Annotated in this window: 89 protein-coding genes and 1 pseudogene (1 of these 90 cut by a window edge); 52 read left to right on the top strand and 38 right to left on the bottom strand. The window is 73.9% G+C overall.

The window, feature by feature from the left end; genetic code table 11:
- The 7 genes from ABD811_RS04225 to ABD811_RS04195 form a co-directional block, all read right to left on the bottom strand.
- On the bottom strand, positions 1-379 hold the 5' portion of the coding sequence (locus ABD811_RS04225) for a malonic semialdehyde reductase (protein ID WP_344940949.1). The gene continues 233 nt to the left of window position 1, outside the view; the window shows 379 of its 612 coding nt (coding positions 1-379); the start codon lies at positions 377-379; its stop codon lies off the left edge, out of view.
- 126 nt (positions 380-505) lie between these two features.
- Entirely contained in the window at positions 506-2,236 is a 1,731-nt protein-coding gene (locus tag ABD811_RS04220; protein ID WP_344940946.1) for a TRAFAC clade GTPase domain-containing protein, read from the bottom strand.
- A 3-nt stretch (positions 2,237-2,239) separates the two neighbouring features.
- Positions 2,240-4,549 carry a GAP1-N2 domain-containing protein gene (locus tag ABD811_RS04215; protein ID WP_344940943.1) on the bottom strand — a complete coding sequence of 770 codons (2,310 nt, stop codon included), beginning with the start codon at positions 4,547-4,549 and terminating at the stop codon, positions 2,240-2,242.
- 6 nt (positions 4,550-4,555) lie between these two features.
- A complete protein-coding gene (locus ABD811_RS04210; protein WP_344940940.1) occupies positions 4,556-5,824 on the bottom strand; it encodes a TRAFAC clade GTPase domain-containing protein in 1,269 nt (422 codons plus the stop codon).
- A gap of 30 nt (positions 5,825-5,854) precedes the next feature.
- On the bottom strand, positions 5,855-8,479 hold the full coding sequence (locus ABD811_RS04205) for a SaeA-related protein (protein ID WP_344940937.1): 2,625 nt from the start codon (positions 8,477-8,479) through the stop codon (positions 5,855-5,857).
- 25 nt (positions 8,480-8,504) lie between these two features.
- A complete protein-coding gene (locus ABD811_RS04200) occupies positions 8,505-10,088 on the bottom strand; it encodes an Hsp70 family protein (protein WP_344940934.1) in 1,584 nt (527 codons plus the stop codon).
- A gap of 7 nt (positions 10,089-10,095) precedes the next feature.
- The gene (locus ABD811_RS04195; protein WP_344940932.1) at positions 10,096-10,971 is read right to left on the bottom strand and encodes a nucleotide exchange factor GrpE; all 876 of its coding nucleotides are present in this window, start codon (positions 10,969-10,971) and stop codon (positions 10,096-10,098) included.
- A gap of 194 nt (positions 10,972-11,165) precedes the next feature.
- Between ABD811_RS04195 and ABD811_RS04190 the strand changes: the two genes are divergently transcribed.
- The 5 genes from ABD811_RS04190 (at position 11,166) to ABD811_RS04170 (ending at position 15,756) form a co-directional block, all read left to right on the top strand.
- Positions 11,166-11,834 (top strand): ACT domain-containing protein, encoded by a 669-nt coding sequence (locus tag ABD811_RS04190; protein ID WP_344940929.1) that lies wholly within the window; start codon positions 11,166-11,168, stop codon positions 11,832-11,834.
- 199 nt (positions 11,835-12,033) lie between these two features.
- Positions 12,034-13,584 carry an AMP-binding protein gene (locus ABD811_RS04185; RefSeq protein WP_344940926.1) on the top strand — a complete coding sequence of 517 codons (1,551 nt, stop codon included), beginning with the start codon at positions 12,034-12,036 and terminating at the stop codon, positions 13,582-13,584.
- 167 nt (positions 13,585-13,751) lie between these two features.
- Positions 13,752-14,402, top strand: a complete 651-nt coding sequence (locus ABD811_RS04180; protein ID WP_344940923.1) for a class II aldolase/adducin family protein — start codon at positions 13,752-13,754, stop codon at positions 14,400-14,402.
- Between the two features lie 59 nt (positions 14,403-14,461).
- On the top strand, positions 14,462-15,265 hold the full coding sequence (locus tag ABD811_RS04175; protein ID WP_344940920.1) for an enoyl-CoA hydratase: 804 nt from the start codon (positions 14,462-14,464) through the stop codon (positions 15,263-15,265).
- A 68-nt stretch (positions 15,266-15,333) separates the two neighbouring features.
- Positions 15,334-15,756 (top strand): TIGR03668 family PPOX class F420-dependent oxidoreductase, encoded by a 423-nt coding sequence (locus ABD811_RS04170; protein WP_344940917.1) that lies wholly within the window; start codon positions 15,334-15,336, stop codon positions 15,754-15,756.
- Between the two features lies 1 nt (position 15,757).
- Here ABD811_RS04170 and ABD811_RS04165 read toward each other — a convergent pair whose 3' ends face one another.
- Positions 15,758-16,762, bottom strand: a complete 1,005-nt coding sequence (locus tag ABD811_RS04165; RefSeq protein WP_344940914.1) for an ADP-ribosylglycohydrolase family protein — start codon at positions 16,760-16,762, stop codon at positions 15,758-15,760.
- A gap of 49 nt (positions 16,763-16,811) precedes the next feature.
- The gene (locus ABD811_RS04160; RefSeq protein WP_344940912.1) at positions 16,812-17,639 is read right to left on the bottom strand and encodes an AraC family transcriptional regulator; all 828 of its coding nucleotides are present in this window, start codon (positions 17,637-17,639) and stop codon (positions 16,812-16,814) included.
- Positions 17,640-17,690: 51 nt separating this feature from the next.
- On the opposite strand from ABD811_RS04160, the gene ABD811_RS04155 reads away from it, so the two are divergent.
- Entirely contained in the window at positions 17,691-18,101 is a 411-nt protein-coding gene (locus ABD811_RS04155; protein WP_344940909.1) for a DUF2000 family protein, read from the top strand.
- Here ABD811_RS04155 and ABD811_RS04150 read toward each other — a convergent pair.
- Entirely contained in the window at positions 18,076-19,191 is a 1,116-nt protein-coding gene (locus ABD811_RS04150) for an acyl-CoA dehydrogenase family protein (RefSeq protein ID WP_344940906.1), read from the bottom strand. The two genes, ABD811_RS04155 and ABD811_RS04150, sit on opposite strands and share 26 nt — an antisense overlap.
- Before the next feature lie 170 nt (positions 19,192-19,361).
- Here ABD811_RS04150 and ABD811_RS04145 point away from each other — a divergent pair, with 170 nt between their 5' ends.
- On the top strand, positions 19,362-19,940 hold the full coding sequence (locus ABD811_RS04145; protein WP_344940903.1) for a Uma2 family endonuclease: 579 nt from the start codon (positions 19,362-19,364) through the stop codon (positions 19,938-19,940).
- 46 nt (positions 19,941-19,986) lie between these two features.
- Positions 19,987-20,970 carry an aldo/keto reductase gene (locus ABD811_RS04140; protein ID WP_344940900.1) on the top strand — a complete coding sequence of 328 codons (984 nt, stop codon included), beginning with the start codon at positions 19,987-19,989 and terminating at the stop codon, positions 20,968-20,970.
- Between the two features lie 11 nt (positions 20,971-20,981).
- Here ABD811_RS04140 and ABD811_RS04135 read toward each other — a convergent pair whose 3' ends face one another.
- The 3 genes from ABD811_RS04135 to sbnA are packed head-to-tail and all read right to left on the bottom strand — an operon-like array spanning position 20,982 to position 23,349.
- The gene (locus tag ABD811_RS04135; RefSeq protein ID WP_344940897.1) at positions 20,982-21,215 is read right to left on the bottom strand and encodes a hypothetical protein; all 234 of its coding nucleotides are present in this window, start codon (positions 21,213-21,215) and stop codon (positions 20,982-20,984) included.
- 32 nt (positions 21,216-21,247) lie between these two features.
- Complete coding sequence (sbnB, locus tag ABD811_RS04130) at positions 21,248-22,264, bottom strand: 2,3-diaminopropionate biosynthesis protein SbnB (RefSeq protein ID WP_344940894.1); 1,017 nt, start codon at positions 22,262-22,264, stop codon at positions 21,248-21,250.
- Positions 22,261-23,349 (bottom strand): 2,3-diaminopropionate biosynthesis protein SbnA, encoded by a 1,089-nt coding sequence (gene sbnA / locus ABD811_RS04125; protein WP_344940891.1) that lies wholly within the window; start codon positions 23,347-23,349, stop codon positions 22,261-22,263. The genes sbnB and sbnA overlap by 4 nt, the downstream gene beginning before the upstream one ends.
- Positions 23,350-23,641: 292 nt before the next feature.
- Between sbnA and ABD811_RS04120 the strand changes: the two genes are divergently transcribed.
- The 6 genes from ABD811_RS04120 (at position 23,642) to ABD811_RS04095 (ending at position 51,060) form a co-directional block, all read left to right on the top strand.
- Positions 23,642-25,189, top strand: a complete 1,548-nt coding sequence (locus ABD811_RS04120; protein WP_344940888.1) for an amino acid adenylation domain-containing protein — start codon at positions 23,642-23,644, stop codon at positions 25,187-25,189.
- Positions 25,190-25,594: 405 nt separating this feature from the next.
- Positions 25,595-38,356 carry an amino acid adenylation domain-containing protein gene (locus ABD811_RS04115; protein ID WP_344940885.1) on the top strand — a complete coding sequence of 4,254 codons (12,762 nt, stop codon included), beginning with the start codon at positions 25,595-25,597 and terminating at the stop codon, positions 38,354-38,356.
- Entirely contained in the window at positions 38,353-46,092 is a 7,740-nt protein-coding gene (locus tag ABD811_RS04110; RefSeq protein WP_344940882.1) for an amino acid adenylation domain-containing protein, read from the top strand. Before ABD811_RS04115 ends, ABD811_RS04110 begins: the two co-directional genes overlap by 4 nt.
- Positions 46,077-50,000: an amino acid adenylation domain-containing protein gene (locus ABD811_RS04105; RefSeq protein ID WP_344940879.1), complete on the top strand. Its 3,924-nt coding sequence runs from the start codon at positions 46,077-46,079 to the stop codon at positions 49,998-50,000. The genes ABD811_RS04110 and ABD811_RS04105 overlap by 16 nt, the downstream gene beginning before the upstream one ends.
- A gap of 9 nt (positions 50,001-50,009) precedes the next feature.
- Positions 50,010-50,219, top strand: a complete 210-nt coding sequence (locus ABD811_RS04100) for an MbtH family protein (protein WP_344940876.1) — start codon at positions 50,010-50,012, stop codon at positions 50,217-50,219.
- A 103-nt stretch (positions 50,220-50,322) separates the two neighbouring features.
- Positions 50,323-51,060 carry a thioesterase II family protein gene (locus ABD811_RS04095; protein WP_344940873.1) on the top strand — a complete coding sequence of 246 codons (738 nt, stop codon included), beginning with the start codon at positions 50,323-50,325 and terminating at the stop codon, positions 51,058-51,060.
- A 46-nt stretch (positions 51,061-51,106) separates the two neighbouring features.
- On the opposite strand, the gene ABD811_RS04090 is transcribed toward ABD811_RS04095, so the two are convergent.
- A complete protein-coding gene (locus ABD811_RS04090; RefSeq protein WP_344940870.1) occupies positions 51,107-51,862 on the bottom strand; it encodes a S1 family peptidase in 756 nt (251 codons plus the stop codon).
- 587 nt (positions 51,863-52,449) lie between these two features.
- On the opposite strand from ABD811_RS04090, the gene chrA reads away from it, so the two are divergent.
- The 4 genes from chrA (at position 52,450) to ABD811_RS04070 (ending at position 56,552) form a co-directional block, all read left to right on the top strand.
- Positions 52,450-53,634, top strand: coding sequence for a chromate efflux transporter (gene chrA / locus ABD811_RS04085; protein WP_344940866.1), 1,185 nt, complete (start codon positions 52,450-52,452; stop codon positions 53,632-53,634).
- A 16-nt stretch (positions 53,635-53,650) separates the two neighbouring features.
- Positions 53,651-54,601, top strand: a complete 951-nt coding sequence (locus ABD811_RS04080; RefSeq protein WP_344940864.1) for an ornithine cyclodeaminase family protein — start codon at positions 53,651-53,653, stop codon at positions 54,599-54,601.
- 71 nt (positions 54,602-54,672) lie between these two features.
- The gene (locus ABD811_RS04075; protein ID WP_344940861.1) at positions 54,673-55,488 is read left to right on the top strand and encodes an SDR family oxidoreductase; all 816 of its coding nucleotides are present in this window, start codon (positions 54,673-54,675) and stop codon (positions 55,486-55,488) included.
- On the top strand, positions 55,485-56,552 hold the full coding sequence (locus ABD811_RS04070) for an NAD(P)H-dependent amine dehydrogenase family protein (protein WP_344940858.1): 1,068 nt from the start codon (positions 55,485-55,487) through the stop codon (positions 56,550-56,552). The genes ABD811_RS04075 and ABD811_RS04070 overlap by 4 nt, the downstream gene beginning before the upstream one ends.
- Before the next feature lie 405 nt (positions 56,553-56,957).
- Here the strand turns inward: ABD811_RS04070 and ABD811_RS04065 are convergent, their stop codons facing one another.
- Together ABD811_RS04065 and ABD811_RS04060 are read right to left on the bottom strand one after the other, a co-directional pair.
- Positions 56,958-57,515 (bottom strand): GNAT family N-acetyltransferase, encoded by a 558-nt coding sequence (locus ABD811_RS04065; RefSeq protein WP_344940855.1) that lies wholly within the window; start codon positions 57,513-57,515, stop codon positions 56,958-56,960.
- Positions 57,512-58,861: a helix-turn-helix domain-containing protein gene (locus ABD811_RS04060; RefSeq protein ID WP_344940851.1), complete on the bottom strand. Its 1,350-nt coding sequence runs from the start codon at positions 58,859-58,861 to the stop codon at positions 57,512-57,514. Before ABD811_RS04060 ends, ABD811_RS04065 begins: the two co-directional genes overlap by 4 nt.
- Before the next feature lie 198 nt (positions 58,862-59,059).
- Between ABD811_RS04060 and ABD811_RS04055 the strand changes: the two genes are divergently transcribed.
- From ABD811_RS04055 to ABD811_RS04030, 6 genes are all read left to right on the top strand, one after another.
- Entirely contained in the window at positions 59,060-59,476 is a 417-nt protein-coding gene (locus ABD811_RS04055; protein ID WP_344940848.1) for a hypothetical protein, read from the top strand.
- Between the two features lie 441 nt (positions 59,477-59,917).
- The gene (locus ABD811_RS04050) at positions 59,918-60,181 is read left to right on the top strand and encodes a hypothetical protein (RefSeq protein WP_344940845.1); all 264 of its coding nucleotides are present in this window, start codon (positions 59,918-59,920) and stop codon (positions 60,179-60,181) included.
- A complete protein-coding gene (locus ABD811_RS04045; RefSeq protein ID WP_344940843.1) occupies positions 60,178-60,576 on the top strand; it encodes a hypothetical protein in 399 nt (132 codons plus the stop codon). Before ABD811_RS04050 ends, ABD811_RS04045 begins: the two co-directional genes overlap by 4 nt.
- A gap of 291 nt (positions 60,577-60,867) precedes the next feature.
- The gene (locus ABD811_RS04040) at positions 60,868-61,383 is read left to right on the top strand and encodes a hypothetical protein (RefSeq protein ID WP_344940840.1); all 516 of its coding nucleotides are present in this window, start codon (positions 60,868-60,870) and stop codon (positions 61,381-61,383) included.
- 71 nt (positions 61,384-61,454) lie between these two features.
- Complete coding sequence (locus ABD811_RS04035; RefSeq protein WP_344940838.1) at positions 61,455-61,976, top strand: glycine-rich domain-containing protein; 522 nt, start codon at positions 61,455-61,457, stop codon at positions 61,974-61,976.
- Between the two features lie 21 nt (positions 61,977-61,997).
- Positions 61,998-62,825 (top strand): hypothetical protein, encoded by an 828-nt coding sequence (locus tag ABD811_RS04030; protein ID WP_344940835.1) that lies wholly within the window; start codon positions 61,998-62,000, stop codon positions 62,823-62,825.
- Positions 62,826-63,124: 299 nt separating this feature from the next.
- Here ABD811_RS04030 and ABD811_RS04025 read toward each other — a convergent pair whose 3' ends face one another.
- Positions 63,125-63,982: a DUF4388 domain-containing protein gene (locus ABD811_RS04025; RefSeq protein ID WP_344940832.1), complete on the bottom strand. Its 858-nt coding sequence runs from the start codon at positions 63,980-63,982 to the stop codon at positions 63,125-63,127.
- A 249-nt stretch (positions 63,983-64,231) separates the two neighbouring features.
- Between ABD811_RS04025 and ABD811_RS04020 the strand changes: the two genes are divergently transcribed.
- From ABD811_RS04020 to ABD811_RS04010, 3 genes are read left to right on the top strand one after another with little or no spacing between them, the layout of a single operon-like run.
- Positions 64,232-64,597, top strand: a complete 366-nt coding sequence (locus tag ABD811_RS04020; protein ID WP_344940829.1) for a hypothetical protein — start codon at positions 64,232-64,234, stop codon at positions 64,595-64,597.
- A gap of 10 nt (positions 64,598-64,607) precedes the next feature.
- Positions 64,608-64,976, top strand: coding sequence for a roadblock/LC7 domain-containing protein (locus tag ABD811_RS04015; protein WP_344940826.1), 369 nt, complete (start codon positions 64,608-64,610; stop codon positions 64,974-64,976).
- A 60-nt stretch (positions 64,977-65,036) separates the two neighbouring features.
- Complete coding sequence (locus tag ABD811_RS04010) at positions 65,037-68,267, top strand: NACHT domain-containing protein (RefSeq protein WP_344940823.1); 3,231 nt, start codon at positions 65,037-65,039, stop codon at positions 68,265-68,267.
- Here ABD811_RS04010 and ABD811_RS04005 read toward each other — a convergent pair.
- Complete coding sequence (locus tag ABD811_RS04005) at positions 68,253-71,177, bottom strand: helix-turn-helix transcriptional regulator (protein ID WP_344940819.1); 2,925 nt, start codon at positions 71,175-71,177, stop codon at positions 68,253-68,255. The two genes, ABD811_RS04010 and ABD811_RS04005, sit on opposite strands and share 15 nt — an antisense overlap.
- A gap of 99 nt (positions 71,178-71,276) precedes the next feature.
- Positions 71,277-72,578: a glycosyltransferase gene (locus ABD811_RS04000; protein ID WP_344940817.1), complete on the bottom strand. Its 1,302-nt coding sequence runs from the start codon at positions 72,576-72,578 to the stop codon at positions 71,277-71,279.
- Between the two features lie 274 nt (positions 72,579-72,852).
- Here ABD811_RS04000 and ABD811_RS03995 point away from each other — a divergent pair, with 274 nt between their 5' ends.
- The 3 genes from ABD811_RS03995 (at position 72,853) to ABD811_RS03985 (ending at position 74,594) form a co-directional block, all read left to right on the top strand.
- Positions 72,853-73,551, top strand: a complete 699-nt coding sequence (locus ABD811_RS03995; protein WP_344940814.1) for a histone deacetylase — start codon at positions 72,853-72,855, stop codon at positions 73,549-73,551.
- A 10-nt stretch (positions 73,552-73,561) separates the two neighbouring features.
- Positions 73,562-74,023 (top strand): peroxiredoxin, encoded by a 462-nt coding sequence (locus ABD811_RS03990; RefSeq protein WP_344940811.1) that lies wholly within the window; start codon positions 73,562-73,564, stop codon positions 74,021-74,023.
- 106 nt (positions 74,024-74,129) lie between these two features.
- Positions 74,130-74,594: a hypothetical protein gene (locus tag ABD811_RS03985; RefSeq protein ID WP_344940808.1), complete on the top strand. Its 465-nt coding sequence runs from the start codon at positions 74,130-74,132 to the stop codon at positions 74,592-74,594.
- Between the two features lie 16 nt (positions 74,595-74,610).
- On the opposite strand, the gene ABD811_RS03980 is transcribed toward ABD811_RS03985, so the two are convergent.
- Positions 74,611-76,254 carry a CocE/NonD family hydrolase gene (locus tag ABD811_RS03980; protein WP_344940805.1) on the bottom strand — a complete coding sequence of 548 codons (1,644 nt, stop codon included), beginning with the start codon at positions 76,252-76,254 and terminating at the stop codon, positions 74,611-74,613.
- A 197-nt stretch (positions 76,255-76,451) separates the two neighbouring features.
- Here ABD811_RS03980 and ABD811_RS03975 point away from each other — a divergent pair, with 197 nt between their 5' ends.
- Positions 76,452-77,519 carry a mechanosensitive ion channel family protein gene (locus ABD811_RS03975; protein ID WP_344940802.1) on the top strand — a complete coding sequence of 356 codons (1,068 nt, stop codon included), beginning with the start codon at positions 76,452-76,454 and terminating at the stop codon, positions 77,517-77,519.
- A gap of 64 nt (positions 77,520-77,583) precedes the next feature.
- On the opposite strand, the gene ABD811_RS03970 is transcribed toward ABD811_RS03975, so the two are convergent.
- The 5 genes and pseudogenes from ABD811_RS03970 to ABD811_RS03950 form a co-directional block, all read right to left on the bottom strand.
- A complete protein-coding gene (locus ABD811_RS03970; RefSeq protein WP_344940800.1) occupies positions 77,584-78,831 on the bottom strand; it encodes an alpha/beta hydrolase family protein in 1,248 nt (415 codons plus the stop codon).
- 132 nt (positions 78,832-78,963) lie between these two features.
- A complete protein-coding gene (locus tag ABD811_RS03965; RefSeq protein ID WP_344941070.1) occupies positions 78,964-79,362 on the bottom strand; it encodes an ankyrin repeat domain-containing protein in 399 nt (132 codons plus the stop codon).
- A gap of 105 nt (positions 79,363-79,467) precedes the next feature.
- Positions 79,468-79,830, bottom strand: a pseudogene (locus ABD811_RS03960) (ATP-binding protein); the annotation flags it as partial.
- A 98-nt stretch (positions 79,831-79,928) separates the two neighbouring features.
- A complete protein-coding gene (locus tag ABD811_RS03955) occupies positions 79,929-80,489 on the bottom strand; it encodes a 3'-5' exonuclease (RefSeq protein WP_344940797.1) in 561 nt (186 codons plus the stop codon).
- Positions 80,490-80,567: 78 nt separating this feature from the next.
- The gene (locus ABD811_RS03950; RefSeq protein WP_344940794.1) at positions 80,568-81,041 is read right to left on the bottom strand and encodes a MarR family winged helix-turn-helix transcriptional regulator; all 474 of its coding nucleotides are present in this window, start codon (positions 81,039-81,041) and stop codon (positions 80,568-80,570) included.
- Positions 81,042-81,101: 60 nt separating this feature from the next.
- On the opposite strand from ABD811_RS03950, the gene ABD811_RS03945 reads away from it, so the two are divergent.
- Positions 81,102-81,515, top strand: coding sequence for an organic hydroperoxide resistance protein (locus ABD811_RS03945; protein ID WP_344940791.1), 414 nt, complete (start codon positions 81,102-81,104; stop codon positions 81,513-81,515).
- A gap of 69 nt (positions 81,516-81,584) precedes the next feature.
- Here ABD811_RS03945 and ABD811_RS03940 read toward each other — a convergent pair whose 3' ends face one another.
- The 3 genes from ABD811_RS03940 to ABD811_RS03930 are packed head-to-tail and all read right to left on the bottom strand — an operon-like array spanning position 81,585 to position 83,353.
- Entirely contained in the window at positions 81,585-82,208 is a 624-nt protein-coding gene (locus ABD811_RS03940) for a GOLPH3/VPS74 family protein (protein WP_344940789.1), read from the bottom strand.
- Positions 82,209-82,211: 3 nt separating this feature from the next.
- Positions 82,212-82,436: a type II toxin-antitoxin system antitoxin gene (locus ABD811_RS03935; protein ID WP_344940786.1), complete on the bottom strand. Its 225-nt coding sequence runs from the start codon at positions 82,434-82,436 to the stop codon at positions 82,212-82,214.
- Positions 82,433-83,353, bottom strand: a complete 921-nt coding sequence (locus tag ABD811_RS03930; RefSeq protein ID WP_425549364.1) for an SPFH domain-containing protein — start codon at positions 83,351-83,353, stop codon at positions 82,433-82,435. Before ABD811_RS03930 ends, ABD811_RS03935 begins: the two co-directional genes overlap by 4 nt.
- A 485-nt stretch (positions 83,354-83,838) precedes the next feature.
- On the opposite strand from ABD811_RS03930, the gene ABD811_RS03925 reads away from it, so the two are divergent.
- Positions 83,839-84,252, top strand: coding sequence for an ATP-binding protein (locus ABD811_RS03925; protein ID WP_344940780.1), 414 nt, complete (start codon positions 83,839-83,841; stop codon positions 84,250-84,252).
- A 194-nt stretch (positions 84,253-84,446) separates the two neighbouring features.
- Positions 84,447-86,375 carry a M48 family metalloprotease gene (locus ABD811_RS03920; protein WP_344940777.1) on the top strand — a complete coding sequence of 643 codons (1,929 nt, stop codon included), beginning with the start codon at positions 84,447-84,449 and terminating at the stop codon, positions 86,373-86,375.
- A gap of 52 nt (positions 86,376-86,427) precedes the next feature.
- On the opposite strand, the gene ABD811_RS03915 is transcribed toward ABD811_RS03920, so the two are convergent.
- The 5 genes from ABD811_RS03915 to ABD811_RS03895 all read right to left on the bottom strand — a co-directional run bounded on the left by ABD811_RS03915 (position 86,428) and on the right by ABD811_RS03895 (position 92,924).
- On the bottom strand, positions 86,428-87,984 hold the full coding sequence (locus ABD811_RS03915) for an MFS transporter (protein ID WP_344940774.1): 1,557 nt from the start codon (positions 87,982-87,984) through the stop codon (positions 86,428-86,430).
- 110 nt (positions 87,985-88,094) lie between these two features.
- A complete protein-coding gene (locus ABD811_RS03910; protein ID WP_344940770.1) occupies positions 88,095-91,253 on the bottom strand; it encodes an AfsR/SARP family transcriptional regulator in 3,159 nt (1,052 codons plus the stop codon).
- 70 nt (positions 91,254-91,323) lie between these two features.
- Positions 91,324-91,608, bottom strand: coding sequence for a hypothetical protein (locus ABD811_RS03905; protein ID WP_344940767.1), 285 nt, complete (start codon positions 91,606-91,608; stop codon positions 91,324-91,326).
- Positions 91,609-91,987: 379 nt separating this feature from the next.
- Complete coding sequence (locus tag ABD811_RS03900) at positions 91,988-92,227, bottom strand: DUF5999 family protein (RefSeq protein WP_344940765.1); 240 nt, start codon at positions 92,225-92,227, stop codon at positions 91,988-91,990.
- Positions 92,228-92,342: 115 nt separating this feature from the next.
- A complete protein-coding gene (locus ABD811_RS03895) occupies positions 92,343-92,924 on the bottom strand; it encodes a hypothetical protein (RefSeq protein WP_344940762.1) in 582 nt (193 codons plus the stop codon).
- A gap of 388 nt (positions 92,925-93,312) precedes the next feature.
- On the opposite strand from ABD811_RS03895, the gene ABD811_RS03890 reads away from it, so the two are divergent.
- The 13 genes from ABD811_RS03890 to ABD811_RS03830 all read left to right on the top strand — a co-directional run bounded on the left by ABD811_RS03890 (position 93,313) and on the right by ABD811_RS03830 (position 104,259).
- Positions 93,313-93,534: a hypothetical protein gene (locus tag ABD811_RS03890; protein ID WP_344940759.1), complete on the top strand. Its 222-nt coding sequence runs from the start codon at positions 93,313-93,315 to the stop codon at positions 93,532-93,534.
- Positions 93,531-94,703, top strand: a complete 1,173-nt coding sequence (locus ABD811_RS03885; RefSeq protein ID WP_344940756.1) for an AAA family ATPase — start codon at positions 93,531-93,533, stop codon at positions 94,701-94,703. The genes ABD811_RS03890 and ABD811_RS03885 overlap by 4 nt, the downstream gene beginning before the upstream one ends.
- Entirely contained in the window at positions 94,700-95,680 is a 981-nt protein-coding gene (locus ABD811_RS03880; protein ID WP_344940753.1) for a DUF58 domain-containing protein, read from the top strand. The genes ABD811_RS03885 and ABD811_RS03880 overlap by 4 nt, the downstream gene beginning before the upstream one ends.
- Positions 95,677-96,624, top strand: coding sequence for a VWA domain-containing protein (locus tag ABD811_RS03875; RefSeq protein ID WP_344940750.1), 948 nt, complete (start codon positions 95,677-95,679; stop codon positions 96,622-96,624). Before ABD811_RS03880 ends, ABD811_RS03875 begins: the two co-directional genes overlap by 4 nt.
- A gap of 59 nt (positions 96,625-96,683) precedes the next feature.
- Positions 96,684-97,604: a S1C family serine protease gene (locus tag ABD811_RS03870; protein ID WP_344940747.1), complete on the top strand. Its 921-nt coding sequence runs from the start codon at positions 96,684-96,686 to the stop codon at positions 97,602-97,604.
- 120 nt (positions 97,605-97,724) lie between these two features.
- Positions 97,725-98,444, top strand: a complete 720-nt coding sequence (locus ABD811_RS03865; RefSeq protein WP_344940744.1) for a response regulator transcription factor — start codon at positions 97,725-97,727, stop codon at positions 98,442-98,444.
- Entirely contained in the window at positions 98,441-99,826 is a 1,386-nt protein-coding gene (locus ABD811_RS03860) for a sensor histidine kinase (RefSeq protein WP_344940741.1), read from the top strand. Before ABD811_RS03865 ends, ABD811_RS03860 begins: the two co-directional genes overlap by 4 nt.
- Positions 99,827-99,968: 142 nt before the next feature.
- Complete coding sequence (locus tag ABD811_RS03855; RefSeq protein WP_344940738.1) at positions 99,969-100,217, top strand: hypothetical protein; 249 nt, start codon at positions 99,969-99,971, stop codon at positions 100,215-100,217.
- Between the two features lie 145 nt (positions 100,218-100,362).
- Complete coding sequence (locus ABD811_RS03850) at positions 100,363-101,097, top strand: DedA family protein (protein WP_344940735.1); 735 nt, start codon at positions 100,363-100,365, stop codon at positions 101,095-101,097.
- Positions 101,081-102,412, top strand: coding sequence for a sensor histidine kinase (locus tag ABD811_RS03845; protein ID WP_344940732.1), 1,332 nt, complete (start codon positions 101,081-101,083; stop codon positions 102,410-102,412). The genes ABD811_RS03850 and ABD811_RS03845 overlap by 17 nt, the downstream gene beginning before the upstream one ends.
- On the top strand, positions 102,403-103,047 hold the full coding sequence (locus ABD811_RS03840; RefSeq protein ID WP_344940729.1) for a response regulator: 645 nt from the start codon (positions 102,403-102,405) through the stop codon (positions 103,045-103,047). The genes ABD811_RS03845 and ABD811_RS03840 overlap by 10 nt, the downstream gene beginning before the upstream one ends.
- A 70-nt stretch (positions 103,048-103,117) precedes the next feature.
- Positions 103,118-103,639, top strand: coding sequence for a YbaK/EbsC family protein (locus tag ABD811_RS03835; protein ID WP_344940726.1), 522 nt, complete (start codon positions 103,118-103,120; stop codon positions 103,637-103,639).
- Positions 103,636-104,259: an HD domain-containing protein gene (locus ABD811_RS03830; protein ID WP_344940723.1), complete on the top strand. Its 624-nt coding sequence runs from the start codon at positions 103,636-103,638 to the stop codon at positions 104,257-104,259. Before ABD811_RS03835 ends, ABD811_RS03830 begins: the two co-directional genes overlap by 4 nt.
- Here the strand turns inward: ABD811_RS03830 and ABD811_RS03825 are convergent, their stop codons facing one another.
- Both ABD811_RS03825 and ABD811_RS03820 read right to left on the bottom strand, forming a co-directional pair.
- Positions 104,260-105,354 (bottom strand): FAD-binding protein, encoded by a 1,095-nt coding sequence (locus ABD811_RS03825; RefSeq protein ID WP_344940720.1) that lies wholly within the window; start codon positions 105,352-105,354, stop codon positions 104,260-104,262.
- Positions 105,355-105,358: 4 nt separating this feature from the next.
- Complete coding sequence (locus tag ABD811_RS03820) at positions 105,359-105,835, bottom strand: MarR family winged helix-turn-helix transcriptional regulator (protein ID WP_344940716.1); 477 nt, start codon at positions 105,833-105,835, stop codon at positions 105,359-105,361.
- Between the two features lie 129 nt (positions 105,836-105,964).
- Here ABD811_RS03820 and ABD811_RS03815 point away from each other — a divergent pair, with 129 nt between their 5' ends.
- The 3 genes from ABD811_RS03815 (at position 105,965) to ABD811_RS03805 (ending at position 108,899) form a co-directional block, all read left to right on the top strand.
- Entirely contained in the window at positions 105,965-106,417 is a 453-nt protein-coding gene (locus ABD811_RS03815) for a DoxX family protein (RefSeq protein ID WP_344940713.1), read from the top strand.
- 57 nt (positions 106,418-106,474) lie between these two features.
- On the top strand, positions 106,475-107,269 hold the full coding sequence (locus ABD811_RS03810; protein WP_344940710.1) for a PCRF domain-containing protein: 795 nt from the start codon (positions 106,475-106,477) through the stop codon (positions 107,267-107,269).
- Between the two features lie 232 nt (positions 107,270-107,501).
- The gene (locus ABD811_RS03805) at positions 107,502-108,899 is read left to right on the top strand and encodes an alpha,alpha-trehalose-phosphate synthase (UDP-forming) (protein ID WP_344940707.1); all 1,398 of its coding nucleotides are present in this window, start codon (positions 107,502-107,504) and stop codon (positions 108,897-108,899) included.
- 725 nt (positions 108,900-109,624) lie between these two features.
- Here ABD811_RS03805 and ABD811_RS03800 read toward each other — a convergent pair.
- Positions 109,625-110,224 (bottom strand): ATP-binding protein, encoded by a 600-nt coding sequence (locus ABD811_RS03800; protein ID WP_344940704.1) that lies wholly within the window; start codon positions 110,222-110,224, stop codon positions 109,625-109,627.
- Between the two features lie 196 nt (positions 110,225-110,420).
- On the opposite strand from ABD811_RS03800, the gene ABD811_RS03795 reads away from it, so the two are divergent.
- Positions 110,421-110,651 (top strand): DUF397 domain-containing protein, encoded by a 231-nt coding sequence (locus ABD811_RS03795; protein WP_344940701.1) that lies wholly within the window; start codon positions 110,421-110,423, stop codon positions 110,649-110,651.
- Between the two features lie 77 nt (positions 110,652-110,728).
- Positions 110,729-112,279: an acyl-CoA synthetase gene (locus ABD811_RS03790; protein WP_344940698.1), complete on the top strand. Its 1,551-nt coding sequence runs from the start codon at positions 110,729-110,731 to the stop codon at positions 112,277-112,279.
- Positions 112,280-112,467: 188 nt separating this feature from the next.
- Here the strand turns inward: ABD811_RS03790 and ABD811_RS03785 are convergent, their stop codons facing one another.
- On the bottom strand, positions 112,468-114,012 hold the full coding sequence (locus ABD811_RS03785; protein WP_344940695.1) for a DHA2 family efflux MFS transporter permease subunit: 1,545 nt from the start codon (positions 114,010-114,012) through the stop codon (positions 112,468-112,470).
- A gap of 324 nt (positions 114,013-114,336) precedes the next feature.
- Positions 114,337-115,343, bottom strand: a 1,007-nt coding sequence (locus tag ABD811_RS03780) for an alpha/beta fold hydrolase (RefSeq protein WP_344940692.1), incomplete at its 5' end; no start/stop codon positions are given.

Genomic DNA, 115,343 nt, shown 5'->3' with positions numbered 1-115,343 from the left:
CGGCCGGGCGCCGGGGGTTGGCGGCCATGGCGTCGCGGGCACCCGGCTTGTGCGGGAAGACGGTCGGCAGGTGTTCGTGGAAGTCGCCGTCGGCGGTGACGATCGCGGTGAGCGGGGCGGCGGCGGTCTTGGCCCGGTTGCCCTCGGCCATGTGCGGCAGCAGCCGCGCCCTGGCCTCGGGGGAGCGGATCAGCAGCAGCCGCATCGGCTGCCCGTTCATGGCGGTGGGACCCCATTTGACCAGCTCGTAGATCGCGCGCATCTGCTCCTCGGTCACCGGCTCGTCGGTGAAGGAGTTGGCGGTGCGGGCCTGGCGGAACAGCAGGTCCTGCGCCGCCTCGTCGAGGACGAGTGCGTTGCCGGACACGACGGTCGTCATGGGTCCCCTTCTGGTCGGCTCCGATGGGATCTTCTGTGGAGCCGTAACAGGACGACGAAGCGTTATCTGCCGCGTCAGACAGTGGGGTTCGTCACACCCTCGGCCGCCGGGGCGGTGACACGGGGGTCAGTAGGGAAGGTGGGGCAGGCGCAGGGCCGCCGCCACGACCGCCCCGGCGAGGGTGGCGACGGTCAGCACCGACAGGCCCGTCAGCAGCGCCCACCGCCCCACCTGGTAGCCGACGGGGACGCGGGCGCTGTCACGGCCCCGCACCGGCCAGGGGGCGCGCAGCGGGGCCGTGCCCGGCACCTCCTGACCGGCGTCGCCGGCGGCCGCGTGCGACGGCTCCCCGCCGGCCGGCAGCCCCGACACCCAGCCGAGCAGCTCGGCCACCTCGGCGGGCGGGGTCTCCAGGCCCGAGCCGAAGTAGCGGACCTCTCCGGCCACCTGGTCGAGCGCGCGGACGATGTTGCCCAGGCCCACGCCCTCCAGCCAGCGCCGCACCGCCTCCTCCGGCCCGCCAGCGTCCCGGCCGATCTCGGTGCGCTCCAGCAGGTCGATCTTGGTGACGACGACGGCGACCCGCTTCTGGCGGCCCCGGTCGGGACGCGACCGCAGCTCGTTCAGCACCCGTTGCAGGGTGTCGGCGGGATCCTCCTCCGACGAGGCGGCGGAGGCGTCCACCAGCCGCCGCTCCTCGGTGGTCAGCGACCGGCGCACCAGCGGCAGCGCGAACGGGTCGACCACGAACAGCAACGCCTCGCCGTGGTCGAGGTAGCGCAGCGACTCCACCTCGGTGGCGCCGGTGTAGTGCTCGCCCGCCGGGTCGAACAGGTACAGGATGCGGCGCGCCCGCCCGGGCAGGTCGACGTCCACCATGGTCGCCAGGGGCAGCTCGGGGCCGGTCTTGGCGGGACGGCCGCCGCGCCTGAACTCCCGGATGGCCCCCGCGTACGCCTCGGCGTGGCGCCGCTCCACGAACGCCAGCCGTCCCCTCACCGCACGCGCCTGGGCGTGCAGAGCACGGATGCCCAGGAACATGAACGTGGTCTTGCCCGCCGCAGGGCCGCCCACGAACGGGAGGGGCTCGACGCGGACGCGTCCGATCCGCTCGGGCAGCCGTCCGCCGCAGTGGGGGCAGTACGCGGCCAGGCGGAAGCGGCCCAAGGGCACGGTCGTCGGCAGCCGTGCCCCGCACCGGCACACGTGCCGGAACGCTCCCGCGCGCCCCGGGGCCAGCCGGGGGTGCCTCACCCCGCAGCCGGGGCACTCGTACACCGGCAGCGCGATCTTCTCGTAGCAGAACGGGTGGGGGCAGGTCTGCAGGATGCGCCCGTACACCATGAACCCGCGTTCCACCGCCGCCAGCACCAGCACGCACACCAGCCACCCCGTCAGGCCCACGGCGGCCACCACCGCGTACAGCACGGAGAAGGCGACGCCCAGGGCGGCGGCGGGCAGGGCGGCGGCCACGATGCCCGCGCACAGGGCCAGCCATACGGGGAAGGTGAAGTACCCCCAGGGCCCGCCCAGGAGCATCCGGGTGAGCCACATGACGACGTACCGGGCCATCACCCAGATGCGGGGGACGACCGTGCGGGCTATGGCCCACCAGTCACGCCACACCTGCACCAGCAGATAGTGCCGGTACGCCACCTTCGGTTCGGTCACCGGGGACGGACCGGTGACGCTGGAAGTCGCCAGGGCCTGGCACGCGTGCAGGTAGTACAGGCCGAGCGCGGCGCCCCCGGCGGCGACCAGCGAAGCCGGGAACAGGACGGGGAACACGATGACGAAGCCCAGCCACATCGCCCCGACCCACACGGCGAGCAGCAGCAGGATGACGACGGGATGCACGGCTCACCCGCCCCCCGCGCGTCCCTCGCCGAGCAGGTCGCGCAGCACGGCACGCAGCTCCGGCTCGGCCGCCAGGTACGCCTCCAACTGGCGACCGGAGATCCACTTGGCGGCCGCCGCCCGCGCCCACGCCTCCAGCCCCGGTTCGGGCACCCCGCGCCGCCGCAGCCGCAGCACCACCTCGACCAGCTCGTTGCGTTGGGCGATCTCGGCGCCGCGCAGCGGGGACCGCCCCGTGCGGGACCGGTCGGGCAGGTCGGCCGTCCAGCGCGCGCCCAGCCGCGCCCGCACGGGGACGGGCGCGGCGGCCAGCAGCGCGGCACGGAACCGGGGACGGTGGTTCGCCAGCCTCCGCGCGGCCGCGGTGAACGCGTCCTCGGCCAGGCGTGAGCCGCCGCCGGAACCGCCCATCAGCGTCTCGAGCGCCTGCGCGACGACGCGCGGCCGAGGGGACGTGACGGCCTCGGCGTAGGCCTGCACCAGGGCGGCGTCGTGCGCGGCGCGGCCGTCGGGCAGCGAGACCCGCACCGCCGCCGCCAGCCGCAGCGTCCCCGTCGCGGTCAGCGCGTCACCCCCGGTGGCCGCATCGCCGGCGGCGGCCCGCGCGAACACGCGGCACGGCAGGACGGCCAGCGGCGCGTACGCGGCGACCGCCTCGGGGTGGGCGTCGAGCAGCTCCAGGCACTCCGAGGGCGTCGGCGGCGCCTCCCAGATCTCCCGCAACGCGGCGTCGGCCGGGCCCAGCCGGACGAGCCTGCCGGTCACGGCGACGCGGCGGTCGCGGTGGCGACGCCCGATCGACGCCAGCACCAGGGCGACGATCTGGGACGGCGCGCTCCTGAGCACGGCGCTGTGCTCGTACAGCACGTCGCACGCCGCGTCCGTGAGCACCTTCGCCCGGACGGTGTCGTCCGCCGCCGCGAGGCCCCGCAGCGTGCCCGACAACAGCGGCTCCAGCGCGTGCGGCGGGCACGTCCTGAGCGCCGCCGGGACGTCGGCGGCGCCGCCCCGCGCGCGGTCCGCCGCAGCCGTGCCCAGCTCGGCCAGGTCGAGCTCCGTGCCCGCGCGGGTCGCGACGGAGGCCATCCGCGCCACCTCGGTCAGGTCGGGGGCGGAGGCCAGGGCACGCCGGACGCACCGCGCGGCCACGTCGGCGGCGCCCGCCGCACGCGCCCAGTCGTGGACGGTCAGGGCCAGGTCGAACCCCATCGCGGGCACACCGGCCACCAGGTCGCGCCACACCCAGTCGGGGATCGCGGTGCCGTGCCGCGCCAGCAGCGCCGCCGCGGCCTTCTCGTCGGCGGGCGCCACGGTCGAGTCGCCCCGGCACAGCGCCAGCAGCCCCGCGGCTCGTTCCAGACCGCCCGGGTCGAGGTCCGAGGACGAGTCGAGCAGGGCCAGCTCGCCGAGCGCGTCCAGGCCCGCGAAGTCGAACTCACGCCAGCAGCGCGCCACCGTACGCGCGAACCGGCTCTCCTCGCCGCCGCCCGGCGGAGCCTGGTCGACGGCCTGCTCGACGGGCTGGTCGACGGGCTGCGCGATGGGCTGCGCGACGGGCTGCGCGAGGTGCTGCTCGACGGGGAACCATTGCGGCGAGCCCTGGTGCTGGGCGGCCGCCCACACGTCCGGGGTCGTGCCCACGAGACGTTGTGCCGCGCCGTCCGGATCGGCGCTGTAGGTCACGAACGACATGCGCGCGGCCGCCGCCATGGGAAGCGAGTACGACAGCACCGCGATCCACCGGGCCGTCAGCTCGACGTCGGATGCGACCAGCACCACCCGCCCGTGCCCCTGCGCGAGCACGGCCGTCACCGCGTCCACCAGGCGGGTCAGCAGCGCGTACGGGTCGCCCGGCGCGCTCGCCAACCACTCCGCCAACGCCTCGGGGGCCATCGCCGAGCCGGGCGTCAGGTCATCCAGGGGCGCGAGTTCGTGCGCGTCCGACGGGGCGTCCGCCCACAACGGCGCCTGCCACAGTTCGGCCGCGCGCACCCCCTCCATCTCCTCGGGGTCGGCCACCACCGCGTGCGCGAAGAAGTTGCCGAAGCGGCCCGAGTAGTCCTGCCCCAGGTACCGGCATCGCAGCAGCAACGGCCGTCCGCCCACCCGGTCGTACAGGAACGCCACGGGAAAACGCGCCAGCTCCCCATCGTCGGGCGACAGCGGCGCGTCCGGCGGCGGCCGGTAGGACAGGAACGGCGTCACCTGCGCGCGCACCCCCTCCGGAACACCGGGCGTCTCGGCCACGAACTGGAACCCGGCCCGGCCGGTCGGGCCGCTCCGCGCCGATGTGTAGTGCATCTGCCAGGCCATGCGCCCTCATCCCCCCGAATCCAGGCCGGCCGGCTGCGGACGCACGCCGTCGAGCATGCCGAACCGGTACAGCAGCCACAGCAGCGGATCCTCGGCCCGGTACGGCCGCACGCCGCCGGGACCGACCCTGCCGTCCTCCGGCATGCCCCCCAGCGCCGACACCCCGAACAGCGCGTAGTCGGCGTACTGCTGGTCCAGGTACACGTCCAGCTGCCCGGCGTGCCATTCGTGCAGCAACGCGCGGACCTGGGCGTCCACGGCCTCCCGGTCGTCCAGGTCGAGCGCGCCCTCGCCGCCGCGCGTGCGGTGCAGCGCCGACTGCCGCAGCAGCCCCGGACGCAACGCGTCGATCTTGGTGAGCGCCACCGCCACCGGGACGGGCAGCCGCCGCCCGGGCGGGGTGCCGTGCCGCGCCCGCAGCGCGTCGGTCACCCGCGCGATGATGTTGATCGGTTCGCTGTCGGGGTCGTCGCCGGTACCCGGCCCCGGGGGCACCGCGGCCACGGAGGCGCGCGCCCCGGGCAGCTCCAGCGGGTCCACCAGGAAGATGATGGCGTCGGCCGCCTCCAGGTAGCGCAGATGCAGATCGGTGACCTGGCGGCTGCGCAGGTCCTCACCGGCCGTGTCGAACAGCACCAGCGCCAGGGACTCGGTACGCCGCCCCCCGCCCAGCCGCGGGCCGCGGCCCCGGCGCGTACGGGTGCGCGTCAGCAGGTACACCAGCGGCTCACGCGCACTGGTGGCCGCGCTGGTGGTGGTGGGCAGCAGCCGCCGTTCCTCCAGCAGCGGCCGGGCGAAGTCGCGCTTGTACCGGTCGATGGTCCGGTCGTCGCAGGCCACCAGGGACGCGTCCAGCTCGGTGCCCACCCGGTTCATCAGCTCGTGCAGCAGCACCGCGATGTAGGTGCTCTTCCCCGCGTTCTTGGCGCCGACCAACGCGACGATGCGACCGGGGGAGTCGCAGTACGCCGACGGCAACGGGTTGTGGCACTCGGGGCAGACACGGTTGCCCGTCTCCTGCCCGCAGCCGGGGCACGCGGCGCGCGTACGCCGCCCCGTCGCGGAGAACACCGGCGGCAGCGACGCGCCGGCCGTGGACCCCAGGTACTCGGCGAGCGTCTCGTCCAGGACGGGCTCGCACCCGGGCCGCCGCCCCGCGCGCCCACGGCAGCGGAACCGCACGTCCTGCAGCGGCACGACGGCGAAACAGTACGGGCACGTCAGGCCCTGCCGGGCGCGCGCACCCGGAATCGGGACCCGCGACGTCAGCGACACGGCCTCCTCCTGGCGGTACGGTCGGCGGAGCTATCGATGGACGTGGAGTTGGCGGACCGGGGGGTCGGTCAACTCGATGACATCATCATCGGTGAAACACCGCACCCAATAGGGCCCGGACGCCGACGGCGCCGGCACCGACACCTCGCCCGGCACCGGCACCTCCGTCCACGCGCCGATCGGCTCCCCGTCGTCCCGCCGGTGCGGCATCACCCGCCCGGCGCGCAGGACGAGCGTCAGCCGCGCGATCCGCATGGGCTGCGACGCCGACAGCCGGACGGTCAGCGCACGCCGCCACGGCGGGCCCGTCCGCTCCACCTGGTAGCGCACCACCGTGCGCGCCCGCACCTCGACGCTCACCGCGGGCCCCGTGACGCGGGTGTCGCCGACCGAGCAGGCGGACGCCACCGCCACCTCCACCGGCTGGTCCTCCGGCACCGCGACGCGCAGCCCGCCCTGCGCGTCGTAGGCGGCCCGCGTGACGATCTCGTGCACGCCCGCCTCAGGGTCGCCGCGCCCGGCCGCGATCGCCTCCGCGCCGACACGGCACGTCACCCGCACCTCCGGCACGTCCGACGGCCAGTCGAACCCCAGGTGCACGCGCGCCCCGCGCCGCTCGGCGACCAGGCGGAGCGGCGGCGGCAGGTTGACGTGCCGGTGGTGCGCGCCGACCACGGCCCTGCCCTCCGCGACGGTCACCGCCAGCAGCCAGCCGCCCACGCCCGGTCGCACCGTCAGCCCGCCGCCCGGCGCCGGCACCGCCGACAGGCGGCGCCCCGCCCGCCGCACCTCCTCCACGGGCAGCAGCGCGCTGCGCGGCCACGGCGGCGGCTCGTCCAGCAGCAGCAGCTCCACCGTCCCGTACCGCGGCGGCTTGAACCGCACCTGCAGCACCCCGGGGTCGTGCGGGTCGGGCTCGACGCTCATCTCGTACACCGGGTCGGGCGGCGCGCTCGGCGTCACCGACACACGCACCCCCGGCGTGACCACCTCACGGCCGTGGGCGTCCAGGTACACCGCGCAGACGCGGTAGTGGTACGTCTTGCCGTTGGGCACCCGCTCGCGGAACCCGTCGCGGCCCGCCGGCACCAGGCGCCCGCCGCGCATGACCAGCACCCGCGCGGCCTCGGCCGGGCACCGCCAGCGGCCCGTCACCGCGCCGTCGGCGGGCAGCAGCTCCACCTCCGACAGCTCCGGACGCACGAACACCGGCCCCGCCACGGCGGGTTCGGCGGCGGCCTCACCCCGCAGCGCGACCACCCCGTAGAACAGCGGCACGTTCACCGGCGGCTGCTCGTCGCGCGTGCCCGCCAGGACCTCACCGTCGGCGGCGTCGAGCGGCGGCCTGTCACGGCGCCGCACCACCCGGTACGTCACCTCGCCCGCCGTGGACGGCGACGGCGGCCACGACAGCCGCACGACCGTGTCCTCCACGTCGGCGCGCAGCGACGGCACCGGACGCGGCGCCAGCCGCCGCTGCAGCTCGGCCGCCTCCGGCAGGTCGGCGACCAGCCGCAGCGCGTCGGCCAGCAGCCGCCAGGCCCGGTCGGGGTCGGCCTCGCCGGCGGCTTCCTCGCGCAGCCGCACCGCCGCGTCCAGCCGCTGCCGCGCCTCGGCGGCCAGCAGCGCGGCCTCCTCCGACGGCCCGTCGTCGCCGGACGCGGCGGGGCCGCCCGCGAGCTGGGCGGCGGCGTACACCTCGCCCGCGTCCAGCAGCGCCCGCAACCGGCCCGCCAGGCCGCCGCCCGGGCCGCTCTCGCGCACCACCGCGAACACCAGCCGCCGCGCGTCCTCCGGCTCGACCCCCAGGTCCTCGATCGCGTGCCGCAGCAGCGCCCGCTCGGACGCGCGCTGCCGCAGCCGCTCGCGCAGCCGGTCCGTCACGTCGTACAGCACCAGCTCGCCGGGGTCGGCGCCGGACCGCAGCGCCGCCGTGATCGTGTCGGCGTGCACGGTGCTGGAGTCGCGGCCGCGCCGCGCCCACCGCGCCGACACCGCCGCCACGGCCTCCTCGTCCAGCCGCAGCACGCCGCCCCGCGACGCCGGGGCCGAGAACCCGCCCAGCACCCGCATCGGACCGGCCAGGTTCCCGCCGAACACGAAGTCGGCCAGATGGCGCCGGCCCAGCACGTCCAGCGACTCGCGCACCTTGCGGTACGCCGCGTACGGCGGCGCGGACGGCAGCGGGTCGGGCTCGCGGACCTCGATGCGGTCGTCGCGGGCCTGCCCGGCCAGCTCGTCGCGCGGCACCCCGCAGGTGCGGGCGATGCTCTCCAGCTCGGCGGGCGTCACCATCCGCGGCGCGCCCGCCGCGTCGGCCAGCCGGGCCCGCGCCTGCGTCCGGCGCCGCCGGGTGCGCTCGCGCCCGCCGCGCAGCCGCTCGGTCAGCGGACGCAGGTCGCCGCGCTCGGCCGCCGCGAACACCGGGGCCAGCTCGCGGTGCTCGGCCTCCAGCCGGTCGACCAGGCGGCGGTACTTCAGCTGGCCGCGCGAACGCCGCCAGCACTGCCGCACCAGCCTGACCCGCGCCGCCACCGCCTCCGGCTCCAGCCGGTCGGGCAGGGCGTAGCGCAGCCGCAGATCCTCCGGTGGCTGGTCGCCGGCCGCGCGGGCGGGCTCCAGCACCTCACGCTGGTAGTCCTCGTCGAAGCCCACCGCAGGGCGTCTCCCCTCCCGGGCGTCAGCTCACCTGCACCCGCGACAGGGCGCGGCGGGACTTCTCGACCTCCTCCTCGGACATGCCGCCCACGTCGATCTTCAGCTCCAGCGTGTCGCCGGTCTCCTTCTCCACCGCCGTCACGTTGAGCAGCCCCGAGGAGTCCAGCGCGAACGTCACCTCCACCGGCCAGCCCGCCTTCTTGCCCGGCGGGATGCGCACCTCCCCGGTGGCGATCTCGTTGTTGTCGGCGACCTCGGCAGACTCCACGCTGCCCGCCTGCTCCATCACCCGGATGTCGGCGGCGGCCTGGTCGTCGTGGACGGTGAAGAAGTCCTCGGTCTTGGCCGCGGGCAGCTCGTCGTTGGCGTGCACCAGGTGCGCCACGTGCTCGGCGCCGGTTTCGCGGTCCACCACCACGATCCCGAACGCGTGCGAGGCGACCGTCCTGATCTGCCGCCCGGCGATCTGCTGCCGCTGCTCGGTGGTCAGGCCCGCGCGGTTGGCCATCTCCTCGGCGCGGTCGGCCGCGCCCTCGGCGACCAGCCGCCGGTAGGTCTCCTCGAACGCGTACAGCGCGGCGCCCTTGGCCACCGCCAGGTCGGGGTCCTGCAGCCGGGGCGTCAGGCCCAGCTCGGTCTCCAGCCGCGCCGCCACGATCGGCATCTTGGTGGAGCCGCCCACCAGCACCAGGTCGTCGTAGTCGCGCACGCCCTTGTCGGCGGCGGTGGCCAGCGTCCGCCCGGTGATCTCGATGGTGCGGTCGAGCAGGTCCTTGGTGAGCTCCTCCAGCTTCTCCCGGGTCACCTCGATCGCGGCGACCCGCCCGTCGTGCATCACCCGGACGGTGTGGGAGGTGCGGGCGCTCAGCGCCTTCTTGGCGTCCTCGGCGTCGCGGCGCAGCTGCTGCTCGGTCTGCCGGTCGTCCAGCGGGTCGCCCGCGTCCGGGTGCTCGGCGCGGAACCGCTCGGCCAGGTACTCCACCAGCCGCGCGTCCCAGTCGGCGCCGCCGAGCTCGTGGTCGCCGTCGGTGCACACCACCTCGATGTGCCCGCCGCGCAGCGCGATCACGGTGGTGTCGAACGTGCCGCCGCCCAGGTCGTACACCAGGATGGTGCGGTCGGCGTCGGGGTTGAGCACCCCGTAGGTGACGGCCGCGGCGATCGGCTCGGACACGATGTCGATGACGTTCAGCCCGGCGATCCGCCCGGCCTTGCGGGTGGCGTCGCGCTCGGCCGCGCCGAAGTAGGCGGGCACCGTGATCACCACGTCGCGCGCCTCCTCGCCGGTGCTGGTGCGCGCGTCGGTGGCCAGCTTGAGCAGGATGAACGCGCTCAGCTCCTCGGGGGTGTAGTCGAACCCGTGGATGGAGCGCGTCACGTCGCGGCCCATGTCCCGCTTGACCAGGCTGACCACGTTCTCCGGTTCGAGCACCGCGGTGTCCTTGGCGGTGGCGCCGACGATCACGTTGTCGCCGCTCTCGAAGTACACCACCGAGGGCGTGGTGTCGGTGCCCTCCAGGTTGCGCAGGACCGTGGGTCGCCCCACGTCGTCGATGCAGGCGATGCAGGAGTACGTGGTTCCCAGGTCGATCCCGTAGACGGCCATGTCCTCTTCACCTATCGCTACCTGGTCCGGGCACGCCGCTCACGGTGGCGCGGCGGGCGCTAGACGCGGAGGGCGGCGTTGCCGATGCGGTTGACGACATCGTCTCGCTCCTCCCGGCCTCGCGCGGGTGACTTTGCCCACTCGTTGGATCAGTTCCGGCGGCCGGATCCGGCCCCGTGGCGGTGCCGGCGGCCGTTGCCGCGTCCGGCGCCGGGTCGGCGGCGGCGTCGGCGGTGCGGTCCGCGGTGTGATCCGCGGTGCGGTCCGCGGCGGGGTCGGTGGCCGGGCCCTCGGCGGGGCCGGCGGGCTTGGCGACGCAGACCTCGGCCTTGCGCACCACCCGTCCGCCCTGCTCGAACCCGTCCGAGCGCGCCCACAGCACGGTGCCCGCCAGCGCCGGGTCGGTGACGCGCTCGACCGCGACCGGGCGGTGCCGCACCGCGTCGAACGGCTCGCCGGGCTCGACGGTGTAGCGCTCCACGCCCGACCGGGCCAGCGCGTCGGCGATCTCGTCGGCCACCGCCGCCAGCAGCGCGGCGGCGTGCGCGGGCTCGGGCGGGTCGGGCTCGGACCACCGGCGGGCCTCGCGGCGGGCCTGGTCGTGCAGCCGGTAGAGGGCGGCGCGCAGCGGTTCGAGCGCCGTCTGCAGCTCGCCGCGCCGCAGCCGCTCGTTCTCCTCGTGCAGGCGGTCGATCACGGCCTCACGGTGCGCGGCCCGCTCGTGCTCGCGGTCGAGCCGCGCGGCCAGGGCGGCCAGCGCGTCGCGGACCCCGGCGAACGCGTCACCGTCGGTGACCGCGTCGAGATCATCGGTCTCGGCGGGCGGGCGCGCGGCGGCCTCCTCGGAGACCTCGTTTACTCGACGACCCGGAGCGCTCGACACGTGCAGTAACCCTAACGGGCCGCCGGGGACGAGGGTAGGTCCGCCGTTGACCTTCCCGGGACTTTTCGTTGACTCGCCCCGTCGTAGGTTTGCCCTACCTGCGGCTGTTTGTCGGCTTCGACACGCGGCGGTAACAGATCCGAAACGCGGCTCCCGCAACCTGAACCGGACTGTTGGAGCACAGGAGGTGGACCATGTTGCTGCGGATTCGCGTCCGGCTGCCGGATCGTCCCGGCTCGCTGGGCAGGGTGGCACGGATGCTGGGGGCCGCGGGCGCCGACGTGGTGCAGATGGCCGTCCTGGAACGCGACGGCGGGCGGGCCCTGGACGACTTCACCGTCGTATGGCCCGCGGGGGCGGGCTTCGAGCGGCTGCTCGACGGGCTGGGGTCGGTGCCGGGCGTGCAGCCGGTCGGCGTCTGGCAGACCGTCGAGCCGCAGGGCGCCTATCCGGACGCGGCGCTGATCGGGCAGCTGGCGTCCGCGCCCGAGCGCGGGCCGCTGACGTTGGCCGACGCCGTGCCGGGCCTGCTCAGCGCCGACTGGGCGGGGCTGGCCGAGGGCGGCCCGGACGGGCACGCGCTGGTGCACTGCAGCCTGGGCGCCGCGCCGGAGCCGGACCTGCCGGACCTGGCGCCGCTGCGGCCGCGCGCCTTCACCGCCCCCGACGGCACCCAGTTCGCGATCTGCCCGATCGGCGGGCCGGAGGACGGCGCGTGGGTGCTGGTGGTGGCGCGGACGGGCGCGCCGCCGTTCCACCGCACCGAGGTGTCCCGGCTCGCGCAGCTCGTGGGCGCGGCCGAGGCGGTGCTCGGCGGCCGGGGGACCGGGACGAAGGGCCCCGATTTGGTGCGTACTTCTTAACGGGTAAGAAACCACCGGGATACCGGCGGCGTCTAAGTTTCCCGAACGGCCCGATGATGCGGCGGCGCGGTCGCATCACCGGGCCGTTCCCCTGCCGGCCGCCCCGCTCGCCCGCTCGTCCGCTCGCCCGCGTGACGGCGGTCACATGGAGGACTAGAGTCCGGTTCTGGAGCCGTTGTCCAGCCGCCGGGAGGTCGCCATGGCCGAGCTGCTGCGTCCCTTCGCCGAATCCCGTCCCGACCAGGCCGCGCTGACCGACGAGCGGGGCGTCACGTCCTGGGGTGAGCTGAACGCCCGCGCCGACCGCCTCGCGGGCGCGCTGCGCGGCCTGGGGCTGCGCGCCGGCGACACGATCGCCGTCCACTCGGGCAACCGCCGCGAGTACTTCGAGCTGATGTGCGCCGCCGGGCACATCGGCCTGCGCTACGTGCTGGTCAACTGGCACTGGACGGCCGACGAGCTGCGCTACGTGCTCACCGACTCGGGGTCGAGGGCGCTGTTCTCCGAGGCCGCGTTCGGCGACGTCGCCGCCGAGGCCGCCGACGGCCTGGACCTGGCCGCCCGCGTCGCGGTCGGCGGCGCCGTCCCCGGGTTCGCGCCGTACGAGGAGTTCCTGGCCGGCGGGCCGGACGGGGAACCCGCCGACCAGGTCATGGGCTACCCGATGATGTACACCTCGGGCACCACCGGACGGCCCAAGGGCGTCACCCGCAAGCTCGTCACCGCCGGGGCCCCGCTGGACACCGCCGTGCTCATCGGCGACGTTTTCGCCGAGATCCTGCGGATTCCCGAGGGCGGCCGCTCGCTGCTGGTCGGGCCCGTCTACCACTCCGCGCAGTGGCTGTTCTCGCACATCTTCCTGCTGCGCGGCCGTCCGGTGGTGATGCGGCGGAGCTTCGACGCGGCCGAGACGCTGCGGCTGATCGACGAGCACGCGATCACCAACGTGCACCTGGTGCCGACCCAGTTCGTCCGGCTGCTGCGCCTGGAGGAGGCCGCCCGCGCCGCGTTCGACGGATCCAGCCTGCGGGCCGTGTGGCACGGCGCCGCGCCCTGCTCCCCGGAGGTCAAGCGCCGTATGATCGACTGGCTGGGGCCGATCGTGTACGAGTACTACGGCTCGACCGAGGCGTCGGTGAACTCGGTGATCAGCTCGGCGGAGTGGCTGGAGCGGCCGGGCAGCGTGGGCCGTCCGCTGCCCACCACCGAGGTGCGGGTGCTGCGGGAGGACGGCACGCCCGCCGCGCCCCGCGAGCCGGGCACGCTGTGGTTCCGCTACACCAGCGGCGACGACGTGGAGTACTGGGGCGACCGGGACAAGACGCGCTCCATCCACCGCCCGGACGGCCTGTTCACCACCGGCGACATCGGCTACCTGGACGAGGACGGCTACCTCTACCTGGCCGACCGCGCCATCGACATGATCATCAGCGGCGGGGTCAACATCTACCCGGCCGAGATCGAGGGCGTGCTGATCACCCATCCGGCCGTGCGCGACGTGGCGGTGTTCGGGGTGCCGGACGAGGAGTTCGGCGAGCAGGTCAAGGCCGCCGTGGAGCTGGCCGACGGCTTCGCGCCGTCCGGCGCGCTGGCCGGCGAGCTGGTCGCGCACTGCCGCGCCGCGCTCGCCGGATACAAGGCGCCCCGCTCGGTCGACTTCGTCGACGCCATGCCCCGCACCCCGACCGGCAAGCTCTACAAGCGCGTGCTGCGCGACCCGTACTGGAAGGACCACGCCCGCCGCATCTAGCCGGACCGTGCCGTCCGGGTGTCAGGACGGAACCGATGCCCGGCATGGCGCCGGGCCCGGTGCCGACGGGCCCCCGGGGCGTTGACAGCGAGCTTGACCGGCCCTCCTTCGAATCGGCAAAGCCGTAGCGTACGGCGTGGCAGCCAGTAAATGTGAAGGAGATTCCAATGTTGCTCGCGGACGAACGCGCCGAGGTGTGCCGGATCGGCCGGCAGCTGGCCGAGACCGGGCTGGTGACCGGGTCCTCCGGCAACATCAGCGTGCGCGCCGGCGACCTGGTGGCGGTCACCCCCGGCGGGATGATGCTCGACCGGATGACGCCGGAGGACTGCCCGGTGCTGGACGTCTCGGGCCACCTGGTGGAGGGGGAGCGGGCGCCGTCCTCCGAGACGCCCATGCACCTGGCGATCTACGAGGAGTCCGACGCCTCGGCGGTCGTGCACACCCACTCCACCTACGGGGCCGTGGTCGCCACCACCATGACCGAGCTGCCCGCCATCCACTACACGACGCTGCTGCTCGGCGGGGTGGTGCGGGTCGCCGAGTACGCCACCTACGGCACGCCCGAGCTGGCCGCCAACGTGCGCAAGGCCCTGGAGGGCGGCCGGCGGGCCGCGCTGATGGGCAACCACGGCGGCGTCACCCTGGGCGGCGACCTGGACGAGGCGTACGAGAACGCCCGGCTGCTGGAGTGGCTGTGCGGCGTGTACGTGCGGGCCAAGATGATCGGCGAGCCGCGCATCCTGACCGAGGAGGAGCTGGCCAAGGTCACCGAGCGCGGCCTGCGCCCGCCGGAGTACCCGCGCCGGGAGGCGTGACGCCACCCGGCTTGTAACCTAGCGCTTGCTAGGTCACTTGCGGAGAGGATGGCCCGCCGATGCCCTTCGTCCTGATCGACAAGCCCCGCCCGCACGTCGCGCTGCTCACCCTCAACCGGCCCGAGCGGATGAACGCGATGGCCTTCGACGTCATGGTGCCCTTCCGGGACGCCCTGCGCGAGGTCGGCGCCGACAACGACGTGCGCGTCGTGGTCGTGACCGGCGCGGGCCGCGGCTTCTGCTCCGGCGCCGACCTGGAGTCGCCGGGCCGCGTCCCGGGCATCGACGGGCTCACCGTCCCCACCATCGCGCTGCGCTCGATGGAACTGCTCGACGAGGTCGTGCGCACGCTGCGCGGCCTGCACCAGCCGGTGATCGCCGCGGTCAACGGCCCGGCGATCGGCGGCGGCATGTGCCTGGCCCTGGCCGCCGACGTCCGGATCGCCGCCGACACCGCCACCTTCCGCGCCGCCGGGATCAACAACGGGCTCACCGCGAGCGAGCTCGGCCTGAGCTACCTGCTGCCGCGCGCGATCGGCGCGTCCCGCGCGTTCGAGATCATGCTGTCCGGCCGCGACGTGGACGCCGCCGAGGCCGACCGCATCGGCCTGGTCTCGCGCACCGTCCCCGGCGACAAGCTACTGGACGCCTGCTACGAGCTGGCCGAACGCGTCACCGGGTTCAGCCGCCCCGGCGTCGAGCTGACCAAGCGGATGCTGTGGTCGTCCCTGGACGCCGCCAGCCTGAACGCCCACATGGACCACGAGGGCCTCGCCCAGCTGTTCGTCCGCCTCACCACGCGCAACTTCGAGGAGGCCGTCCAGGCCCGCAGGGAGAACCGCCCCCCGGACTTCCGCGACTGACCCGCGCCCGCGACCGCTCCCTGGGGCCGCCCCTGGGCCGCGGGCGGCATCCGTGACAGGCTGCGAGTATGCCCAGGCTCACGCAGGACGCCGCCTGGGGGCGGCTCACCTCGGTCCCGGTCGTCCGGCTGGCCACCGTGGACGAGCACGGCCGCCCGCACCTGGTGCCGGTGACCTTCGCCGTGCGCCGGGGCGTCCTCTACACCGCCGTCGACCACAAGCCCAAGCGGTCCCGCGACCTGCGCCGCCTGGCCAACATCCGCGCCAACCCGCACGTGTCGCTGCTGGCCGACCACTACGACGACGACTGGGAGCGCCTGTGGTGGGTGCGCGCGGACGGCCACGCCCGCGTCATCGAGGACGACGCGGGGATGGCCGGGCCGATCGCCCTGCTCCGCGACCGCTACGCCCAGTACCGCGACCGCCCGCCCGAGGGCCCCGTCATCGCCGTCACGATCGACGCCTGGAGCGGCTGGTCCGCCTCCGGGTAGCTCAGTCCCACGCCCGGCCGAGTCGCGCCAGCCGGTCGGCGTACTCGATCCGCGCCGCCCATTCGGCGGGCCAGGCGTCCATGCCCAGGTGAGCGCCCGCGAACGCCCCCGCCAGGCACGCGATCGAGTCGGAGTCGCCCGAGCTGGCCGCGCCGCGCCGGATGGCGGCCACCGGGTCGTCCGGGAACAACAGGAAGCACAGCAGCGCCGTGGCCAGGGCCTCCTCGGCGATCCAGCCGCCGCCGGTCGCCTCGCACGGGTCGGCGTCGCGGTCGGCCACGGCGAGGGCCGCGTCCAGGCGGTCGAGCGCCGCCAGGCATTCGTCCCAGCCCCGCGCGATGAACTCCTGCGGGGTGTCCACGCCGGGCCGCTGCCACAGCTGGCCCAGCCACCGCTCGTGGTAGGTGGTGCGCTGGGCGTGGCAGCGTTCGCGCAACGCCCGGGGCAGCTCCTCGGGCGCCACCAGGCCCTCCCGCAGCCACCACACCGCGTACGCCGTCAGCTCGCTGGCCGCCAGGCCCGTGGGATGGCCGTGGGTGAGCGCCGCCTGAAACTGCGCCGCCCCCGACCGCTGCTCGTCCGTCAGCCCCGGGACCAGCCCCACCGGCGTGACGCGCATGTTCGCGCCGCAGCCCTTGGAGTCGCGGACCGTCGCCTCCGCCCACGGACGCCCCTCGGCCAGCCCCGCGATGGCGCGCAGGCAGGTGTTGCCCGGGGCCCGGTTGTTGTCGGGGCTGCGCGCCCAGTCGATGAACCTGCGCCGCCAGATCGGCGTGATCAGATCGGGCGTGAACGGCGGGTTTCCCAGCGCGTCGAGCAGCCCCTCGCCCACGGCGAGGCCCATCTGCGTGTCGTCGGTGACCAGCGCCGGGTCGCCCTCCGGCTCACGCGGCCCGCCGGGCCCGTACTGCCGTTCGATCCGCCGCATGTCGAGGAACTCCGTCGGCTTGCCCAGCGCGTCCCCGTACGCCAGCCCGAAGATGCTGCCACTGGCCCGTCCCGCCACGACCCCTCCTCACCGTCGCCTCGCCGGGCATTCTGCCGTAATCGCCGCATCACCGGACGGCGCGGCGATACGCGGCGGGGGTGACGCCGTAGCAGCGCACGAACCAGCGGGTCAGGTGGCTCTGGTCGGCGAAGCCGGTGCGGGCGGCGGTCTCGGCGATCGTCTCGCCGCGAGCGATGCGGCGGCGGGCGGCGCGCAGGCGCAGCTGACGCTGGTAGTCGCTGGGGCCCATCCCGTACGCCCGCCGGAACGCCCGGTACAGCGCGAACCGGCTGCATCCGGCCTCGCGGGCCAGCTCGTCGGCGGAGAGGTCGTCCAGGAAACCGTCGTGCAGCCGTGCCCGGGCCCGTTCGACCACCCGCACGTCCCCTCGCGGCAGCACGGGCGCGGACACGCGGCCCGGGCGGACGGCGGCGCGGCGCACCATCGACGCCACGGCCGAGGTCAGCAGCTCGTCCCGCCGCAGCCGCGACGCGTCGCCGAGCAGCGCGCGGTGCAGGGCCCGCAGGTCGTGCGCCGGCAGCGGATCCTCCACCACGGGAGAGGCGAACAACGGCAGCCCCGCCGGGCGCCCGGCGATGTCGGCGAGCACGTCGCCGACCAGCTCGGGACCCAGATGGACGATCCGGTAGGTGAACCCGATCCGGTCGGCGGGCCCGCCGTCGTGCGGGTCGTCGGGGTTGAAGGCCATGACCATCCCGGCCGCGCTGGTGTGCGCCGCGCCCCGGCACCGGAACGCCTGCTGCCCCTCCTCGGTGACGCCGAAGGAGTACGTCTCGTGGCTGTGCCGGTGGTAGGAGTGCCGTTCGAAGCGGGCGTGCATGGCCTCCAGCGGCCGGTCCCCGGCGCGCCAGTAACGGGTCCACTCGCCGGTCACGCGCACGAGCGTACAAGACGGTCGGCGACGCCCCCGGCCAGCATGGCCCGCATGCGCTTCGACACCAAGATCGCCATCGTGGTGCGGGACGACCTGGCCGCCTGGCAGCGGCTGAACGTCACCGCGTTCCTGGCCGGCGCGGTCGCCGCCGGGCACCCCGACCTGATCGGCGAGCCCTACGAGAACGCCTCGGGCGACCGCTACCTGCCGACGTTCCGCCAGCCCGTGCTGGTCTACGCGGGCACCGGAGAGGACCTCGCCCGCGTCCACGCCCGCGCCCTGGCCCGCGAGACGAGCATGGCCGTCTACATCGAGGACATGTTCAAGACCGGCCACGACGCCGACAACCGCGCCACCGTCCGCGCCGTCACCGCCGAGGAGATGCCGCTGGTCGGCCTGGCCCTGTACGGGCCGAAGAACCCTGTGGACAAGATGCTCAAGGGCCTGTCGCTGCACCCGTGATCCCGGCGAGCTCGGCCAGCCGGGCCCGATGCGCCGCCGGGGACCCGAGCAGCTCCTGCGAGGACTTCGCCCGCTTGAAGTACAGGTGCGCGTCGTGCTCCCAGGTGAAGCCGATGCCGCCGTGGAGCTGGACGGCCTCGGCGGCGACGTGGAAGAACGCCTCCGAGCAGTACGCCTTGGCCAGCGCGGCGGCGACGGGCAGCTCGTCCGGGGCGCCGTCGGCCGCGTCCGCGGCGTGCATCACCGCCGACCGGGCCGACTCCACCAGCACGAACATGTCCGCGCACCGGTGCTTGACCGCCTGGAAGCTCCCGATCGGCCTGCCGAACTGGCGGCGCATCTTGACGTACTCGACCGTCATCTCCAGCGCCCGCTGCGCGCCGCCGAGCTGCTCGGCCGCCAGCGCCACCGCCGCCATGTCCATGACGCGCGGGCCGTGGACCCCGACCGGCCGGCCCCTCACGCCGTGGAATTCCAGGCGCGCCATCTTCCGCGTCTGGTCGAGCGTGGTCAGGGGCGCCCGGGTGAGCCCGTCCGCGCCGCCGCGCACCGCGAACAGCGCGAGCCGCTCGCCCTGACGCGCCACCACCAGGATCAGGTCGGCGACATGGCCGTCCAGCACGTAGGTCTTGACGCCGTCGAGCACCCAGCCGTCCGGAGCGGGCCGGGCGGCCATCTCCACGTGCCGGACGTCCCACCGCTCGTCCTCCATCCACGCCAGCGTGGCCAGCGTGCTCCCGTCGGCGATGCCCGGCAGCAGTTCGCGGGCGGCCTCCTCATCCCCGGCATCGAGCAGCGCGTACCCGGCCAGCACCACCGAGGACAGGAACGGCGCGCACACCAGCGCCCGCCCCATCTCCTCCATGACGACGGCCAGCTCCCGCATCCCGAACCCGGCCCCGCCGTACTCCTCGGGGATCGCCAGGCCCTGCAGCCCCACCTGCTCGGCCATCTGCGCCCAGACCTTCGGGTCGTACCCCTCGTCCGTCGCCATCAGCCGCCGCACCTGCGCGCTCGGCGACTTGTCGGCGAAGAACCGCCGCAGCGTCTCCCGCAGCTCCCGCTGCTCCTCGGTGCCGACCAGCCCCATCCCCGAACCTCCCAACCAAACGCCCGCTTGGTATCACATCCTGCCGCACGACCGCAGGCGCGCACCACCCCCAACCCGTAGGCTGGAAACGAAGGGTTGGTCGCTACGATTCGCACATGGAAGGTGGCGCTCTGCTACTACGATCTCGGCAACGAGGAAGGGAGCAGGGCATGACCGTCATGGCTCATGAACCACAGGCGCAGGAGGACACCCTCCTCGAAGGATTCCTCGCCCTCCAAACTCCCGAGGGTTTCCGAGCAGAGCTGATCGACGGAGAGATCGTCGTGACACCACCCCCCGGCGGCGGGCATGACAAGAACATCTGGAAGCTGGTCCGGCAGGTCGTCGAGAAGAGCGATACACGGTTCGACTTCTGGGGCAACAAGGGCCTCGTCACTCCGAGCGACGGCCGATGCCCGAAGAATCACGTCATCCCGGACGGCACGTTCGTCCGTGAAGAGGCCGACCTCTACAACGACGACGAGCCGTGGTCGCCCGCCGAGGGGATCGACATGGTGGTGGAGGTGACCTCCTCGCGGCCCGAGCCCGACCGGGTGGTCAAGCGGCACTGCTACGCGCGGGCGGGGATTCCGCTGTACCTGCTGGTGGACCGGGAGAAGCAGACGGTCACGCTGTTCAGCGAACCGAAGGACGACGACTACTTCGCGGACGTCCGCGTGCCGTTCGGCAAGGCGATCGTGTTGCCGGAGCCGTTCGACTTCGAGTTGGACACCTCCGAGCTGTTCTGACGGCCGCGCGTAGGATCTTGGACGAGATCTACGCGAGGGCGGTGTGATGGAGTACGTGCGGCTGGGCGGCAGCGGGCTCAAGGTGTCGCGGATCTGCCTGGGCATGATGACGTTCGGCGCGAGCGAGTCGCGGGCCTGGGCGGTGGACGAGGCCGCGGCGGCGCCGATCGTGCGGGCGGCGGTCGAGGCGGGCGTCAACTTCTTCGACACCGCCGACATGTACAACGAGGGCACCAGCGAGGAGATCACCGGGCGGCTGCTGCGCGAGTACTTCGCCCGCCGCGACGACTACGTGCTCGCCACCAAGGTCTACAACCCGATGGGGTCCGGGCCCAACGACCGGGGCCTGTCGCGCAAGCACATCATGGACGGGATCGACGCGTCGCTGCGGCGGCTCGGCACCGACTTCGTGGACCTCTACATCATCCACCGCTGGGACTACGAGACGCCCATCGAGGAGACGATGGAGGCGCTCCACGACGTCGTCCGGGCGGGCAAGGCCCGCTACATCGGCGCGTCCAGCATGTTCGCCTGGCAGTTCGCCAAGGCCCAGCACGTCGCACAGCTCAACGGCTGGACGCGGTTCGTGTCCATGCAGAACCACTACAACCTGGTCTACCGCGAGGAGGAGCGGGAGATGATCCCGCTGTGCCTCGACCAGGGGGTGGGCGTGACGCCGTGGAGCCCGCTGGCCCGCGGCCTGCTGGCGGGCACCCGCGACCGCGGCGGCAGCCGCCACACGCTGCGGTCCCGCACCGACCGGTACGCCGAGAGCCTCTACACCGACGAGGGCGACTTCGACATCGTGGACGCGGTGCGGGCGGTCGCCGGCGAGCGGGGCGTGTCGATGGCGCAGGTCGCCCTCGCCTGGCTGCTCGACCGGCCCGGGGTCGTGTCGCCGATCATCGGCGCGAGCAGGGAGACCCACCTGACCGAGGCGATCGCCGCGGCCGAGGTGACGCTCACCGACGACGAGAAGGCCCGCCTGGAGGCCCCCTACCGGCCGCATCCCATCAGCGGCCACTTCTGATCAGGGGCGGTTCACGGGGACCAGTCGTGCGAGCCGAGGACGAAGCCCGCGCCGCTCGAACGCAGATGGCCCACGGCCAGCAGGTGGGCCAGTGCCGCGCGGATGTCCTCCTCGGGGCGGTCGATCTGGCGGTTCAGCGTGGCGAGGTCGGCGGTGCCGCCGTCCGTGTCGATCTCGGCGACCGCCTCGTACACCGTCAGCTCGAAGTCGGTCAGTTCCTGGACGTCGCCGCGTTGTTCCCTCATGCCCGACCCATGCCCGCAGGGAGGCGGGCGATTCAGCCGTAGCGGTCGAGTTCGTGGAAGAAGCCGGGGACGGTGTGCAGCCCGCCCGCGGCGGCGACGTGCTCGTAGACGTGCAGCGCCACGGCCAGGTCGAGGACGCCCAGGCCGAACGGGGAGAAGATCACGGGCCGGTCGGCGGGTGGGACGAGGGCGCCGGTCAGCACGTCGTGGAGCGTCCCGGCGACGAAGCCGCGGTGTCCGACGAGCTGTTCGGTCAGATGCGGGGAGGTGCCGGCCTTCAGGCAGTGGTCGACGTCGTCCAGGACGTTCCAGGAGGCCAGGATGATCTCGGGGGACAGGTCCCGCAGCGAGATGTGCAGCACCAGCGGCGCGTGCGCGAACCAGCCGGGGTCGGTGACGTGCGGCTCGCCCGCCACGGTCGCGAAGACCACCAGGTCGCAGGAGCGGATGAGGTCCTCGGCCTTGTCGTGGACGGTGACGGCGGTCTCGCCCGCGCGCCGCAGGTAGCCGCGGAAGCCCGCGGCGTGCGCGGCGGACAGGTCGTGCACGCCGACCTCGTCGAAGGCGAACCCGGCGGCGCGCAGGTAGGTGTGGACGTAGCGGGCGATCAGCCCGGCGCCGACGAACCCGGCGCGGCGGGGGCGGTCGCCGCGCGCGTCGGCGAGCCGGGCCGCGGCCAGGGCGGCGGACGCGGCGGTGCGGGCCGCGCTGATGATCGAGCTTTCCAGGCAGGCGAACGGGTAGCCGGTCTCGGCGTCGTTGAGGATCAGCACGGCGGAGGCGCGGGGCAGCCCGGCCGCGACGTTCTCCGGGAAGCTGGAGATCCACTTGATGCCGTGCACGTCGCCGAGCGAGGCGGGCAGCGCGATGATCCGCGCGGACGGCCGGTCGGGGAAGCGCAGGAAGTAGGAGTCGGGGTTGACCGTGCCGCCCTCGCCGTGCCGCCGGTAGGCGGCCTCGACGGTCTCGATGACCCGCTGCTCGCGGCCGCCGAGAGCGTCCTGCACCTGGTCGCCGGGAATCACGGCGAAGGAGGGGGGCTGGTTCATGTGCGGCTCCGTCGCGGGTCGGTGAGGTCGGTGACGGCGGTGAGGTCCCGGGCCGCGTCGCCGGCGGGCGCGTCGGCGGGCGCCTCGGCCGGCGCGTCGGCGGGCGGGCCGGGCGCGGTGCCGGGGAACAGGTCCGGCACCAGGTCGGGGAAGTGGCGGCGCAGCCAGCGTTCCTCGTACAGCGAGTCCAGGTAGCGTTCACCCATGTCGGGCGCGATCGCGACGGCGACCGGGTCGGCTCCGGGGTACTTGGCGGCCAGCCACCGTTCGGCGCCCGACACCACGGTGCCGGTGGAGCCGCCGAACAGGAAGCCGTGCGCCGACAGCCGGTGCACGGTGCGGATGGTGTCGGACTCGGCGACGTGCACGACGTCGTCGACGTAGGACTCGTCGACCAGCGCGGGGCGGCTGCTGGTGCCGAGGCCGGGGACGAGCCGCCGCTCGGGGAGGCCGCCGAAGGTGACCGAGCCGACCGCGTCCACCGCCACGATCGTGACCGGGCGCCGCCGTTCGCGGAAGTAGCGGGCGCAGCCCATGAGGGTGCCGGTGGTGCCCGCGCCGACGAACAGCACCTCCAGGCCGGGGAAGCCGCGGTCGATGGCGGGCGCGGTGCCGTGGTAGTGCGCGAGCCAGTTGTTGGGGTTGGCGTACTGGTTGAGCCACAGGTAGCGGTCGTCGGACGCGCACAGCTCCCGCACGTAGGAGATGCGGCTCTCCAGATAGCCGCCGGCCGCGTCGGTGCGGGAGACGATCCGGACCTCGGCGCCGAGGGCCCGCATGAGCCGCATGGTGGCGGGGTTGCAGCGCGGGTCGGTGACGCAGACGAACCGCCGGCCGCGGGCGGCGGCGATGATGCTCAGCGCCACGCCCAGGTTGCCCGAGGACGACTCCACCAGGATCGAGTCGGGGGTCAGCGAGCCGTCCCGCTCCGCCGCGTCGATCATCTGCGCGGCGGCCTTCAGCTTGACCGACCCGGCGAAATTGAAGCCCTCGCACTTGAGGTAGAGGGGACAGCCGAGCACCGGCCGGAGGTCCACGTAGAGATCCTCGACATTGAAGTCCTGCGGCGAGCTGATGATGGGCACGCTGCCACCCTCGAACAAATATCAATTGGCGGTTCGGTGGAGGCCCCGGAACCGTGCCGAATTCTCCGGAATGGCTTTCCGCGCGTTTCCCGAGTTCCCCCCGAATCCGCGCCGGGGACGAAGAGTCCCATGGCGGATCATCACCGTACCTTCGGGCATGTCGCCCCGCAACCCCCTACTTACCGATGAGTAGTGTGGAAAGCGGGAATCTTCCCGGAAGGCGCCATAAGCTGGCGCGGCGGTGGTTTTCCGCTGATGACGGGGACGACGTCGGATCTCACGGAGAGTGATCATGAGTGCTCGCGGACGGGCCGTCGACCGGCTGCTCACCCTGGACGAACTGCCCGTCCCGCCGCTTCCGGAGACCGAGGTCGTCCGCGCCCGGGAGCTGGCCGCCCGGCACGGGATGACCCGCGAGCACGCCGTCGACCTGGACGATCCCGTCATCGCGCGGGTGGAGCGGGTCGCGGCCGAACGCGACCGGCCCGCCGTGCGCGACCGCGACCGCTCGCTGACCTACGCCGAGCTGGCCGCCGAGGCGCGCCGGCTGGCCACGCTGCTGGAGCGCTCGGGCGCCGGGCCGGGCACGGTCGTGGGCGTCGGCGGCGAGCGCTGCGCCGCCGTGGTCGCGGCGTTCCTGGCGATCGAGCTGGTCGGCGCCCTGTACGTGCCCGCCGACGCGACCTGGCCCGCCGCCCGCGTCCGCGACGTCCTGGACCAGGCGGGAGCCGGCCTCCTGCTCGTCGCCGACGACGCCTCGGCGGAGGGCTCGGCGCTGGCCGAGGGGGCGCGGGCGGCGGGGTGCCGGATCGTGCGGGCGGCGGACGCGGACGGGGGCCCGCCGTGGTCGGGCCCGGCCCGGCTGGAATCCCTGGACCAGCCCCGGTACGTGCTGTTCACCTCCGGGTCGACCGGCCGCCCCAAGGGCGCGGTCGTCGAGCACCGCGGCATGATCAACCACCTCTACGCCAAGATCGTCGACCTGGAGCTGACCGGGGCCGACGCGGTCGCCCAGACCGCCCCGCTGGGCTTCGACATCTCGGTGTGGCAGATGCTGTGCCCGCTGCTGGTGGGCGGCCGGGTGGAGGTGGTCGACGACGAGGTGGGGCACGACCCGGTCGCGTTCGCGCATGCGGTGGAGCGGCGCGCCATCACGGTGGTGGAGCTGGTGCCGACCATGGTCCGGCACCTGCTGGACGACCTGGCGGCCACACCCGGCCAGGCCGGCGCGCTGGCCGGGCTGCGCTGGATGATCGCCACCGGCGAGGAGCTGCCCGCCGAGCTGGCGCGCCGCTGGCTGGCCGCGATGCCGCACGCGCGGCTGCTCAACGCCTACGGCCCCACCGAGTGCTCCGACGACGTCACCCACCACACCGTGACCGAAGGCGACCTGGACCTGCTGCGCCTGCCCATCGGCACGCCGATCCTCAACGCGCGCCTGTACGTGCTGCGCGCCCCCTCGCCCGAGGAGGGGGCGGAGGAGGGGGAGGACGGCTCCTGGAGCGCCTGCGAGATCGGTGAGACCGGCGAGCTGTTCGTCGGCGGCGTCTGCGTGGGACGCGGCTACCTGGGCGACCCCGAACGCACCCGCGCCGCGTTCTACCGCGACCCGTTCGACCAGGCGGGACGCCTCTACCGCACCGGCGACGCGGTCAGGTTGCTGCCGCCCGGGGAGGGCGGGCGGGACCGGCCCGTGCTGCAGTACCTGGGACGGGTGGACCGCCAGGTCAAGATCGCGGGCGTCCGGATGGAGCTGGGCGAGATCGAGGCCGTGCTGCGGCGGCATCCGTCCGTCGGCGCCGCCGCCGTGATCGTCCACGAGGCGCACCGGCCGTCATAACGCAACGTAATCACATCGTCCCTTACCGGTTGTCGTCCTTTGTCACATCCCGCGCGTCCGGCGGGCGCGGCGCCGGGCGGCGGACGCGCTTTTTTGTCACGGTCGTGAGCATTTCACGTGGTCAACTTCTACTTTTTGGGGGATTGCCAGTCCGCTGGGCGGGCTGGTTGACTGTGGGCCCGCTACTCGGCGGTAGACGAGGTCGGAGGGCGGACCCCCATCCGGGCCGGCGAAGTGGCGGTCGCGCGCACCCGTCCGTGAATCCGGACCGCGACCGCGGCGGCGCGCTCGGTGCACGGGGCGCCGGGCGGTACTCGGGGAAAGGGGACGGGGAAACAGCCCGAAGTTCGGTGATCACTCTTCGCGAAAATCGAATCCCCCGCGACCGGGAAAGCATTTGCCTTGATGTCCTCCATTGAGTATGTGCCCCTTTCGGCGGCGCAACGCGCGGTCTGGTACGCCCAGCAGCTGGCGCCCCGGACGCCGATTCACATCGCGCAGTACATCGAGATCGAGGGCCCGGTCGACCACGAATTGCTCGACCGCGTGGCGCGGATCGCCGCGCACGAGGTCGAGGCGATGCATGTGCGCCTGGTCGAACGCGACGGGGAGCCCTGCCAGATTCTCGACCCGGCCCCCTCGGCGGCGATTCCGCTCGTGGACCTGAGCGGGGAGGCGGACCCGCGCGCCGCCGCCCGCGCGTGGATGCGCGCCCGCCTGGCCGAGCCGCTGCCGCTGGACGCCGACCGGCTGTACGTGACCGCGCTGCTGCGGCTGGCGCCCGGCCTGCACTGGTGGTTCATCCGCGCCCACCACGTCATCCAGGACGCCTACTGCGGCTCGATCATCAGCCGCCGCGCCGCCGAGATCTACACGCGGCTGGCCCGCGGCGAGGAGTACGAGCCCGCCCCGCGCGGCTCGTACCGGGAGGTGCTGGCGGAGGAGGCCGCCTACCGCGAGTCCGAGCGCTTCCAGCGGGACCGCGCCTACTGGACGGAACGGTTCGCCGACCGTCCCCTCGCGGTCGGCCTGAGCGACGGCCTGGCCGAGCCGACCGCCGACTACCTCAGCCGCGTCGCCGCGCTGTCACCGGAGGAGACGGCCGCGCTGGCGGCCGGCGCGCGGCGGCTGCGCACCGCCTCGCCCGCGCTGGCGATCGCCGCGACCGCCGCGTACGTCGCGCGGATGACCGGCACCGACGACGTGATCCTGGGCATGGCGGTCACCGGCCGCGCGTCCCGGCTGGCGCTGGACACGCCCGCGATGCTGGCCACGATCCTGCCGCTGCGGGTGACCGTCCGGCCGGACATGACCGTCGAGGAGCTGGTGCGCACCACCGCCCGGGCCGCCGCCCGGCTGCTGCGCCACCAGCGCTACCGGCGCGAGGACCTGCTGCGCGACCTGCGGCTGCTCGGTGAGCGGCGCCGCCTGCACGGGCCGGTCATCAACATCATGGCCTTCGACTACCGGCTGGACTTCGCGGGCCTGCCCGCACGGATGCACCCCATCACCACCGGGCCGATCGACGACCTGTCGATCAACATCTACGACAACTTCGACGGCGCCGGCATGCGCGTCGACTTCGACGCGCACCCCGCCCTCTACACGCCCGAGGAGGTCGCCGCCCACCAGGAGCGGTACCTGCGGCTGCTGCGGGCGCTGGGCGATGTCGATCCGGCCACGCGGCTGGGCGACGTGGAGATCCTGGACGCCGCCGAACGCGCCCTGGTGCTCAAGGAGTGGAACGACACGGCCATGCCGGTGCCGCCGGCCGCCGTGCCGGAACTGGTGGAGGCCCAGGCCGCCCGCACGCCCGACGCGCCCGCCGTCACGCATGCCGGGACGACGCTGACGTATGCGGAGCTGAACGCGCGGGCCAACCGGCTGGCCCGTCATCTGATCGGGCAGGGGGTCGGCCCGGAGGATCGGGTCGGGCTGGCGTTGCCGCGTGACGCGGATCTGGTGGTGGCGGCGCTGGCGGTGCTCAAGGCCGGGGCCGCGTACCTGCCGATCGACCCCGCCTATCCGGCGGACCGTATCGCGTTCATGCTGGACGACGCCGCCCCCGCCTGCGTCATCACCACGAGCACGACGAGGCTGCCCGAGGGCGGACGGCGGGTGCGGCTGGACGCGCTGGACCTCGCCGTGCACTCCGCCGCCGACGTCACCGACGCCGACCGGGTGCGTCCGCTGCGTCCCGGCAACGCCGCCTACGTCATCTACACCTCCGGCTCCACGGGACGGCCCAAGGGCGTCGTGGTGTCCCACGCCAACGCCGTCGACTTCTGTGCGTGGGCGGCACGCGACTTCGGCGCCGAGCGGCTGCGCCGCGTGCTGTTCTCCACGTCGCTGAACTTCGACGTGTCGGTGTTCGAATGGCTGGCGCCGCTCACGGTCGGCGGCCATGTCGAGGTGGTGCGGGACCTGCTGGAGGTCGCCGAACGCGGCGGCTGGCACGGATCGCTGGTCAGCGGCGTCCCGTCGGCGATGTCGGCGCTGCTCGGCGCGGGCCGCCCGGACCTGTCGGCGTCGGACGTGGTGCTGGCGGGCGAGGCGCTGCCGCCCCGGCTGGTGCGCGAGCTGCGGGAACTGCTGCCGGACGCGCGGATCTCCAACATCTACGGCCCGACCGAGGCCACCGTCTACGTCACCGCCTGGTACGACGACGGCAACGCCGAGGGCATGGCGCCGATCGGCCGTCCCCTCGCCAACACCCGCGCCTATGTGCTGGACGCGGCGCTTCGCCCGGTCCCCGTGGGCGCCCCCGGGGAGCTGTACCTGGCGGGCGACGGCCTGGCCCGCGGCTACCTCGACCGTCCGGCGCTCACCGCGCAGCGGTTCGTGGCGTGCCCGTTCGGCCCGCGCGGCGAGCGCATGTACCGCACCGGCGACCTGGTGCGCTGGACCCGCTCCGGCGACATCGAATACCTGGGCCGGGCCGACCACCAGGTGAAGGTGCGCGGGTTCCGCATCGAGCCCGGCGAGATCGAGACCGCCCTCACCGGCCACCCCGACGTGGCGCAGAGCGTCGTCGTCGCCCGCACCGACGCCGCCGGGGACACGACCCTGCTCGCCTACGTCGTCCCGGCCCCGGGAAGGACCGCCGATCCGGCGGCGCTGCGGGCGTTCGCCGGTGAGACACTGCCCGACTACATGGTCCCGGCGGCGGTCGTCGTGCTGGACGAGCTGCCGCTCAACCCGAACGGCAAGCTCGACCGCGCCGCCCTGCCCGCCCCCGGCTTCGCCGCGTCCCCCGAAAGCCGCGCCCCCCGTGACGCCCGCGAGCAGACCCTGTGCGGCATCTTCGCCGACGTGCTCGGCGTGGAACGGGTCGGCATCGACGACGACTTCTTCGACCTGGGAGGCGACTCCCTCAAGGCCACCCGCGTGGCCGCCCGCGCCCGCGCCGCGCTCGGCTGCGACCTGGCCGTCCGCGCGGTGTTCGAGGCGCCCACCGTCGCCGCCCTGGCCGCGCGCCTCGACGCGTCCGGCGGGCGGCGCCCCGCGCTGACGGCCGGGAGGAGGCCCGACCCCCTCCCCGTGTCGTACGCGCAGCGGCGGCTGTGGTTCATCAACGACCTGGACGGCGGCTCGGCCGTCTACAACATCCCGATCCCGCTGCGGCTCACCGGCAGGCTCGACCTGGACGCGGTGCGCGCCGCGATGGACGACATGCTGGCCCGCCACGAGGCCCTGCGCACCGTGTTCACCGAGATCGGCGGCGAGCCGCACCAGCGGATCCTGCGCTACCCCGACGAGGTCGACCCGGTGCTGACGGTCGCCGACCTGGCCGCCGCCACCGACGCCGAACGCCGCCGGGAGATCCTGGCCGCCGCCACCCGCGGCTTCGACCTGACCCGCGACCTGCCCGTCCGCGCGCACGTGTTCCGCCTCGGCCGCCGCGACGACGGCGACGAGCACCTGCTGCTGATCGTGCTGCACCACGTCGCCGGAGACGGCTGGTCGATGGAGCCGCTGGCCACCGACCTGATCACCGCGTACGCGGCGCGCGCCGAGGGCCGGGCGCCGGTGTGGGAGCCGCTGCCCGTCCAGTACGCCGACTACGCGCTGTGGCAGCGCGCCCTGCTCGGCTCCGAGGACGACCCGGGCAGCCTGGCCGCACGGCAGCTCGCCTACTGGAAACAGGCCCTGGCCGGGCTGCCCGACCAGCTCGAACTGCCCACCGACCGGCCCCGCCCCGCACGGGCGTCCCACCGGGGCGCGCAGGTGCCGTTCACGCTGCCCGCCGGCCTGCACGCCGCGCTCGCCGACCTGGCCCGCGAACACCGCGCCAGCCTGTTCATGGTGCTGCAGGCGGCGCTGGCGGGGCTGTTCACCCGGCTCGGCGCGGGCACCGACATCCCGATCGGCTCGCCGGTCGCGGGCCGCACCGACCGGGCGCTGGACGGGCTGGTCGGCGTGTTCGTCAACACCCTCGTCCTGCGCACCGACACCTCCGGCGACCCCGCGTTCACCGAGCTGCTGGCGCGGGTGCGTGACACGGATCTGGCGGCGTTCGCCCACCAGGACGTGCCGTTCGAACGCCTCGTGGAGGTGCTGAACCCGCGCCGTTCCCTGGCCCGGCACCCGCTGTTCCAGGTCATGATCTCGATGCAGACCGACCCGTCGGCGCGGGTGGAGCTGCCGGGACTGACGGTCGCGCTGGAGCCGGTCGACACGGGCGTGTCCCGCTTCGACCTGGCGCTGCTGGTGGACGAGCGCCGCGACGCCGCGGGCAACCCCGCCGGGATCGACTGCCGCCTCGAATACGCCGTCGACCTGTTCGACGCCGGCACCGCCCGGTCGATGGCCGTCCGCCTGGAACGGCTGCTCGCCGCCGTCGCCGCCGACCCCGGCCGGCGGCTCGGCGCGGTCGACCTGCTGGAGGAGACCGAACGCCACCGCCTGTTCGGCGAGTGGAACGACACCGCGCTGCCCGTCCCGGACGCCCTGGCACCCGAGCTGGTGGAGGCGCAGGCCGCCCGCACGCCCGACGCGCCCGCCGTCACCCATGGTGGGACGACGCTGACGTATGCGGAGCTGAACGCGCGGGCCAACCGGCTGGCCCGTCATCTGATCGGGCGGGGCGTCGGCCCGGAGGATCGGGTCGCGCTCGCGTTGCCGCGTGACACGGATCTGGTGGTGGCGGCGCTGGCGGTGCTCAAGACCGGGGCCGCCTACCTGCCGATCGACCCCGCCTATCCGGCGGACCGCATCGCGTTCATGCTGGACGACGCGGCCCCGGCCTGCGTCCTGACGACCCGGGGCATCGCGCTGCCGGACGGCGCGCCGCGCGTCGAGCTGGACGCGCTGCCGCTGCCGGAGCACCCCGCCGGTAACGTCACCGACGCCGACCGGGTGCGTCCGCTGCGGCCGGGCCACGCCGCGTACGTGATCTACACGTCCGGGTCCACCGGCCGCCCCAAGGGCGTCGTCGTCTCGCACGCCGGCCTGGCCGACTTCTGCGCGGGCGGCGCGGCGTTCTACGGCGCCGGCCGGCTGCACCGCGTGCTGTTCTCCACGTCGCTGAACTTCGACGTGTCGGTGTTCGAATGGCTCGTCCCGCTCACCGTGGGCGGCCACGTCGAGGTGGTGCGGGACCTGCTGGAGGTCGCCGAACGCGGCGGCTGGGAGGGCACGCTGGTCAGCGGCGTCCCGTCCGCTTTGGCGGTGCTGCTGGCCCGCGACGGCCTGCGGCTGCGCGTCGACGACCTGGCGTTCGGCGGCGAGGCGCTGCCGCCGCAGCTGCTGCGGGACGCCCGCGAGCGCGTGCCCGGCGCGCGCCTGTCCAACATCTACGGGCCCACCGAGGCGACCGTGTTCGTCACCGGCTGGTTCGACGACGGCGACGACGGCGGCGTCGCCCCGATCGGCCGCCCCATGGCCAACACCCGCGCCTACGTGCTGGACGCGGCGCTGCGGCCGGTGCCGGTCGGCGTGCCCGGCGAGCTGTACGTCGCCGGAGACGGCCTGGCCCGCGGCTACCTGGGCCGCCCGTCGCTCACCGCCGAACGGTTCGTGGCCTGCCCGTTCGGCCCGCCCGGCGCCCGCATGTACCGCACCGGCGACCTGGTGCGCTGGACCCGCTCCGGCGACATCGAATACCTGGGCCGGGCCGACCACCAGGTGAAGGTGCGCGGGTTCCGCATCGAGCCCGGCGAGATCGAGACCGCCCTCACCGGCCACCCCGACGTGGCGCAGAGCGTCGTCGTTGCCCGTACCGACGCCGCCGGGGACACCGTCCTGGCCGCCTACGTCGTCCCTACGCCGGGCGCCACCCCGGACACGGCGGCGCTCCGGGCGTTCGTCGCGAGGACGCTGCCCGACTACATGGTCCCGTCGGCGGTCGTCGTGCTGGACGCGATGCCGCTCACTCCCAACGGCAAGCTCGACCGGGCCGCCCTGCCCGCCCCCGACCTCGCCGCCGCCTCCGCCGGGGGACGCGCCCCGCGCGACGCCCGCGAGGAGATCCTGTCCGGCATCGTCGCCGACGTGCTCGGCCTGGAACGGGTCGGCGTGGACGACGGGTTCTTCGACCTGGGCGGCGACTCGCTGAAGGCCACCCGCGTCGTCGCCCGCGCCCGCGCCGCCCTCGGCGTGGAGCTGCCCGTCCGGGCCCTGTTCGAGACCCCCACCGTCGCCGGGCTCGCCGAACGCGCCGCGTCCGGCGCGCGGGCCGAACGCCCGCCGCTGCGGCCCGTGCCCGCCGAGCGCCGCCCCGACCCGCTGCCCGTCTCCCACGCGCAGGAACGCCTGTGGTTCCTCAACCGCCTGGAGGGACCGACCGCCACCTACAACATGCCGATCCCGCTGCGGCTGACCGGCGCGCTGGACTACGCGGCCATGCGCGCCGCGCTGCGCGACGTCGTGGCCCGGCACGAGTCGCTGCGCACCGTCTTCGGCGACCACGACGGCCGCGCCCATCAGCGCGTCCTGGACGACGCCGACCCGCCGCTGGAGATCACCGACATCGCGCCCGGCGGCGACCTGCGCGGCGCGTTGTTCACGGACGCCACGCGCGGCTTCGACCTGTCCCGCGACCTGCCGGTCCGCGCCCACCTGTACCGGCTCGGCGAGCACGAGCACGTGCTGCTGATCGTGCTGCACCACATCGCCGGGGACGGCTGGTCCATGGCGCCGCTCGCCCGCGACGTCATCACCGCCTACCTGGCCCGCCGCGACGGGCACGCCCCCGGCTGGGAGCCCTTGCCCGTCCAGTACGCCGACTACGCGCTGTGGCACCGCGACCTGCTCGGCTCCGAGGACGACCCCGGCAGCCCGGCCGCACGGCAGATCGCGTTCTGGCGCAAGGCGCTGGCGGGCCTGCCCGACGAGATCGACCTGCCCGCCGACCGGCCCCGCCCCGACCGCGCCTCCTACCGGGGCGGCCAGCTCACCTTCGACGTGCCGGAACGGCTGTACGAGGCGCTCACCGCCCTGGCCCGCCGCCACCACGTCAGCGTCTTCATGGTGCTGCAGGCCGCGCTCGCCGGGATGCTCACCCGGCTCGGCGCGGGCACCGACATCCCGATCGGCTCGCCGGTCGCGGGCCGCACCGACCACGGCATGGACGATCTCGTCGGCGTGTTCGTCAACACCCTCGTCCTGCGCACCGACACCTCCGGCGACCCCGCCTTCGCCGAACTGCTGGCGCGGGTGCGCGAGACGGACCTGGCGGCGTTCGCCCACCAGGACGTGCCGTTCGAACGCCTCGTGGAAGTGCTGAACCCGCGCCGCTCCCTGGCCCGGCACCCGCTGTTCCAGGTCATGCTCACGTTGCAGAACAACCCCCAGGCGTCGACGGACCTGCCGGGCCTGCGGGTGGCCGTGGAACCGGTGGACGCCGCGGTCGCCAAGTTCGACCTGGAGTTCCTCCTGGAACGGGCCCGGGACGGCCGCGGCGGCCTGACCGGGACCGTCGAGTACGCCCTCGACCTGTTCGACCGCGCCACCGCCGAACGCCTCGCCGCCTGGTACGTCGACGTCCTGGAGGCCGTCGCCGCCGACCCCGAGGTCACGATCGGCGCCCTGCGGCTGCCCGGCGCCGACGACGTCCGCCGCCCCGCCGCCGCGGCCCCGGTGAAGAGGCTCGTCGCGTACGTCGTCCCCGCCCCGGGCCAGACGGTCGACATCGAGGAACTGCGCGCCCACGTGCGCGAGCACCTGCCCGAGGCGATGGTGCCGTCCGCCGTCGTCGTGCTGGACGAGCTGCCCCTCACGCCCAACGGCAAGGTCGACACCAAGGCTCTGCCGCACCCCGAGCCGTCGGCGGTGCCGGCCACGGCGCCCTACCGCGCGCCGCGCGACGCCCGCGAGGAGACCGTCGCCGCCATCGTCGCCGACCTGCTCGGCGTCGCCCGCGTCGGCGTCGACGACGACTTCTTCGAGCTGGGCGGCAACTCGCTGATCGCGATGCGGGTCGTCAGCCGCGTCCGCCGCGCCCTCGGCGTCGAACTGCCCGTGCGCGCCCTGTTCGAGGCGCCCACCGTCGCCGGGCTGTGCGCCCTGCTCGGCACCGCCCACGAGACGGGACGTCCGCCGCTGGAACGACGGGACCGGCCGGACGTGATCCCGCTGTCATACGCGCAGCGGCGCCTGTGGTTCCTCAACCGCTTCGAAGGCCCGTCCGCCACCTACAACATTCCCCTGGCGCTGCGCATCCGCGGCGCCCTCGACCACGACGCGCTGCGCGTCGCCCTCGGCGACGTGGTGACCAGGCACGAGTCGCTGCGCACGATCCTGCCCGACAGCGGCGGCGTACCGCGCCAGCTCGTCCTCGACCCGGCCGCCGCCCGGCCCGAACTGCGCGTCACCGACACCACCGACGCCGAACTGCCGGTCCACCTGGCCGCCGCCGCCGGACACCCCTTCGACATCTCCGCCGAGCCGCCGCTGCGCGCCCACCTGTTCCGCCTCGCGCCGGACGAGCACGTTGCGCTGCTGGTGCTGCACCACATCGCCGGTGACGGCTGGTCGCTGGCTCCGCTGGCGCGTGATGTGATCACGGCGTATGCGGCGCGGGTGGAGGGTCGTGCGCCGGGTTGGTCGGGGTTGCCGGTGCAGTATGCGGATTACGCGTTGTGGCAGCGGGAGTTGTTCGGTTCGGAGGATGATCCGGGGAGTTTGATCTCGCGGCAGATCGCGTTCTGGCGTGAGGCGTTGGCGGGGGCGCCGGAGGAGCTGGCGTTGCCGGCTGATCGGCCGCGTCCGGTCGAGGCGTCCTACCGGGGCGGCACGATCCCCTTCCGGCTCTCCGCCGGCCTGCACGAGTCGCTGCTGCGGGTCGCCCGGGAGACCGGCGCCAGCCCCTTCATGGTCGCCCAAGCCGCCTTCGCCGCGTTGCTGACGCGTCTGGGCGCCGGGACCGACATCCCGATCGGCTCGCCCGTCGCCGGTCGGACGGACGACGCCTTGGACGATCTGGTCGGCATGTTCGTCAACATGCTGGTCTTCCGCACCGACACTTCGGGTGACCCGTCGTTCCGTGACCTGGTCGCGCGGGTGCGGGAGACGGACCTGGCCGCCTACGCCCACCAGGACGTGCCGTTCGAACGCCTGGTGGAGGTGCTCAACCCGCCGCGTCACCTGGGCCGCCACCCGCTGTTCCAGGTCGGCCTGACGTTCCAGAACAACCCCGAGGCCCGGCTCGAAGCACCCGGCTTCAGCGCGGAACCCGAACCGCTGCACGCCGGAGTGTCCCGCTTCGACCTGCTGATGATCCTCACCGAACGGCTGGACGCCTCCGGCCGCCCCGGCGGGCTCGACGGTGAACTCGAATACGCCCTCGACCTCTACGACCCGCCGACCGTCGAACGCCTCGCCGCCCGCTTCGAACGCTTCCTCACCGCCCTGCTCGCCGACCCCGACACCCCGATCAGCGCGATCGACGTCGTGGACCCGGCCGAACGGCGCGTCCTGCTCGAAGAGTGGGCCGGCGGGACCGTCGCCGCGCCGGTGGACGAGCCGACGATCGTCGAGCTGTTCGAGGCGCAGGTCGCCGCTCGTCCGGATGCGGTGGCGGTGACGTGTGAGGGCGCGTCTCTGACGTACGCGGAGTTGAATGCTCGCGCCAACCGTCTGGCGCGTCGTCTGGTGGCGCAGGGGGTTGGTCCGGAGCAGTTCGTGGCGTTGCGGTTGCCGCGTTCGGTGGATCTGGTGGTGGCGATTCTGGGGGTGTTGAAGGCGGGGGCGGCGTATGTGCCGATCGACCCGGACTACCCGGCCGACCGCATCGCCTACATGCTCGGCGACGCCCGCCCAGTGCTCACCCTCGGACCGGATGACGTGGACGCCCCCGGCTACGAGGACACGAACCCCAACGTCCCGCTGTCACCGGACCACCCGGCGTATGTCATCTACACGTCCGGTTCGACGGGCCGCCCTAAGGGCGTGGTCGTCCCACATCGCAATGTGGTGCGTCTGCTGCGGTCGACGGAGTGTTGGTTCGATTTCGGTCCGGATGATGTGTGGACGTTGTTCCACTCCTATGCCTTCGACTTCACGGTGTGGGAGTTGTGGGGGGCTCTCGCCTACGGGGGCCGTTTGGTCGTCGTGCCGTACCTGACGTCGCGGTCTCCCGAGGACTTTTTGAGGCTGCTGGCGGCGGAGAAGGTCACGGTGTTGAGCCAGACTCCGTCGGCGTTCTACCAGCTGATGGCCGCTGATCGGGAGGCGCCCGGTACGGATCTGGCGTTGCGTTATGTGGTGTTCGGCGGTGAGGCGCTGGAGCCAGGGCGGCTGGAGGACTGGTATTCGCGGCACGCGGACGACGCTCCGGTGCTGGTGAACATGTACGGGATCACCGAGACGACCGTGCACGTCACCTACCAGGCTCTCGACCGGGCGTATGCGGCGACGGCTGCGGGCAGTGTGATCGGTACCGGGATTCCTGACCTGCGGGTCTATGTCCTGGACGAGAAGCTGCGTCTGGTCCCGCCGGGTGTGGTGGGGGAGTTGTACGTCGCCGGGGCGGGGTTGGCACGCGGCTATCTGCACCGACCAGCGCTGACCGCCGAACGGTTCGTCCCTGATCCGTACGGCGCTCCGGGCACGCGCATGTACCGCACCGGAGACCTGGCGCGGTGGCTGAGCGATGGGCGGCTGGAATACCTGGGGCGTTCCGATCAGCAGGTGCAGTTGCGCGGGTTCCGGATCGAGCTGGGCGAGGTCGAGGCGGTGCTGGCGCGGCATGAGGCGGTCGCGGACGTCGCGGTGGTCGTCCGTGACGATCGTCTGATCGCCTACGTCGTCGCCTCCGGCGACATCGACCCCTCGGAGCTGCGCGGGTTCGTCGGGACACAACTGCCCGGGTACATGGTCCCGGCGGCCGTGGTGAAGCTCGACGCGCTGCCGCTGACGGTCAACGGCAAGCTCGACCGAACGGCGCTGCCCGATCCCGACTTCTCCGTGCGCGTGTCATCGCGGACGCCTCGTACGGCCGAGGAGGAAGTGCTCGCCGGGTTGTTCGCCGAGGTGCTCGGCCTGGAACGGGTCGGCGTGGATGACGGGTTCTTCGATCTGGGCGGCGATTCCATCATCGCGATCCAGTTGGTGTCGCGGGCCCGTCAGGCCGGATTGGTGATCTCGCCTCGGGAGGTGTTCCAGCACCAGACCGTCGAGGAACTCGCCGCCATCGCCAAACCCCTCGCCGACGCCGACGCCGTCGAAGCGGAACCGCCCGGGACGGGCATCGGGCCGGTGCCCGTCACGCCGATCATGGCGTGGCTGCGTGACCGGGTGGGCGGCGACGCCTCCCTGATCGGCGGGTTCCATCAGTCCATGCTGCTGCGCACCCCCGCCGACCTGGGGCTCGACAGGCTGACGGCCGCGTGGCAGGCGGTCCTCGACCACCACGACATGCTCCGGCTCCGCCTGGACGTGGACGACAACGGGGCCGGTGCCGGGGAATGGCGGCCCGTCGTCCGGCCGGTCGGGGACGTGCGCGCCGACGACCACGTGACCCGGGTGGACGTGGCCGGGCTGGACGCCGACAAGCTCGCCGCCGTCATCACCGAGCAGGCCCTCGCGGCCCGCGACCGGCTCGACCCGCGAGCCGGGGCGGTCGCGCGGCTGGTGTGGTTCGACGCGGGCACGGCGCAGGGGAGGCTCCTGGTCATGCTGCACCACCTCGTCGTCGACGGGGTGTCGTGGCGCGTCCTGCTGCCGGACCTGGTCACCGCGTGGGCCGGCGGCGCGCTGGAGCCCGTCGGGACGTCGTTCCGGCGCTGGGCGCAGCGGCTCACCGCCGCCGCGTCCGACCCGGCCCGCGCCGGCGAGCTGGACACCTGGCTCGACATCGTGGACGGCCCCGACCAGCGCATCGCCGACCGTGCTCTCGACCCGCGCGTGGACATCGCGGCACGGGCCCGGTCGCTGACGCTCGGCCTGCCCGCCGACGTCACGGCGCCGCTGCTGACCGACGTGCCCGCCGCGTTCCACGGCCGCGTCAACGACGTGCTGCTCACCGGGCTGGCCCTGGCCGCCGTCCAGCACCGGCGGCGGCGCGGCGGACGCGGCACGAGCGTCCTGGTCGACCTCGAAGGGCACGGCCGCGAGGACGTCATCCCCGGGGTGGACGTCACCCGGACGGTCGGCTGGTTCACCTCGATCCACCCGGTCCGCCTGGACCCGGGGACGGTCGAGCCGGGCGAGATCCGCGCGGGCGGCCCGGCCCTCGGCACCGCGTTGAAGAAGGTGAAGGAGCAGCTCCGCGAGATCCCCGACAACGGCATCGGCTACGGCCTGCTGCGCCACCTCGACCCGGCGGCCGCCGAGGAGCTGGCCGCCCTGCCGCCCGCGCAGCTCGCGTTCAACTACCTGGGCCGCGTCGCCCCGGGCGACGGCGGCGCCGACTGGAGCCTGGCACCGGAGGAGACGCCCCCGGGCGAGGACCCGCGCATGCCGATGGCGCACGTCCTGGAGATCAACGCGATCACCCGTGACCTGCCCGGAGGGCCCGAGCTGAGCGCCACCTGGACCTGGCCGGACGGCCTGCTCGGCGAGGACGACGTGCGCGAGCTGGCCGAGGCGTGGTTCGCCGCGCTGCGCGGCCTGGCCGCCCACGTCACCGCCGGGCCGGCCGGCGGGTTCACCCCGTCCGACCTGCTGGTGGACCTCGACCAGGGGGAGATCGACAAGCTCCAGGACGCGTGGAGGAAGCAGCAGTGACCCGGTCCGATCTCGAGGACATCCTGCCTCTGGCGCCGCTGCAGCAGGGGTTCTTCTTCCACGCGCTCCACGACGCCGAGGCCGCAGCGGGCACCGGCGGCGTGGACGTCTACACCGCCCAGCTCGTCCTGGACCTGGAGGGCCCACTGGACGCGGCCGTGTTGCGCGCGGCCGCGGGGACGCTCCTGCGCCGCCACCCCAACCTGCGCGCCGCGTTCTGGCACGAGGACCTGAGCCGCCCGGTCCAGGTGATCCCGCGCCACGTCGAGACGCCCTGGGAGGAACTCGACCTCGGCGGCGCCGCCGACCCCGACGCCGAGGCCGCCGCGGTCGCCGAACGCGAACGGGCCCGCCCGTTCGACCTGGCCGACCCGCCGCTGCTCCGGTTCGTCCTGCTCAGGCTCGGGCCGCTGCGGCACCGGCTGGTCCTCACCAACCACCACATCCTGCTGGACGGCTGGTCGATGCCGCTGCTGGCCACCGAGCTGTTCGCGTTGTACGCGGCGGGCGGGCGGGACACCGGCCTGCCGCGCCCCGCCCCCTACAAGAGCTATCTGGCCTGGCTCGCCGGGCGGGACCGGGCCGCCGCCGCGGACGCCTGGCGGGCCGCCCTGACCGGCGTCGACGGGCCGACCCTGGTGGCGCCCGAGGCGGCCGGACGTCCCGCGACGATGCCGCGGCGCGCCGAGATCGAACTGGACGAGGCGCTGACCAGGAAGCTCACCCGGCTGTCGCGCAGGCACGGCGTCACGCTCGGCACGGCGCTGCAGGGCGCCTGGGGCCTGCTCGTCGCCCACCTCACCGGCCGCGACGACGTGGTGTTCGGCGCGGCCGTCTCGGGGCGTCCCGCCGAGCTGCCGGACGTCGAGTCCATGATCGGGCTGTTCGTCAACACCGTGCCGGTGCGGGTGCGGGCCCGGCCGGGGGACTCGTTCGCGGCGGTCCTCGAACGGATCCAGGATGAGCAGGTCGAACTGCTGGCCCACCATCACCTCGGCCTCACCGACATCCAGCGCGCGGCCGGGCAGGCGGCGGTCTTCGACACCGTCACGGTGCTGGAGAACTTCCCGTTCGACCCGTCCGCCACCGGCGCGGCGATCAACGGCGTGCGGGTGACCGGTGTCGACTCCCACGACGCCACGCACTACCCGCTCTCCCTCGCCGCCGTCCCCGGCCCCCGGCTCACCCTGCGCCTGTACTACCGTCCCGACCTGTACGAACGCCAGGACGCCGACCGGCTGCTCGGCCGGCTGCGGCGGCTCATCGAGACGTTCGCCGCCGACCCCGGCGGGCCCGTCGGGCGGGCCGACCTGCTCACCGGGGACGAGCGCCACCGGATCCTCACCGCGTGGAACGACACCGCGGACACCGTCCCGGACGCCACGATCACCGACCTGTTCGAGGCGCAGGCGGCCCGGCGGCCCGACGCCCCCGCCGTCCTCGACGGGGACACCGTCCTCACCTACGGCGAGCTCGACGCGGCGGCGAACCGGCTCGCCCGCGTGCTGACCGCCCGTGGCGCCGGTCCCGAAGAGATCGTGGCGGTGGCGCTGCCCCGCTCGGCCGACCTGATCACGGCGACCCTCGCCGCGGGCAAGGCCGGGGCCGCCTTCCTGCCCGTGGACCCCGAGTACCCGCCGGAACGCATCGCCCACATGCTCGGTGACGCGCGCCCGATCCTGACGATCAGCACGTCGCGGTACGCGGACCGGCTGCCCGAGGCCGACCGGCTGCTGCTGGACGAGCCCGCCACCGCCGCGCTGATCGACGCCCAGGACCCGGGCGGACCACGCGGGCGCACGGCGCCGCCGCGGCCCGACCACCCGGCCTACGTGATCTACACCTCCGGGTCGACCGGCCGCCCCAAGGGCGTGGTCGTCACCCACGCGGGCATCGCGAGCCTGGCCCGCGCGCAGATCGACGGAATGGCGGTCGGGCCCGACGCCCGCGTCCTGCAACTCGCGTCGCCCGGCTTCGACGCCTCGGTGTTCGAACGGCTGGCCGCGATCGGCTCCGGCGCCGCCATGGTGGTCGCCCCGGCGGACGTGTACGGCGGTGAACGCCTGCGCGACCTGATCCGCGAGCGGGCGGTCACCCACGCGGTCATCACGCCCTCGGCCCTGGCCACCGTGCCGTCCGAGGACCTCGGCGGGCTGCGGACCGTGCTGGTCGCCGGTGAGGCGTGCCCGCCCGACCTGGTCGGCCGCTGGGCGCCGGACCGCCGGATGGTCAACGGCTACGGCCCCACCGAGACGACCGTGTGCGCCACGATGAGCGGGCCGCTGCCGGACGGGGCGGTCCCGTCGATCGGCGCGCCGATCCGCAACACCCGCGCCTACGTCCTGGACGGCGCGCTCCGGCCGGTGCCGCCCGGAATCCCCGGAGAACTCTATGTCGCGGGCCCGATCCTGGCCCGGGGGTACCTGGGGCGGCCCGCGCTGACCGCCGAACGCTTCGTCGCCTGCCCCTACGGCCCGCCGGGGGAGCGGATGTACCGCACGGGCGACCTCGTGCGGTGGCGTGACGACGGCACGCTGGACTACCTGGGCCGGGTCGACCACCAGGTGAAGATCCGGGGGATCCGGATCGAACTCGGCGAGATCGAGGCCGTGCTGTCGGCGCACGAGACGGTGGCGCGGGCCGTGGCGGCGGTCCGCGACGGGCGCCTCGTCGGCTACGTCGTCCCCGCCCCCGGCACGGCCATCGACGAGGCGGAACTGCGCCGTTTCGCGGGCCGCTCGCTGCCGGACCACGCCGTTCCCGCCGTGGTGGTGGCGCTGGACGAACTGCCGCAGACCCCGAACGGCAAGCTGGACCGTGCCGCCCTGCCCGCGCCCGAAGCGCGGGCCGAGGCCGGCCGCGCCCCCCGCACCCCGCGCGAGGAGATCCTCTGCGGCCTGTACGCGGAGGTTCTCGGGCTGGAACGGGTCGGGGCGGACGACGACTTCTTCCTGCTGGGCGGTGACTCGCTGACCGCCGTCCGCCTGGCCGGCCGGGTCCGGTCCGCGCTCGGCGTCGAGCTGCCGCTGCGCGCGCTGTTCGAGGCGCCGACGGCGGCCGCGCTGGCCGGGCGCCTGGACGAGGCGCAGGGACGGGTCCGGCCCCCGCTCGTCCGGCGGGACCGCCCGGACGTGATCCCGCTGTCGTACGCGCAGCGGCGCCTGTGGTTCCTCAACCGCTTCGAAGGCGCCCGCTCGGCGACGTTCAACATCCCGGTCGCGCTGCGGCTCACCGGCCGCGTCGACCACGACGCGCTGCGCGCCGCCCTCGGCGACGTGGTGGCCCGGCACGAGCCGCTGCGCACGATCTTCCCGGACGCCTCGGGCACACCGCGCCAGCACATCCTCGACCCGGCGACCGCGCGGCCCCGCCTCCCCGTCGTCGAGACCGACGAGGCGCACCTGCCGGCCGCCCTCGCCGACGCCGCCGGACAGGGCTTCGACCTGTCGGTCGAGCCGCCGCTGCGCGTCCGGTTGTTCGCCCTGGACGACGACACGCACGTCCTGCTGCTGGTGCTGCACCACATCGCCGGTGACGGCTGGTCGATGGCTCCGCTGGCGCGTGATGTGATCACGGCGTATGCGGCGCGGGTGGAGGGGTGTGCGCCGGGGTGGTCGGGGTTGCCGGTGCAGTATGCGGATTATGCGTTGTGGCAGCGGGAGTTGTTCGGTTCGGAGGATGATCCGGGGAGTTTGATCTCGCGGCAGATCGCGTTCTGGCGTGAGGCGTTGGCGGGGGCGCCGGAGGAGTTGGCGTTGCCGGGTGATCGGCCGCGTCCGGCCGAGGCGTCCTACCGGGGCGGGACGATCCCCTTCCGGCTCGACGCCGACCTGCACGCCGGGCTGGTGGCCCTGGCCCGTCAGAGCGGCGCCAGCCTCTTCATGGTGATGCAGGCCGCGTACGCCGCGTTGCTGACGCGTCTGGGCGCCGGGACCGACATCCCGATCGGGTCGCCCATCGCCGGTCGGACCGACGACGCCCTGGACGATCTGGTCGGCATGTTCGTCAACATGCTCGTCCTGCGGACCGACACTTCGGGTGACCCGTCGTTCCGTGACCTGGTGGCGCGGGTGCGGGAGACGGATCTGGCCGCCTACGCCCACCAGGACGTGCCGTTCGAACGCCTGGTGGAGGTGCTCAACCCGTCCCGGTCGATGGCACGGCACCCCCTGTTCCAGGTCGTCCTGTCGTTCCAGAACAACCCGGAGGCCCGTCTCGACCTGGACGGTCTCACCGCCGCCGCCGAACCGCTCCCGTCCGGCGTGGCCAAATACGATCTGTCTCTCTACCTGGAAGAACGCGACGGCCATCTCGAAGGCGGCCTGGAGTACGCCGTCGACCTGTTCGACCGGTCCACCGCCGAACTGCTCGTCGCCCGCTTCGAACGCCTGCTCCGCCAGGTCGTCGCCACGCCGGACGCCCCCATCAGCGCCGCCGACATCCTCGCCCCCGGCGAACGCGACGCACTGCTGGGCGAATGGGCCGGCGGCACCACCACCGGACGGACGGAATGCTCGACGATCGTCGAATTGTTCGAGGCGCAGGTCGCCGCTCGTCCGGATGCGGTGGCGGTGACGTGTGAGGGCGCGTCTCTGACGTACGCGGATTTGAATGCTCGTGCCAACCGTCTGGCGCGTCGTCTGGTGGAGCAGGGGGTTGGGCCGGAGCAGTTCGTGGCGTTGCGGTTGCCGCGTTCCGTGGACCTGGTCGTCGCGATCCTGGGGGTGCTCAAGGCGGGGGCGGCGTATGTGCCGATCGACCCGGACTACCCGGCCGACCGCATCGCCTACATGCTCGCGGACGCCGATCCGGTCGTGACCCTGCGCCCCGAGGACGTGGACGCCCCTGGCTACGACGAGTCCAACCTGGCGAGGGACATCTCCCCAGATCACCCGGCGTATGTCATCTATACGTCCGGTTCGACGGGCCGTCCTAAGGGCGTGGTCGTCCCACACCAGAACGTGGTGCGTCTGCTGCGGTCGACGGAGTGTTGGTTCGACTTCGGTCCGGATGATGTGTGGACGTTGTTCCACTCCTATGCCTTCGACTTCACGGTGTGGGAGTTGTGGGGTGCGTTGGCGTATGGCGGTCGTCTGGTTGTCGTGCCGTACCTGACGTCGCGCTCGCCGGATGACTTTTTGAGGCTGCTGGCGGCGGAGAAGGTCACGGTGTTGAGCCAGACTCCGTCGGCGTTCTACCAGCTGATGGCCGCCGATCGGGAGAACCCGGGCGTCGACCTGGCGCTGCGGTATGTGGTGTTCGGCGGTGAGGCGCTGGAGCCGGGGCGGCTGGAGGACTGGTACTCGCGGCACGCGGACGATGCTCCGGTGCTGGTGAACATGTACGGGATCACCGAGACGACCGTGCACGTCACCCACCAGCCGCTGGATCGCGTCCAAGCGGCGACCGCTCCGGGGAGCCTGATCGGTACCGGGATCCCTGACCTGCGGATATATGTCCTGGACGAGAAGTTGCGGCCCGTGCCCCCGGGGGTGGTGGGGGAGTTGTACGTCGCCGGGGCCGGGTTGGCGCGCGGCTATCTGCACCGATCGGCGCTGACCGCCGAACGGTTCGTCGCCGACCCCTACGGCCCGTCCGGCACGCGCATGTACCGCACCGGAGACTTGGCGCGGTGGCTGAGCGATGGGCGGCTGGAGTACCTGGGGCGTTCCGATCAGCAGGTGCAGTTGCGCGGGTTCCGTATCGAGTTGGGCGAGGTCGAGGCGGTGCTGGCGCGGCATGAGGGGGTCGCGGATGTCGCGGTGGTCGTTCGTGACGATCGTCTGATCGCCTACGTCGTCGCGTCCGGCGACATCGACCCCTCGGAACTGAGGCGCTTCACCGGGTCCCAGGTGCCGGAGTACATGGTCCCGGCGGCCGTGGTGAAGCTCGACGCGCTGCCGCTGACCGTCAACGGCAAGCTCGACCGCACCGCCCTCCCTGACCCCGAGTTCTCCGTGCGTGTGTCGTCGCGGACGCCTCGTACGGCCGAGGAGGAAGTGCTCGCCGGGTTGTTCGCCGAGGTCCTCGGCCTGGAACGGGTCGGCGTCGATGACGGGTTCTTCGACCTGGGCGGCGATTCGATCATCGCGATCCAGTTGGTGTCGCGGGCCCGCCAGGCCGGGTTGGTGATCTCGCCTCGGGAGGTGTTCCAGCACCAGACCGTTGAGGAACTCGCCGCCATCGCCAAACCCCTCGCCGACGGAGGGGCGACCGAGACCGAGCCCCCGGGCACCGGACTGGGGGTCGTGCCCGCGACCCCCATCATGCGCTGGTTCCAGGAACTGACCGGCCCCACCGACGACTACAGCCAGCGGACGCTGCTCCAAGTGCCTCCGGGCCTCGCCGTGGACGCCCTGGTCGGCGCCCTCCAAAAGGTCCTGGACCACCACGACATGCTGCGGCTGCGCGTCGACCGCGCCGAACCGCACTGGGAGTTCGAGGTCGCGGAGCCCGGCACGGTGGACGCCGCCGCACTCGTCCGCCGCGTGGACGTGTCCGACGTCCGCGACCTGCATGCCGTCCTCGCCGAGGAGGCCGCCACGGCCCGCGCCGGTCTCGACCCCGAAGCCGGGATCATGACCCGGCTGGTGTGGTTCGACGCCGGGCCCGCACGGTCCGGACGGCTGCTGGTGACCGTCCACCACCTGGCCGTGGACGCGGTGTCCTGGCCGATCCTGCTGCTCGACCTGGTGACCGCCCTGACCGGCGGCGGTGACTTCGACCCCGTCGGCACGTCCTACCGCCGCTGGGCGCAACGCCTGGTCGCCGAGGCGGCCGAACCCGCCCGCACCGCCGAACTGCCGCTGTGGACCGACATCCTCGCCACACCCGACCCGGCGCTCGGGGACCGCCCCCTCGACCCGGCCGCCGACACGTTCGGCACGGCCCGGCACCTCACCGTGGACCTGCCCGCCGACGTCACCGCGCCGCTGCTGACCGACGTGCCCGCCGCGTTCCACGGCCGCGTCAACGACGTGCTGCTCACCGCGCTCGCCCTCGCCGTCGCCGGATGGCGGCGCGACCGCGGCCGCGCCGACGACACCGCCGTCCTGGTCGACCTGGAGGGACACGGCCGCGAGGAGATCATTCCCGGGGCGGACCTCACCCGGACGGTCGGATGGTTCACCTCGATCCATCCGGTGCGCCTGGACCCGGGGACGGTCGAGCCGGGCGAGATCCGCGCGGGCGGCCCGGCCCTCGGCACCGCGTTGAAGAAGGTCAAGGAGCAGCTCCGCGAGATCCCCGACAACGGCATCGGCTACGGCCTGCTGCGCCACCTCAACCCGTTCACCGCCGGACGGCTCGCCGCGCACCCCGCCCCGCAGATCGCGTTCAACTACTTCGGCCGCTCGCCCCTGCCGGAGGCGACCGACTGGGCGCCCGCCGCCCGCGAGGAGACCGACGCGCTCGGCGCCGGCCAGCATCCGCGCCTCGGCCTGGTCCACGCGATCGAGGTGAACGCGCAGACCCGTGACCTGCCCGAAGGTCCCGAGCTGAGCGCCACCTGGACGTGGGCGGGCGGCCTGTTCGGCGAGGACGAGATCGCCGACCTCGCCGGCCGCTGGCACGCGGCCCTGCGCGGGCTGGTCGCGCACGTGGTCAACGGCGCGGCGCACGGCCCGGTCGGCGGGTTCACCCCGTCCGACCTGCCGCTGGTGTCGGTGAGCCAGGAGGAGATCGACGAGCTGGCCGCCGAGCTGGACGCGGAGGACGAGGCATGGGATCCGGAGTGAAGTCGCAGCTCGAAGACATCTGGCCGCTGTCGCCGTTGCAGCAGGGGCTGTTCTTCCACGCGCGGTACGACTCCGGCCGGGGCGACGTCTACACGGCGCAGATCGTGTTCGACATGGTCGGGCCGCTGGACACCGGCGCGTTGCGGGCGGCCGCCGAGGCGTTGCTGCGGCGGCACGCCAACCTGCGGGCCGGGTTCCGGCAGCGCAAGGACGGCAGCGCCGTGCAGATCGTGCACCGGCGGGTGCGGCTGCCCTGGGCGGAGGCCGACGTGTCCGACCTGCCGCGGGAGCGGCGCGAGGACGAGGCCCGGGTGCTCGCCGAGGCCGAACGCGCCCGACCGTTCGACCTGGCCAGGCCGCCACTCCTGCGGTTCCTGCTGATCAAGCTCGCCGCCGACCGCCACAGGATGGTGTTCACCAACCACCACATCCTGCTGGACGGCTGGTCCACCCCGGTGCTGCAGACCGAGTTGTTCGCGCTGTACCTGGCCAAGGGCGACGACACGGGCATGCCCCGCGTCGCCCCGTACAAGAACTACCTGGCCTGGCTCGCCCAGCAGGACCGTGGCGCGGCCGAGGACGCGTGGCGGCGTTCGCTCGACGGACTGGACGAACCCACGCTCGTCGCCCCGCACGCGGGCGACGCCCCCGAGGCCGCGCCCCCCGACAGGGTGCGGCGCCTGTTGTCCGAAGACCTCACCGCCGCGTTGTCCGCGCGCGCCCGCGCGCACGGCGTCACCCTCAGCACCGTGCTGCACCTCGCGTGGGGCGTGCTGCTGGCGCGTCTGACGGGCCGTACGGATGTGGTGTTCGGCGCGGCGGTGTCCGGTCGTCCCCCCGAACTACCGGGGGTGGAGCAGATGATCGGGCTGTTCATCAACACGCTGCCCATCCGCGTGCGGGTCCGCCCGGGCGACACCGTGGCCGAGGCCCTCACCCGCCTGCAGCGCGAGCAGGCCGACCTGATGGCCCACCATCACCTGGGGCTGACCGACATCCAGCGCCTCACCGGCATCGGGTCCCTGTTCGACACCATGACGGTGCTGGAGAACTACCCGTTCGACCCGGACACGGCGGGCACCGACCTGAGCGGGCTCTCCCTGCGGGGCGTGGACGGCTACGACGCCAGCCACTACCCGCTCACCCTCGCCGCCGTGCCGGGACGGCGCCTGTCCCTGAGGCTCGACTACCGCACCGACCTCTACACCGCCCACGACGCCACCCGCGTCATGGAGCGGCTCCTGCGCGTCCTGGAGGCGATCGCCCACCGGCCCGGCACGCCCCTGGCGCGCATCGACGTTCTCGACGACGCCGAACGCGCCCTCGTCCTGCGCGACTGGCAGGGCACGGCAACCGGACGCACCCGGCAGACCGTCACCGGGCGGTTCGCGCGTCGTACGGCCGAACACCCGGACGCCGTCGCCGTGCGTTCGGCGGCGGGGGAGTCGCTCACCTACGCCGAGCTGGACGCCCGCGCCAACCGGCTCGCCCACCGCCTGGCGGGGCTGGGCGTGCGCCGGGAGACGCGGGTGGCGGTGCTGCTCGAACGGTCCGCCGATGTGATCGTGGCGAGCCTGGCGGTGCTGAAGGCGGGCGGCGTGTACGCGCCGATCCATCACGGGTATCCGCGTGACCGCATGGCCTGGGCGGTCGAGGAGGTCGACGCGCCCGTCCTGCTCGTCAACACGCCCATGAAGGACCGCGTGGCCGGACTGGACGTCCGCGCCCGCGTCCTCGTCGTCGACGACGATCCGGAGCTGGCCGCGCAACCCGGCACCGACCCCGGTGTGCCCGCCCACCCCGAACAGCTGGCGTGCGTGCTGTTCACCTCCGGCTCCACAGGCGTCCCCAAGGGCGTCATGCTGCGGCACCGCGACGTCGTGGACCTGGCCGCCGACGCCTGGCTGCGCGGCCCCGCGCACGAACGCGTGCTCGTGCATTCCCCGCACGCCTTCGACGCGTCCATCTACGAGATGTTCACGCCGCTGCTGAACGGCGGCACCAGCGTCGTCGCCCCGCCCGGACGCCTCGACAGCGACACGCTGGAACGGCTCGTCGCCGCCGAGGACGTCACCGCGCTGTTCCTCACCACCACCCTGTTCAACCTGGTCGCCGAGGAACGGCCGCACGCCTTCGCGCGCCTGCGCCAGGTGCTGACGGGAGGCGAGGCGGGGTCGCCGGCGGCGATGCGCAAGGTCCTCGCGGCGTGCCCGGACACCGAGGTCGGCCACGTGTACGGGCCCACCGAGGCCACCACCTACACCACGGTCGCCGGCATGCGCGACGCCCTCGCCGACCCGGACGAGACCGCAGCGGTGCTGGGGCGGCCCATGGACGACACGCGCGTGTACGTGCTGGACGCCGGCCTCCGCCCGGTGCCGCCCGGCGTCCCGGGCGAGGCGTACATCGCCGGCGCCGGGGTCGGCCGCGGCTACCTCCACCGGCCCGCCCTCACCGCCGAACGCTTCGTCGCCGACCCGTTCGGCGCCCCCGGCGACCGCATGTACCGCACCGGCGACCTGGTGCGGTGGCGCGAGGACGGCACCCTCGAATACCTCGACCGGGTCGACTTCCAGGTCAAGGTGCGCGGGTTCCGCATCGAACCCGGCGAGATCGAAACGGCCCTCGCCGCCCACCCCGCCGTCGCCAACGTCGCCGTCGTCGCCCGGCAGGACGCCCACGGCGTGAAACGCCTCGTCGCCTACGTCGTGCCCAAGGGCGGCGACGCCGACGCGGCCGAGCTGCGGCGGCACACGGCCGCGCGGGTGCCCGAGTACATGGTCCCGTCGGCGTTCGTCCTGCTGGACACCCTGCCCACCAACCCCAACGGCAAGCTGGACCGCGACGCGCTGCCCGCACCCGGCTACGACGTCGCCGCCGGGGGACGCGCCCCCGCCACCCCCGACGAGGAACGGCTGTGCGAGGTGTTCGCCCAGGTGCTCGGCCTGGAGCGGGTCGGCGCCGACGTCAGCTTCTTCGACCTCGGCGGCGACAGCATCACCGCGCTCAAGCTCGTCACCCGCGCCCGGGAGGCCGGGGTCGAGCTGACGCCCCGGGACGTGTTCACCCACCAGACCGTCGAGGCGCTCACCCGCCACCTCGCCGACGACACCGGACGGCTCGGGTTCGAGGTGCTGCTGCCGATCCGCACCACCGGGACGCGGCCGCCGGTGTTCTTCGTCCACCCTGCCGGCGGCCTGGCCTGGGGCTACCTGCAGTTCTCCCGCCACCTTGGCCCCGACCAGCCCGTCTACGGCCTGCAGGCGCGCGCGTTCACCCAGGCGGAACTGCCCGGGTCGGTGGAGGAGATGGCCGCGGACTACCTCGAACAGATCCGCGCCGTGCAGCCGTCCGGGCCGTACCACCTGTGCGGCTGGTCGCTGGGCGGGCTGGTCGCCTACGAGATGGCCTGCCGTCTGCAGGCGGTGGGGGAGCGGGTCGCCCTGCTCGCCCTGATGGACGCCTACCACGGCCAGGACCTGGACTCCGAACGTCGCGAGGTCCTCCCGGAACTGCTGGAGGCCATCGGCGTGGACGCGCGCATGGTCGCCCCCGACGGCCACCCCGACATCGAGCAGATCATGGCGCTGCTGGCCGAACGCGGCGACGCGCTCGCCACGCTCGGCGAGGACGACCTGGTCAACGTCTACCGCAACTACGAGAACGGGGTGCGGCAGGCCGAGGCGTACCGGCCGGGACACTTCCGCGGCGACCTGGTGTTCTTCACCGCCCGCAGGGGACGCGCCGCCGGGGCGCCGACCGCCGCCGCCACCTGGGGGCCGCTGGTCGACGGCCGCGTCCACGACCATCCCGTCGACGCCGAGCACCACGAACTGCTGGGACCCGGTCCGGTCGCCGAGATGGGCGCCGTGCTGGCCGCCCGCCTCGCCGCCACCTCACAACGCTAAGGAGAACCGATGACCAACCCCTTCGAGGACCCCGACGGCACCTACCTCGTCCTGGTCAACCACGAGGGCCAGTACTCGCTGTGGCCGTCGTTCGCCGAGGTCCCCGCCGGATGGACGGTCGCCAAGACCGAGGACACCCGGCAGGCGTGCCTGGACCACATCGCCGAGCACTGGACAGACATGCGGCCGAGGAGCCTGGCCGAGGCGATGGGCGACTAGCCGTGCCCGCGCGGCGTCCGGCCGGGCGCCGGAGGCCGCCGCGGCCGCTGCCGTACGATCCTCGCGTGAGCCCGCCTCCGGCCGAGGACGAGGAGTTGATCACGTGACGTGGTTCCGCTGCGCCGAGACCCGCCCCTGGGCGTCGCTGCGGCTGTTCTGCTTCCCCCACGCGGGCGGATCGGCGGTGTTCTACCGCCCGTGGGCCGCGCGGATCGGCCGCGCCGTCGAGGTGCAGGCGGTGCAGTACCCGGGCCGCGCCGACCGCCTCGCCGACCCGTTCGTCGACGACGCGCACCAGCTCGCCCGCCTGATCGCCGGGGCGATGGCGCCGCTGCTGGACCGTCCCGCCGCGCTGTTCGGGCACAGCATGGGCGCCGTCGTGGCCTACGAGACGGCCCGGCTGCTGCAGGAACGCGGCACCGCCCCCGTGCACCTGTTCGTGTCCGGCGCGCGCGCCCCGCACGATCGCGACGACGAACGCTTCTCCCACCTCGACGACGACGGCCTGGTCGCCGAGATGGTCACCCTGGGCGGCTCGGACGCCGAAGCCCTGCGCGACCCCGAGCTGCGCCAGCTCGTACTGCCGTACGTGCGCAACGACTTCCGGCTGGTCGAGGAGTACGAGCACCGTCCCGGAACGCGGCTCACCATCCCCGTGACGGCGCTGATCGGGGACGCCGACTCCCGCGTCACCGCCGACCAGGTGCCCCGCTGGGGCGAGCTGACCGACGGCGCGTTCCGGGTCGAGGTGCTGCCCGGCGACCACTTCTACCTCGTCCCGCAGCGGGACAAGGTGATCGCGGAGGTGCAGCGCGCCCTCGCGGTGCCCGCGGGCCCCTGACCCCGCGCCCGCACCGGGCACGGGATCAGAGGCGCCGCGCCGCCGGTCAGTACACCTCGACGCCGTAGGCGCTGAGCGCCTCGCCCACCGGCTGGAAGAACGTCGTGCCGCCCGACGAGCAGTTGCCGCTGCCGCCCGACGTCAGGCCCAGCGCCGTCGACCCGGCGAACAGCGAACCGCCGCTGTCGCCCGGCTCCGCGCACACCGTCGTGCGGATCAGCCCCGTGACGGTGCCCTCGGCGTAGTTGACGGTCTGGTCCAGCGCCGTCACCTCGCCCTCGTGCACCTGCGTCGTGCTGCCGCTGCGGGTGACGCGCTGGCCCACGGTGGCCGCACCGGCCTGCGTGATGTCCTGCGTGCCGCCGTAGAGGCTGACGGTGCCCCGCGTGTCGGCGGGCGTGCCCGCGTACCGGACGATCCCGTAGTCGTCGCCCGGGAAGCTGCTGCCCGCGTTGTCGCCGAGCTTGGCGGTGAGCCCGGAGTTGGAGAACCACGACGTGCCGGCCTCGGTGCAGTGCCCGGCCGTCAGGAAGAAGTACTCCGAGCCCCGGCGGACGTTGAAGCCGAGCGAGCAGCGCCCGCCGTTGGTGTAGACGGCCTCGCCGCCCGCCGTGAACAGGCGGAACTCGCCGTCCACGCGTTCGGTGCGCACCGCGGCGCCCTGCGCGGCGGCGGCCGCCCGCACCTTGGCGAGCCGCTCGCCGGTGACGGTGCGGTCCATGGACAGCACCACCTGGTTCGCGGCCGGGTCCACGGCCCACGCGGTGCCCGGGACGGCGGCGTCGTGCTTGAGCGCCGACATGACCTTCCTCAGGTCGTCGCCGCCGCGCGGCACCGTCCTGGGCCGGGCGCCCGCCGCGCGCACCGCCTCGGCCGCGCCCGCGTCGGTCACGGTCACCGTCAGCTCGCCGGTGGCCCTGTCGATGTACGCGCCCGCCGTTCGCGCGCCGAGCGTCCTGGTCAGCGTGCTCGCGGTCGCGGCCTGCCGGGTCTGGGCCGCGGTGGCGGACGGCGCNNGTCGCGGCCGTCGCCGTCGCGGCGCCGCCCGCCGAGGCGTGCGCGGCCGGGACGGCGGCGTGGGCGGTCGCGCCCAGCGCGACGGCCGTCCCGGCGACGGCGGTTCCCCTGATACGGGGGTGACGGATCTTCACTGAGCCTCCAGTGGGGATTGGGCGCACCCGTGTGGCGCGCCGGAGGTCACCGGCCATGGTGAAAGACCCGTAAAGAGCGGGGAAAGACGAGAAAGTGCCCAATATCGGAAGATTCGTTGGCAGATTGGGTGCGGGATGGTCTTCCGGCCGCCGGGCAGGATGAGGAGTTCAGCGGACCACGACGCCCGCCGGGACCGCGCCCGCCGGCGTCCGCCCCGGCCCCAGTAGCGTTCGGTGCGTGACCGGCGCCAGTGAACCCGGCCGCGGCCCCGCCCCGCCGCCGCAGGTGGGCCTGCTCACGATCGCCCGCGAATGGGGACGCATCGGCTGCGTCGGCTTCGGCGGGCCGCCCGCGCACATCGCCCTGCTGCGCCGGTTGTGCGTGCGCGACCGGCGCTGGCTGAGCCCCGCCGAGTTCGAGGACGGCATCGCCGCCTGCAACCTGCTGCCCGGCCCCGCGTCCACCCAGCTGGCGATCTTCTGCGCGTGGCGGCTGCGCGGCGCGCCCGGGGCGCTCGTCGGCGGGCTGTGCTTCATCGTCCCGGGCCTGCTGCTGATCCTGGCGCTGGCGGCGCTGTTCCTGTCGGGGCGGACGCCGGCATGGGTGCACGGCGCGGCGGCGGGCGCCGGGGCGGCGGTGGCGGCCGTCGCCGTGCACGCGGCGCTGGACCTGCTGCCCGCCAGCCGCGACCGCGCCCGCAGCCGGACGCGCTGGACGCTCTACCTGCTCCTCGGCGCGGTCGCCGCCGTCACCGTCGGGCCGTACCTGGTGCTGCTCCTGCTGGCGTGCGGGCTGGCCGAGGCCGCCGTACGCGCACGGCCGCGCCCAGACACGCGGACGCTGCCGCTGCTGCTGGCCGTCCCGGGCGTCGGCGGGCCGGCCGGGCTCGGCACGCTCGGCGGGCTGGCGTGGGTGGCGTTCAAGGTGGGCGCGCTGTCGTACGGCGGCGGCTTCGTGATCATCCCGCTGATGCAGTCGGAGGCCGTCGGCGACCACGGGTGGATGAGCGCGGGCCAGTTCACCACCGCCGTGGCGCTCGGCCAGATCACGCCCGGCCCGGTGGTGCAGACCGTGGCGGTCGTCGGCTACGCCGCCGCCGGGCTCGCGGGCGGGCTGCTGGCGTCGGTCATGGCGTTCGCGCCGTCGTTCGCGCTGGTCCTGGCGGGCGCGCCGCGATTCGACCGGCTGCGCTCCAGCGACGCCGTCCAGGCGTTCCTGGACGGCGCGGGCCCCGCCGTGATCGGCGCCATCGGCGGATCGGCGATCACACTCGGCCTGGCCCTGGAGCACCTGTGGCAGGTCGCCGTTCTGGCCGCCGCACTCCTGTGGCTGCCGGTGCTGCGCCGCGGCGTCGTCGGCACCCTCCTCGCCGCCGGAGGCGTCGGCGTCCTGGCCGCCCTCGCCGGCCTGCCCACCGGCTGACGGCACAATGAGCCGGGTGACGCTCTTGCTGACCCGCTCCGACCTGGAACGACTGCTCGACCCCGCGGACTGCCTGGCCGTCCTGCGGCACGGATTCACCGCGCCGCCGGCGGAGACGGCGCCCCGCAGGGTGGTGACGGGCCTGCCGGAGGGCAGCGCGACGGTGCTCATCCCCGGGCTGGTCGAGGGCATCCCCGCCTACACGGTGAAGGTGAACGCCAAGTTCCCCGGCTCCCGGCCCGCGCTGCGCGGCGTGGTGTGCCTGCACGACCTGCGCACCGGCGAGCTGCTCGCCCTGCTCGACTCGGCGACCGTGACGGCCTGGCGCACCGGCCTCGCCGCCGCCCTCGGCACCGACGCGCTGGCCCGCCGCGACGCCCGCACGGTGGCCGTCGTCGGCGCCGGCGCCCAGGCCGAGCTGGTGATGCGCGGACTGGCGTCGCTGCGGACGATCGAGGAGCTCACCGTCTGCGACCTGGACCCGGTCCGCGCCACCGGCTTCGCCGAGCGGCACGGGGCGTCGCTGGGCGTCCCCGCGTCGGTCGCCGCCGAGCCGCGCGCCGCCGCCCGCGCCGCCGGCATCGTCGTGCTGGCCACCTGGGCGCGGCGGCCGCTGCTGCACGCCGCCGACGTGCCGCCCGGCACCCACCTGACCTCGCTGGGCGCCGACGAGCCCGGTAAGGCCGAGCTGTCCGCCGACCTGCTGGACGGCGCCCGCGTGGTCGTCGACGACATCGACCTCGCCACGCGGATGGGCGTGCTCGCCGGGGCCGCCCCCGCCGTCCTGCGCGCCGCGACCACCCTGCGCGACCTGCTGTGCGGCCGTGCGGCGGGCCGCGGCGGCGACGACGAGATCACCGTCTACGCGCCCGTCGGCCTGCCCTGGCAGGACCTGGCCCTGTCGTGGGCCGCCTACCGGGCCGCCGCGCACGCCGGAGTCGGAACGACCGTGGACCTGCTCGCCTGAACCACCGTATTGAAACACGTTCTACATCGGGCTTACGCTGGCCGCAGCCGAGCAGCCGGAAGGTGACGCCCGTGATCCTGGATCGCTTCCGAGTCGAGGGAAAGGTCGCCGTGGTCACCGGCGCGGGCCGCGGCATCGGCGCCGCGACCGCCGTGGCGCTGGCCCAGGCCGGTGCCGACGTCCTGGTGTCCGCCCGCACCGAGGACCAGTTGCGCAAGGTCGCCGCCGAGATCGAGGCGGCGGGACGGCGCGCCGTGGTCGTCCCGGCCGACCTGTCGGACCTGTCCGCGGCGGCCGCCCTCGCCGACCGGGCCGCCGCGGAGTTCGGCCGCCTGGACATCGTCGTCAACAACGTCGGCGGGGCGCTGCCGCGCGCCTTCCTGGACACCGGCTACGACCATCTCGAGAACGCGTTCCAGTTCAATGTCGGGATCGCGCACGCGCTCACCCGCGCCGCCGTCCCGCACCTGCTGGCGGCGGACGGCGGCGCGGTCGTCAACATCTCCTCGGTGATGGGCCGCGTCGCGGGCCGCGGCTTCCTCGCCTACGGCACCGCCAAGGCCGCCCTGGCCCACTACACCCGGGTCGCCGCGCTCGACCTGGCTCCGCGCGTGCGCGTCAACGCCATCGCGGTCGGGTCGGTCGCCACGTCCGCCCTGGACATCGTGATGACCAGCGACGAGCTGCGCAGCCAGATGGAGGGCAACACGCCGCTGGGCCGCATCGGCGACCCCGAGGAGATCGCCGCGTCCGTTCTCTACCTCGCCTCGCCCGCCGGCGCGTACGTCACCGGCAAGGTGCTGGAGGTCGACGGCGGCATCGACCGTCCCCAGCTCGACCTCGGCCTGCCCGACCTGCGCCCCCCGGCCCCCCAGGAGTCCCGATGACCTACCGCGTCGTCCAGTGGAGCACCGGCAACGTCGGCCGGCACGCCATCGCCGGGATCGCCGGCCACCCCGACCTCGAGCTTGCCGGGGTCTGGGTGTCCAGCCCCGCCAAGGTCGGCCGGGACGCCGGGGAACTGGCCGGGCTCGGCCGCGCCCTCGGCGTGGCCGCGACCGGCGACGCCGACGAGGCCCTCGCCCTGCGCCCCGACTGCGTCGTCTACACCGCGATGGCCGACGTCCGCCTCACCGAGGCCCTCGACGACCTGTGCCGCATCCTGCGCGCCGGGGTGAACGTGGTGTCGAGCAGCCCGGTGTTCCTGCAGTTCCCCGACGGCGTCGTCCCGCCGGAGATGTCGCGGCCGGTGCGCGAGGCCGCCGCCGCGGGCGGCGCGTCGATCTTCGTCAACGGCATCGACCCCGGCTTCGCCAACGACACGCTGCCGCTGGCGCTGACCGGCATCAGCGAGCGCGTCGACGAGGTCCGCTGCATGGAGATCCTCAACTACGCCACCTACGACCAGCCGACCGTCCTGTTCGACATCATGGGCTTCGGCCGTCCGCTGGACGAGACGCCGATGCTGCTGCACCCGGGCGTGCTCACCATGGCCTGGGGCAGCGTGGTGCGTCAGCTGGCCGCCGGGCTCGGCATCGAGCTGGACGAGGTCACCGAGTGGCACACCCGCGTCCCCGCCCCGGAGACCTTCCAGATCGCCTCCGGCACGATCGAGAAGGGCACGGCGGCCGCGCTGCGCTTCGAGGTGCGCGGGCTGCGCGGGGGCCGTCCGGTGGTCGTGCTCGAACACGTCACCCGTCTGCGCGACGACCTGGCCCCCGACTGGCCCCGGCCCGCCGGGGCGGGCTGCTACCGCGTCGAGGTCCGCGGCGAGCCGAACTACACCCTGGACCTGCGGCTCCTCGGCACCGACGGCGACCACAACACCGCCGGCCTCAAGGCCACCGCCATGCGCCTCGTCAACGCCGTCCCCGCCGTCGTCCAAGCCCCGCCCGGCCTCCTCACCGCCCTAGACCTCCCCCTCATCACCACCCGCAACATCACCCGATGACCTCCCCCAACGCGACCAACAGGCCACCGCCCCGCCTGCCGGTCACGTCGAACACGGATCATCCGTTGTTGCCGCTTGTCCTGCCCACCTCTCAGTGGACCGGGGCAGCATGCCCGTCATGCGGCGGGTCGCGGGTTGCTCACGGAGATCAAGGTCAAGCCCGTCGTCGGGCGAGGGAACCGGAACGCCCCCTGGACGAGAACCGGATCAGCGAGCGGTGGCTGCTCGGCCCGGACGCCGAGGGGCAGGCGGAGGAGGGGGGACCCGAGAGGCTCCTCCCAGCAGACGGGTGACATGAACGCCAAGGCGCCCCGCCCGGAGCAAAGCTCGTCCAGGGCGGGGCGCCGGGTGTGCACGACCGAAGAGGGAGCCGAGGCGGACGGGGATGTCTGTCTCGGTCGTCCACTAGAGCGGGAGCGGCAGCACCATGGCGTCGAAGTGAGGTGCGTCCGGGTATGGTTGCAGCTTGCCCACCTTCCGCCAGCCCCACCGGGCGTACGCGGTCTGCGCTGAGGTGTTGTTCTCGCGGACTAGCAGCGTCGCCCGTTCCTCCTGGCGGCCGCGTAGCAGTTCGTCGTGCAGCGCGTGCGCCACACCCTTCCCCTGCCACTCGGGCACGACCATCAGCTCGTTGAATGCGAATGTCCGCGTGCCGGTCTCGACCGTGAACCCCTCCTCGGGCGTCTGCATGGTCAACCCTTCCCACCACCGCGATGTCTGCGGGAGTGCGTACCCGAACGCCTGTCCGACCGGAGAGCCGGACACGTAGGCGACGACGATCTCGAACCCGGGCGCCTTGAGGTAGCCGCGGACCCGCTCGGCGAACCGCTCGGCCGAGTAGAACGGGTTGTCGATCACGTCCGCGTGGCTGGCCTCGTACAGCGGCACGATCACCTCGTCGAGGATGGCCTCGGCTGATGCGGCGTCATGGCGGGCGAAGGTCAGGTCGGGGCGCGTGGTCATCGGTCTCCTGTCGTGATCGCGAGCATCTCGTACGCTTCCCGGATCGCTGGCCGGCGGGCGTCTTTCGGAGAGGCCAGAGCCAGGGTGCTCAATGCGGTGCGCAGAAGCAGACCGTCCGCGCTGCACTCGACGGGCAGCCGCTCCAAGGTGCGCACCATGTGCTGCGCGCCCGTGTCGACGTCTCCGGCTCGGATGAAACAGCCCGACCGGTGCAGCTCGATTTGGCTACGACCCTGGTAGTTCTCCTCGGGGTAGAAGGTGAGCGCGGTGTCCTGGGCTTCGGTGGCCTGCTTGACGTCCCCTGCGAGAGTGTGAACGTGGCTGGCGACGTGGTACAAGCGTTGCTCCGACCAACCCCATTGCGTTGACCGGTCGTCACGTACAGAGTCGGGCAATCCGTCGAAGACTCTCTTGAGATTTTCCAGCGAGACTTTCGCCTCGTCGTGGCGGCCCCATGTGGCCAGCGCCTGCGCCTTGGCCGCGTATCCACTGGCGACGCCGGCGCACGGTGTACCGCGCCCGATCTCGATCGCCTCCTCGGCTACCCGGAGGATCGACATGTTCGGTCGCGGCTCATACAAGGAGAAGACCGCCTGGCGCCCCCGCATCAGAGATGCGAGAGGATGATTCCCCGACTCGTCAGCGGCACGTGCGGCGGTGCGCCACCAGCGGCGCGCGCCACGCGGATCGCCGAGGTTGATGAACGTGATCGCGGTGAGTGCGGCGAGCTTGGCGGAGGAAACCACAAGCTGTTTTCGCATGGTTCCTGATGACTGTTTGACGAGGACCTTGATCTCGTCGAAGTCCGCCAGCAGTTCGGGGAGAAGCTGGGGGGCGGGGAGAAGCCCCACTTCGTAGGCGTAGTCGTAGGCGACCCGTTCCCAGGCGTCGGCGTCGCGCTCGGTGGGCTCGGAGGTGAGCGCGCCATTGAAAGCAAGGCGAAGGGGCTCGGCCTCCTCTGCGAGACGCCTCGCAGCGGCGGCTCCCATCAGGGCAAGGAAGATGCGACGTCTCAATTCGTCCTCGGCGAAGTCGGGGCCCAATAGCCTCACGCTACCCGCCTGCCCGCCGGGCGTCCTCGCCGCCGGGTCAGCCACCTGATCCGACGAAGGGCGCCTGGTGGGCACCTGACCTGGCGATTCTGGCGGTTCGGCCGAGAGTGCTATCAGTTCCCCGTCCGCGCCGAGGAGCTGGTCAAGCCGCTCGACCAGTTCGGGCGATGGGCGCTTCACCCCGTTTGCCACCTTCGACAGGTGCCCATTGTCGCAGGGCACCATGGCTGCCAGTCTGCGCTGGCTGATCTGTCGCTCGGCCATGAGCGCGCGCAGCTTCTCGCCGAAGGTCATCGCTTCACCTGTACCCGTTTTGTCTCGGGATGCCGTGCTGTCCGGCGGCTGCCCACCTGAATGGACAGCGGACAGCGGGTTCCAGCGTAAGCAGGGGTGCGCTTGCATGAGGGCTGCGCGACGAAAACGGCCCCCGGCCCGCTGCGGCAACAACGGGGAACTCCAGGGGCTTTGCCGGACGAAAGGGGACGGACTGCCATGAGCGTAGCTCAGGCGATAACGGCGCTCGAAGAAGCGTTCCCCGGTTGGGAAGTCCGCCTGGACGGCGACCGGTGGGTGGCTGAGCGTGTCCCTTCTGGCGGCGTTCGGCTGGGTGCTTTGGTGGTCACCGCCGTGTCGACGCCGTCGGCCCGGGAGCTGCGCGCGGCTCTGGAGGTCTTTACGCGCACCGACGCGGAGATCCTGCTGCGGAGGCTCGCCGAGGCGCTGCGTCGGCGCGGCCATGGGGGTCGCGTGCGCGGTACCACGCTGACGATTTGCGATCCGCACGGCGGTGAACGCGTCATCACCTGCAGCGATGGCAAGTACCGGTCCGACGGCGGCTGGCCGATCGGGTCTGTCGCCGACCTGATCGACCGGAAACTCATCAACCACGGGCTCGGGCGGTCGCGATGACGCCCGGCAGGCGGTGGGCACGCCGACGCCGTTGGCGGGGTCATGGCGGCGTGTCCACCTCCGCCTCCCCGCAAGGGGAGCGGCGGCGGCGCGTACGGCGGTGGGCAGCTCCCGTCCCCGCCGCCGCCTCGCACGCCACGGGGGCGTGGACGGTCTGGGCATCGCGGCCGGACATGCTCCCGTGGTGGGCCAGTCGTCCGGACGTGTGTCCGGATGCCTTACCGCGCGCGTTACTTCCCCCGCCGCGCGCGGTTCCCGGCGGGCGGCCACGCTCCGCGTCGCCCGCCGCCGCACGGCCCGGCCCTGGCTGGGGTGGCCCGGCCGGGCCGTGCGGCCTTCCCTGGCGTTTCGGCGCCACCCCTCAAGCGAGACGACCCCGGGCCGCTGGGCCAACAGCGGAGACCCCGGGGCCTCGCCGGACACTGACTGGGAGGTCCGACTGTGGATCAGTATGACCGATTGACGGCGCTCGCCGATCAGCTGGCCCGGAGCGGCGTGAAGGTGGCCGGACTGCTGGTCGCGACGCCGAACGCGTCCGACACGATCACGTGCCGGGAGCGCGAGGACGACGGCGACCGCCTGTGGTTCTTCGCGTCCGACGGCACCCCCATCATCGAGGCCGACGACGAGCACCTCGACGACGCCGCCATCCTCGTCCTCGGGCACCTCGCCCGGTGCGCCGAACACCCCAAGGGAGTGCGGTGACCGTGCCGCCAGCGCCCGCGGGCCCGGTGAAGTGGGATACCCACGCCGTCACCACCTACCTGCGGCGCCGGTACCCACGGGTGCAGGTGTGGTGGAGCGAACCCAACCAGGCGTGGATGGCGATCGTGCTGCGGCCGACCAGCCACCCGGTCGGTGACGAGTTGCTCGAAGCCGTCACCCCGGCCGAGCTGGAGCGGCGCCTGCAGGCCGCCGGCGTGCGCCCCGTCCGTCCGCAGCAGGCAGCCCCCACCCCCGCGCAGCATTCGGCGCCGGACCGGTCGTCGCCGCCGAGGCCCGCGTTGCGCCCGGTGTACGGGCGTCACGAAGCACCCCGGCCGCCGTGGTGGCGGCGGGTGGTCGGCGCGTTCGTTCAGCTCGACGACAACGAGTGGTGAGCCGGGGCGGCGCGCGGTGGACACGATCCCGTGCAGCCCCGCGCCGCCGCCCAGACCACCGCGCCTCCGGGCTCAACGTGACCCCACCCCCGGGGCGCGGTGCCGGACGGCGGGGCAGCCGGAGACAGCGCGGCCGGCCGTCCCGCCCGGCGACCCGAGGCTGACGGGGCGCGCCTCGGGACCGCTGGCACCAGCCCTCACAGAGCGCGCTGGCTGACGAAGGTGATGACGATGAACGCTCGGTCGGTTGTGTCACCGATGCCGGATCGGTGGTGGGTCAGTGTCCTGGAGTTGAGTGACGCCTTCCAGGTCGAGATGGAGCGCAGGGACTGCGAGCGCGGGCTGTGGTGGGGCAACCAGGTGGTGGGCCGGGCGTTGCGGCACGCCGGTGAGCCGGACCGGTGGGCCGCCGTCGGCCGCGACGAGATCCCCCTTCCCGACCACTCCGCGGAGGGTGCCGACAGGTTCTACGTGTCGGCCGAGGCCGCGCTGATCCGGGTCCGCGACGCCTGGCGCCAGCGTGCCGTCACCGTCTCCGAGGTCTTCGGCGAGGACTACTGGATCGAGCCCCGGCACGCGGCCGGGGTGGAGTCGCTGTGGCTGGGCCGCATCCATCTCGGCTACATCCGGCCCTGCACCGATGGCACCTACGAGGCGTTCACCACCAACGACGACCGGATCGAGCCCCGTGCCGTCGGGACCCGAACTCATCCCACTCGGGAGGAGGGGCTACTGGCCGTGCGCGGCGCGTGGCGCACCCATCTGCGCCGGATCCTGCGCGTCCAGCCCCCTCACTCGCCCCGTTGAAGCTCTCCAGGCCGTGTGCCTGGAGTGGAAGTGCGCGGACCAGCCGCGCCCCGATGGCTCATGGAGGAGCCATGACCCTCACCGTCGAACCGGCGGCCCAGACCGCCCCGCCCCGCAGCCCCCGGGGGCTGCTCGACTACGCCCCCGGCCTGTTCGACAAGCTCGCCGCCTACGTCGCCAAGGACCTGGCGGTGACCCTCCCGTACGCCGAGCAGGTGATGGAGCAGACCCTCATCTGGCTGCAGGCATGCGCCGACAACCCCGCCCAGCGCGTCGGGATGTCCGAGGCCGTCGACCACGGCTGGCACGCCTTCCTGCTGCACTCGCAGGAATACACCGCGTTCTGCGACCGGATGTTCGGCCGGTACCTGCACCACGTCCCGCCCACCCCCGGCCAGAGCATGACCGCCGAGGAGATCGACGCGACGCTGCCCGCGCTGCGCGCCACCGGCTACGCGGTCGACGAGGAGTTCTGGAACGGCCCCGGATACGGGTGCTGCCCGCCCGACCCGTGCGTCCGCGCGGTGCCCGCCAAGTGCGGCGGCGACACCGGCGCGCCGCCGCCCGCCGTGTCCCGGCCCGCGGACGCCTGATCCCCTGGCAGGCTCTCGCACATGGCCGAGTTCACCCGGACCGAACGCGTCGACTGGGAGGGCCTGCCGCTCGCGCTACGCGAGGCCGTAGCCGAGCAGGTCGGTCCCCCGGCCAAGGTGGAGACGATCGTGGAAGGCCGCCGCACACCGCTGGTCGCCACATTCACCACCCGGTCGGGGGACCGCCTGTTCGTCAAGGCCGCCCCTGACTACGGCACCCGCGCCGGCGAGCAACTCGCCCGCGAGCTGGCCATCGCGCCCTACGTCACCGCCATTGCGCCCGAGCTGCTGTACGCGGTGAAGGCGGGCGGGTGGCGGCTGGCGGCCTTCGAGTGGGTCGACGGCACCCGCGCCAACTACATGATCGACTCACCCGACATCCCGAAGGTCCTGCAAACCCTCGCTGACCTCGACCGCCTCCAGGTGCCCCCGGACGTCCCGCTGATCTGGTTCGAGCGCCGCTGGTCCAGCTACGCCCCCGCGGGGCGGGAGCTGACCCGGTTGGCCGGCCCGGCGCTGCTGCACACCGACATCAACCCCACCAACCTGCGGATCGGCCCGACGGCGACGCTGGTCGACTGGGCGGCGGCCAGCCGCGGCGCGCGCTTCGTCAACCCCGCCGACTTCGTCATCTGCCTGATCGCCTCCGGTCACCCGCCACGCGACGCCGAGGCGATCGTGTCCGACCTGCCCGCCTGGCGTGACGCCGATCCGCTCGACATCGACTACTACGCGCGCACCGTCGCCACGGCGTGGCTGCACGCGTTCTGGAACCTGACCAACCCCTGGGCCAAGGCGGTCATGCACGCGGCCCAGCAGTGGGCCATGCACCGCCACGACCAGACTTAGGGACGGCGAACCCTCCGGCGGCGTCCCGAGCCAAGCACCCTCTCCCGAGGAGGGGCGCACGGGTGCCGCACCCTTCGGGAGGGGCAGTGTCGAGACGGCCTCTCCGGACACAGAGTCGCGGTTGAACCGGCGCCGCCGTCAGCGCCGCCGAGCCCGTCGCCGTGTGCGCCGACACGGTGCTGATCCGCAGCGTCGAGGGGGGCCGCGCGCATGCACCCGCCACTTCGCCGCCCAGGCGGCCGGGGGCGGTGCTCGCCCTCATCGAGGGCTGTGCCGCCCTCAGACCGTGAACGGCGGGCTCAGAAGGAGGACGCGCCGCCGTTGCGGTACCGCCTCGGGAGCCGGGACGAGTCGAGCCGCTCCGGCCTGGCCGGGGGCGCGACCGGATGCTCGGGGGGCGCGACCGGGTGTTCGGGGGGTGTGGGCGGCGGTGATGGGGGCTCGGTTAGGGAGACGAAACCGTCCTGCACCAGGGTGGCCAGGTCTGACATGACCGCGAAGAGGCCGCGTCCCAGGGTGAAGGCGATGTCGCGCGGGGTCCGCCGCCCGTTGACGCGGCCGAGGACCTCGCGCCGGGCCGGGTCCACGATCTGCTCGGGTTCGGCCCGCACGACTCGCGGCCTGGACCGCACGGTCAGATCCAGGACGCGCCAGCCGTCGGCCACCTCCAGCCGCCGCGTGATCTCCCGGACCAGGCGGTCGGTGTCCAGCCCGGGCTCCACCGGCACCAGCGGTCCGGGCGTGCCCGCGTCGGCGGGCTCGACCGTGCAGGTGCGCACCCCGGTCAGCGCCATCGCGAACAGCGCGTCGACGACCGCCGTCCGGGCCAGCACCTCGACGCCGACCTCGCCGAGCAGGCCCCGCTCGACCAGCTCGTCCGGCAGCCGTCCCGCCGGAGCCGCCGCCGCGAACGCCCGCGACCACTCGGGCTCGGCGATCCGGCCCGACCGCAGCAGCAGCGACTCGGGACCGGGCGCGGCGGGCGTGGCGGCCGCGACGATCCGGCCGTCCCGCATGGTCACCGTGCCGCCCGGGTTGCCGTCCAGGCGCAGAGTCCCCGAGAAGCGCTCCTGGCCGCGACGCCTGAGAGCCGAGATCAGGATGCCCGACGGCCTACCGGCTGCGGCGCCCGCGGGCGTGATGGGAGAAGCGGTCACGTCGTCACTTCCAGCCGAACGCAGCTTGGTGATTGCTGACGGTAGCAACATCATGCCAGGGTCCCCGGCTCTGTCAGGCACAGGACGAGGACGAACCCCGCGGACGAAGACAACTTTCGGTGCCGGAGCGAACCGGGTGGAAAATAACGTTTGCGAAATGCCCCGATCTTCCTCGCCGGGAGTGTCATAGATCGTTACGTTGTCTTCCGGCACTGCTGGGTGGTCCGGTTCAGAGGGGGTGGAAGACCGATGAACATCGAAACCGCGCTCAAGGAGACGATGGCCATCGACGGGGCGCTCGGGGCGGCACTGGTCGACTACGACAGCGGGATGGCCCTCGGCACGGCCGGCGGCGGCGACCTCGACATGGAGGTCGCGGCGGCCGGGAGCACCGAGGTCGTGCGGGCCAAGAAGCGCACCCTGGAGTCGCTGAGGATCAGCGACTCGATCGAGGACGTCCTCATCACGCTCGACCACCAGTACCACCTGATCCGGCTGCTCGCCCACGGCGCCGGCAGCAGGCTGTTCCTCTACCTCGTCCTCGACCGCGAGCGCGCCAACCTGGCCCTCGCCCGCCACCACCTGCGGCGGATCGAAGGCGAACTGAGCGTCTGAGGCGACGGACATGACCAACGAGGCCGTGCTCACCGAACTGCAGGCGCTGCGCGAGCAGGTGACCGGCGTGTCCGACGCCGCCGTCGCCTCCTCCGATGGGCTGCTGGTCGCCTCCGACACCGGCGAGGTCCGCCCCGACGTGCTCGCCGCCCTCGCCGCCGCCGCGCTCGGGCTGAGCAAGAGCGCCGGCAAGGAGGTCGGCATGGGGGAGCTGCGCGAGGTGACGATCCGCTGTGCCGGCGGACACATCGTCGTCTACGCGGTCCGCGACAAGAACCTCCTCGTCGTCCTCGGCGACGAGGGGCTCGACATCGCCCACCTCCACCTGCAGTCCCGCCCCGTCGTGGACCGCCTCGCCAAGCTCCTCAACCCCGCCTGAGGCGTCCGGGGTCGTGTGATTCGCTCGGCAGGAGCTGATCATCGTGCCTAGGCTGTCGGCGTGCGTCGAGACCCCTCCCTCACCTACCAGGGTGCGCTGAAGATCCTCGGTCAGTACGACCGCTCCCGCCTGGACAAGCTGAACGGGCTTCTCGGCGGCATCATCCTCGGGACCGGCGTCGCCGCCGCCACCGGGACGCCGCTCGGCGGCCTCGCCGCCATCTGGGGCTGGGTCGACCAGAAGAACGAGGCCACCTCGCTGGTGCGGCGCATCCTCGACGCCGCGTCCGACCGCCTGAACGACACGGCGGGCCACGAACGCCATCAACTCATCGCCGCCGCCCACACCACCCTCGTCGGCGCCGCGTTCTTCGAGGCGCTGGAAGAGCACCTGGGCAGGGACGCGCTCAGGCGCCTGGCCGTCACCGAGGCCGAACGCCGCGCCCTGACGCTCGGCGACCGCCGCCACGTGCGCGAGGACCTGATCACGGACCTGTACGAGGGGTCGGTGCCCGTGCCCTCGCCCACGTGCGGTTTCGAGGAGAACGTCGAGCACGTGCGGCTCTGGATGGGCCGGATCCGGCGGCGGAGCCAGGAGTTCTTCGGCGGGCTGGCCGCCTGGGAGACGGTCGGCCGCCCGCTCACCGACGCGTTCGTCGAAGCGGCGGTGGAGCGCTACCGCTCGCACTACCTGCGCATGGCCGCCACCGTCCCGGAATTCCTCGTCTGGGCGTCCCTCGGCGAACACGCCGCCACCCGCAGCGGCGTCCGCGACCTCCGCGACGACATCGAGGCGGCCTTCACCGGCCAGAACGCGGCGTTGTCGCGCCTGGAATCGCTGCTGCGCCTCATGGCCGCGCCCCGTGAGGAACGCGATCTGTGCGCCGTCCTGCATCGCGCCAACCGTGGCGCCCTGGACGAGCACATCGTCTCGCGCGACGCCATGCGCGCCAGCCCCGAGCTGACGTTCCCCACGCTGCGCGAGGCCTTCATCAACCCCCGCTACCGGCTGGGCGCCGAGGGCGTGGACACCCGCGCCGCCGACGAGTCGTGGTGGAGAGAACGCCCCGTCCACGACGACATCGACCTACTGCTCACGGCCCACCTGACGGCCCCCGACGCCACGCGCCGCCCGCTCTTGCTTCTGGGGCACCCGGGCGCGGGCAAGAGCCTGCTGACCAAGATGCTCGCCGCCCGGCTCCCGCCGTCGGGATACACGGTGGTGCGCGTCCCGCTGCGGCGCGTCGACGCCGAGGCGCCCGTGTACGACCAGATCCAGCAGGCCCTCGACCAGGCCACGCACCGCCGGATCAACTGGTGGGAGCTGGCCGACCAGAGCGCGCCCACGATCCGCGTCGTCCTGCTCGACGGGCTGGACGAACTGATCCAGGCCGCCGGAGACCGGGGCTCCTACCTGCTGGACGTCCTCGACTTCCAACGTCGCGAGGCCGAACAGGACCGTCCCGTGGTCGTCATCGTGACGTCCCGCACGGTCGTGGCCGACCGCGTCCGCATTCCCGGCGGAACGCCCGTGGTCAAGCTGGAGGACTTCGACGAGGAGCAGACGAACGCCTGGATCCGCATCTGGAACCGGGCCAACGCCGCCGCGATCGATTCCGGACGGGTCCGTGCGCTGACCCCGGAGACCGCGTCGGCTCAACCCGAACTGGCGCGCCAACCGCTCCTGCTGCTCATGCTCGCGCTCTACTGCGCCGACGCGTCCGTCCCCGCCCTGGAAAGTGACGTGTCGAACGCCGTCCTCTACCGGCGTCTGCTGGAGACCTTCACCCGTCGGGAGGTCGCCAAGACGCTGGCCGGAAAACGCCCGGACGTCATCGAGGAGGCGGTGCGCGACCAGCTCTGGAGGCTGGCGATCGCCGCGTTCGCCATGTTCAACCGGGGCCGGCAGGACGTCACCGACGCGGAGCTGGGCGCCGACCTGGCCAGCCTCGACGATGCCTTCTCGGGCTGGGACCGACTCGACGAACTCGGCCAGCGGATCATCGGTCAGTTCTTCTTCGTGCACACCTCCGAGGCCCGCACACACGGAGCCGACAGCCGCCGCAGATCCTATGAGTTCATGCACGCCACTTTCGGTGAGTATCTGCTGGCGGCGCAACTGGTCGAGACGCTCGCCGAAATCGCCGACGTGGCGTTCGCCGGGCGCCGCGGCCCCCGCGATCCCAACGACGACCTGCTGTACGCCCTGCTGTCCCACCAGCCCCTCAGTGACCGGGCGACGGTGCTCGTCTTCGCCGGGCAACTGTTCCAGGAACAGAGCGAGGACACGCGGAAACGCATCCTGCACACACTGGGAATCCTCGCGGCCGGGTATCGGCAACGGCGGGACTCAGGACGATACGCCGCGTACCGTCCTCTGCCCGTTGACGACGTTCGGCAATTGGCCGCCTATTCGGCCAACCTCGTCCTGCTGCATGTCTTCCTGTCGTCTGATCGTGTCCCGCTGGACCGGCTGTTGGGAGGCGTCGACGATCCCGTGGCGCTGTGGCGCTCCACGGTCTCGCTATGGCACGCCGGCCTCGGCCGTTCGCATTCCCTCCTGCGAGTTCTGAAGCACGAGAACGGGCTCGTCGGCGTCAAGGCGGGGGCCGGCCGGCAGAAGCCGGAGTTCGACCACGCGCGGCTGATGGCCGATCGGGATCTCCAATCGCGGTTGCTTCCCGGAGTCGCCATCTACGACGGGTACATATCCGTGCACGCGGGTCGTTGGGAAGAGGTGATGCTTTCGTCTCTCCTCCGGCTCGTCGCTCCCGACGAGGACGGCCGGCGAGGCTTGGGGCTCCTATTGTTCCGTCCGCCGGAGGGAACGCCCCCGCGCGTGGTCCAACGAGTACTCGATCTGCTCGCCATGGTCGTGAAGCTCCGGGCCGGTGAGCTGACGCTGGGCAGCGCCGTCAAGGTCGCGCGGTGGGCGCTGGCCAACTGTGCGCCCGGCGATTTCGACGGCCACGCCTTCGCCGCCTTGGTCAAGGTGTACCCGGAACTGCTGGACGAGGTTCCCGAGCTCCGCGACCCCGCACACTACTGGAACGCGCACGGTGCGGCGCTGATGTTGAGATCGGCCATCGCCGGCTCCGGTGCGGACGCGGCCGCCAGGCTCGCCCGCCTGTGCGACGACATCGAGTCGGTCCAGCGTGGCCGCTGGACCGACGATGCCGACAAGTTCGACCACATGTTCCGCGGAGTGCTGTCCGCCCACCAGCTGTCGTGGCAGAGGGAGGTCCACGTGGCGATCGTCGACGACGAGGACGGCGCCTCAGGAGGTGAGTAGGCCTTCGCGGTGGGCGAGGGCGGCGGCCTGGGTGCGGCTGGCGACGTCGAGTTTGGCGAGGATGTTGGAGACGTGGACGCTGGCCGTCTTGGGGGAGATGAACAGGGTCTCGGCGATCTGCCGGTTGTTGCGGCCCTCGGCGACCAGGCGGAGGACCTCGCGTTCGCGGGCGGTCAGCGTCGCGAGCGGGCCTGAGGCGGCGGCGGGGGACGCGGCCGCGAGGCGGGCGCGGGTGCCGAGGTCCGCCAGGGCCTTCCGGAGCGGGCGGGCGCCCAGGCGTTCGGCGACCGTGACGGCGGAGCGCCATTCGGCGGCGGCCTCGTCGCGGGCGCCGTGTTCGACCAGGGCCTCGGCGAGGCGCCAGCGGGAGCGGGCGACCTCGTAGACGAAGCCGCCGCCGGGCGTGCCGTACTCGAACGCGGTGACGGTGCGGCGCCACAGCTCCGGGTCGTTGGCGCCGCGGGCGCGGGCGTGTTCGGCCTCGGCGCGGGCGAGCCAGGCGCGGCCCTCCAGGCCCAGCCAGGCGCGGGGGCCGCCGTCGAGCGTGGTGGACGCGGCGGTCCGGGCGAGGGAGAGCAACTCGTCGGCGGCGTCGCAGCGGGAGCCGAGGTCGGCGTGGGCCCACAGGCCCGTCGCGGCGATGCGGATGCCCGCGGCGTCGGCGGGGCGCATGTCGTCGAGCACGGCGGCGACGTGGTCGAGCGCGGCGGCCGGGTCGCCGTCCCACAGGGCCCGTTCGGCGGCCAGCCCGCGGGAGATGTAGGTGAGCAGCTCGTCCTCGCCCCACAGCGGTTCGAGCCAGCGCATCCGTTCGGCGGCGGTGTCGTCGCCCTGCGCCACCTCCAGGAACAGCGCGTACGCCGACACCTGCGCCTCGGCGGGGCGGGTGACCCGGATGCCGAAGTCGGCGGCCAGGCGGGCGGCGTGCGCCCACTCACCGGCGGTGTAGTGGATCAGGTAGCGCAGGCACCGCAGGGCCGCCCCGTAGGAGGACCAGCCGAGGCCGTTGTCGAAGGTGAAGCGCACGGCCTCCTCGGCGGCCTCGGCGGCGCCCGCCAGGTCGCCGCGGTCGAACCGGGCCCGCGCGTGGTGGAACGCGGCGCGCAGCGCGACCTGGTAGTTGCCCGCCCGGACGGCCAGGTCGCGGGCCTGGGCGAACAGGTCCTGCGCCCGCAGGCGGGTCTCGCGCTCCTCGCGGTAGAGACCGAGCGACACCAGGGCGCTGGCCTCGGCGTCGGCGGCGCCGGTGGCGCGGGCGGCGGCGATGGCCTCCTCGGCGAGGGCGGGCAGCTCCTCGTCGTGCCTGCGGTACCCGGGGTTGTTGTGGACCCTGACCAGCAGGGTCCGGACGTAGGTGGCCAGGGCGGCGGCCCGTTCCGGGGTGGGCGGGTCGGCGGGGAGCATGTCGACGGCCTCGCGGGCGGTGTCGGCGGACTCGATGTCCATGTCGAGGTCGCCCAGGTAGTACGCCAGGTTCTCGCGCAGCAGCACGCCGAGCCGCCGGTCGGCGGGGTCGGCGGTCTCCAGCAGCCGGCGCAGCCGGGACACGGCCCGCCGTGCCTCGCCGGACCGCCCGCACGCCCGCACCGCGGCCAGCGCGAGCCGGACGCGGTCGGTGCCCGCCGCCGTCTCGGGGTCGGGCACGGCGTCCCACAGCGACAGGGCGCGGTCGTAGTGCTCCAGGGCCTCGGCGGGCGCGCCCACCCGCTCGGCCTCGCGTCCCGCCCGCACGGACGCGGCGAACGCCACCGGCAGGTCGTGCGCGGCCAGGCTGTGATAGGCGAGCTCGGCGGCCGACCCCGAGTCGCCGCCCAGCAGGGCGGCGAACGCGGCGTGCAGGCGGGTCCGCTCGCCCGGCAGCAGGTCGGCGTACACGGCCTCGCGCAGCAGCGCGTGCCGGAAGATGTAGCCGTCGGCGCCGTCGGGCACCAGCAGCCGGTGCGAGACGATCTCCCGCAGGGCCGCGCCGACCTCGGCCTCGTCCAGCCCGGACACCCGGCGGACGAGCTCGTCGCCCACACGGCGCCCGGCCACGGCCGCGACCCGCACCACGCGCTGGGCGTTGTCGCCGAGCCGTTCGACGCGGGCCAGCAGCAGGTCGGCGAGCCCGGCGGGCAGTTCCTCGCCGGTGCGGGCCGCCGCGTACAGCTCGGCGGCGTAGAACGGGTTGCCCTCGGAGCGGGCGTGCACCCGTTCGGCCACGTCGGGGGGCAGGGCCTGGCCGGCGGACAGCGCGGTGAGGAACGCGGCGGTCTCGTCGGGGGCGAAGGGACGCACTTCGACGGCCGACACGTCCGGCAGGCGCAGCAGCTCGGCCACCACGGGACGCAGCGGGTGCCGCCGGTGCAGGTCGTCGGAGCGGTACGTGCCGACCAGGCAGACCCGTTCGCGTTGCAGCACCCGGCTGAGGAAGGTCAGCAGGTGGCGGGTCGACCGGTCGGCCCAGTGCAGGTCCTCCAGCACCAGCAGCACCGGCCCCGTGCGCCCCAGCTCGCCCACCAGGCCGAGCGTGGCGCCGAACAGCTGCTGCTGGCCCAGCTCGGAGGCGTCGCCGGAGTGGCCGTCCCCGTCCGGCAGGAGCCGTTCCAGCACCGGACGGGACGCCAGCGCCGCGCGGACCGCCTCGCCCTGCCGGGGATCCCGGGCGGCCCGCCACAGCGCGTCGACGAGCGGCAGGTACGGCATGCTCTCGCCGAGCTCGGCGCACTGCCCGACCAGGACGGTGCCGCCGCGGTCGCGCACGACGCGGGCCAGCGCGCTCACCAGATGGGTCTTGCCGACCCCGGCGTCCCCGCTGACCAGCACCGTCGCGGCGGTCCCGGCGGCGGCCCGGTCCAGCGCGGCGGTCAGCGCGGCCAGCTCGGCCCGCCTGCCGATCAGCACGCTCTCGTCCCGCCCGTCGTCCGCCACACCGCGAGTATGGCATCGGGGGAGCGGTGGCCGGACCGCCGGAACCGTGGAACGCCCGGACCGGCCGGTCCGGGCGTTCCACGGTTCCGGGAGGGGTGGTCAGCTCATCAGGGCGGCGGCCAGTTCCGACTCGCGGGCCTGGGCGGGCACCGCCGGCTCGGCGGTCTCCTCGGCCTCGGTCGCGGCCGCGGCGGCCGGGCGGGGCTCGGCCTCCTCGGGCGGGAGGAGCCGGGCGTACATGCGCAGGGTCTCGGCGGCGATGCGGCTCCAGGAGTAGCGGGAGTGGGCGCGGTCGGCGGCGGCGATGGCGTACCCGTGCCGGGTGGTCTCCTCGGCCAGCAGGCGCCGCACCGCGCGGCCGATCTCCACCGGGCGCCCGGCGGGCACGTGCAGCCCGGTGATGTGGTCCAGGACGCTGTCGGCGTTGCCGCCGACCGGGGTCGTCACGACCGGGACGCCGCAGGCCATCGCCTCCAGCGCCACCAGCGGCGACGGACGGTCCGGCGACAGGCACAGCACCAGGCGGGCGGTGCGCAGCAGCTTGGGCAGGGACCGGCGCGGCATCCGGCCCAGGAAGATCACCCGGTCGGCGACGTGCAGCTCCTTGGCCAGCATCCGCAGCCGGTGCACGGCCGTGTCGTTCTCCAGCTCCTCGCGGGCGGGGCCGCCCGCGATGGCCAGCTCGGCGCCGGGGACGTTGACCAGCGTGCGGATCGCGGTGGCCACGCCGCCGTCGGTCAGGTCGCGGCACACCGTCACCAGGCGGGGCCGGTCGCTGCGGGGCAGCATGGGGCCGGTCTGGCTGAAGTGGTCGCCGTCCACGCCGTACGGGGTGACGCCGATCCTGGGGCGGGGCACGCCGAGGCGCACCAGCGCGTACGCCTCCTGCTCGCTGCCCGCCAGGACGGTGTCGGCGCCGCGTCCGAGCGCGGCCTCCAGACGGATGCGGGCGGGGTGCACCGCCCGTCCGGCGCGGCGCTCGACGGTGCCGAGCCCGTGGTAGGACTGCACGAACGGAATGCCCAGTTCCCTGGCCACCGCGCAGGCCGCCAGCCCGCCGATCCAGCCGTGGGCGTGCACCACGTCGGGGCGTCCGGCGCCCGACCAGCGCCGCCGCAGCTCGTCGGCGACGTCGCGCACGTGCTGCAGCAGGTCGTGCTCGGCCAGCGGGCGCGCCGGTCCGGCCTCGATCAGCCGCAGCGTGGCCCCCGGGCCGAGACGCGTCCGCTCGCGCGTCGCTTCGTCATAACGGCGCGCGTACACGGTCACGTGGTTCTGCTGGTCGCCGCCGGGCACCGGGCGCGCCAGGGCGCGGGCCAGCTCACGGACCACGGACGCGTGGGTGTGCTCCCCGTTGAGGACGGACATCGAGACCAAGGCGATGTTCAGGGAGCTTTTCATGACACAGACCTCCGAAGGTTCCACGTGGCGCAAACCTGGAGGTATCTGCGTCTTAGACACCCGCTTGTGATGGTCCTTTTCCGTCGCGCGCCAGGATCAAACCTCCGATCCGCGTGACGCACGAAACAGATCCCATGGGAGACATGTGGGGATCATGTGACGTCCGGGGGCGCGCTCCGGGTGCGGAAAGCCCTCTGACCTGGCGTGGAAGGTTCAAAGCACGGGAGATCGGCGGTAATACTGGACCACTGTGTGTGCAGATCTCGTTTGGTACGTGGCCTACGGGTCCAACCTGGCACGGGACCGGTTCGCGTGCTACCTGGCCGGTGGGCGCCCCGAGGGGGCGATGCGCCACTACACCGGCTGCCGGGACGCCCGGCCCGCCCGCGACGAACGACCGGTGACCCTGCCCGGCGGCGTCTACTTCGCCTTCAACTCGCTGACGTGGGGCGGCGGCATGGCGTTCTACGACGCCGAGCTGCCGGGGCGCACGGCCGCCCGCGCCTACCTGGTGACCCGCGAGCAGTTCTGCGACGTGATGGCCCAGGAGATGCGACGCGAGGCCGGTGAGAACCCGGACCTGTCGCAGGCGCTGGCCACCGGGCGGCAGCGGGTCGGCCCCGGGCACTACGAGACCGTCCTGAAGGTCGGCGAGCGGGACGGGCACCCGATGCTCACCTTCACCGCGCCGCACGGCGCGGGACGGGCCGTGCTGAACGCCCCGTCCGCCCCGTACCTGACCATGCTGGCGCGCGGCCTGCGCGACGCCCACGGCTGGAGGACCGGCCAGGTCGCCGCCTACCTGCGGGCCTGCCCGGGCGCCCGCGACGTCTGGTCCGAACCGGCCATCGCCGCGCTGCTGCGCCGCGCCGACACCGCCGCCGCGGCGTCCGCGCCGCGCGTCGCCCTCCAGGCGATGTTCTCCGCGTTCCGGCCGGGGCCGGGTCTGCCGCTGGAGCCCGCCGCCGGATAGCGTCGTCGCCATGAACGTCGGCGACGTGGTGGACGACTTCGAGCTTCCGGACGAGACGGGACGGCCCCGCACCCTCAGCGGCCTGCTGGCGGACGGCCCCGTCGTACTGTTCTTCTACCCGGCCGCGATGACCGCGGGCTGCACGGCCGAGGCGTGCCACTTCCGCGACGTGGCCGCCGAGTTCGCCGAGCTGGGCGCGCGCCCGGTCGGCGTCAGCGGCGACCCCGTGGACAAGCAGAGGGCGTTCGCCGACAAGCACACCTTCGGCTACCCGCTGCTGTCGGACACCGACGGCGCGGTGCGGGCCCGCTTCGGCGTCCGGCGCGGCCTCGCGCTCGCGCCGACCAGGCGGCAGACGTTCGTGATCGACACCGACCGCCGCGTCCTGGAGATCGTCAAGAGCGAGATCCGCATGAACGTCCATGCCGACCGCGCCCTCGCCGCCCTCCGCCGCCGCGCCGCCGCCTCCTGACCGCCCCGTGGGTCCGGTGGCCGGCGCCGGCCACGCGACCGTGCAACCACGGCGGGCCGCGCCGCGTCAGAACCGCATGCGGCCGAGTGCGTTGATCGTCACCGCGATGGCGGCGCTGGGCGGGCTGGCGGGCTGCGCCCCGGGCGGGGGCGAGGTCGCCTGCCCGGCGATCCTGGTGCGCGAGGGCGTCGCGCTCAGGGTGAAGGCGCCGCTGGCGGGAAGGGCCGAGAGCGCCACGGTCACGGTCTGCTGGGACGGGCGGTGCCGGAACAGCGGGGACCTGGAGCTCATGCCGTCCACCGTCGCGGTGCCGCAGGACTGCCCCAGCGGGCCGCCCGACGGCAGCTGCGGCGCGTCGGCGAGCCCGACCGGCGACGCCGGCGCCTTCTTCGACCTCAAGGGCCTGCCGTCCGAGCCGGTCGAGGTCGCCGTCGTGCTGCGCGACGGCGACGGCGGGAAGCTGTTCGACCGGAAGGTCACCGTCACGCCGAAGGGCCTGGGCGGGGAGTGCCCCCAGCCTCCGCACACCGCCGTCGTCGCCGACGGCGCGCGGCTGGCCCCCGGCACCTGAGCGCGGGCGCCCCGGGTCAGCCGGGCAGCTCGGGCAGGACGATCGCGGACGGGTGGTCCGGGTCGTGGAAGATCTCCTGGTGGGCGGGCAGCATGCGGGTGGCGGTGCCGATCGGCTCGCCCGTGCCGGGGTTGCGCGCCACGCGCGGGTAGGCGCCGCTGCACACCTGCACGCGGACGCTGTGACCGCGGCGGAAGCGGTGACCGGCGGGCCACAGCTCCACCGCCACCCGGCGCACCCCGTCGCCGTCCGGCTCGGGCGTGCCCGGCACCAGCCGCCGCATCCCCTCGCACAGGTTGAGCGACGTGCCGTCCGGGGCCACGTCGCACAGCCGCACCACGATGTCGGTGTGGGCGCGGTCGGACCGGACGAACAGGTCGGCGGTGACCGGCCCGATGATCTCCAGGTCGTCGTCGAGCGCGGGCGAGGTGTAGGTGAGCACGTCGCGGCGCCGTTCCAGGCGCCGCTGGTCGGTGACGGGGTCGGCGCCGCCCAGCAGCGTCGGGCCGCCGAGGAACGGGGTCGGGTGCGCGGGGTCGTACCGGTACCGGTCGGGCGGCGACTCCGGCGGGCCGTCCGGCGCCAGCGCCGCGCCGGGCCGCAGGTGCCAGCGGCGGGCCCGCATGCCCGGCACCGGCCATTCGGGGAACTCCCGCCACTCGTCCGCCCCGGTCACGTACAGTCGCACCGGCTGCTCGCGCAGGCCGGACGGGTCGTCCAGCAGGTGGGCGCGGAACCAGTCGAGCGCCTCGGTGATCGATCCGCGCATCATCCGCTGGTCGGCGTGCGTCCACGGGCCGATGGTCAGGTAGGGGCGCCGCCCGGCCGCGCGCAGCGCCGCGTAGTCCTTCAGCTGCCAGGGCAGAAAGATGTCGTACCAGCCGCCGGTCATGTTCACCGGCGCGGCGACCCGCGAGACCGTGGGGCTGAAGTCGCGCCGGTCCCAGAACGGGGTGTCGGGGCCGTGCACCAGCAGGTCCTGGAAGAACCGCTGCGGCGCCCCGGTGGCCAGGGTGTCCAGCTCGGCGAGGGGACGGCCGGACAGCGCCGCGCGGCGGGCCCGGCGCGGCGACAGGAATCCGGCGGTCAGGCCCGACAGCGGGCTGCTCAGCCGCGCGGTCAGGTCCACCCACATCAGCGTCGACTCCAGCGCGAAACCGCCGCCCAGGTTGATCGCGTCGCGGAACTGCGACGCGGTGACCTGCATCGACAGGGCGCGCAGCTGCGGCCCGGCCTCGGCGGCGACCGCCCACTGGACGTACCCCAGGTAGCTGGGGCCGTGCATGGCGAACGTGCCCCCGAACCAGGGCTGGCGCTTGAGCCACTCGACCGTGGCCAGGCCGTCCTCGCGCTCGTCCAGCGGCTCGAACACCCCGCCGGAGCCGAACCCGCCGCGCACGCTCTGCACCACCGCCTGGAACCCGTGCGAGGCGAACGTCTGACCGCACATCAGCCCGAACGGCCCGCGCCGCCCGTAGGGGGAGCGGACCAGGATCGTGGGCGGGCGGTCGACGCCCTCGGGGGCGTAGTGGTCGGCCAGCAGCGTGACCCCGTCGGCGGCCGGGACGGGCAGGTCGCGGCGGACCGTGACGCGGTGGGGGCCGTTGGGCAGTCCGAGCGCCGAGACCCCCAGCCGGCGCACCACTCCCAGATTCACCATCCGACCGATCGTAACCGCGGGTCAGCCGGTCCTTCCCTCCGAGAGGCCCCCCTCGGCTCCGGCACTTCACTACGATCAGCCCTTATCGGGATCGGTGCGACATGTCGCGCATTTGCCGCGCACCGGTCATTTCGCAGGTCCATCCGGTCCGGCCGGTCCGCCGGACGTCCGTCCACCAGAGGGAGAGAACGCGCGCTATGCCTGACTCACTGGAGTGGGGCTCGGTCATCGCCGCCGCCGTGATCATGGCGGTCGCCGTCGTGGTCGCCATCGTCCTGCGCATGCTGTCGGGACGGCTGACCCGGCGGGCCGGGGACACCCGGTGGGCCTGGGACGACCTGGTCGCCCGGCTGCTGCACGACCTGGCGCTGCCCCTGGCGGTGCTGGGCGGCGCGTGGCTGGCGGCCAACGTGCTGCACATCACCCCGCGCACCCTGGACATCACCGGCCGGGTGCTGACGGCGGTGACCGTGCTGGTCGTCGCGCTGGCCCTGGCGCGGATGTGCGCGGGCGTCGTCGCCTCGATCGCCCTCGGCCGGCAGGGCACGGCCGCCAACGTGACGATCTTCGCCAACATCACCCGGGTGGTGGTGCTGGGCGTCGGCATGCTGGTGATGCTGCAGACCCTGGGCGTGTCGATCACCCCGGTGCTGGGCGCCCTGGGCGTCGGCGGCCTGGCCGTGGCGCTGGCGCTGCAGGACACCCTGGCCAACCTGTTCGCGGGCGTGCACGTGCTGGCGTCCAAGACCATCGAGCCGGGCGACTACATCAGGCTCAGCAGCGGCCAGGAGGGCTACGTCGTCGACATCAACTGGCGCAACACCTCGATCCGCACCCTGTCGGACAACATCGAGGTCATCCCCAACCAGCGGTTCTCCGACACGATCCTGACCAACTACCACCGCCCCGCCCAGGACATGAGCCTGATCATCGGGTGCAGCGTCGCCTACGGCAGCGACCTGGAGCAGGTCGAGAAGGTCGTCGTCGAGGTCGGCCAGGAGGTCATGGCCGAGGTGGAGGGCGGCGTCAAGGACGCCGAGACGCTGGTGCGCTTCCACACCTTCGGCGACTCGCGCATCGCCTTCAACGTGATCCTGCGCATCGACGAGTTCGGCGAGCAGTTCCGCATCAAGCACGAGTTCGTCAAGCGCCTGCACCGCCGCTTCCGCGCCGAGGGCATCGAGATCCCCTTCCCCATGCGCCGCGTCCTCCTGGACACCGACCACCCCGGCGACCTCCTCACCGCCCCTCCCGGACAGCCGTGACGCCTCCGTGCGGGGACGGGCCCGGTGCCCGTCCCCGCCGGAGCCGATCAGGAGGTGGCGCGGGTCAGGAGACGAAGCGGACGTCGGGGTGGCGGGGTGACGGCCCGTCCAGCAGACGCCCGGGACGCCCCAGCAGGTGACGGTCGAAGAACGCCGTGACGTAGGCGCGCTGCGACGTCATGATCCGGGCGGGGTCGACGGTGCCGATGAAGTCGCGCCGCACGTCGGCGGGGACGTACACGGACGGGTCGACGTCCGGGAGGATGTCCTGCAGGTCGGTGTAGGTGTAGTGGGAGCCCTCCGGGACGTTCAGGTCGCGCTTCCAGCCGGTCGAGCGGTCCCAGAACGCGCCCCAGGACGGGGAGGTGCGGTGCGTCTGCGGCTCTCCGCCGGTGGCCGCGCCCATCAGCATGAACGGCCGGTCCACCCCCTTGCGCGCGGCCTCCATGAGGTCGCCCTCGGCGTACTGCATGGTGCCGTCCATGTCGATCCCGGCGTCCAGCCGGCGGTCGCCGACCATCGTCTCGGCCGCCTGGATGCCGCCCGCCGAGTGCCCGAACATGCCGATCCGCGACAGGTCGAGCATGCGGCCGAGGCCCCGGGGCAGCGCGCGTCCCTCGGCGTCGGGGTTGCGGCCCGCCGCCAGCTCCTCAAGGGCGTCCATGACGAACCGGGTGTCGGCGACGCGCGTGGCCATGGCGGTCTTCAGGCGTTCCGGCCCCTGCTCGGGCAGCCGCGCGGCCTCCACCCGGCCTCCGGGGAACTCCACCAGCGCCGCCTCGTAGGTGTGGTCCATCGTGACGACCACGTACCCCCGGCTGACCAGCTCCTCGACCACGGCCGTGCCGAGCCCGCGCAGCGTCCCGAAGCCGGGGGAGTAGAGCACCACCGGGCGGCCGCCGAGCCGCAGGTCGGGCGCGGCGGACTCGAAGGCGTGCGTGCGGGCGCCCGCCCAGTCCACGCTGCCGGGCGGGAACATGCCGAGCACGGTCTCTCCCGCCAGCGCCCTGGCCACCCCCGGACGCAGGTACGGCGCGACCGTCCCGCCGCCGCCCGACGGATACCAGACGCTGATCATCAGTTCGCGCGTGCGGCCCTGCACCCACGGGTCGGGACGGCCGTGGTCGACCAGGTGCAGCTCGGTGGTGCCGACGGCGTGGCGGCCGGTCGGGCGGGGCAGGTCGAAGCCGGCCGGGGCGGCGGCCGACGTCCGCGCGGCCGTGGCGCTGGTCCCGCACGCGACGGTGAGGGACAGGGGCAGGGCGGCCACGGCCGTCAGCAGGCCGAGCCGCCGGAAAGTCCTTGATCGCATGCGCCCAGCCTGGCGGGACGGGGCGCCCGCGCGGCATGCCCGAACGGCAGCCCCGCCCCCTGACTTTCGTCAGCCCGCGCGCCCCTTCACCGGCCCGCACGACCTCGCCGGCCTGCCCGCGCGCGGCGCCGGTCAGGTGGCGGTGGCCTCGTCGAACCAGGCGAGATACTCGGTCAGGTCGAACATCCGCGCGGTCTCGATCGCCGACGGACGCCCGGCGCGCGGGTCGGCGCCACCCTCCAGCAGCGCCCGCACCACCTCGGCCTCCTGCTTGAACACCGCCCCCGCCAGCGGACGCTGGCCGCGGTCGTTGGCCCGTTCGGGATCGGCGCCCCGGGCCACCAGGGCGCGGACGGTCTCGGCGTGGCCGTGGTAGGCGGCCAGCATGAGCAGCGTGTCGCCCTTGTCGTTGGTGAGGTTCACCGGCACCCCGGCGTCGACGTAGGCGACCAGCTCCTCCGTCCGTCCCGCGCGCGCCAGCTCGAACAGCCTGGTCGCGAACTCCTGCAGTTCCGGGTCGGCCTCGCTCATGACACGAACACTACTTCCCGGCCACGGACCGTCCGCCGCGTGGTCGGCGAGCCTGCTGCCCAGCGAGTCGCGCCCGTAGCGCAGGTGCTTCTCCAGCGCCACCAGGGCGCCCTGCCGGGACGCCGACCCGAACCGCACCCCGTCGGCCAGGGCCCGCATGAGCAGCATCCCGCGGCCGTGCTCGGACAGCGGGCCGGGCGCCTCGCCGTGGCCCGCGCCGTATCCGGGGCCCGAGTCGATCACCTTGATCACACAGCGCTCGTCCAGGATGCCCACCCGCACGGTGTACTCCTCGCCCTTGCCCGCGTGCCGGATCGCGTTGGTGCAGGCCTCGGTGAGCATCAGCTCGATGTCGCCGCGGATCGCCGCGTCCACTCCGAGTGCGCACAGGGACGAGTCGAGCAGGCGTCGCGCCGCGGGAACGCTCGCGGCGTCCCGCGGCAAGCGAAGATCAAGGCTGATCTCCATGTCGACTCCGTCGGACGGCTGTTCTCCTGGGGGCACCCTGCCCGTGACAGGCGTCCCGAATCATGGCTCGCGCGTGGAATGTGCCGCGCGGCGGGCGTTCAGCCTGGCCAGGCGTCCCTGGCGACGATGTCCAGGACGAGGGCGCCGATGTTCCAGGCGTCGTCGACCCCGCTGTGGTGGCGGCCCTCCAGGGGGATGCCCGCGTGCCGCAGCGCCCCGGCCATGCCGAGCCTGCGCGGCAGGCCGTGCGCCGCCGAGTAGGTCGCCTTGGCGTTGGTGTGGCGGCGGCCGAACGGGTAGCGCACCCCGGCGGCGGCGCACTGGCGCTCGAACTGCTTGCGGTCGTAGTCGCCCCAGCTCGCCCAGGCCCGCGAACGCGCGCGGTGCTCGCGTTCGAGCAGCGCGCACGCCTCCGCGAACCCGATCCCGCCGTCCACCTCCTCCTGGGTCAGCCCGGTCAGCTCGGTGCAGAACGCGCTGACCGACGAGCGCTCGGGCCGCACGAGCACGCGGTGCCGCTCGACCCGCTCGCGGGTCTCCAGGTCCACCACGCACAGCCCGATCTCGATGATCTCGCTGACCTGCCCGCCCGGGGGACGGCCCTCCCAGCAGGTGGCCTCCACGTCGACGACGTTGAGAAGGCGGCCATGGGGTTCCATGCCCCGGCACGCTAGCGCCCTCGCCCGGCCACCGGCGATCGTTTTTCCGGCCGCCCGGCGCGCGGGCCGCCGGGGCGCTCAGCCGCGGCCGGACGCGGCGTCCAGGGCGGCGGTGACGCGTTCCAGGGAGCGGCGCAGCGCGACCAGCTCCTGCTCGTCCAGGCCGGTCGCCGCCATGATGCGGAAGGGCACCGCCGCGGCCCGCCGCCGCAGTTCCCGTCCGGGGCCGGTCAGCGACACCGTCACCTGCCGCTCGTCGCGGGCGCTGCGCTCGCGCCGCACCAGGCCCGCCGACTCCAGCCGCTTGAGCAGGGGCGAGAGCGTGCCGGAGTCCAGCCGCAGCGCCAGCCCCAGCTCCTTGACGGTCAGCGAGCCGTGCTCCCACAGCACCAGCATCGCCAGGTACTGCGGATAGGTCAGGCCGAGGTCGCGCAGCAGCGGCCGGTACACCGCGTCGAACGCGCGCGAGGTCGCGTGCACGGCGAAGCACACCTGGCGGTCGAGCCGCATGGCCTCCTCGGCGGGCAGGTCGCGCGGCGTTGCACTGTCCATGCGTTCCATCCTAGAGTTCGATTGCGTACAATCGAATTGCACTCAATTAAAGGAGAGGTCATGGACGCCCAGTACACCGCCGTCGCCACCGCCAACGGGCGGGACGGCCGCGCCGTCAGCTCCGACGGCCGGCTCGACCTGGCCCTCGCCCTGCCGGCCGAGATGGGCGGCACCGGCCGCGGCACCAACCCCGAGCAGCTGTTCGCCGCCGGATACGCCGCCTGCTTCGCCAGCGCGCTCGGCGCCGTGGCCCGCGGCACCGGCCAGGACGTGCGCGACGTCTCCGTCACCGCCGAGGTCGGCATCGGCGGCGACGTGCAGTCCGGCTTCGGCCTGAGCGTCGTGCTGCGCGTGGAACTGCCCGACGAGCTGCAGGGCGAGGCGGGACGCGCGCTGGTCGACAAGGCCCACCAGGTCTGCCCGTACTCCAACGCCACCCGCGGCAACATCCCCGTGGAACTGGTCGTCGAATGATCGAGAGGCGTCCCCCTCGGGTGACGCCTCTCCAACTCCTGCGCCAGGCAGGTGTCCCTGATCCAGCGGTCATCCGCCGCCGGCGGCCTGGTCCGCGCGGACCACCCTCCGCACGGCCCCGGCCGCCGGCCCGGTCCGCGCGCTCAGCTCGGTGATGCGCCGCTTGTGGCGGCGCCGCTCCGGGCCGGGCAGCACCGTGTTCAGCTCGCCCGCCGCCGCCAGCGCCACCGCCGCCGCGTCATAGCTGTTGACGTGCGCGATGGGCCTGCCGCGCAGCGCCGAGGACGCCCCGCCCCACAGCGTCTTGACCACCCGCGGGTCCTTCACCTCCACCCGGTGCGCGGGGAACACCCCCAGCACCCGGTGCCGGCGCACGCGGATCCAGCCGTCGGCGGCCAGCTCCTCGCGCACCCTGCGCACCATCGCGCGGCTGTCCTTGCGCACCCAGTAGTGCCACGACCGCGGCCGCGACGCCGCGATCTGCTCCACCAGGCCGTACGGGTCCTCGCCCGGCGTGCCGGGCCGGGGCCCGCGGCGCTCCTCGACGAGCCGCCCGTCCAGGTACAGCTCGGCCAGGGCCGCGCCGCGCAGCACGTAGCCCAGGCGGCCGCCGTTGTACGGCATGCGGCCCCGCCTCAGGTCGTAGGCCAGCAGGTACATCCTGGCCGGCAGTGATTCGGGCACCTTCACCATGACCTAGTCCTCGTCCTTCCGCCCGGTGTCGTCGCCGTCCTTGCGCGGCCGGCCCGGCCGCCGCATCCGCGCGGCCCCGCGGGGCATGCGCCCCGCGTCGGCCAGCGCCTTGCGCAGCAGGAACTCGATCTGGGCGTTGGTGCTGCGCAGCTCGTCGGACGCCCAGCGGGCCAGCGCGTCGTGCACGGCCGGATCCAGCCGCAAAAGGATCTTCTTGCGGTCCGTCACTGGTAGAGCGAGCCGGCGTTGACGATCGGCTGCGCGTCGCGATCGGCGCACAGCACGACCAGCAGGTTGCTGACCATCGCCGCCTTGCGTTCCTCGTCCAGTTCGACCACGTTCTCCTCGTCCAGCCGGTCGAGCGCCAGCTGCACCATGCCGACCGCGCCCTCGACGATCCGCTGCCGCGCCGCCACCACGGCGCCCGCCTGCTGGCGGCGCAGCATGGCCTGCGCGATCTCCGGCGCGTACGCCAGCCCGGTGATCCGCGACTCGACGATCCGCACCCCGGCCGCGGCGACCCGCAGCGTCAGCTCCTCCGACAGCTTGGCGGTGATCTCGTCGGCGTTGTCGCGCAGCGACAGCCGGTCGTGCGCGTCGTAGGGGAAGCTGCCCGCGATGTGCCGCAGCCCGGCCTCGGTCTGGAACGCCACGAACTCCACGAAGTCGTCCACCGCGAACACCGCGCGCGCGGTGTCCTCGACCTGCCACACCACCACCGCGGAGATCTCGATCGGGTTGCCGTCCAGGTCGTTGACCTTCGCCCGGTCCGTCTCGTGGTTGCGGATGCGCGTCGACACCCGCTTGCGCTCACTGATCGGATTCACCCAGCGCAGCCCGTCGGTGCGGACCGTCCCGGTGTAGCGCCCGAGCACCTGCAGCACCCTGGCCTCGTTCGGCGCCACCGGCGTCAGCCCCGCCGCCACCACCACACCGGCCACCAGCAGCACGCTGCCGGTCACGATCCCGACCGCGATCGCCGAGCCTCCCGCCACGACCCCGAGCCCGACCGCCACCGCGGCCAACACGATCAGCCCCAGCGCCAGCAGCAGCATGGGCCATCCGCTGAGGTTGCGCGCCTCCCGCTCGGCGACGTCCACCTTGGGCAGCTCCGCCAGCCCGGCGGCACCCCCGTCGACCTTCATCATCCGGCTCCTCTCGGTATGGCACCAAGCTAGCAAACTGATATCACTTTTTCCAATCCGTCCCCCGGCGGGCGGCCGGTCACCGGAGGACCGCGCAGGGGGAGGGGGCCGGCAGGTCCATGGCGCCGGCCCCGCTCCTCGGCCGGCTCGGCGACCGGCGGTGGGGCGGCGTGCGCCGCGCGACGGCCCCGGACGGCGATGGTCGGATGGGGCTCGGGGGCCGCGTGCGAAAGGTGCCGACAGTCTGTTCGGCTGCGGCCGGCGACTTTGTCATGCGTTCTTGCGGGGAAACTTTCGCCCCCGCCGCCCGGTGGTGCCCGCCCCCGTACGCCCGGGATGAGAATTTTCCGCGATACGTCGTGATGACGAGGCCGTCGCGGTGATTCGACAGCCGCACTGACGGACTGTCGCGGGTTCTGGTGTGAGCATGAAATGGCGCTGCCCTTCCGAGAGGTCACGCCAGATCTCCGACCCCGAGGTATCCGATGCTTCTGACGACACCCCCGACCGCCCTCTACTGGCTCCGGTCCTTTCCCGGTGACGCCGAACAGGCCCGCGCCGCGCGGCGGTTCACCTCCTGCCTGCTGACCGGATTCCCCGCACTCGACGAGGTGCTGCTGGCCGTGGACGAACTGGTCGTCAACGCGCTGCGGCACACCAAGTCGGGGCAGGGGGACGGCTTGTTCACCGTCGAGGTCCTCGGCCGTTGCAGCGGTGTGGCCGTGGCCGTCACCGACCAGGGCGGCCCCGGAGAGCCCACCGTCCGGGACGTCGACGAGCTCGCCGAGAGCGGGCGCGGCCTGCGGACCGTCTCCCACCTGGCGACGAGCTGGGGTTGGTACGGCGACGACTCCGGCCGCACGGTCACCGCCATGTTCGCGGGGGAGTGGCTGCGATGACCTCCTGCCGCTCCTAGCCCGGCCGCGCCGGGAGGCGGCCTTCGCGCTCCGGGCGGCCGGGCCTTCCCGGAACGCCGGAGGGCGCTTTCGGTGACCGTGTGATCACGAGAAGAGGGATGGTTTGACCCGATCCGGGGGCGGCGGGATCATGAGCGGATTCTTCGAGGTCAGGGGATGTGCGCGGTGAGGTCGGCGTGACGATCGTGGTTCGGGCCGTGGTGGCGGTGGCGTTGCTGGCGGGGTACTACCTGCTGGCGTTGGTGTTCCTGGGGCTCGCGGTGGCGGCGGCGGTGCTGACCGTCCGGTATCCGAACGCGGGCACGATCAAGCTGACGCTGGTGATGCTGGCGGTGTCGGTCCCGCTGCTCGGGGCGATGGTGCGGGCGGCGCGCCAGCGGGCGGAGCGGCCGGCCGGGGTCCCGGTGACCCGGGCGGACGAGCCCGTGCTGTGGAACGTGATCGACGACCTGGCCGCGCGGGTGAGCACGCGTCCGCCGGACGAGGTGCTGTTCGTCCCCGAGGTGAACGCGGCCGTCAGCGAGGACACGCGCTGGCTGGGGCTGCGGGGGCGCCGCCGGTACATGCTCATCGGGGTGCCGCTGCTGGAGACCCTCACCAACGACCAGATGCGCGCGGTGCTCGGCCACGAACTGGGCCACTACAGCGGGCGGCACACCCGGCTCGGCGGGCTGACGTACCGGGGCGCGGTGTCGCTGGCGCACACCGTCGAGGCCCTGTCCGGCTCGTCGTTCGCGCGGCGGGTGTTCGAGGCCTACGCCAAGCTCTACTTCCGGGTCTCGCAGGGGGTGCGGCGCCGGCAGGAGATCGAGGCCGACCGGTTCATGGTGCAGATCGCGGGGCGTGCGGCCGCGGCCACCGCGTTGCAGCAGGTGCGCGCCACCGCCGCCGCCTGGTCGTTCTTCCTCGACCGGTTCGCGGGCGCGGGCGTGCGGTACGGCCTGGCCCCGGCCGACCTGTTCGGCGGTTTCCGGGCGCTGCTGGCCGAGCCGAGCCGCCGCGGCGAGATGGCCGAGGTGCTGCGGCAGCCCGAGGAGCGCGACCCCTACGACTCCCATCCCACGCTCGCCGAACGGCTGGAGGCGATCGGACGCTGCCCCGAGCCGCAGGGCCTGCGCCCCGACCAGCGGCTGGCGACGGCGCTGCTCACCGACCCGCACCGCGCCGCGCACGCCATGCGCCAGGCCATGTTCGGCGACGAGGCCACCGTGCTGGACTGGGCCGAGCTGGTGTGCCGGTCCGCTGCGCTGGAGGCGGCGGAGGAGGGCACGCGGCTGCTGGAGCAGGTCGAACGGGTGACGGGCGCGCCGGGCCCGGCGCCCACCCTCGGGACGCTGCTCGACCTGCTGGAACGCGGCGGCGGCCCCGCGCTGGCCGCCGAGCTGTGCCGCGACCTGCCCGAACTGCCGCCCGACCGGGTCGGGGAGGCGCACGCGGCGGTGCTGCGCGGGCACGTGATCGGCCTGTTCACCTCGGCGCTGCTGTCGGCGGGCAGCGTGCGGTACCGGTTCTCCTGGTCGGGGGCGCCCGCCCGGCCCGTCGCCCACGACGGCACGGAGATCGACATGTCCCGTGTCGTGCCCGAGCAGATCGGCCCGCAGCACGTGCCGGGGCTGCGGTCCTGGCTGCGGCAGGCCGGGGTCGATCTCGCCCACCGCCCGCCGCGGCCCGACCGCGCGTCGATCGACCTGCTCGGGGTCCTGTACGCGGTGGAGCAGGACGGCGAGTACTACGACGCGCTGGTGCTCGACGTGGGGCTGCTGTTCGTTCGCCTGTCCGGCACCGAGGTCATGCGCGGCGGGATGTCGCAGACGGCATGGCACCAGCGCACCGAGCGCATGCTGCGTTCCAGCCCGGCCGAGCTGCTCGAACGCGACGGGAACTGGCTGCTGGGCGCCAAGGACGTCACCCGTGCCGCGATGTGGGCCAAGGGCGACAAGTGGACGCTCAGCGTGGACTGCGCCTGGACCGACGACCAGGGCGTACGCCGGCAGGCGGCCGTACGCGTCCAGGGCCAGCCTCCGTGCACCGAGCCCGCCGAGGCGATGAAGATCCTGCATTCGCTGCTGGGCCCCCGCATCACCTGGTCGCAGGAGAAGCTCTGAGGCTCGCCCGAGACGGCGGACGATCCCCCGTCCGGGCGGGGCCGTCCGCCGTTCAGATGGCCGCCGGGACGGGCGTGTCGTCGTGCGCCTCGTCCGGGATGACCTTGGGCACGGACCGCAGGGTGAACAGCGCGGTCACCGCGACGCACGCCATCACCGCGGCGCTGGCCAGCATGGCGGCGTGCATGCCGTCGACGTAGGCGACCCGTGTGGCGTCCAGGAGCCGGGCGGCCAGGTCCGGCGGCAGGCCGGCGGCGGTGCCCGCGGCGGAGGCCAGGGACTCGCGGGCGGCGTGCTCGGCGCCCGCGGGCAGGCCGGACGGCAGGTCCAGGCTGTGCCGGTAGACGGCGGTCACCACGCTGCCGAGGACCGCCATGCCCAGGGCGCCGCCGAGTTCGGTGGCGGTCTCGGCGATCGCCGACGCGGAGCCCGCGCGCCGCCGGGGCACCGAGGCCAGCACCGTGTCGCCGGTGACGGTCATCGCCATGCCCATGCCCAGGCCGCCCAGCAGCATCGGGACCACCATGAGCGGGTACGACGGGTCGGTGCCGAACCCGATGAACGTGGCGTACGACACGCCGCTGACGACCATGCCGATCGTCACGGTCCGGGCCCGGCCGACGGCGGAGATCAGCGGCGCGGCCAGCGCGGCGCCGCCCACCGCGGCGCCCACCGCGCCGGGCAGCCCGGCCAGTCCCGCCCACAGCGGCGACCAGCCCAGCACCAGCTGGAAGTACAGCGAGAAGATCAGCGACTGGGCGACCAGGCCGAACATCGCGAACATGTTGATCGCCACCGAGCCGGTGAAGGTGACCCGGCGGAACAGCCGCACGTCGATCATCGGGTGCGCCAGCCGGGTCTGCCGCCACAGGAACAGCGCCAGCCCGGCGACCCCGACCGCGACGCCCACGCGCACCTGCGCGACGTCCAGCCCGTGCACCGCCGCCTCCTTGATCGCGTAGACCATGCCGAGGACCCCGGCGGCCGACAGCGGCACGCTCAGCGCGTCCACCCGGCCGTGCCCGGGCCCGTGCGAGCCGGGCAGCAGCATGGCCCCGGCCACCAGGATCACCGCCATGATCGGCACGTTGATCAGGAAGACCGCGCCCCACCAGAAGTGCTCCAGCAGGCCGCCGCCGAGCACCGGGCCGAGCCCGACCGCCAGCGCGCCGGACCCCATGAACGCGCCGACCGCCATGGTGCGCTCCTTGGGCTGGGTGAACACGCGGCGGATCAGCGCCAGCGCGGACGGCATCAGCGTGGCCCCGGCCACGCCGAGCAGGGCGCGCGCCGCGACCAGCAGCTCGGCGCTCCAGGCGTAGGCGGTCAGCGCGGACGCGGCGGCGAACAGGGCGACGCCGGTGAGCAGCAGGTTGCGGTGCCCGACGCGGTCGCCGACGGCGCCCATCGTGATCAGCAGCCCGGCCAGCGCGAAGCCGTAGATGTCGGCGATCCACAGGATCTGCGTGGCCGACGGGTCCAGGTCGGCGGTGATGTGGGGGACGGCCAGGTTGAGCGCCGTCAGGTCGATGCCGGGCACCACCATGAGCAGGCACCCGATGACGAACGTGCCCCATTTGCGGTGGGGCGGGATGGCTGAGGTGTTCATGCACGGCAGCGTCGGGCCCGCCGCTGACCGTCGGCGCACCGCCCGCTGACCGGGGCGGTGCGTGGCCGGGGCGGTGCGTGGCCGGGGCGGTGCGCGGCCGCCGGGCGCCGCTAGGCGCGGGCGGCGGCGAGGGCCTCGTCCGGGGTCAGGGCCGCGCCGCGGTGGTGGGCGGACGTGAAGGCGGCGTCGCCGAGCAGCGCGCGCACCCGCGCGGTGACCTGTGAGGCGTCGGGCGTGCCGTCGGGGTGGCCGCTCCGCAGCGCGGCCGCGGCGCCCAGCAGGAAGGCGGCGCGCTCGGCGTCCCCCTCCCGCAGCGCGACGCCCGCCAGCCCCACGACGGCCTCCGCGCGGTGCAGGAAGATGGGGTGGTCGAACGACATCTCCAGCGCCCGGCGGTGCAGCCGCCGCGCGGCGTCCAGGTCGCCCTCGGCGGTGGCCACCCAGCCGAGCCCGACGTGCGCCGCCGCCCGCGTGGCCCGCGCGAGGAACCGTTCGCTGCCGAAGGCGTGCATCGCCGCCTCGTACCGCCGGCGGGCCTCGGCCAGGTCGCCGCGCAGCCGCGCCACGTCGCCGAGCCTGTTGTACCCGGCGGCGACCTTGTCGGGGACGCCCGACCGGCGGGCCAGTCCGACGGCCGTGGTGAAGTCGGCCTGGGCGGCGGCCAGGTCCCCGTCCTGCAGGGACATCGCGCCCCGGCTGCACAGCAGGTCGGCGGTGTCCTCCATGGCGCCGAGCGGTTCGATCATGGTGAGGGCCTCGTCCAGCAGCCGCCGGGCGCGGGCGCGGTCGCCGCGCCACGCGGTCAGCTGGGCCAGCTGGTCCAGGGTGTTGGCGATGCCCCACCGGTCGCCCACCGCCCGGAACCCCGTGAGCGCGGCCTCGCACTCGGCCTCGGCCGCGGACATCTCCGAGCGGAACTGCCGCACGAACGCCTCGCTCATGTGCATCAGCGCCGTCGTCCACGGAGCGGAGCCGATCAGCTTGTCGTACGCCGCGGGGTCGTCGTCCATCGGGCCGATGGTCAGCCCCCACTGCACCAGCGTGGCCGGATACCGCAGCTCGCGGTCCAGGCGCCGCAGCGCGGACGACGCCGCGTCCAGCAGCGGGCGCGCGTCCCCGCCGGTCACCACCGACCCGCCCGACACCGCGTTGGCGACGCAGGCCACGAACTCCTCCTCCAGGCCGTCCGGCGGTTCGTTGCCGATCACGCGCAGCAGCTCGGCGGCCAGCGCGGCGCCCTCGACGCGGCCGCGCAGCCACCAGTACCACGACAGCGCCGCGACCAGCCGCAGCGCCAGCGGCGGGTCGGCGTGCACGCAGCGCCGCAGCGCCGCGTGCAGGTTGCCGTGCTCGGCGGCCAGCCGCTCCAGCCACTCCAGCTGCGCGGGACCGCGCAGGTGCGGGTCGGCGGTCAGCACCAGCTCCAGGAAGTACTCGGCGTGGGCGCGGCGCGCCCGGTCGTGCTCGCCCGCCTCCTCCAGCCGTTCGGCGCAGAACGCCCGGACGGTGTCCAGCATGCGGTACCGGGTGCCCTCGCGGACGCCCGCCGGGGCCGGCTCGGGCTGCAGCAGCGACTTGTCGGCCAGGCCGATCAGCAGTTCGTCGGCGTCGGGTTCGGGCAGGTCGCAGATCCGGGCCACCGCCGCGGGGGAGAACCCGCCGGCGAACACGGTCACGCGGCGGGCCAGCCGCCGCTCCTCCTCGTCGAGCAGGTCCCAGCTCCACTCGACGACGGCGCGCAGCGTCTGGTGCCGGGGCGCGGCGGCGCGGCTGCCGCGCGACAGCAGCCGGAACCGGTCGTCCAGCCGTGCGGCGACCTCGGCGACCGGCAGGGAGCGCAGCCGCGCCGCGGCCAGCTCGATCGCCAGCGGCAGCCCGTCCAGCGCGGCGCAGATCCGCAGCACCGCGGGGAGGGTGGCGTCGTCGACCGTGAACCCGGGCCGCACGGCGGCGGCGCGGTCGGTGAACAGCCGGACCGCCGGGTAGCGCAGGGCCTGCTCGGGGGGCAGCTCGGCGGGCGGCACCGGCAGCGGCGGCACCGGCCGCAGCGACTCGCCGGTGACGCCCAGCGCCTCCCGGCTGGTGGCCAGGACGCGCAGGTCCGGGCAGGCGCTCAGCAGCCGGTGCGCGATCCGCGCCGCGTCCTCGATCACGTGCTCGCAGTTGTCCAGGACGAGCAGCATGCGGCGGCCGGTCAGCGCGGCGACGAGCCGTCCCACCGGGTCGGGATGCCCGGACGGCTCGCCCGGCGCCTCCGGCCGTACCGGGTTCTCCCGCAGGCCGAGCGCGCCCAGCAGCGCCTTCGGCACCTCCGCCCCGGCGCCCAGCGGGGCCAGGTCGACGAAGCACACCGGGCCCTGGTCGCGTGCCGCCGCCTCCACCGCCAGCCGCGTCTTGCCGGCGCCGCCCGGCCCCAGCAGCGTCACCAGCCGCGCCTCGGCGAGCAGCTTGCCCACCTGCCGCAGCTCCTCCTCGCGCCCCACGAAGCTGGTCAGCTGCGCGGGCAGCGTGGCGTGGTCGGGGGGAGCGGGGCGCGGCCGGTCCAGGTCGCCGCGCAGCATCGACAGGTGCAGGTCCGACAGTTCGGCGGACGGGTCGGCTCCCAGTTCGTCCGCGATGATCCGCCGCCCGTCCTCATAGACGGTGAGCGCCTCGGCCTGCCGTCCGCTGCCGTACAGGGCGCGCATCAGCAGCCCCCGGGCGCGTTCGCGCAGCGGGTGGGCGTCCACCACCTCCTGCAGGGAGGACGGCAGGGACGCGTTCTCCCCCAGCGCGAGTGCGGCTTCGGCGTGGTCTTCTATGGCGGCGATCCGCAACTCCTCCAGGCGTGCGGCCTGACCGCCAGGCAACGGCACGTCCGCCAGTGCGGGGCCCCGCCACAGGCTCAGGGCCTCACGCAGCGACGCCGTGGCACGGGTGTGGTCGCCGTTGGCCAGGGCGTCGCGTCCCTCACGGGCGAGACGCTCGAAGCGGTGGGCGTCCACACTGTCCGGCGAGACGGCCAGGCGGTAACCCGCGGCGGTGCCCTCGACAAGCTCCGCGTCGCCCAGGGCCCGGCGCAGACGCGACACCTGGGACTGCAGCGCGTTCGCCGCCCCGGCCGGGGGATCCTCCCCGTACAGGCCGTCGATGAGCCGTTCGGTGGGGACGACGCGGCCCGCGTCTATCAGCAGCAGGGCCAGAAGCGCGCGCACACGTGGGCCCCCGACGGCCACGGCACGCCCGTCGTCCAGACGCGCCTCCACCGTCCCCAGAACGCCGAACCGCATGGCGACGATTCTCCCGTATGGAACGGTTCGCCGTGCGTCGCCAGCCGTAACGCGGGATCCCGCCCCGGGGTCACCGGCGCAGGCCGCCCCCGGGCTCCTCTTCGCCGTCGCCCATCCCGAGTTCGACGTCGAGATACTCGTCCTCGGGCCACAGGTGGTCGGCCAGCCAGGCCAGGTACTCCTCGTCGGCGGGGTCGAGGACGGCCGTCATCGACTCGGGGTACCCGCCCGCCCCGTCGGGCCCGCCGAGGCCGCCCGGCGAGATCAGGGGGATGCCAGGACGCGCGGCAGGGCGCACCCACCGGCCGGCCCACAGCAGGCAGGTCAGGGAGACCAGGACGAGGACCACGAACACGCCGCGCCGCCCTTCCGCGAAGAACCTTGCGTAAGGAGCAAAACAACTGAACGCTACAAGACCGGATCCGGCGGCGGGGAGACGACATGCCGTGACGGCGCGTCGCCGGGGCGGCCCGGCGACGCGTGAAAGTGTACGCGCGGGACGTGTTCCAGCAGCTCAACGCGCCGCCGAGGCGGCGCGGCGGCCGTTGGTCCGTCCCGGGAGAAAAACACGTGCGGGCCTCGGCCGCAGGGCGGCCGAGGCCCGCACGTCGGATGAGACATGCCCCGCGATGGCGGGTGGGGTGGTGCGGGGAGGCGGGCGGTACGCGCCTTACCTCGGGGAGTTCTGGTCGATGAGCCGTGCGCCGCCGGTGCCGGGCGGCGGGGCGCTCACCTCAGGAGACCGTCGCTGTCGCAGCGGCGCGGCGCAGGTGCGGGGTGGGACGGTGCGGTGCGATCACACGCCCGTCGGGCAGCAGCTCGCCGGTGTCCTCGAAGAGGACGATGCCGTTGCACAGGAGGCTCCAACCCTGCTCGGGGTGGCTGGCCACGATGCGGGCGGCGTCGTGGTCGACGCTGTCCGGCCCTGGACAGGGCGGCTGGTGGACACAGGCCGGCAGTCGCTGAGCGGTCACGGGATACCTCCACGGATGTCCTGCGAATTAGGACATACCTCGAGTTTGCAGACCGTCGACCGAAACTCGCAAGCGGATGGCGGAATCTTTACCTTCCTGGCGTTTAGGGAGGGGCTCAGGTGAGCAGGTCGCCCGCCTCGCCGCCCCCGGCCTCGTCGCCGCCCGCCACGTCCAGGCCCACCACCGAGCGGCAGCCGGTGCAGATCCACTCGCCGACGACGGCCTCCGACCCGGCGCCCTGGGCGCGGTACGGGCGCTCGACCCGGCGGCGGCGCATGCCGTGGCCGCAGGTGGGGTGCAGCAGCCTGCCGCAGTGCGGGCACGGCCACACGTCCTCGCGGCGCAGGCGGCACTGCGGGCACAGCGGCGACTCGTACGGCTCGGGCAGCTCGCCGGCGCCGAGCTCGACGCGCCACTCCTGCTCCAGGTCCAGGTACTCGTCGCCGGGCCACAGGTGGTCGGCCAGCCAGGCCAGGTACTCCTCGCTGTCCTGGTTGAGGACGGCGGTGAGCGACTCGGGGTGGTCGGCCGAGCCGTCGCCGGCGTCCGGGGCGCCGGCGGCGCCTCCGGGCGTGTCGGCGGGCCCGGCCGTGGCGGCGGACAGCCGGGGGGAGCGCCCGGTCGCGAGCCACGCGGCGGCCAGCAGCGTCAGCAGGCCGAGGAGCGCGGCCGCGGCCAGGCCTGTCGCCGTGGGCATCGCGATCTCCTTTCGCGATCTTGTGGCGGGGGAGCAAGATCAGGAAAGCGGTTTACAAAACGCTGCGAACGCTACAAGAAAGGCAGTTAACGGAAAAGTCGATCAGAAAAGAATCTTCGGCGGGATCGGGCGGGTGCCCCCGCCCGGCGCCCCGGTCCCGTCACCCGCGCCCGCGGCGGCCTGCGGATTCGGCGCGCCCGTCGCCCCGCGGGCGGGCGCCGGGCAGCGTGACGCATCTCTCGCCGGTGGGGGGTTTCGGGCGCCCGCGGGGGCCGCGGCGCCGCGGCGTCCTTAAGTTCGTTTTCGCCCCGGCTTGCTGTGATCGTCGTGTGCCGTCCGGCCGGAGGCGGCCGGACACCACCGAGCGGAGAGCGAGGGGACGGCGAGCATGAGTCTCAGCGGACGTACCAAGATCGTGATCGCGGCGGCCGGGCTGGCGGGGGCCGGGACGCTCGTCGCCGGAAGCGCGGCGCTGGCCGACACCGGGCCGCAACCGGGCCGCACCGAGCTGCGGATCGTCGACTACCAGGCCCAGGACGCCGGGCAGCCGGGCAAGGACTGCCCCTGGCGCCACGGGCAGAGCCCGAACCAGGCCGCCGGCACGCAATGAGCCGGCCGGAGGAGCACGGCCCGCCGGGCACGCCGCCCGAGCCCCCCGCCGGAACGGCGCGCGAGCGCGGAGACCTCTGGACGGACGATCGCGTCACGACCGGCGGACTCCGCGGGGACGCCGCGCCGGGCGGCCGCGCCGGCGGCATCGACGCCGCCCGGGTCCGGCCGCCGGCCAGCGCGCTGGCCGAACGGGCGCTGTTCGAGGTCAAGCGTGTGATCGTCGGCCAGGACCGGATGATCGAACGGATGCTCGTCGCGGTCCTGGCCGGGGGCCACTGCCTGCTGGAGGGCGTGCCGGGCGTGGCCAAGACGCTGGCCGCGCAGACGCTGGCCACCGTCGTCGGCGGGTCGTTCGCCCGCCTGCAGTTCACCCCCGACCTGGTGCCCGCCGACATCGTCGGCACCCGCATCTACCGGCCCTCCACCGAGAGCTTCGACATCGAACTCGGCCCGGTGATGGCCAACGTGGTGCTGGTCGACGAGATCAACCGGGCCCCGGCCAAGGTGCAGTCGGCGCTGCTGGAGGTGATGGCCGAACGCCAGGTCAGCATCGCGGGCCGCACGTTCCCGGTGCCGCGCCCGTTCCTGGTGCTGGCCACCCAGAACCCGATCGAGTCCGAGGGCGTCTACCGGCTGCCCGAGGCGCAGCGCGACCGGTTCCTGCTGAAGATCGACGTCGGCTATCCGACCGAGGCGCAGGAACTGGCGATCGTGTACCGGATGGGCGTGCGGCCGCCCGAGCCGGACCGCATCCTGGACACCGGCGAGGTCACCGCGCTGCGCGAGGCCGCCACCGGCGTCTTCGTGCACGACGAGGTGGCGCGGTACGCCGTGCGGCTGGTGGCGGCGACCCGCGACCCGGTCGGCCACGGCGTCCCCGAGGTCGCGGGCCTGCTGGCCTACGGGGCGGGGCCGCGCGCCTCCCTCGGGCTGGTCGCGGCCGGACGGGCGCTGGCCCTGCTGCGCGGCCGCGAGTACGTACTGCCCGGCGACGTGCGCGACCTGGCCGGCGACGTCCTCGCGCACCGGCTGGTGCCGTCGTTCGACGCGCTGGCCGACGGGGTGGGCGTGCGGTCGATCGTCGACCGGATCGTGGCGGCCGTGCCCGCGCCGCGCGTTGCCCCCGAGGAGACCGGCCCGCAGGGGGAGGAGGGCAGGGCCGCATGAACCCCACCCCCGCCCTGCGGGAACTGGCCCCCGAGCACGCCCTGCGCCGCCTGGAGCTGACCGTCACGCGGCGCCTGGACGGGCTGCTGCAGGGCGACCATCTGGGACTGCTGCCCGGGCCGGGGTCCGAGCCCGCCGAGGGACGCGAGTACGTGCCCGGCGACGACGTGCGCACCATGGACTGGAACCTGACCGCGCGCTCCACCGTCCCGCACGTGCGCGACCGCGTCGCCGACCGCGAGCTGGAGACCTGGGCGCTGGTGGACGCCACCGCCAGCATGGACTTCGGCACCGGACGCCTGGAGAAGCGCGACCTGGCGGTGTTCGCGGTGGCCGCGGTCGCGTTCCTCACCGAGCGGGCCGGCAACCGGATCGGCGCCCAGATCGTGCGCGACGACGGCCCGCTGCACGTCCCGGCGCGCACCGGGCGGCCGCACCTGCTCGGCCTGCTGCGCACGCTGCTGGCGGTGCCGCGCGGCGCTCCCGGGCGCGGAGGCGACGGGAGCGCCTCCGCCTCCCTCGGCGCGGCCGCCGGCCTGCTTCGCCGCACCGGCGCCGCGCGCCGCGGCCTGGTCGTCGCGGTCTCCGACTTCCTGGACCCGGTGGCGTCGTGGCAGCGTCCGCTGCGGCTGCTGGCCGCCCGGCACCAGCTGCTGGCCGTCGAGGTCGTGGACCCGCGCGAGCTGACGCTGCCGGACGTGGGGATGCTCACCGTCGTCGACCCCGAGACCGGACGGCGCCGCGAGATCCCCACGGCCAGCGGCCGCCTGCGCGAACGGTACGCGGCGGCCGCCGCCCGGCAGCGCGCGGAGATCGCGGCGGGCCTGCGCGCGGCGGGCGCGGCGCACCTGCGGCTGCGCACCGACGGCGACTGGGTCCGCGACCTCGTCCGGCACGTGCTGACCCAGCGCAGGACCGCCGCGGCCGCCGCCCCGGCGTCCGGGGCGCCGCCGGCCTCGGGAGGGGGTGCGGCGTGAGCTTCCTGGAACCGGTGCGGCTGCTCCTGCTGCTGGCGCTGCCCGTGCTGATCGCCGCGTACGTGGTGACGCAGGTGCGGCGCGGCAGGTACGCGGTGCGCTTCACCAACCTGGCGCTGCTGGACAGGGTGGCGCCGACCCGGCCGGGCTGGCGGCGGCACCTGCCCGCGGCGGCGTTCCTGCTGATGCTGGGGCTGTTCGTCACCGGGTTCGCGCGTCCGGCCGCCGACGTGCGGGTGCCGCGCGAGCAGGCGACGATCATGGTGGCGGTCGACGTGTCGCACTCCATGGAGGCCACCGACGTCCAGCCGGACCGGCTGACCGCCGCCAGGCAGGCCGCCCGCACCTTCGTCGAGCGGCTGCCCGCGCGCTTCAACGTCGGCCTGGTCGCCTTCTCCGGGACGGCGTCGGTGCTGGTCCCGCCGACCACCGACCGGCAGGCCATGCTCGCCGGCATCGACTGGCTGACGCTGGGCCCGCGCACCGCGATCGGCGAGGGCGTGATCGTCTCGCTGGACGCGATCGCCGGGTTCGGGGCGCAGTTCGGCGGGCAGCCCCCGCCGGGACGCGTCGTGCTGCTGTCCGACGGCACCAACACCGCAGGACGCAGTCCCAGGGACGCCGCGCAGCGCGCCCTGGGGGCCGGGATCCCGGTGTCCACGATCGCCTACGGCACCGCCGAGGGCGTGATGTACCAGAACGGCACGGCCGTCCCGGTGCCGGTGGACGGGCCCGCGCTGGAACGCCTGGCGCAGGAGACCGGCGGCCGCTACTACGAGGCCGCGTCCGGCGGTGAGCTGCGCCGCGTCTACGAGGACATCGGCAGCAGCATCGGCTACCGCGTCGAGCAGCGCGAGATCTGGGCGTGGTTCGTCGCCGCCGGGCTGCTGCTGTCGGTCGCCGTGTCCGCCGGGTCCCTGCTGTGGTTCTCCCGTCTGCCGTGAGCCCGCCGGATCCCGCCGTGAGCCCGCCCTGAGCCCGCCCTGAGCATCGAAGGAGCCTGATGAGTCACCAAGCGCACGGGGACGCCCGGTTCGGGCTGGGCGAGCCGCGCGGCCCCGACTTCCTGCCCGCCCCGCCCGCCCCCGCCTGGCCCCAGGGCGGCGACCCGTTCCGCGTCCCGGCGCCGCCCGCCCCGTGGACGCGGCAGGACGACCCCGGCGGGCCCGGCGGGAGCGGCCCGAACCGGCGGGGGCCGGGCCGCGCCGTCGTGGTCGCGGTGGTGGCGGGCCTGCTGGCCGGGGGAGCGGCCGGCGCCGCCGCCGGACGGCTGACCGGCGACCGGGCCGCCGCCGCGCCGATCGCCCGGTCCACCGCCGGGCCGGTCAACGGCGGGGCCGGGGACCTCAGCGACGTGGCGGCGCGGGTGCAGCCCAGCGTGGTGTCGGTGGAGATCCGGTCGGCGCGCTCGCGCGGCACCGGGTCCGGATTCGTGATCGACCGGGGCGGTCACGTCCTGACCAACGCGCACGTCGTGGAGGGCGCCGGCGAGGTCACCGTGGTGCTGGCCGACCGGCGTCGCTTGGGGGCGCGCGTGGTGGGCGCCGACCCCGCCAACGACCTGGCCGTCCTGGCGATCCCGGCCGGGGACAGCCCCCCGCCGCTGACGTTCGGCCGCTCGGCCGACGTGCGGGTGGGCGACCCGGTGCTGGCGCTCGGCTCGCCGCTCGGCCTGCAGGGCACCGTCACCAGCGGCATCGTCAGCGCGCTGAGCCGCGAGGTGAGCCTCGGTGACAGCGGGCGGCGCAGCGCGCTGCAGACCGACGCGTCGATCAACCCGGGCAACTCCGGCGGCCCGCTGGTCAACGCGCGCGGTGAGGTCGTCGGGGTGAACACCGCGATCGCGCGCGGGCAGGTCGGCGGCATCGGCTTCGCGATCCCCGCGGATCGCGCCGTGGACGGCGCGCAGCGGCTCATCCGCTGACACGTCATACCGTCGAGGTGGCCGTCGAGGCGGCTGTGGAGGTAGGTGGGCCGCGGTGGCGGCCGTCATGGTGGAATGGGGCCGGTCCCGGCCCCTCGGCTCGGGAAGAGGTCGCATCGGATGCGGGTGCTGGTGGTCGAGGACGAGGAGGACCTCGTCGAGGCGCTGCGGTACGGGCTGGTCCGCGCCGACTACGCGGTCGACGTCGCCCACGACGTCGAGACGGCGACGCACAAGCTCTACGCCGCCGCCTACGATCTGATGATCCTGGACCTCAACCTGCCCGACGGCGACGGGTTCGGCCTGTGCGGCCGGATCCGCAGCGGCGAGCTGGACGGGCAGAGCGGCCCGGACCTGCGCATCCTCATGCTGACCGCGCGCGACCGGCTGGCCGACCGGGTGCGCGGCCTGGACGAGGGCGCCGACGACTACCTGGTCAAGCCGTTCGCGTTCCCCGAGCTGCTGGCGCGCGTGCGGGCCCTGCTGCGCCGCGACTCCGGCGGCGGGTCGGCGGTGTGGACCGTCGGCGACCTGCGCCTGGACACCGGGAGGCGGGAGGCGTTCCGCGGCGAGCGCCGCCTGCAGCTGACGCCCAAGGAGTTCGCCGTCCTGCGGTACCTGATGAGCCGTCCCGGGCAGGTGGTGTCGGCCGAGGAACTGCTGGAGCACGTCTGGGACGAGAACGCCGACCCGTTCACCAACACCGTGCGCGTCACCGTCGGCACGCTGCGCCGCAAGCTCGCCGCCTCCGACGAGGAGCAGCTGATCGAGACCGTCGTGCGGCACGGCTACCGCCTGCGCGAGAGCGACGCCGCCACCACCCCAGCGAGGCCGTCATGACCACCCCCGAAGGCCCCACCGAAGGCCCCGCCGAAGGCTTCGACCGCGCCGAGCACCTGGAGAGCCCGCCGCCGCGCCGGTGGCGGCCCCGCCCGCCCGCGGGCTGGCGGCTGCCGGGGCCGATGCAGTCGATCCGGTTCCGCCTGACGGTCCTGTACTCCACGCTGCTGTTCGCCCTGACCGCCGTGGTGCTGGGCGGCGTCTACTGGGCCGTGGCGCGCAGCACCGACGCCCAGCCGATCACCAAGACCTTCAACGCCGAGAAGGTCGTCCAGATGCCGGACGGCAGCCAGCAGCGCCTCGGGCAGGTCGAGGTCGTCAAGGTGCAGCAGGTCGAGCAGGCCGTCAACTACGAGACCCAGCAGACGCTCAAGCACTACTCGCTGCTGACGCTGGGCGGGCTGTTCGTGGCCAGCCTGGGCATCGGCTGGGTGCTGTCGGGCCGGGCGCTCAAACCCGTCGGGGCGATCGCCCGCGCCGCCGAGGAGATCCAGGCGACCGACCTGTCGCGGCGCATCCGCCTGTCCGGGCCGCGCGACGAGCTGCGCTACCTGGCCGACACCATCGACTCCATGCTGGACCGGCTGGACGCGGCGTTCCACGCCCAGCGCCGGCTCATCGACGACGCCTCGCACGAGCTGCGCAGCCCGCTGGCGATCATCCGGGCCAACCTGGACACCGTGCTCAGCGACGCCGACGCCGAGGCCGAGGACCGGCGCCGCGCCGTGCAGGTGGTCGACCGCGCCACCACCCGCATGACCCGCCTGGTGGAGGACCTGCTGGCCACCGCGCGCCGTTCGGCCCCGGCCTTCGACGACAACGACGTGGACCTGGGCCTGGCCGCGCGGGAGGCGGCCGAGGAGTTCGACGCGCTGGCGGCGGCGCGCGGGATGACCGTCGAGCGGCGGCTGCGGCGCGGGCTGACGGTGATCGGCGACCACGACGCGCTGCGCCGCGCGGTGGGCAACCTGCTGTCCAACGCGGTGCGGCTGGCGCCCGCCGGGTCGACCATCACGGTCGCCGCCGACCGGATGGGCGGCTGGCAGTGGATCGCGGTCCGCGACGCCGGGCCCGGCATCCGCGCCGAGGAGCAGCACCGGGTGTTCGACCGGTTCTGGCGCGGCCCCGAGACGCGCCGCTCCCGCGACCGGGACCGCCGCACCGGCCTGGGCCTGGCGATCGTGCGCAGCATCGTGGAGGCGCACAACGGCCACGTGCGGCTGTTCTCCGCCTCCGGCGCCGGCAGCACGTTCGTGCTGTGGTTCCCGGTGTCGGCGGGCACCGCGGGGACGCCGGGCTCCGGGCCGCCGGCGATCGCGGCCCCGCCCGAGGTCGACCCGCTGCCGTCCGGCGACGGGACCGCGCGGCGTCCCGTTCGGTGAGCCTTCATCCGGCCGACACGAGCCCGCAACACGGGGATGAGGGAATGTCGGTGCCCGGCCCGGGCCGTGCGCGCCCGCGTCCCGGCGGACGCCGCCCGCCCGGCGCCCGGGACGGCGTGGAGGGCGTGAGGGGGAGGCGCGCATGCGCAGGCAGACCGTCCGATTCGACGAGGTGGTCGCCCGCTTCCACGGCGTCCGGCTCTACGAACGCGACGCCGAGCAGGCCGTCTACCTGGCCGAACGCGGCGGCCTGTGCCACGTGGTGATCACGCGGGAGGACGCGCCGGCCGACGGCCCGGTCATGGCGACCGTGCTGGCGTTCGAGGACGAGTGGGAGCGCGGCGCGCACCTGGCGTCCCGCCGCGGCGACGCGTCCGCCGCCCTGACCTGACCCGGTTCGGTCCGATCACGGCCGCGTCCCGGCCTTTGCGGGTATCCTGTGGTTTTCCGCAGGCGTCAGGGTGCGGCACACGGCCGGTGAGCCGGGCGGTCGTTTCCATGGCGGGGCACACTCCGGCATCCGTAGCCTTTGGGACATGATCGCAATCACGCACTTGGCGCTCGCCGCAGGCCGGGCGGACGCGGGCGGCGCCGCCGAGCCGACCGGCGGCATCGCGGGCTGGGCCACCGACCTGATGGAGCGGATGGGCGCCGTCGGCGCGGGCGCGGCCATCGCCCTGGAGAACCTCTTCCCCCCGTTGCCCAGCGAGGTGATCCTGCCGCTGGCCGGGTTCACCGCGGCGCGCGGTGACATGAGCCTGGTCGCCGCGCTGGTCTGGACGACGGTCGGCTCGGTGGTCGGCGCGCTGGCGCTGTACTGGATCGGCGCCCTGATCGGCCGCGACCGCATCCGCCGCCTGGTGGCGCGGATGCCGCTGATGAAGCTGGAGGACCTGGACCGCACCGAGGCGTGGTTCGCCCGGCACGGCGGCAAGGCGGTGTTCTTCGGCCGGTTCATCCCGCTGTTCCGCAGCTTCATCTCCGTGCCCGCGGGCGTGGAGCGCATGCCGATGACGTCGTTCCTGCTCTACACCGCGGCGGGCAGCGCCATCTGGAACACCATCTTCGTGCTGGCCGGCTACCAGCTCGGCGACAACTGGCACCTGGTGGAGGAGTACGTCGGCACCTACTCCAAGGTCGTCGTCGGGCTCGCCGGGCTGGCGGTGGTGGTCTTCCTCATCGTGCGCATCGTGAAGGGGCGCGGCAAGGGCGGCCAGCCGCCGGGGGCGCACCGGCGGACCCGCAGCTCCCAGGGTGAGCACGTCGGCTGACCGGGCGGGCGTGGACGTGGACGGGGCCGCGCCGCCGCCACCGCAGCGGCGTCGCGGCCCCTTCCCGCGTCTGCTGCGGACGTCCGCGCGCACACTGGCGGGGCTGTGCCTGGGCGCGGTGTCGGCGGTCGTGGAGCTGGTGCTGCTGGCCGTGGCCGGGCCACTGGTGGTGTGCGCGCTGGCGTTCTCCCGGGGACGGCGGCCCGTGCCCCGCGTGGTGACCGGCGCGGCGACGGCGCTGACCGGGCTGGAACGGCGGCGGCTGACGGTGTTCCTCGGCCATGAGCAGCCCGCCGGGTACGAGCCGGTGCGCGCCCTGGTGTACCTGCTGCTGCGCGTCCCGGTCGGCCTGCTCGGCGGCATCATCCTGACGCTGACCACGTACGGCGCGGGAGCCATGACCGCGCTCGTCTTCAGCTGGAGCGTCTCCGGCGACTACCTGGACCACATTCCCCCGGAGCCGGGGATCGTCGCCTACATGCTCGTGATGGCGGCCGTGCTGCTGTTCCTGGCCGTCCAGGGGCTGATAGGGGTGGCCGTGCTGGAACGGGGCGTGGCACGGCGCTGCCTGGGGCCCAGCCCGCTGGAACAGTACGAGAGGCGCATCGCGCAGCTGGCGGTCAGCCGGGCCGCCGTGGTGGAGGCGGTCGACGACGAGCGCCGCCGCATCGAACGCGACCTGCACGACGGCGTGCAGCAGCGCCTGGTGGCCCTGGGCATGCTGATCGGCCGCGCGCGGCGGGCCGGGGACGCCGAACGGACGCGCGAGCTGCTGCGCCAGGCGCACGAGGAGTCGCAACGCGCCCTCGGCGACCTGCGGGAGGTCGCCTGGCGGGTCTACCCCGCGGCCCTCGACCGGGAGGGGCTGCGGGCGGCGCTGGAGACGGTGGCCGAACGCTCGTCCGTCCCGGTGACCATCGACTACGACGTGGCGGGACGCCCGCCGCACGCGGTGGAGACCGCCGCCTACTTCGTGGTGTGCGAGGCGGTCACCAACGCGGCCAAGCACTCGGGCGCGTCCCGCGTCACCGTCCGCGTCGCCGACGGCCCCACCGGCGAAGCCGCCGGCGGAGTCGTCGGCGGGGTCGCCGGCGCCGCCGGGGCCATGCGGACGCTGCGGGACGACGCCGCCGAGACAGGGAGCAACGGAATGATCTTCGTGCGGGTGGAGGACGACGGCGCCGGGGGAGCCGACCCGGCGGGCACCGGGCTGGCCGGGCTGGCGCGCCGGGTCGCCGCGCTGGACGGCGCGTTCGCCGTCGACAGCCCGTCCGGCGGCCCCACCGTGATCCGGGCGGCGCTGCCGTGCGGGTGATCCTGGCCGAGGACTCCACGCTGCTGCGCGAGGGCCTGGTCCGGCTGCTGGCCGAGGAGGGGCACGAGGTGCCGGCCGCCGTCGGCGACGGGCAGGCGCTGCTGGACGCGGTGGACGCCGACCCGCCGGATGTCGTCGTGGTGGACGTGCGGATGCCGCCCACCCACACCGACGAGGGACTGCGCGCGGCGCTGGAGATCCGCCGCCGCCGTCCCGGCATCGGCGTGCTGGTGCTGTCGCAGTACGTGGAGAAGCGCTACGCCACCGAGCTGATCACCGCCGACGCCACCGGGGTGGGCTACCTGCTCAAGGACCGGGTGGCGCAGGTCGACGAGTTCCTGGACGCGCTGGAGCGGGTCGGCGCGGGCGGCGCCGCGTTCGACCCCGAGGTGGTCCGCCAGCTGGTGATGCGCAGCTCGCACGCCGATCCGCTGAGCCGCCTGACGCTCCGCGAACGCGACGTGCTCGACCACATGGCCCAGGGGCACACCAACGCCTCCATCGCCGCGCACCTGCACGTGTCGCAGAGCGCGGTCGAAAAGCACGTCAACGCCATCTTCGACAAGCTCGACCTGTCCCAGGCCGCCGGCTACAGCCGCCGCGTCCTGGCCGTCCTGCGCTACCTCGGCTCCTGACGCCCGCCCCGCGACGACGGCCGGGCATGGCATTGTTGGGACGCGAAACGACACAGGGGGAGACGAAACGATGCTGGGAAAGCTGGACTGGGTGCCCGCGGCCGAACGGGCCGGCCTGCTCGCCGAGCCGGTCGTCGCGGCCGTGCGCGACGTGCCGGAGGCGTACGTCGCGCCGATCGACCCGGCCCTGGCCGACACCGCCGAGTTCTGCGCGCACTACGACGTGCCGCTGGAGGCCAGCGTCAACTGCGTGATCGTCGCCGCCAAGCGGGGCGGCGAGGTCCGCTACGCCGCGTGCATGGTGCGGGCCACCGACCGCGCCGACGTCAACGGCGCGGTGCGCAGGCACCTGGGCGCGCGCAAGGTGTCGTTCGCCCCCATGGATGAGGCGACCTCCCTCACCGGCATGGAGTACGGCGGCATCACGCCGTTCGGCCTCCCCGGCGACTGGCCGGTGCTGGTGGACGAGGCGGCCGCCGCGCTCCCGCGGGCCGTCGTCGGCAGCGGCATCCGCGGGTCCAAGCTGCTGGTGCCCGGCAAGGCCCTGGCCGCGCTGCCGGGCGCCGAGGTCATCGCACTGGCCCAGGGGTGACCTCAGCCGCCCTGCGACGCGCGCTGACGGCCCCCGGGCCGCCGCCGCTGCCCGTCGACGCCGCCCGCCTGCTGGCCGAGCTGAACGCCCCGCCCCGGCTGGCCGCCCACCTGCGCGCCGTGCACGAGGCGGCCGGCGAGCTGGTCGACTGGGTCGCCGCGACGTACCCGGACGTCGCGGTCGACGCGGAGGCGGTGCTGTTCGGCGCGGCGACGCACGACATCGGCAAGGTGCTGCATCCCGCCGAGCTGTCCGGCCCCGGCGCCCGGCACGAGCCGGCGGGCCACGAGCTGCTGCGCGCGCACGGCGTGGAGGAGAGGCTGGCGCGGTTCGCCCGCACCCACGCCGCCTGGGACGGCGACGGCGTCACGATCGAGGACCTGCTCGTCAGCCTCGCGGACAAGGTCTGGAAGGCCAAGCGCGTCCCCGACCTGGAGCAACGCGTCGTCGACCGGCTCGCCGCCGCCTCGGGCGAGCAGGCCTGGGAGACGTTCCTCAAGCTCGACGACGTGCTCGACCGCATCGCCGCCCGCGCCGACGACCGCCTGGCCTTCCAGTCCGCCCACCCGGTCCAGGACGGGCAGGCGGCTCAGGAAGGCCGGGCGGAGGAACACGGCTGATCAGGAGGCGGGGTAGGGGGTGCCGCCGGCGGCGGCGGCCCGCTCGTGGAGGCGGCGGTTGGCGGCCGTCATCTCCGCGGCCGTCCGGCAGCCGGGCGAGGCGGTGCGCAGCATGCCGAACAGCACCGGATCGGCGGGGGAGCGCAGCATCGGCACGCGGCCGATCCTGAGGGCCTTGACGAGCACGACGCCGCTGAGCCCCAGATCGCCGGCCGTCGTCCCGGCGAGCACCTCGCCGATCAGCTCCGCCGCGCGGGCGGCGGGCAGCAACACCATCGCCCACGGATGCGGCCGCGCCCACTCGCCCAGCCGGACCAGCTCCGCCACGTCGGGCCGCATCCGGTCGGCGAAGTCGCGGTAGGCCAGACGCTCCACCTCGGACGGCTCCACGCCCTCGGGCGGACGCGTCCCGTCGTACACCACGGCCTTGGCCTCGAACCGCCACCCCGCCTCGGCGGGCTTGGCCTGGCCGGAGACGTGATCGGCCCGGACGCGGCGCTGGAGGCCGACGAGCTCGCCCGCGTCCCGGCACGGCACCGTGCACACCAGCACCCGTTCGGGCGCCGCGACCAGCCGCAGCGTGGCCCGCGTGATGACGCCGTACCGGCCCATGCCCGCCCGCACCGCGTCGAACAGCCCGCGACGGCGCGACGCCGAGCAGACCGCGATCTCGCCCTGCCGGGTGACGACCTCCAGTTCCAGCACGTTGGCGGCCTGCGTCCCGTGCACATGGGACGCCCCGCCCACCCCGCCCGCCGACAGCGTCCCGCCCACCGTCAGGTCGAGGTGGTCGGTGAGCACCGGCGGCGTGAGCCCGTGCGGCAGCGTCGCGTCCAGCACCTCCCGCCACGTCGCGCCCGCGTCCACGGTGACGTGCCCGCGGCCCACCTCGTGGACGGCCCGCATGCCGCGCATGTCGATCACGACGCCGCCCGGGGCCTGCGACTCGCCCGCCGTGGAGTGCCCGCACCCGCGCGCCGCCACCGCCAGGCCGTCCGCCTCGGCTTGCTGCACCGCGTCCGCCACGTCGCGCGCGCACGACGGACGCGCCACGCGCAGCGGCGAGGTGCGGACGATGCCGCCGAAGTCGTCCACCGCGCTACCGCTTGCGCTGCCGGGCCCGTTCGCGCAGCCGGTCGGCCACGCGGTTCAGGGCCTCGCCGAGCACCTCCAGCTCGTCGTCCGACAGCTCCTCGATGAGCAGTTCGCGCACCACCGCCCGGTGGCCGGGCCGGACCCGGGCCAGCGCGGCGGCGCCCTCGTCGGTCAGCTCCGCCCACACCGCGCGGCGGTCGGCGTCGCACGGCCGGCGCCGCACCAGCCCGGCCTTCTCCAGCCCCGACACCTGGTAGGTCAGCCTGCTCTTGGAGACCATCACCTCGCGGGCCAGGTCGGACATGCGCATCCGGTGCCCCTCGGCCCAGTCCAGCCGGACCAGCACCTCGAACTCCGCGTGCGACAGCCCGCCGTCGCGCTTGAGCTGGCGTTCGATCTCGTGTTCCAGCAGGTGCGAGGCGGTCAGGAAGCCCAGCCAGGCGTGCATCTGCCGGGGATCGAGGGGTGAGGTGCCTGTCACATCACCATCATAGTTGGTTTGGATTTGAACTAAATGTTGCTAGCGTCGGTTGAGAGTTGAACTATTTCCGCCGCCGTATGCGCCGCCGTCCGGCGCGTGCGGCGGCCGCCTATCTCGCAGGAGGAGAGCATGAACCCCGCTCGCCGCTTCCCCTACCTGCCCGACGCGGGTCTGCTGGTGGGCCGCCTGGCCATCGGCGTGATCTTCATCGCGCACGGCTGGCAGAAGCTCACCGAGACCGGGCATTCGGGCGTCACCGCGATGTTCGAGGGCCTCGGCATCCCGTTCCCGTCGCTGTCGGCCGCGTTCGCCACGTGGGTGGAGCTGCTCGGCGGCGCCGCGCTCGTCCTCGGGGTGCTCGTCCCGGTCGCCGGCGTGCTGCTGGCGGTCGACATGGCCGGCGCGTTCTGGTACGCGCACGCCGACAAGGGCCTGTTCGCCGGTGACGGGGGCTACGAGCTCGTCCTCGCACTCGGCGCCACCTGCCTGCTGCTCGCCCTGGCCGGCGGCGGCCGCTTCGGCGTCGACGCCGTCGTCTTCGGCCGCCGCGAGGCGTCCGGCCGCGAGCCCGCCCGCACCTGACGGTCCCGCACGGGCGCCGGGTCCTTCCGCCGGCCCGGCGCCCGGCATCATGGAGGCGTGGACGAGCGGGAGATCATCGCCGAGTACGCGGCGCTGGACGCCCGCCTGTGCGACCCCGCCGTCCACCGCGACCACGGGCTCGCCCGCCTGCTGCGACGCCGCCGGGACCACCTGCGTCCGCTGTACGAGACGGCCGTCCACCTGCGGAGCACGCGCGACGACCTGACGGCGGCGCGCGAGCTGGAGTGGCACTCCGAAGCCGCCGCCCTCGCCGCCCGGTCGGCCGCCCTCCAGGACGCCCTGTCCGCGCGGCTGGCCGGCTGGGACCGTTACGACCCCAACGACGTCGTCCTCTTCATCGACGCCGTGTCGGACGACGCGCTGTGGCTCGCCCGGCACTACCAGGCCGCCGCCCGCCCCGGCTGGCGTGTCACACCCCTCGACGGCCGGCTCGACGCTCCCCGCCCGCACGCCGTCCTGGGAATCACGGCAGGCGAGGGCGGCCCCGGCGCCTGGGCGGCCCTGAAAACGGACAACGGCCTGCACGCCCAGGGAAGGGCCCTCGCACGGGTGACGGTCCTGCCGGACGTCCCCGACGCCACCGCCGACCCCGGTGCTCTGACCATCGGCCTGCTCTGCACGCGCGACCCGGGCGCCCCCACGACGATCCGGGTCGACCACGCGCCGTCCGGCATCGCCGCGTTCGGCGTCAACGACGACCAGCGCCGCGCCCGGGCGGACGCGCTGCGACAGGTGCACGCCCGGCTCGCCGCCGCCGCGCTGACCCCCGCCGACCCCGCGTACCACCACATCGCCTCCGCCCGCTCCGGCGAGGTCACCCGCACTCACTGACCAGGCCTCGTTTCGGGCGGGGACGAAGGCCCGCTGCGGGACGTCCGCGTGAAAGCGGCCGGAAGAGTTGCCAGGTCCCGGCATACCACCATCTGTACCGATATGTACCGACTGGTTACGTCGACCGCCCTGTCATGTCGATGTCATATGGATCACGGCAGAATGACGAGAAGTTCCAGATGCCCGTTTCTGGGCATGTGATCGTCAAGATTCCTGGGAAGGCGGTGCGTTGGTGACGCACGGTAGTGAGTTCGTGGTGGTGGCCAATCGGCTGCCGGTGGACCGGGTGGTCGGCGAGGACGGGACGGCGGCCTGGCGGCGGAGCCCGGGGGGTCTGGTCAGCGCCATCGCGCCGGTGATGCGCCGGCGTCACGGCACGTGGATCGGATGGGCGGGCGCGCCCGACGAGGAGCTGGAGCCGTTCGAGGAGGACGGCATGTCCCTGTGGCCGGTCAAGCAGACCAGGCGGGACGTCGAGCTCTACTACGAGGGGTTCTCCAACGCCACGCTGTGGCCGCTCTACCACGACGTGGTGGCCCCGCCGGTGTACTCGCGCGAGATGTGGGACGCCTACGTGCGCGTCAACGAACGGTTCGCCGACGCGGCGGCCGAGGTGGCCGCGGAGAACGCCGTGGTCTGGGTGCAGGACTACCAGCTGCAGCTCGTCCCGGCCATGCTGCGGCGCCGCCGTCCCGATGTGCGGATCGGCTTCTTCCTGCACATCCCGTTCCCGCCGCTGGAGCTGTTCTGGCAGATGCCGTGGCGGCGGCAGATCCTGGAGGGCCTGCTGGGCGCCGACCTGGTCGGCTTCCAGCTGCCCGGCGCGGCGGCCAACTTCGTCCGGCTGTGCCGCCGCCTGCTTGACGCCCGGCACTTCCGCCAGGACGTGCTGTGGGAGGAGCGCGTCGTGCGGGCGCGCGCGTTCCCCATCTCCGTCGACGTGGGCGAGCTCAAGTCGCTCATCGCCCAGCCCAGCGTGCGCGAGCGGGCCGAGGAGATCCGCGCCGACCTCGGCGACCCCACCATCCTGCTCGGCGTCGACCGGCTCGACTACACCAAGGGCATCGCCCAGCGCCTGCAGGCGTTCGGCGAGCTGTTCGAGGACGGCCACCTCAAGCCGGGCCAGGCGGTGTTCGTGCAGATCGCCACGCCCAGCCGGGAGCGGGTCGAGCAGTACCAGCTGCTGCGCGACCAGATCGAGCAGCAGGTCGGCCGCATCAACGGCGACTACGGGGAACTGGGCTTCCCCGTCGTGCACTACCTGCACACCTCCTACGACCGCGCCGAGCTGGCCGCCCTCTACCTGGCCGCCGACGTCATGGTGGTCACCCCGCTGCGGGACGGCATGAACCTGGTCGCCAAGGAGTACGTCGCCTGCCGCGACGACCTGCGCGGCGCCCTGGTCCTCAGCGAGTTCGCCGGCGCGGCCGCCGAGCTCAAGCGGGCCTTCCAGGTCAACCCGTACGACATCGACGGGCTCAAGAACACCATGCTGGCCGCGATGAACGCCGACCCGGCGGAACAGGGCCGCCGCATGCGCGCGATGCGCAAGCGCGTCCTCGAACACGACGTCGACCGCTGGGCCCAGGACTTCCTCAGCGCCCTGGAACAGCCGCAACGGGTCAACTGACCCGCCGTCCCCCCAGGGGGACACCACATTCGAACCCCTGAGCAACGCGACCCTGACCCACCCGAAAGGACGGCCCCCCGCTCGGACCCTCCACGCCGCCCGGCCTTGAGGCGACCGCGCCCTGGCGCAACACCTCGCGCGCTTCTTCTGGAGCGTGCCACCGACACGACGGACGCGCCGTCACCACCGCCCGTGGTCCCGCCCGACCAGCGCGGGGGACGCCGCGTCCACGACCTGCCGGCGGAGCGCAGGTCGCCTTCCGCCGGGTGTGGCGCCCCGCCGCTGCGGGGGGTCAGCCGGCGGCTCGGCTCACCGCTCACGGCCGCGGCGCGCCTCCCGGTCACGGCCGGGAGCGCCGCCGAGCGCACCCGCCGTCCCGTGACCGCAAGGCCGAACGCCGCATCTCCGGCGGCGCCCCAGCCCTTCCCCGCGCCACACGCATTCGGCGCCCTCCCGCCGCCCGGGCGGGGCGCTCCAGACGCCAGACCGGGACGCCGGGTTCGCGACCCGCGCCGCCTTCACTGCGGGGCAGCGTCCTGTGAGCAGCGGTTTCGGGGACGTGGCAGGTGAGCTGCCGGCCGGACCAGCCGTCCCAGGCCAGGTGGGCTCGTCGTGCAGGCGACGGCGCCCGCCCGTTCCGGACAGGTGGCGCCTGGAGGCGGGGCAGCCGGTGGTCAGGGCATGCGTACCGGGTGCCCCTGCCAGAGGGGCCGGTGAGGGCTCCGTCAGCGGTCGGTGGAGGCGGGGCGTAGGTCGAACGCCGCCCAGACGGCCTTGCCGCCTGTGGACAGGGGCGCCCAGCCCCACGCGTCGCTGACCGCGCCGACCACCACCAGGCCGCGGCCCGCCTCGCCGAAGCGGTCCGGGTCGGGCTCGGCCTGCTCGGGGACCTGGGTGCCCGGGTCGGTGACGGCCACGACCAGGCGCCGCGGGTGGCCCAGCAGCACGAGCTGGATGGGACACGGCGGCGCCGGGCGCAGCAGGCCCGTCAGGCCGTGCCGGAACGCGTTGGTGACCAGCTCCGACACGGCGACCAGGACGTCCTCGGCGGCGTCGGCCAGCCCCCAGTCCTCCAGTGTGGCCAGCGTGAACTCGCGCGCCGCCTTCGGCGAGGCGGCGTCGGCGGGCAGGACCCGGCGGGCGGTGCGGGGACGGCCCGAGGGCGGGGTCGGCCAGTGGCCGGCCAGCCCCGGTGTGGCCGGCGGGACCAGCGCCGTCGGGCCGGCGTCCGGCCACAGCGCGCGCCCGGCGGCCGCGGGCCGCCAGGTCCGCCTCCCCCCGTGCGCGGGCGGAGCGGCGACGTCGTCTGCCTGGTCAACGATCATTGTCAGACCCCAGTGGCGAGCGGGTGTGCAGTGCGCGGCGTTCGCTATCTTGCTCCCCATGTCGTGCAGATGCAAGACCGTCTGCATGAACCAATGCAAGAACGAATGCACGTGCATCTCGTACCATGGCTACAGGGGTGGGGCGAGATCGCAGCCTCCCGCGAGGGAGGCGAGACGGCCTGACAAGGGGGCACGCATGTACGGCGACGAGCTGTCGGACCTCTGGCGGCACGGACTCGTCTGGCAGAAGAGCCGCCGCAGCAACCCGAGCGGCAACTGCGTCGAGTTGGCCGAACTCCCCACGGGGGAGATCGCGGTGCGCAACTCCCGGTATCCGAACGGACCGATCCTCGTCTACACGCGGGAGGAGGTCGAGGCGTTCGTGGGCGGTGCCAAGGACGGCGACTTCGACCACATGCTGGTCTGAACCGCCGGTCCGGTCGGGACCGTCAGTAAACCGAATCCCGTTCCATTTCGGTGTTCCGCCAGGTAGCGTGCTGACGCATGCACCTGGGCCAGATCGCCGAGCGAACCCCCGGCAGGCCCGCCGTGATCATGGCGGGCTCCGGGCGGATCGTCACGTACCGGGAACTCGACGAGGAGTCGAACCGGCTCGCGCAGCTCCTCCGAGCCGAGGGGCTGCGCCCCGGCGACCACGTCGCCTTCATGCTCGAGAACCACCCGCTGTTCCTGGCCGTGGCCTGGGCGGCGCAGCGTTCCGGGCTCTACTACACCGCCGTCAGCTCGCGGCTGCAGGCCGACGAGCTGGCCTACATCGTCGACAACTGCGGGGCGAAGGTCTTCGTCTCCTCACGGGCCCTGGCCGGCACCGCGGCGGCCGTCACCGAGCGCACGCCCCGGGTGCGGCTGCGGCTGATGCTGGACGGCGTCGCGCCGGGCTTCGAGTCCTACGAGGAGCGGGTCGCGGCCCATCCGCCGACCCCGATCCCGGACGAGTGCGAAGGCGTCGACATGCTGTACTCGTCGGGCACGACCGGCCGTCCCAAGGGCGTCAAACCGCAGCTGCGGCTGGACCCGATGGGCACGCCCGGCGCCCTCTACCAGCTGATCTCCCTGCTGTTCCAGCCCGACGGCGACTCGGTGTACCTGTCCCCGGCGCCGCTCTACCACGCCGCGCCGCTGCGCTACAGCCTGACCTTCCAGCGGTTCGGCGCCACCGTCGTGGTGATGGAGAAGTTCGACCCCGAGCAGGCCCTCGCGGCCATCGACGAGCACGGGGTGACGCACAGCCAGTGGGTGCCCACCCACTTCATCCGGATGCTCAAGCTGCCGCCGCATGTCCGCGCCCGTTACGACCTGTCGACGCTGCGCTGCGCCGTGCACGCCGCCGCGCCCTGCCCCGTCCCGGTCAAGGAGCAGATGATCGAGTGGTGGGGCCCGATCCTGCACGAGTACTACGCCGGGACCGAGGGCAACTGCTTCGTCTACGCCAACTCGCAGGACTGGCTCGCCCACAAGGGGACGGTCGGAAGACCCCTTCTGGGAGAGATCCATGTCTGCGACGAGAACGGCGACGAGGTGCCGCCCGGCACGCCCGGCACCCTCTACTTCGGCGCCGGCCCCGAGTTCGAGTACCACGGCGACGCCGACAAGACCGCCGCGTCCCGGGACCCGAAGGGGCGCGGCTGGACGACGCTCGGCGACGTCGGCTATGTGGACGACGACGGCTTCCTCTACCTGACCGACCGCCGCTCGTACATGATCATCAGCGGCGGGGTGAACATCTACCCGCAGGAGGCCGAGAACGTCCTGGCCGTCCATCCCAAGGTCGCCGACGTGGCGGTCATCGGCGTCCCGGACGCCGAGATGGGCGAGTCCGTCAAGGCCGTCGTGCAGCCGGTGTCCATGGACGACGCGGGCCCCGGCCTGGAGGCCGAGCTGATCGCCTACTGCCGCGACCGCCTGGCCCATTACAAGTGCCCGCGCTCGGTCGACTTCCGCGCCGAACTGCCCCGCCATGCCACCGGCAAGCTCTACAAGCGCCTGCTCAAGGACGAGTACTGGAAGGACTCCGACTCCCGGCCGCGGCCCTGACCCGTGCCCCCTCGCGTTCCGCGCCGAAGCCGCCCGGGGTCGAGCGCTGACCATGGAGATCGCGGCCTTGCGCCCGGTGTCGTGCCGCGTTCGCCCCTCGCGGTGGGCTGAGGGGGGCTCAGAGCGGCGAACGCCCCGCCCCGAAGGTCGCAGGACCTCGGGACGGGGCGTTCGGCTGTGAGGGGTGCTCAGTGCATCGGCATGGGAGCGTCGACGGCGCCGTCCGGCTTCTTGCGCGGCAGCAGCAACGCGGGGATGAAGGCCAGCACCAGCAGCGCCAGCGACCACCAGTAGGTGGTCTGGAAGGCGTCGGCCATCTTGGCGAGGATCGGTGCCATGACCTCGGGCGGCGGCTTCGGCGCCCCGGCGGGGGCCTCGGCCGCGGCGCCGCCGGTGGGCAGCCCGCGGTCCTTGAGCTGGGAGGCCAGCAGGACCGCGATGAACGCGGTGCCGATCGAGCCCGCCACCTGCTGGATGATGTTCAGCGCGGTGCTGGCTCGCGGCACCTCGTCGTGCTGCAGGGTCTGCATGGCGGCCGACATGGTCGGCATCATCGTCAGGCCCATGCCGAGACCCATGACGAACAGCGCGGCGCCCAGCGCCCAGTACGAGGCGTCGGCGGTGAGCTGCGAGGCGAAGCCCGCGACGCCCAGCACCACGACGGTGAGGCCGATCCACACGACCCGTCCGGGACCCACGCGGTCGGTGAGCTTGCCGCCGATCGGCATGGTCACCATGGCGCCCACGCCCTGCGGGGCCAGCAGCAGGCCCGCGGCGAACGCGCTCTCGCCGCGCACCGACTGGTAGTACAGCGGCAGGATCAGCATGGCGCCGAAGAAGGCGCAGGCGAACAGCACGAGCGTGCCGGACGCGGTGGCCACCGAACGGCGCCGGAACAGCCGCAGGTCGATCAGCGGGTTGCCGTTGTGGCGGCCCAGCGCGTGGAGGACGAACCCGAGCGTCAGCACCGCCCCGACGACGGTGGGGATCAGCACGCCCGGACGGCCGAAGTCGGACTTCTCCGCGCCGGTGGCCAGCCCGTAGATCAGCGCGGCCAGACCCGGCGACAGCAGCAGCAGCCCGAGGAAGTCCAGCCGCTCGGCGGGACGCGGCTCGTCGCGCTTGAGGATGCGCGCGGCCAGGATCAGCGCCACCGCGCCGATCGGCACGTTGATGTAGAAGATCCAGCGCCAGGAGACGTCGTCGACCAGCCAGCCGCCCAGGATGGGGCCGGTGATCGGGCCGAGCAGCATCGGGATGCCGACGATGCTCATCACCTGGCCGACCCGCTGCGGGCCGGCGGCCTGGGTGAGGATCGTCATGCCGGCGGGCATGATCATGCCGCCGCCCAGGCCCTGCAGCACCCGGAAGGCGATCAGGGACTCGGCGCTCCAGGCCGTGCCCGCCAGCGCCGACCCGCCGACGAACAGCGCGATCGACAGCATGTACAGGCGCTTGGTGCCGAACCGAGCCGAGGCCCAGCCGGTCACCGGGATGACCGTGGCCAGCGCGAGCGTGTAGCCGGTGGCCACCCACTGGATGGTGGCGAGCGGCGAGTCGAAGTCCTCGGACAGATGTTTGAGCGCGACGTTGACGACGGTCACGTCCAGGATGGACATGATCGCGCCGAGGACGACGACCATGGCCACCGCGAGCACGCCGCGGTCGAGCCCTCCAGCGGACGCCGAGTCCGGCGGATCGGCCTTCGTCTGCGAAGACGCGGGAGCGGTCAAGACGGTATTCCAATCATGTGGGCCCGGGCATGCGGGCACGAGGGGATCATGACGGGGCTGGGGATGCCGCAGCAAAATACTGCAGCGACTGACACTTTCGCGAACGATTAAACCCCCGCCTGTCCGGGAGTATTCCGTCGGGGTCTGACATTTCTGTGCACGTCGGCCATCTCCTCCCACAACGCCCCGTGACCTGGGCCGCCATGCGGATGTGACATAGCCGACACCCCCCTCAGGCTCCTCGGACACCGGTACGGACCCGCCGTGAAGCGAGAACTCATCGGTGCCGCCTGAGGGGGGTGCCGGGGGGGCGGTGACCTGTGGTCAGCGGCCGGTGTGCGGCGCGAGCGGCAGGGGCCCGCCGGTGAGGAACGCGGTGACCGCCGCGCGGTAGAGCGCGGGCTGCTCGGCCTCGATGACGTGGCCCGCGCCGCGCACGTACAGCAGCTTCGCGCCGGGCAGGGTGTCCCGGTACTCGCGGGCGATCTCCCACCTCTTGTAGTCGCACTCGCCGCGCAGGACCAGCACCGGCGTGGGGTCGCGGCGCAGGGCGGGCCGGGGGTCGGGGACGGTGAGCGCGTCGGCCGAGGTCATCTGGTTGGCGTAGAAGCCGGAGCGGGACGACGGTTCGGTGAAGGGACGCCCGGGGTGGCACGTCGCGGCCGATCCGACCGTGGCCAGCAGCCGGTCGAACAGCGGGTCGATCTCCTCGTCCGGCAGCAGCGCGTGCGCGGCGCGCGGGTTCGCCTCCACGAGCAGCGACCACGCCATGAGCTTCGGACGGGCCTCCAGCGCGTCCATCGCGGCGCGCTGGGCCGGGGTCAGCCGGTCCCACAGCTCGCCCTCGCCGGTCTTCTCCCACTCCGGCGCCCACAGCGCGCCTGGGGAGACGAACACCGACCGGGCGACGCGACCGGGATGCCCGGCCATGTAGGCGGCGCCGAGCGTGGCGCCCCACGAACCGCCCACCAGGATCATCCGCCGCGCGCCGATCCGCCGCCGGATCGCCTCCAGGTCCGCGACCTGCCGGGCGACGGTGTAGCCGGTCGGGTCGTCCAGCCGCTGCGACCGCCCCGACCCGAGCTGGTCGTAGGTGTACACGTCGAAGCCCTGGGCGGCCAGGTGCCGGTCGAGGTCGTCCGGGCCCGCGCCGGGCGTCCCCGGGCCGCCGTGCAGCCGGACGACCGGTTCCGCACGGCGCGGCCCCGTGCCCGGGGTCAGCGTGTACGCGATGCGGGAACCGGTGGGCAGCCGCCAGTAGCGGGTGTCCTGGGCGGGGAGCGGGCCGGCCGCGACGCCGAGCGGCCGGAAGACGGTCAGCGCGGCGGTCA

It is taken from the genome of Actinomadura miaoliensis, from assembly GCF_039536785.1.
GTDB lineage: Bacteria > Actinomycetota > Actinomycetes > Streptosporangiales > Streptosporangiaceae > Spirillospora > Spirillospora miaoliensis.
This window is presented reverse-complemented; position numbering and strand designations above follow the sequence as displayed.

Coding starts and splice junctions, on each gene's coding strand:
- ABD811_RS04060 (WP_344940851.1), bottom strand. CDS start 58,861: ATGACCTTCGGCGAGAAGCTGCGCGCGCTCATGGCCGAGCGACAGATC.
- ABD811_RS03815 (WP_344940713.1), top strand. CDS start 105,965: ATGAACCCCGCTCGCCGCTTCCCCTACCTGCCCGACGCGGGTCTGCTG.
- ABD811_RS03910 (WP_344940770.1), bottom strand. CDS start 91,253: ATGCGGTTCGGCGTTCTGGGGACGGTGGAGGCGCGTCTGGACGACGGG.
- ABD811_RS03940 (WP_344940789.1), bottom strand. CDS start 82,208: ATGGTGAAGGTGCCCGAATCACTGCCGGCCAGGATGTACCTGCTGGCC.
- ABD811_RS04175 (WP_344940920.1), top strand. CDS start 14,462: ATGCCCTTCGTCCTGATCGACAAGCCCCGCCCGCACGTCGCGCTGCTC.
- ABD811_RS03930 (WP_425549364.1), bottom strand. CDS start 83,353: ATGAAGGTCGACGGGGGTGCCGCCGGGCTGGCGGAGCTGCCCAAGGTG.
- ABD811_RS04090 (WP_344940870.1), bottom strand. CDS start 51,862: ATGTCGGCGCTCAAGCACGACGCCGCCGTCCCGGGCACCGCGTGGGCC.
- ABD811_RS03980 (WP_344940805.1), bottom strand. CDS start 76,254: ATGGTGAATCTGGGAGTGGTGCGCCGGCTGGGGGTCTCGGCGCTCGGA.
- ABD811_RS03975 (WP_344940802.1), top strand. CDS start 76,452: ATGCCTGACTCACTGGAGTGGGGCTCGGTCATCGCCGCCGCCGTGATC.
- ABD811_RS04190 (WP_344940929.1), top strand. CDS start 11,166: ATGTTGCTGCGGATTCGCGTCCGGCTGCCGGATCGTCCCGGCTCGCTG.
- ABD811_RS04035 (WP_344940838.1), top strand. CDS start 61,455: ATGACCCTCACCGTCGAACCGGCGGCCCAGACCGCCCCGCCCCGCAGC.
- ABD811_RS03870 (WP_344940747.1), top strand. CDS start 96,684: ATGAGTCACCAAGCGCACGGGGACGCCCGGTTCGGGCTGGGCGAGCCG.
- ABD811_RS04020 (WP_344940829.1), top strand. CDS start 64,232: ATGAACATCGAAACCGCGCTCAAGGAGACGATGGCCATCGACGGGGCG.
- ABD811_RS03800 (WP_344940704.1), bottom strand. CDS start 110,224: ATGATCGTTGACCAGGCAGACGACGTCGCCGCTCCGCCCGCGCACGGG.
- ABD811_RS04115 (WP_344940885.1), top strand. CDS start 25,595: ATGTCCTCCATTGAGTATGTGCCCCTTTCGGCGGCGCAACGCGCGGTC.
- ABD811_RS04150 (WP_344940906.1), bottom strand. CDS start 19,191: ATGGGGCTGGTCGGCACCGAGGAGCAGCGGGAGCTGCGGGAGACGCTG.
- ABD811_RS04180 (WP_344940923.1), top strand. CDS start 13,752: ATGTTGCTCGCGGACGAACGCGCCGAGGTGTGCCGGATCGGCCGGCAG.
- ABD811_RS04200 (WP_344940934.1), bottom strand. CDS start 10,088: ATGGCCGTCTACGGGATCGACCTGGGAACCACGTACTCCTGCATCGCC.
- ABD811_RS03860 (WP_344940741.1), top strand. CDS start 98,441: ATGACCACCCCCGAAGGCCCCACCGAAGGCCCCGCCGAAGGCTTCGAC.
- ABD811_RS03885 (WP_344940756.1), top strand. CDS start 93,531: ATGAGCCGGCCGGAGGAGCACGGCCCGCCGGGCACGCCGCCCGAGCCC.
- ABD811_RS03970 (WP_344940800.1), bottom strand. CDS start 78,831: ATGCGATCAAGGACTTTCCGGCGGCTCGGCCTGCTGACGGCCGTGGCC.
- ABD811_RS03965 (WP_344941070.1), bottom strand. CDS start 79,362: ATGAGCGAGGCCGACCCGGAACTGCAGGAGTTCGCGACCAGGCTGTTC.
- sbnB (WP_344940894.1), bottom strand. CDS start 22,264: ATGAACCAGCCCCCCTCCTTCGCCGTGATTCCCGGCGACCAGGTGCAG.
- ABD811_RS03985 (WP_344940808.1), top strand. CDS start 74,130: ATGGCGGCGCTGGGCGGGCTGGCGGGCTGCGCCCCGGGCGGGGGCGAG.
- ABD811_RS03955 (WP_344940797.1), bottom strand. CDS start 80,489: ATGGAACCCCATGGCCGCCTTCTCAACGTCGTCGACGTGGAGGCCACC.
- ABD811_RS04185 (WP_344940926.1), top strand. CDS start 12,034: ATGGCCGAGCTGCTGCGTCCCTTCGCCGAATCCCGTCCCGACCAGGCC.
- ABD811_RS03990 (WP_344940811.1), top strand. CDS start 73,562: ATGAACGTCGGCGACGTGGTGGACGACTTCGAGCTTCCGGACGAGACG.
- ABD811_RS03855 (WP_344940738.1), top strand. CDS start 99,969: ATGCGCAGGCAGACCGTCCGATTCGACGAGGTGGTCGCCCGCTTCCAC.
- ABD811_RS03880 (WP_344940753.1), top strand. CDS start 94,700: ATGAACCCCACCCCCGCCCTGCGGGAACTGGCCCCCGAGCACGCCCTG.
- ABD811_RS04155 (WP_344940909.1), top strand. CDS start 17,691: ATGCGCTTCGACACCAAGATCGCCATCGTGGTGCGGGACGACCTGGCC.
- ABD811_RS04135 (WP_344940897.1), bottom strand. CDS start 21,215: ATGAGGGAACAACGCGGCGACGTCCAGGAACTGACCGACTTCGAGCTG.
- ABD811_RS03835 (WP_344940726.1), top strand. CDS start 103,118: ATGCTGGGAAAGCTGGACTGGGTGCCCGCGGCCGAACGGGCCGGCCTG.
- ABD811_RS04105 (WP_344940879.1), top strand. CDS start 46,077: ATGGGATCCGGAGTGAAGTCGCAGCTCGAAGACATCTGGCCGCTGTCG.
- ABD811_RS03865 (WP_344940744.1), top strand. CDS start 97,725: ATGCGGGTGCTGGTGGTCGAGGACGAGGAGGACCTCGTCGAGGCGCTG.
- ABD811_RS04170 (WP_344940917.1), top strand. CDS start 15,334: ATGCCCAGGCTCACGCAGGACGCCGCCTGGGGGCGGCTCACCTCGGTC.
- ABD811_RS04065 (WP_344940855.1), bottom strand. CDS start 57,515: ATGACCACGCGCCCCGACCTGACCTTCGCCCGCCATGACGCCGCATCA.
- ABD811_RS03790 (WP_344940698.1), top strand. CDS start 110,729: ATGCACCTGGGCCAGATCGCCGAGCGAACCCCCGGCAGGCCCGCCGTG.
- ABD811_RS04215 (WP_344940943.1), bottom strand. CDS start 4,549: ATGGCCTGGCAGATGCACTACACATCGGCGCGGAGCGGCCCGACCGGC.
- ABD811_RS04000 (WP_344940817.1), bottom strand. CDS start 72,578: ATGAAAAGCTCCCTGAACATCGCCTTGGTCTCGATGTCCGTCCTCAAC.
- ABD811_RS04015 (WP_344940826.1), top strand. CDS start 64,608: ATGACCAACGAGGCCGTGCTCACCGAACTGCAGGCGCTGCGCGAGCAG.
- ABD811_RS04120 (WP_344940888.1), top strand. CDS start 23,642: ATGAGTGCTCGCGGACGGGCCGTCGACCGGCTGCTCACCCTGGACGAA.
- ABD811_RS04055 (WP_344940848.1), top strand. CDS start 59,060: ATGAGCGTAGCTCAGGCGATAACGGCGCTCGAAGAAGCGTTCCCCGGT.
- ABD811_RS03850 (WP_344940735.1), top strand. CDS start 100,363: ATGATCGCAATCACGCACTTGGCGCTCGCCGCAGGCCGGGCGGACGCG.
- ABD811_RS03925 (WP_344940780.1), top strand. CDS start 83,839: ATGCTTCTGACGACACCCCCGACCGCCCTCTACTGGCTCCGGTCCTTT.
- ABD811_RS04140 (WP_344940900.1), top strand. CDS start 19,987: ATGGAGTACGTGCGGCTGGGCGGCAGCGGGCTCAAGGTGTCGCGGATC.
- ABD811_RS03915 (WP_344940774.1), bottom strand. CDS start 87,984: ATGAACACCTCAGCCATCCCGCCCCACCGCAAATGGGGCACGTTCGTC.
- ABD811_RS03895 (WP_344940762.1), bottom strand. CDS start 92,924: ATGCCCACGGCGACAGGCCTGGCCGCGGCCGCGCTCCTCGGCCTGCTG.
- ABD811_RS03950 (WP_344940794.1), bottom strand. CDS start 81,041: ATGGACAGTGCAACGCCGCGCGACCTGCCCGCCGAGGAGGCCATGCGG.
- ABD811_RS04030 (WP_344940835.1), top strand. CDS start 61,998: ATGGCCGAGTTCACCCGGACCGAACGCGTCGACTGGGAGGGCCTGCCG.
- ABD811_RS03890 (WP_344940759.1), top strand. CDS start 93,313: ATGAGTCTCAGCGGACGTACCAAGATCGTGATCGCGGCGGCCGGGCTG.
- ABD811_RS04145 (WP_344940903.1), top strand. CDS start 19,362: ATGACCGTCATGGCTCATGAACCACAGGCGCAGGAGGACACCCTCCTC.
- ABD811_RS03795 (WP_344940701.1), top strand. CDS start 110,421: ATGTACGGCGACGAGCTGTCGGACCTCTGGCGGCACGGACTCGTCTGG.
- ABD811_RS03945 (WP_344940791.1), top strand. CDS start 81,102: ATGGACGCCCAGTACACCGCCGTCGCCACCGCCAACGGGCGGGACGGC.
- ABD811_RS04070 (WP_344940858.1), top strand. CDS start 55,485: ATGACCTACCGCGTCGTCCAGTGGAGCACCGGCAACGTCGGCCGGCAC.
- ABD811_RS04100 (WP_344940876.1), top strand. CDS start 50,010: ATGACCAACCCCTTCGAGGACCCCGACGGCACCTACCTCGTCCTGGTC.